At 66.4% G+C, this 115343-nt stretch carries 78 protein-coding genes (2 of these 78 running past the window's edge); 38 read left to right on the top strand and 40 right to left on the bottom strand.

The window, feature by feature from the left end; translation table 11 throughout:
• The 5 genes from ROP_RS27530 to ROP_RS27510 form a co-directional block, all read left to right on the top strand.
• On the top strand, nucleotides 1–818 hold the final stretch of the coding sequence (locus ROP_RS27530; protein WP_015889298.1) for an Hsp70 family protein. The gene continues 1030 nt to the left of window position 1, outside the view; the window shows 818 of its 1848 coding nt (coding positions 1031–1848); its start codon lies beyond the left edge, outside the window; its stop codon occupies nucleotides 816–818.
• 7 nt (nucleotides 819–825) lie between these two features.
• Entirely contained in the window at nucleotides 826–2784 is a 1959-nt protein-coding gene (locus ROP_RS27525) for a LuxR C-terminal-related transcriptional regulator (RefSeq protein ID WP_015889297.1), read from the top strand.
• Between the two features lie 120 nt (nucleotides 2785–2904).
• Nucleotides 2905–4071, top strand: a complete 1167-nt coding sequence (locus tag ROP_RS27520; RefSeq protein ID WP_015889296.1) for a hypothetical protein — start codon at nucleotides 2905–2907, stop codon at nucleotides 4069–4071.
• 112 nt (nucleotides 4072–4183) lie between these two features.
• The gene (locus ROP_RS27515) at nucleotides 4184–5503 is read left to right on the top strand and encodes a S1 family peptidase (RefSeq protein WP_015889295.1); all 1320 of its coding nucleotides are present in this window, start codon (nucleotides 4184–4186) and stop codon (nucleotides 5501–5503) included.
• Nucleotides 5504–5737: 234 nt separating this feature from the next.
• Nucleotides 5738–7048, top strand: coding sequence for a S1 family peptidase (locus tag ROP_RS27510; protein ID WP_015889294.1), 1311 nt, complete (start codon nucleotides 5738–5740; stop codon nucleotides 7046–7048).
• Between the two features lie 69 nt (nucleotides 7049–7117).
• Here ROP_RS27510 and ROP_RS27505 read toward each other — a convergent pair whose 3' ends face one another.
• The 4 genes from ROP_RS27505 to ROP_RS27490 form a co-directional block, all read right to left on the bottom strand.
• Nucleotides 7118–7813 (bottom strand): hypothetical protein, encoded by a 696-nt coding sequence (locus ROP_RS27505; RefSeq protein ID WP_015889293.1) that lies wholly within the window; start codon nucleotides 7811–7813, stop codon nucleotides 7118–7120.
• The gene (locus tag ROP_RS27500) at nucleotides 7810–8520 is read right to left on the bottom strand and encodes a hypothetical protein (protein WP_231868997.1); all 711 of its coding nucleotides are present in this window, start codon (nucleotides 8518–8520) and stop codon (nucleotides 7810–7812) included. The genes ROP_RS27505 and ROP_RS27500 overlap by 4 nt, the downstream gene beginning before the upstream one ends.
• Nucleotides 8521–8883: 363 nt before the next feature.
• Complete coding sequence (locus tag ROP_RS27495; RefSeq protein WP_015889291.1) at nucleotides 8884–9552, bottom strand: hypothetical protein; 669 nt, start codon at nucleotides 9550–9552, stop codon at nucleotides 8884–8886.
• A 293-nt stretch (nucleotides 9553–9845) separates the two neighbouring features.
• Nucleotides 9846–10289, bottom strand: a complete 444-nt coding sequence (locus ROP_RS27490; RefSeq protein ID WP_015889290.1) for a hypothetical protein — start codon at nucleotides 10287–10289, stop codon at nucleotides 9846–9848.
• Between the two features lie 621 nt (nucleotides 10290–10910).
• On the opposite strand from ROP_RS27490, the gene ROP_RS27485 reads away from it, so the two are divergent.
• Nucleotides 10911–14195 carry a (Fe-S)-binding protein gene (locus ROP_RS27485; protein WP_015889289.1) on the top strand — a complete coding sequence of 1095 codons (3285 nt, stop codon included), beginning with the start codon at nucleotides 10911–10913 and terminating at the stop codon, nucleotides 14193–14195.
• A gap of 56 nt (nucleotides 14196–14251) precedes the next feature.
• Here ROP_RS27485 and ROP_RS27480 read toward each other — a convergent pair whose 3' ends face one another.
• Complete coding sequence (locus ROP_RS27480) at nucleotides 14252–15766, bottom strand: Hsp70 family protein (protein ID WP_015889288.1); 1515 nt, start codon at nucleotides 15764–15766, stop codon at nucleotides 14252–14254.
• A gap of 222 nt (nucleotides 15767–15988) precedes the next feature.
• On the opposite strand from ROP_RS27480, the gene ROP_RS27475 reads away from it, so the two are divergent.
• The 3 genes from ROP_RS27475 to ROP_RS27465 all read left to right on the top strand — a co-directional run bounded on the left by ROP_RS27475 (nucleotide 15989) and on the right by ROP_RS27465 (nucleotide 20635).
• Nucleotides 15989–17356, top strand: a complete 1368-nt coding sequence (locus ROP_RS27475; protein WP_043825427.1) for a hypothetical protein — start codon at nucleotides 15989–15991, stop codon at nucleotides 17354–17356.
• 88 nt (nucleotides 17357–17444) lie between these two features.
• Nucleotides 17445–19190, top strand: coding sequence for an Isoniazid-inducible protein iniA (locus ROP_RS27470; RefSeq protein ID WP_050785134.1), 1746 nt, complete (start codon nucleotides 17445–17447; stop codon nucleotides 19188–19190).
• Nucleotides 19187–20635, top strand: a complete 1449-nt coding sequence (locus ROP_RS27465) for a dynamin family protein (RefSeq protein WP_015889284.1) — start codon at nucleotides 19187–19189, stop codon at nucleotides 20633–20635. The genes ROP_RS27470 and ROP_RS27465 overlap by 4 nt, the downstream gene beginning before the upstream one ends.
• Nucleotides 20636–20645: 10 nt before the next feature.
• Here ROP_RS27465 and ROP_RS27460 read toward each other — a convergent pair whose 3' ends face one another.
• Complete coding sequence (locus ROP_RS27460) at nucleotides 20646–22595, bottom strand: S9 family peptidase (RefSeq protein ID WP_015889283.1); 1950 nt, start codon at nucleotides 22593–22595, stop codon at nucleotides 20646–20648.
• A 24-nt stretch (nucleotides 22596–22619) separates the two neighbouring features.
• A complete protein-coding gene (locus tag ROP_RS27455) occupies nucleotides 22620–24020 on the bottom strand; it encodes a carotenoid oxygenase family protein (RefSeq protein WP_015889282.1) in 1401 nt (466 codons plus the stop codon).
• A 139-nt stretch (nucleotides 24021–24159) separates the two neighbouring features.
• Here ROP_RS27455 and ROP_RS27450 point away from each other — a divergent pair, with 139 nt between their 5' ends.
• Genes ROP_RS27450 through ROP_RS27440 form a run of 3 tightly spaced genes read left to right on the top strand, consistent with a single transcriptional unit; the run spans nucleotide 24160 to nucleotide 26635 of the window.
• Entirely contained in the window at nucleotides 24160–25422 is a 1263-nt protein-coding gene (locus ROP_RS27450; RefSeq protein WP_005253480.1) for a pyridoxal phosphate-dependent aminotransferase, read from the top strand.
• 56 nt (nucleotides 25423–25478) lie between these two features.
• Nucleotides 25479–26198, top strand: coding sequence for a helix-turn-helix domain-containing protein (locus tag ROP_RS27445; protein ID WP_015889281.1), 720 nt, complete (start codon nucleotides 25479–25481; stop codon nucleotides 26196–26198).
• Nucleotides 26195–26635, top strand: a complete 441-nt coding sequence (locus tag ROP_RS27440; RefSeq protein ID WP_015889280.1) for a hypothetical protein — start codon at nucleotides 26195–26197, stop codon at nucleotides 26633–26635. Before ROP_RS27445 ends, ROP_RS27440 begins: the two co-directional genes overlap by 4 nt.
• On the opposite strand, the gene ROP_RS27435 is transcribed toward ROP_RS27440, so the two are convergent.
• Together ROP_RS27435 and ROP_RS27430 are read right to left on the bottom strand one after the other, a co-directional pair.
• On the bottom strand, nucleotides 26626–27807 hold the full coding sequence (locus ROP_RS27435; protein ID WP_043825423.1) for an MAB_1171c family putative transporter: 1182 nt from the start codon (nucleotides 27805–27807) through the stop codon (nucleotides 26626–26628). The genes ROP_RS27440 and ROP_RS27435 overlap by 10 nt on opposite strands.
• A gap of 4 nt (nucleotides 27808–27811) precedes the next feature.
• Nucleotides 27812–28330: a hypothetical protein gene (locus ROP_RS27430; RefSeq protein WP_015889278.1), complete on the bottom strand. Its 519-nt coding sequence runs from the start codon at nucleotides 28328–28330 to the stop codon at nucleotides 27812–27814.
• A gap of 503 nt (nucleotides 28331–28833) precedes the next feature.
• Here ROP_RS27430 and ROP_RS27425 point away from each other — a divergent pair.
• Nucleotides 28834–30135, top strand: a complete 1302-nt coding sequence (locus ROP_RS27425; protein ID WP_015889277.1) for a YibE/F family protein — start codon at nucleotides 28834–28836, stop codon at nucleotides 30133–30135.
• 12 nt (nucleotides 30136–30147) lie between these two features.
• Here the strand turns inward: ROP_RS27425 and ROP_RS27420 are convergent, their stop codons facing one another.
• From ROP_RS27420 to ROP_RS27405, 4 genes are all read right to left on the bottom strand, one after another.
• A complete protein-coding gene (locus tag ROP_RS27420; protein ID WP_231868996.1) occupies nucleotides 30148–30378 on the bottom strand; it encodes a hypothetical protein in 231 nt (76 codons plus the stop codon).
• A gap of 50 nt (nucleotides 30379–30428) precedes the next feature.
• A complete protein-coding gene (locus tag ROP_RS27415; RefSeq protein WP_050785133.1) occupies nucleotides 30429–31844 on the bottom strand; it encodes an Hsp70 family protein in 1416 nt (471 codons plus the stop codon).
• 111 nt (nucleotides 31845–31955) lie between these two features.
• Nucleotides 31956–32915: an esterase/lipase family protein gene (locus ROP_RS27410; RefSeq protein ID WP_015889274.1), complete on the bottom strand. Its 960-nt coding sequence runs from the start codon at nucleotides 32913–32915 to the stop codon at nucleotides 31956–31958.
• A 105-nt stretch (nucleotides 32916–33020) separates the two neighbouring features.
• Complete coding sequence (locus tag ROP_RS27405) at nucleotides 33021–34343, bottom strand: UDP-glucose dehydrogenase family protein (protein WP_015889273.1); 1323 nt, start codon at nucleotides 34341–34343, stop codon at nucleotides 33021–33023.
• A gap of 105 nt (nucleotides 34344–34448) precedes the next feature.
• On the opposite strand from ROP_RS27405, the gene ROP_RS27400 reads away from it, so the two are divergent.
• Nucleotides 34449–34967, top strand: coding sequence for a protein-tyrosine-phosphatase (locus ROP_RS27400; protein ID WP_015889272.1), 519 nt, complete (start codon nucleotides 34449–34451; stop codon nucleotides 34965–34967).
• Here ROP_RS27400 and ROP_RS27395 read toward each other — a convergent pair.
• A complete protein-coding gene (locus tag ROP_RS27395; RefSeq protein ID WP_015889271.1) occupies nucleotides 34932–36629 on the bottom strand; it encodes a polysaccharide biosynthesis tyrosine autokinase in 1698 nt (565 codons plus the stop codon). The two genes, ROP_RS27400 and ROP_RS27395, sit on opposite strands and share 36 nt — an antisense overlap.
• A gap of 121 nt (nucleotides 36630–36750) precedes the next feature.
• Complete coding sequence (locus tag ROP_RS27390; protein WP_043826842.1) at nucleotides 36751–52512, bottom strand: non-ribosomal peptide synthetase; 15762 nt, start codon at nucleotides 52510–52512, stop codon at nucleotides 36751–36753.
• A 229-nt stretch (nucleotides 52513–52741) separates the two neighbouring features.
• Here ROP_RS27390 and ROP_RS27385 point away from each other — a divergent pair, with 229 nt between their 5' ends.
• Nucleotides 52742–54634, top strand: a complete 1893-nt coding sequence (locus ROP_RS27385) for a DUF4012 domain-containing protein (protein WP_043825419.1) — start codon at nucleotides 52742–52744, stop codon at nucleotides 54632–54634.
• A gap of 19 nt (nucleotides 54635–54653) precedes the next feature.
• Here the strand turns inward: ROP_RS27385 and ROP_RS27380 are convergent, their stop codons facing one another.
• From ROP_RS27380 to ROP_RS27370, 3 genes are all read right to left on the bottom strand, one after another.
• Complete coding sequence (locus tag ROP_RS27380; protein WP_015889268.1) at nucleotides 54654–54887, bottom strand: hypothetical protein; 234 nt, start codon at nucleotides 54885–54887, stop codon at nucleotides 54654–54656.
• Entirely contained in the window at nucleotides 54884–56137 is a 1254-nt protein-coding gene (locus ROP_RS27375) for a S8 family serine peptidase (protein ID WP_015889267.1), read from the bottom strand. The genes ROP_RS27380 and ROP_RS27375 overlap by 4 nt, the downstream gene beginning before the upstream one ends.
• Nucleotides 56138–56298: 161 nt before the next feature.
• A complete protein-coding gene (locus ROP_RS27370) occupies nucleotides 56299–56739 on the bottom strand; it encodes a hypothetical protein (protein WP_043825417.1) in 441 nt (146 codons plus the stop codon).
• 289 nt (nucleotides 56740–57028) lie between these two features.
• Here ROP_RS27370 and ROP_RS27365 point away from each other — a divergent pair, with 289 nt between their 5' ends.
• Complete coding sequence (locus ROP_RS27365) at nucleotides 57029–59878, top strand: helix-turn-helix transcriptional regulator (protein ID WP_015889265.1); 2850 nt, start codon at nucleotides 57029–57031, stop codon at nucleotides 59876–59878.
• 553 nt (nucleotides 59879–60431) lie between these two features.
• Here the strand turns inward: ROP_RS27365 and ROP_RS27360 are convergent.
• Nucleotides 60432–61751, bottom strand: coding sequence for an HNH endonuclease signature motif containing protein (locus ROP_RS27360; protein ID WP_015889264.1), 1320 nt, complete (start codon nucleotides 61749–61751; stop codon nucleotides 60432–60434).
• 87 nt (nucleotides 61752–61838) lie between these two features.
• On the opposite strand from ROP_RS27360, the gene ROP_RS42760 reads away from it, so the two are divergent.
• A complete protein-coding gene (locus tag ROP_RS42760) occupies nucleotides 61839–62417 on the top strand; it encodes a cold-shock protein (protein ID WP_015889263.1) in 579 nt (192 codons plus the stop codon).
• A 35-nt stretch (nucleotides 62418–62452) separates the two neighbouring features.
• On the opposite strand, the gene ROP_RS27345 is transcribed toward ROP_RS42760, so the two are convergent.
• Genes ROP_RS27345 through ROP_RS27335 form a run of 5 tightly spaced genes read right to left on the bottom strand, consistent with a single transcriptional unit; the run spans nucleotide 62453 to nucleotide 67955 of the window.
• Nucleotides 62453–63010: a YdcF family protein gene (locus ROP_RS27345; protein ID WP_015889262.1), complete on the bottom strand. Its 558-nt coding sequence runs from the start codon at nucleotides 63008–63010 to the stop codon at nucleotides 62453–62455.
• 45 nt (nucleotides 63011–63055) lie between these two features.
• Complete coding sequence (locus ROP_RS27340) at nucleotides 63056–64381, bottom strand: UDP-glucose dehydrogenase family protein (protein WP_015889261.1); 1326 nt, start codon at nucleotides 64379–64381, stop codon at nucleotides 63056–63058.
• Nucleotides 64382–64425: 44 nt separating this feature from the next.
• Entirely contained in the window at nucleotides 64426–65403 is a 978-nt protein-coding gene (locus ROP_RS41530) for an acyltransferase family protein (protein ID WP_015889260.1), read from the bottom strand.
• Nucleotides 65393–66697 carry a lipopolysaccharide biosynthesis protein gene (locus tag ROP_RS41525; protein WP_148222521.1) on the bottom strand — a complete coding sequence of 435 codons (1305 nt, stop codon included), beginning with the start codon at nucleotides 66695–66697 and terminating at the stop codon, nucleotides 65393–65395. The genes ROP_RS41530 and ROP_RS41525 overlap by 11 nt, the downstream gene beginning before the upstream one ends.
• 4 nt (nucleotides 66698–66701) lie before the next feature.
• Nucleotides 66702–67955 (bottom strand): hypothetical protein, encoded by a 1254-nt coding sequence (locus ROP_RS27335; RefSeq protein ID WP_148222520.1) that lies wholly within the window; start codon nucleotides 67953–67955, stop codon nucleotides 66702–66704.
• Between the two features lie 62 nt (nucleotides 67956–68017).
• On the opposite strand from ROP_RS27335, the gene ROP_RS27330 reads away from it, so the two are divergent.
• Nucleotides 68018–68257, top strand: coding sequence for a hypothetical protein (locus ROP_RS27330; protein ID WP_043825413.1), 240 nt, complete (start codon nucleotides 68018–68020; stop codon nucleotides 68255–68257).
• A gap of 611 nt (nucleotides 68258–68868) precedes the next feature.
• Here ROP_RS27330 and ROP_RS27325 read toward each other — a convergent pair.
• From ROP_RS27325 to ROP_RS27320, 4 genes are all read right to left on the bottom strand, one after another.
• Nucleotides 68869–69390, bottom strand: a complete 522-nt coding sequence (locus tag ROP_RS27325; RefSeq protein ID WP_015889257.1) for a glycosyltransferase — start codon at nucleotides 69388–69390, stop codon at nucleotides 68869–68871.
• A complete protein-coding gene (locus ROP_RS45310) occupies nucleotides 69387–69842 on the bottom strand; it encodes a polysaccharide biosynthesis protein (protein ID WP_015889256.1) in 456 nt (151 codons plus the stop codon). Before ROP_RS45310 ends, ROP_RS27325 begins: the two co-directional genes overlap by 4 nt.
• Complete coding sequence (locus ROP_RS41515; RefSeq protein ID WP_015889255.1) at nucleotides 69835–70971, bottom strand: glycosyltransferase; 1137 nt, start codon at nucleotides 70969–70971, stop codon at nucleotides 69835–69837. Before ROP_RS41515 ends, ROP_RS45310 begins: the two co-directional genes overlap by 8 nt.
• Before the next feature lie 137 nt (nucleotides 70972–71108).
• Nucleotides 71109–72629, bottom strand: coding sequence for a sugar transferase (locus ROP_RS27320; RefSeq protein WP_043825411.1), 1521 nt, complete (start codon nucleotides 72627–72629; stop codon nucleotides 71109–71111).
• Between the two features lie 516 nt (nucleotides 72630–73145).
• Here ROP_RS27320 and ROP_RS27315 point away from each other — a divergent pair.
• The 3 genes from ROP_RS27315 to ROP_RS27310 all read left to right on the top strand — a co-directional run bounded on the left by ROP_RS27315 (nucleotide 73146) and on the right by ROP_RS27310 (nucleotide 74893).
• Nucleotides 73146–73682, top strand: coding sequence for a serine O-acetyltransferase (locus ROP_RS27315; protein WP_015889253.1), 537 nt, complete (start codon nucleotides 73146–73148; stop codon nucleotides 73680–73682).
• Nucleotides 73683–73830: 148 nt separating this feature from the next.
• Nucleotides 73831–74112: a hypothetical protein gene (locus ROP_RS42755; RefSeq protein ID WP_148222519.1), complete on the top strand. Its 282-nt coding sequence runs from the start codon at nucleotides 73831–73833 to the stop codon at nucleotides 74110–74112.
• Between the two features lie 277 nt (nucleotides 74113–74389).
• Nucleotides 74390–74893 carry a hypothetical protein gene (locus ROP_RS27310; RefSeq protein WP_015889252.1) on the top strand — a complete coding sequence of 168 codons (504 nt, stop codon included), beginning with the start codon at nucleotides 74390–74392 and terminating at the stop codon, nucleotides 74891–74893.
• Here the strand turns inward: ROP_RS27310 and ROP_RS27305 are convergent.
• On the bottom strand, nucleotides 74877–75275 hold the full coding sequence (locus tag ROP_RS27305; RefSeq protein WP_043825409.1) for a hypothetical protein: 399 nt from the start codon (nucleotides 75273–75275) through the stop codon (nucleotides 74877–74879). The two genes, ROP_RS27310 and ROP_RS27305, sit on opposite strands and share 17 nt — an antisense overlap.
• A 349-nt stretch (nucleotides 75276–75624) precedes the next feature.
• Here ROP_RS27305 and ROP_RS27300 point away from each other — a divergent pair, with 349 nt between their 5' ends.
• The gene (locus ROP_RS27300; protein WP_015889250.1) at nucleotides 75625–77430 is read left to right on the top strand and encodes an MFS transporter; all 1806 of its coding nucleotides are present in this window, start codon (nucleotides 75625–75627) and stop codon (nucleotides 77428–77430) included.
• Between the two features lie 153 nt (nucleotides 77431–77583).
• Nucleotides 77584–77868 carry a hypothetical protein gene (locus ROP_RS27295; RefSeq protein WP_015889249.1) on the top strand — a complete coding sequence of 95 codons (285 nt, stop codon included), beginning with the start codon at nucleotides 77584–77586 and terminating at the stop codon, nucleotides 77866–77868.
• 84 nt (nucleotides 77869–77952) lie between these two features.
• Here the strand turns inward: ROP_RS27295 and ROP_RS27290 are convergent, their stop codons facing one another.
• Nucleotides 77953–78408: an SRPBCC family protein gene (locus ROP_RS27290; protein ID WP_080512528.1), complete on the bottom strand. Its 456-nt coding sequence runs from the start codon at nucleotides 78406–78408 to the stop codon at nucleotides 77953–77955.
• A gap of 238 nt (nucleotides 78409–78646) precedes the next feature.
• Between ROP_RS27290 and ROP_RS27285 the strand changes: the two genes are divergently transcribed.
• From ROP_RS27285 to ROP_RS27245, 9 genes are all read left to right on the top strand, one after another.
• Nucleotides 78647–79078, top strand: a complete 432-nt coding sequence (locus tag ROP_RS27285; RefSeq protein WP_015889247.1) for a nitroreductase/quinone reductase family protein — start codon at nucleotides 78647–78649, stop codon at nucleotides 79076–79078.
• A 127-nt stretch (nucleotides 79079–79205) separates the two neighbouring features.
• Nucleotides 79206–80645: a family 43 glycosylhydrolase gene (locus ROP_RS27280; protein ID WP_015889246.1), complete on the top strand. Its 1440-nt coding sequence runs from the start codon at nucleotides 79206–79208 to the stop codon at nucleotides 80643–80645.
• 184 nt (nucleotides 80646–80829) lie between these two features.
• Nucleotides 80830–82254 carry an NAD(P)/FAD-dependent oxidoreductase gene (locus tag ROP_RS27275; protein ID WP_015889245.1) on the top strand — a complete coding sequence of 475 codons (1425 nt, stop codon included), beginning with the start codon at nucleotides 80830–80832 and terminating at the stop codon, nucleotides 82252–82254.
• Nucleotides 82251–82619, top strand: a complete 369-nt coding sequence (locus tag ROP_RS27270) for a cupin domain-containing protein (RefSeq protein WP_015889244.1) — start codon at nucleotides 82251–82253, stop codon at nucleotides 82617–82619. The genes ROP_RS27275 and ROP_RS27270 overlap by 4 nt, the downstream gene beginning before the upstream one ends.
• Before the next feature lie 78 nt (nucleotides 82620–82697).
• Complete coding sequence (locus tag ROP_RS27265) at nucleotides 82698–84227, top strand: APC family permease (RefSeq protein WP_043825406.1); 1530 nt, start codon at nucleotides 82698–82700, stop codon at nucleotides 84225–84227.
• 87 nt (nucleotides 84228–84314) lie between these two features.
• The gene (locus tag ROP_RS27260) at nucleotides 84315–84776 is read left to right on the top strand and encodes an Lrp/AsnC family transcriptional regulator (protein WP_015889242.1); all 462 of its coding nucleotides are present in this window, start codon (nucleotides 84315–84317) and stop codon (nucleotides 84774–84776) included.
• Nucleotides 84773–86158, top strand: coding sequence for an aspartate aminotransferase family protein (locus ROP_RS27255; protein ID WP_015889241.1), 1386 nt, complete (start codon nucleotides 84773–84775; stop codon nucleotides 86156–86158). Before ROP_RS27260 ends, ROP_RS27255 begins: the two co-directional genes overlap by 4 nt.
• A complete protein-coding gene (locus ROP_RS27250; RefSeq protein ID WP_015889240.1) occupies nucleotides 86155–87648 on the top strand; it encodes a gamma-aminobutyraldehyde dehydrogenase in 1494 nt (497 codons plus the stop codon). The genes ROP_RS27255 and ROP_RS27250 overlap by 4 nt, the downstream gene beginning before the upstream one ends.
• Before the next feature lie 125 nt (nucleotides 87649–87773).
• Nucleotides 87774–88964 (top strand): TerC family protein, encoded by a 1191-nt coding sequence (locus tag ROP_RS27245; RefSeq protein WP_015889239.1) that lies wholly within the window; start codon nucleotides 87774–87776, stop codon nucleotides 88962–88964.
• Nucleotides 88965–89045: 81 nt separating this feature from the next.
• Here ROP_RS27245 and ROP_RS27240 read toward each other — a convergent pair whose 3' ends face one another.
• Nucleotides 89046–89489: an SPW repeat protein gene (locus ROP_RS27240; protein ID WP_015889238.1), complete on the bottom strand. Its 444-nt coding sequence runs from the start codon at nucleotides 89487–89489 to the stop codon at nucleotides 89046–89048.
• A 174-nt stretch (nucleotides 89490–89663) separates the two neighbouring features.
• Here ROP_RS27240 and ROP_RS43580 point away from each other — a divergent pair, with 174 nt between their 5' ends.
• Both ROP_RS43580 and ROP_RS27235 read left to right on the top strand, forming a co-directional pair.
• Nucleotides 89664–89822: a hypothetical protein gene (locus ROP_RS43580; RefSeq protein ID WP_015889237.1), complete on the top strand. Its 159-nt coding sequence runs from the start codon at nucleotides 89664–89666 to the stop codon at nucleotides 89820–89822.
• A 48-nt stretch (nucleotides 89823–89870) separates the two neighbouring features.
• Entirely contained in the window at nucleotides 89871–90182 is a 312-nt protein-coding gene (locus ROP_RS27235; RefSeq protein WP_015889236.1) for a hypothetical protein, read from the top strand.
• Between the two features lie 5 nt (nucleotides 90183–90187).
• Here ROP_RS27235 and ROP_RS27230 read toward each other — a convergent pair whose 3' ends face one another.
• Complete coding sequence (locus ROP_RS27230) at nucleotides 90188–101011, bottom strand: non-ribosomal peptide synthetase (RefSeq protein WP_015889235.1); 10824 nt, start codon at nucleotides 101009–101011, stop codon at nucleotides 90188–90190.
• A gap of 406 nt (nucleotides 101012–101417) precedes the next feature.
• On the opposite strand from ROP_RS27230, the gene ROP_RS27225 reads away from it, so the two are divergent.
• The 3 genes from ROP_RS27225 to ROP_RS27215 are packed head-to-tail and all read left to right on the top strand — an operon-like array spanning nucleotide 101418 to nucleotide 105378.
• A complete protein-coding gene (locus ROP_RS27225) occupies nucleotides 101418–103250 on the top strand; it encodes a DUF4012 domain-containing protein (RefSeq protein WP_015889234.1) in 1833 nt (610 codons plus the stop codon).
• A gap of 50 nt (nucleotides 103251–103300) precedes the next feature.
• Nucleotides 103301–104266, top strand: coding sequence for a glycosyltransferase family 2 protein (locus tag ROP_RS27220; protein WP_015889233.1), 966 nt, complete (start codon nucleotides 103301–103303; stop codon nucleotides 104264–104266).
• Entirely contained in the window at nucleotides 104263–105378 is a 1116-nt protein-coding gene (locus tag ROP_RS27215) for a polysaccharide pyruvyl transferase family protein (protein WP_015889232.1), read from the top strand. The genes ROP_RS27220 and ROP_RS27215 overlap by 4 nt, the downstream gene beginning before the upstream one ends.
• On the opposite strand, the gene ROP_RS27210 is transcribed toward ROP_RS27215, so the two are convergent.
• From ROP_RS27210 to ROP_RS27180, 7 genes are all read right to left on the bottom strand, one after another.
• The gene (locus ROP_RS27210) at nucleotides 105363–106604 is read right to left on the bottom strand and encodes a lipopolysaccharide biosynthesis protein (RefSeq protein ID WP_231868994.1); all 1242 of its coding nucleotides are present in this window, start codon (nucleotides 106602–106604) and stop codon (nucleotides 105363–105365) included. The two genes, ROP_RS27215 and ROP_RS27210, sit on opposite strands and share 16 nt — an antisense overlap.
• A 59-nt stretch (nucleotides 106605–106663) precedes the next feature.
• Nucleotides 106664–107611, bottom strand: coding sequence for a Coenzyme F420 hydrogenase/dehydrogenase, beta subunit C-terminal domain (locus tag ROP_RS27205; RefSeq protein ID WP_231868993.1), 948 nt, complete (start codon nucleotides 107609–107611; stop codon nucleotides 106664–106666).
• A gap of 267 nt (nucleotides 107612–107878) precedes the next feature.
• Nucleotides 107879–109204 carry an O-antigen ligase family protein gene (locus ROP_RS27200; protein WP_043826837.1) on the bottom strand — a complete coding sequence of 442 codons (1326 nt, stop codon included), beginning with the start codon at nucleotides 109202–109204 and terminating at the stop codon, nucleotides 107879–107881.
• Between the two features lie 119 nt (nucleotides 109205–109323).
• Nucleotides 109324–110430: a DUF1972 domain-containing protein gene (locus tag ROP_RS27195; protein ID WP_015889228.1), complete on the bottom strand. Its 1107-nt coding sequence runs from the start codon at nucleotides 110428–110430 to the stop codon at nucleotides 109324–109326.
• A 34-nt stretch (nucleotides 110431–110464) separates the two neighbouring features.
• Entirely contained in the window at nucleotides 110465–111643 is a 1179-nt protein-coding gene (locus ROP_RS27190) for a glycosyltransferase family 4 protein (protein WP_231868992.1), read from the bottom strand.
• Between the two features lie 14 nt (nucleotides 111644–111657).
• On the bottom strand, nucleotides 111658–113172 hold the full coding sequence (locus ROP_RS27185) for a sugar transferase (protein WP_015889226.1): 1515 nt from the start codon (nucleotides 113170–113172) through the stop codon (nucleotides 111658–111660).
• A 565-nt stretch (nucleotides 113173–113737) separates the two neighbouring features.
• Entirely contained in the window at nucleotides 113738–114082 is a 345-nt protein-coding gene (locus tag ROP_RS27180; RefSeq protein ID WP_015889225.1) for a hypothetical protein, read from the bottom strand.
• A 190-nt stretch (nucleotides 114083–114272) separates the two neighbouring features.
• Between ROP_RS27180 and ROP_RS27175 the strand changes: the two genes are divergently transcribed.
• Nucleotides 114273–115019 carry an alpha/beta fold hydrolase gene (locus tag ROP_RS27175; protein ID WP_015889224.1) on the top strand — a complete coding sequence of 249 codons (747 nt, stop codon included), beginning with the start codon at nucleotides 114273–114275 and terminating at the stop codon, nucleotides 115017–115019.
• Between the two features lie 27 nt (nucleotides 115020–115046).
• Here the strand turns inward: ROP_RS27175 and ROP_RS27170 are convergent, their stop codons facing one another.
• On the bottom strand, nucleotides 115047–115343 hold the 3' end of the coding sequence (locus tag ROP_RS27170) for a glycosyltransferase (protein WP_015889223.1). It continues 837 nt past the right edge of the window; only the last 297 of its 1134 coding nucleotides appear in the window; the start codon falls outside the window, past its right edge; the stop codon is at nucleotides 115047–115049.

The following is a 115343-nucleotide window of genomic DNA, read 5'->3' as shown; positions in this document are numbered from 1 at the left end:
CGGCGCTGCTCGCCGCCGACCGGGATGCGGGACACGCCGCCGCCCCGACCGTCGCGCGGATGCCGGTCGTCGTTCCCACCGCCGCGCCGGCAACGGCAGCGCCCGCCGCCGCCCCGGCTGTCCCGGCGGTCCCGGCGGTCGGGTCGGACGCCGATACCGTCGTCCTCGCCGCCCGGCCGCCCGCACCGAGACCCGTCGACCCGGGCCCCACCGGGATGTCCCGCAAGAAGAAGGCTGGGATCATCACCGCGTCCGCCGCCGCCATCGCCCTGCTCGCCGCAGGTGGGCTGTCGCTCGGGACGGTCTTCGACGTCGCACCGGCGTCCAGTTCGGGTTCGACCACCTCGCAGTCGTCGGGCACGTCCGCCGGTTCGGCCTCCACGTCCGGTGTTCCGGCGGAGGCCGCCGCGACGGGCGCCGTCGCACCCGGCACCGAGGCTGCGGGTGTCGCCGACGCGACCGGTGTTCCCGGCACCGCGGCCGGTGTCGCGACTCCGGTCGCCGCCCCCGGCACCGTCCCGCCCGGCACCGTCGCACCCGCCGCGGCCCCACCGGTCGCCGCTGCGCCCGGCACCGCCCCGGCCCCCGTCGCTGCGGCACCGGCACCCGCGCCGGCCCCAGCCCCCGCGCCGGCGCCCGCACCCGCGCCCGCCCCGGCACCGAGCGTTCCGTCCGACGGCGGCGCCGCGATCGCCAACACCATCGTCGGTGGCGCGGGCGCGGTCGGCGACACCGTCACCGGGGTGGGCGGCACGGTCGGCGGCGTCGTCGGCGGAGTCACCGGCCTGGTGCCCGGCGTCCTCGGCAACGGCGGATAGGGCGCCGGTGTCCACGCTGCCCTCACCGCTTCCTCCCACGGAACTCGCGGAGCTCGACGGCCCGCAACTCTCCGCTCTCGCACTGGTTCTGCTCGGTAGCGACCTCGACGAGACCGTGGTCGCCCGGGTACTCGACGTCGAACCCGACCGGGCCCGCGCGGCGGTCGACTCGCTCCGTTCGGACGGCTGGGTCGACGAACGGGACACGCTCCTTCTCACGGACCACACGCATCTCACGACGACGCTCGGCGAGAACCGCCTGCACACGCTGGCCCGCCGCCTGCTTGCCCACCACGTCGACGGCGGAACGCTCACGCTTCCCGTCGCCCGCGCGGTGGCCTCGACCGGCACACCGAGCGAGGAGTTGAGCCAATTCCTCTGCGCCCAGGCCGAACTCGCCGAACCGGCTCTGGCCGCCGCACTGTATGCCGAAGCGGGCCGGGTCGGCAGGCTCCACGACGCCGCCGTCGTCGCGTACGCCGAGGCGAGCGCCCTGGGCGGTGACCTCGACACCGCGGTCGGCCTGGCCGATTCCGTCCTCGAACGATCCGCGACCGTCGACTGTCCGGAACTCGCTGCGGCCGTTCGCATTTCGGCCGCCGGCGCCGCGTTCTGCGGCATGATCGACCGCAGCGCCGAACTGTACGCCTGGCTCGGTGCGGACCGTGCCGGCGCCGACGCGTCCCTCGCCGCCTCCGTCCTCGTCGTCGCGGGCCGGCTCGACGACGCCGAAGCCGTCCTCGCGACGAGCGCGGGCGCACCCCCCACCGCCGCCACCGCCGGCGCCGCCCTCGTCGCGACCGGACTCGTGCAGTCGGTGACCGCGTCCGCGAATGCGGCACTGAACTCGTTGACTCGCGCCCTGTCGATGCCCGGCCGCGCGTCGCGGCCCCGGATGCTGCCCGACTCCCCCGCCGCGATCACCGCCCTCGCCGCACTCCACTGCGGCGAACTCGCCCACGCCGACGCCGTCCTCACCCGGGCCCGGGAAACCGAGCGTCCCGGCAGTGTCACCGCGAACCGGCACCAACTGCTCACCGCCTGGACGTCGATGGTCCGCGGCGACCTCACGTCGGCGCAGTCCCGGCTCGACGGTCTCGACGCCGCGTCGATGCACCAGCGCGATCTGCTGTTCGTCCACGGCCTGCGGGTCGGGCTGGCGCGGCGCACCGGCGACAACGCGGCACTGCTCCAGGCGTGGGCGGGCGCGCAGGGTGTGCTCGCCGAGTACTCGGTGGACCTGCTGAGCCTGCTGCCGCTCGGCGAACTGTGGCTCACCGCGATCCGGGTCGGCGAACCCGGGCGGATCACCCACCTCGTCGACGATGCCCAGTCGCTGCTGCGGACCCTCGGCGAACCGGCGATATGGGGGTCGGCGCTGCACTGGTACGGCGTGCAGGCCTCGATCCTCGCCGAATGCCCCGCCGATCTGATGCCGCACGCCCGCGCGCTCGGTGAGGCCGCCAAGGTCAGCCCGTACGCGTCCGGGCTCGCCACCGCCGGTCGCGCCTGGCTGCGCGTGCTGCAGGGCGACATCGACGCCGCGTCCGTCGAGGACGCCGCCCGCACCCTCGACCGGATCGGCCTGCCATGGGACGGCGCGCGCCTCGCCGGCGAAGCCGCGCTGCGCGCCTCCGACACCAGGGTGGCGACGACCCTGCTCCAGGTCGCGCGGGCCCTGCGCCAGCCGACGTCCCCCGGCAACGGCGCCGACTCCGCGGTCGTGTCGAGCCCGAGCACCCCGGGGTCGCTCACCGACCGCGAGGCGGAGGTCGCCGACCTGCTCGTCCAGGGGCTGACGTACCGGGAGATCGGGTCCCGCCTCTACATCTCTGCGAAGACGATCGAGCACCACGTGGCCCGGATCCGGCGGCGACTGGGCGCCGGATCGCGGTCGGAACTGCTGTCGATGCTGCGTGCGATGGGCCACGGATCTGCGGCTCCGCCACCCGTGAGTACTTCTTGACCGCCCGCGGTTGACAAGTACTCACGGGTGCCGCATGTAACCAATCGACTGCGGGGCGCGACACACTGTGCACATGGTGCGATGATGCACCCCTCTGAACCGTGCCAGTAAGGATCTTCCATGACCACCGGAGTCGGACTCACCGTCGGCGATTCGGTTTCCACAGCGGTGGTGACCGCTTCCGGAACCGACGTGAGGACGATCGAACACCCATCCGTCCTGTTCACGGCCCCGGACGGCTCCGTGCAGCTCGGCGATCCCGGCACGGAGTCGACCGGCGCCGTCCGCGACTTCCTCGCACGCGTCGGGGAGCCCGCGGGCATCGAGTACGCGGGTTCCCTGACCCGCGCCGAGGACCTCGTCGCGACGGCGATGTTCTGTCTGTTCCGGGAGGCGGCGGACGGATTGTCCGGGACGGTGAAGGTCACGGCGACCCATCCGTCGGACTGGGCGCCGGAGATCGTCACCAAGCTGCGTGAATCGCTCGACTACATGGGTCTGGGCGAGGCGACGCTGATCCCGGAGTCGGTGGCACTCGCCGCGTCACCGGAGTCCCCGGCGCACGGGGCGGCGCTGCTGGCGGCCGGGTTGGCGCTGACCGACGAGGACACGAGCGCCGACACCGAGTCGATTCCCGTCGTCGAGGCCCCGTTGCACACCGCGTACTCCGCCGTGACGGCGGTGCCGGCCGCTGCTGCGGCGTCCGCCGACGCGGTTCCGCCCGCCGCGACGGGGGCGTCCGCACCGACCACACCCGCCAAGCGCCCCGACCGCCGTCCGCTGATCATCGCCGGCGTCGCCGCGGCCGCACTCGTGGTGGCGGGTGGGGCGGTCGCGTTCGCGCTCACGAGCAACGGCAGCACCGTGGTCCCGTCGATCCAGGACGCCCAGACCGCGTCGGTGACGACGACGTCGGCCGCGCGACCCACTCCGGTCGCGCCCGCGGTCTTCCCGACGGCGAGCACGCAGGAGGTGGCCGTGACGACGGAGGTGGAGGCCCCGGTCGCTCCCCCGCCGGCACCGGTCGTGACGACATCCGTGTTCGTGCCGCCGCCTCCGCCCCCGCCTCCGCCGACGACGACGCCGGTGATCACCCTGCCCTCGATCCCCACGGTTCCCCAGACCACCACGACGACGACCGCCGCGACGACCACGACGACTCCGCCGGTGACGACGACCACCACCACCGCTACGACAACAACCACGACGACGCTGAAGGCACCCGCGGCCGCGGTCACCACCACGACGACGACCACACCGCCGGCTGCGATAAGTCCAGGTCAGTGACGCTTCGCTCACACCTCCCCGACGGGCCGGCCCGTCCGTAGCTTAAGGTGGGGCGCTGATACCCACCCCAGAAGGAATCCTCAGTGAACGGATTCCGTGCAGAAGGGATTTCATGCGTAACGTGCTGGCGCACCGCGCCGCTGTTGTAGGCGCCTCGGCAATGCTCCTTCTCTTTCCGTTTTCCACCGCCGCCCAGGCCGACCCTGTTACGCAGCCCGACACCACGCAGCTGAGCCCCGACAAGTTGCCGGCCGAACTCGTCGAGGCCATTACCCGCGACCTGAAGATCAGCCCGCAGGAGTACCTCGACCGCGCCGCGAAGGCACAGGAGCTGGGTAGTTACGCCGAGGACTTCCGGGAGCAGCATCCCGACGACTACGCCGGGGCGTGGATCGGCCTCGACGGCAAGCCCGTCGTCGCGGTCACCACGAACGAGGCCGCCGACGCCGCAGCGAAGGCCGGGTACGACACCCGCATTGCGCCGGTGTCCGCGAACGGCCTGGAGAAGACCCTCTCCGACGTGAACGGCTGGATCGCGGGACTGCCGAAGGACGTGGCGTCCCAGGTCAACTCCGCGTCGATCGACGTTCTCGAGAACCGTGTCGTCATCGACGTCGTCAACAGCCCCATCGGCCAGGCGCTGAACCTGCCGACGCTGCTCGCCAATGTCAAGGTGATGCTGAGCCCCGGCGGCGGCGGTCCGGTGGAGCGGGGCCCCCTCGCCGGCGACACGTACATCACCACCGCGGGTGAACTGCCGAAGACGCCGATCTCCGAGATCTCCGTCTGCTCGCTGGGCTTCAACGCCGTCGACGACAGCGGCCAGGCCGTCAACATCAGCGCCGGGCACTGCAACCCCGCCGAGGGTCAGCCGTCGCCGGTGTTCCTTCCCAATCACCAGAACGTCGACGACAGCCAGCAGATCGGCGCGTTCTCGAAGTCGTCGGTGGGCAACCCGGCCGACAAGCTGGACTACTCGGTGATCAAGCTGAACGACGCGGGCGTCAAGGCCGGTCTGGACCGTCCGGCGGTCCGCGGCGCGAACGGCACCACCCTGGAGATCACCGGCACGGCCCGTCCCGTCGTCGGTGCCCCGATCTGCAAGTCAGGTCAGACGTCGTCGTTCACGTGTGGTGTGGTCGCGGCGGATCACGTCGAGACGCAGTTGTTCGTGGCCGACGGTTCGAGCCGCGTGATCAACGGTTTCGCGGGCACCGCCTGCACTCTCGCGGGTGACAGCGGCGGCGCCATCGTCACCGGCACCCTCGCGCTGGGAATCACGAGCGGTTCCAACGCCAGCGGCGCCCCCAACTGCACGGAGGCGAACCTGGTGCTGGCACCGGAGGGTGGCACGGCCAGCCTCGGGATCCCGGTCGCGGACATCGTGGACACCGTCGGCTCCGGGATGCGCGTGCGCACCGTCTCCGACTAGTACCCCAGGGTTTTCATCCTGCGCCCGGTGTCCGTTTCCTCTCGGACACCGGGCGCAGGCGGTTCCGGTGTCCGCTTTGTCCAGCTGCGTCATCCACCGAAAGTGTTACAGGTGGGAATAGACGGGGCGAACCCATATAGTCGACTCCGACTGTGTACGGCCTTACCTGTCAGGGGGGTCGTATTCGCGTGCGCCCGCGAGGCAACTGCGAACAAACAACATAGAAAGGCCCCCATGCGAAGCTCCATCGCACGTCGTGCCGCCGTGTTCGGCTCCGCCGCGCTGCTGCTCCTCGGTCCGGTCACCGCCTCCGCTCAGGCCGATCCGGTCGAGCCGGGAGTGTCCGGCCAGGCCGCCAAGCTGCCAGCGGAATTGATCGACGCAATTTCGCGTGATCTGTCGCTGAGCCCGGATCAGTACCTGGAGCACTCCGAGCTGGGCCAGAAGCTGGCCGAGTTCGCGAAGATCGCCCGCACCCAGTTCCCGGACGCCTTCGCCGGAACGTGGCTCGACGACGCAGGCACCCCGATCGTGGGGCTCGCCGACGGCGCCGACAAGGAGGCCGCCGTCGCCGCAGCCGAGAAGGCCGGCTTCCAGGTGAAGGATGTGGCACAGAGCGAGAGCAGCCTGCAGGAGCAGGTGAAGTCGCTCGACGGATGGCTCGACACCCAGCCGCCCGCCGTCGCCGATCTCGTGCGCGGCGTCGCCATCGACATCGTGAACAACGATCTCGTGCTCCGCGCCGACAACGCGGGCGGGTTGCAGCTTCCGGACTTCCTGAAGGGCGCCCGCGTCGTGCAGTCGCCTGCCACGGCCGCTCCGCTGCCGTCCACCGACCTCACCCCCATCGCCGAACCGCTTCCCGCCGACGCCCTGCTGGGCGGCGACGCGTACGGCTCGCTCGGCGGCGGAGTCGGACTGCGCTGCTCGCTCGGGTTCAACGGCACCGACGGCTCGGGCCGGCCGGTGAACATCACGGCAGGGCACTGCGACCCCAACCGGGCCGCTGCGGGCACCGCGGAGGCGTCGGAGGCGTTCTCGCTCGTCGGGGGTGGCACCGGTCCGCGGATCGGCACGTTCGCCAAGACCAGCCTGGATATTCACGACTACTCGATCATCCGCGCCGACGACAATGCGGCACGGCGGTTCGAGAACAACGGCGTCCGGGTTCCCGGTGCGGCGCCGGTCGCGATCACCGGAACCGCCGACCCGGTCGTCGGCGCACCGGTGTGCAAGTCGGGTCTGACCACCGGCTTCACCTGCGGTCGCGTCACGTCCGTCGCGCAGACCGTCTCCGTCGGTGAGCGCACGCTCGCCGACAGCTTCTCGACGAGCATGTGCGCCCTGCAGGGCGACAGCGGCGGCACGATCGTGACCGGCACGCTGGCACTCGGCATCTCGAGCGCCTCCAACGTCGGGCAGTACCCGATCTGCCAGGTCGCGGACGTCGTCACGTTCGTCCTCGGCGAGAGCCCCGAATTGTTCGCGACGCCGATCAACGAGGTGCTGGCGGAGAACCCGGGTCTGCGCGTGCGCACCTCGTAACGCACCCCCGCAACGACGACGGCCCGCCTCCTTCTCCAAGGAGGCGGGCCGTTGTTGCCGGTTACGAAGTCAGGCCGTGGGCGCGGGCGGCACGAACGGGGTGTTGATGGTGACGAGGTACTGGATTCCGAGGATCACGAGCGCGGCACCGCCGACGAAGATGGTTCCGGCCAGCCCGCCGGCGGCGAATCCCGCCAGCAGTCCGCCGAGGCAGCCGACCGGCGTGCCGACCACGGTCCAGGCGAGCAGTCCGCATCCGACCGCGAGACCGACCGCACCGAGGATCACCCCGAAGACCAGGCCGCCGATCAGGGTCGCGTACCCGAGGTAGCTGTTGAAATCGGCCAGTGCCGAATCGTCGCGCTCCTTCTGCGTGTCGAATCCGCTCTGCGCCACCGACTTCAGCGACGACGCGACATCCTCCGGGACGTGCGGGGTGAGCGTCGCGGTCCGCCCGTCGAGGTCGGCGTCGATCGGATAGACGGCGTCTTCGATACGAATGGTGAGGGGCAGCGCGGCCACGACGTTGCCGCTGTCGTCGACCATCTCGATCGCGTCACCGGTGTCGGTGACCCGGAAGGCGCCCGCATCGATCGTCGTGATCACGGACGTGCCCTCGGCGTGGGCCTCATAGCCGATGCCGGACGATTCGTGCTGCGCCACTGGGGCTGCGTGAGCGGTCCCGGCAGAGACGCCGAGGGCCGCGACGACGAGGAGCGCCGATCCGGTGAGTGCCCGTAGGTTCCGGCCGTACCGGCCGCTCATGCCGCGGGTTCCGGTGCGACGAACGGGCTGTTCACGGTGTTCAGGTACTGGATACCCAGGACGACCAGGGCGCCGCCGCCGACCACGATGGTGCCCGCGAGCGCGACGACGGGCGCGACGATCAGCGCACCGCCGATGCACCCTGCCACCGGCCCGGCGAGGCCGAGGAACGGAATCACCAGGGCAGCGGTGCCGGGGATGACGCCGATCGCGCAGCCGATCGCGCCGCCGATGATGGCGGCGACGATCGCGGTGATCGCGCTCGTGATTCCGAGTTGCTGCTGGAAGTCGTCGAGCGCGCGGTCGTCGCGTTCCTGTTTGTCCTGCGGTGCGGCGACGTCGGCGAGGGTGATCCGTTCCGACACGGGGACGGGTGTCGCTGCGGACGGATCCATGTTCGGGACGAGCCGCAGGACGCGCGCGGACTCGTCGACCGCGACAGCGAAGGGATGCTGCAGGTCGTCGACCCGGAAGAACGTGGGAATGGACGCTACGACGCGGCCTCCGTCGTCGATCACGTCGACGGTGTCGTTCGCGGCGTTGATGGAGAAGGCGCCGGCGTCCAGCGTGGCCACAGCGGCGTCACCGTCACGGGCGGTCTGGTAGTTGATGTTCGGGACGCCCTGTTCCTCTGCCGCCGCGGGTGCGGCGGCGGGATCGGCGTATGAGGTGGCTGCCCCGACCCCCATTGCCGCGACGACGAGCATGGATATGGCAGTAAACCGTCGGAGGTTCATCGAGACCCGTTTCGAGAGCAGCGCTGTGACGGACGAAGGTTAGCCTAAGCATTGGCGAACCTAACAGGTCAGTCCCGCTGCTGTGACGAGGTTCACTTCCGGAAGGCGCGCAGACGACGAACCGCCCACCTCCGAAAGGAGGCGGGCGGCGTGGGGCACTACAGCCGTGCGGCTACGTCACCCACTTCGTGGTGCCGAAAAGTCCCTCAGAACAGCTTCGGGCCGACAGTCACGATCGTGATCACGTAGCCGAAGATGTCGGCCAAGATTCCGAACAGTCCCGCCATGAACACTCACACCTTTCACTGGGCGCACGCGCCCTTGGAAACTGGACTACTTCTTGTCGTTTTTCGCCCAGACCGTGGTGCCTTCGGGCGCCGTCAGCGTCTGCGCAAGCTGAATCCCCGCGATGACCAGGGTCGGCCCGCCGACGATGACGGTTCCGGCGATCGCACCGACCGCCGCGAACACCGGGACCGTCGCCAGCGCGACGGGTCCCGCAATCAGACCGACCAATCCGATCGCGCCACCGACGACCGTGCCGGCCAGCCCACCGACCGCCGAGGCCAGTGCAAGTTGCTGTCCGAAATTGGCCTGCGCACGCGTGTTCTCCTCGACCGAGGCAACGTCACTCAGCGGGAGATCTGTGTCCGCGATCGGTGTCGCCTTTGCGCGATCGATGACCGGAGTCAACGTGAGGGTCTTGCCGTCCTCACTGACCTTCTCCTCGAAGGGGAACTGCAGTCCGTCGAAGCGGTACGCGAGGGGCAACGAGAGGACGGCGTTTCCCGCGCCGTCTTCGAGCGCGACCGACTGCCGATCCGACGACACCACGAACGCGCCTGCATCGATCTTCGTGACGACTGCCCGATCCTCGACCCGGGTCTCGTATGCGATGTCGGCTCCAGGCTCGGCCGCCGGTTCCGCGACCGCTACCCCATATCCGGCCGCGAGGGCACCCACCAAAAGTGCCGAAGTCGTAACGAAACGACGCAACTTCATTCCATCCCCTTAAGGTTCCAACCCCATCCGTTGCTAAACAGTAACTTGATGCTCTGACAGATCCCAATTGAGTTTCGACTCGAGAAAATGCACGTCACCAATAGTCGACGAAGGGCTATGAAAGTGTCCATCGAGAACGACACTGCGACCGATTTCCAAGAATGGCACCAATCATTCATGTAGTAATTCCTATACAAAGCGGGGAACCGGTCGGTTTCTTCACGGGGAGCGTCCGCGCACGACTCGGCCCCGCCGTGTGAGACACGACGGGGCCGGGCGACTGGGCGAGGGTTCTACTCGTCCCTGTCCGCGTAGATCGAGGTCCCCGGGGCGGCGTTGTAGGTTTCCCACAACTGGTACGCACTGACGCCGAGAGTGGGACCACCGGCAACGATGGTTCCCACCACCCCGCCGATACCCGCCCCGGTGACGAGGCCGGGAACGCAAGCAGGAAGCGTTGCAACGCAGCCAATTCCGGCGCCGGCCATCGTTCCAACCAAGCTTCCAACGGTGACGGCAATTCCCACCTGCGCACCGAACTGGGCGAACGCCCTGTCGTTCTCCTCCCGGGACGCGACGTCGTGGAACGGCAGCGGGAGCACGGCGGGCGCCGACGCTGTCGGCGCGGGCGCCGCGGGAGCGGGTGCCGACGCCGGCCCCGCGTGGGAAACCCCGGCGGCGAGACCCATGGCGGCGACCGCCATGCCTGCCGTTACTGCAGCTCTTCTCACGATCATTGATGCCTCATTTCAGGACCGACGCGACGAAGTACCGATGTGGTAGAAGCGCACTGCACGACCCCCGTTGCGACCGCTGACCAGGGCCGGAAAACACGCTCAGAGTAACAGCGGAATCACGGCCGAATTGTTCATTGACGAAAAATTCATCGGCGCGAAGGGCGCCGGTCGGCAGTTGGCCGAACGCAACGTAATTCGCACGAATTACATGGCGTGAATTAGTCCTGTCGGACCGATTTCCGGTAACCGCGACTTCCATCCGCGGAATATTTGGCCCATCGTTATCCCACCGCAACGTAACCGCGCTGAATTCGTGACCGAAATGGCCGCCGAAGTGCGTCTGCAGAGAGGTCTCGAACGGTCTCGTGCAGCCGTCTGCCGAAGTTAGGGCGACCTTGGGTGAACGCCGCAATTTCGACCCTTTAACGTGGCAAACAGAAAGTCCGAGTGTGGCATGCACCACATGCCTCATCGGCGCCCCAGCTGCAGATATCCCACTCGAACCCGGTAAGTTACCCGCAGGTAGGCTTAATAAGTTACCGACGGGTAACTTAGCAAGCGTTAGGATCACGAGCAGTCCCGAGGTGGCCGCCCTGCCGCCCTGAAACGAAAGGCCGCGACATGAATGCCCTGACGATCACGTTGGGCACCATCGGCGTGCTGCTGAGCCTCGTATGTTGGTTCTCCTTCATCACAGGCGCATTGAAGATGGTCAACGTCGTCCGGATCGGCCAGTCGGCCCCGGATCGATGGCGCCCGTTCTTCCCGCGCTTCAAGCAGATGTGTGTCGAATTCATCGCCCACACGCGCATGAGCAAGTTCCGCACCGTCGGCTGGGCTCACTGGCTGGTCATGGTCGGCTTCATGCTCGGAGCCGTCGTGTGGTTCGAGGCGTACGGGCAGACATTCGACCCGGCGTTCCACTGGCCGCTGGTCGGTAACACGGCCGTCTACCACTTCATCGACGAGATCCTGGGTCTCGGCACGGTCATCGGTATCACCACGCTGATCGTGATCCGCCAGCTCAACCACCCCCGCGTGCCCGCGCGGCTGTCCCGTTTCGGTGGCTCCGACTTCCGGGCCGCGTACTTCGTCGAGGCCGTCGTCCTCATCGAGGGCCTCGGCATGATCTTCGTGAAGGCCGGCAAGATCGCCACCTACGGCCACTCGAACCCGTGGACCGACTTCTTCACGATGAACCTCGCGAAGCTGCTTCCCGCGAGCCCGAACATGGTGGCGTTCTTCGCCTTCGTCAAGCTGATGTCGGGCATGATCTGGCTCTACGTCGTCGGCCGCAACATCACCTGGGGTGTCGCCTGGCACCGGTTCGCGGCGTTCGCGAACATCTACTTCAAGCGTGAGGACGACGGCGACGTCGCACTCGGCGCCGCCAAGCCCATGATGTCCGGTGGCAAGCCCATCAACATGGAGGACGCCGATCCCGACACCGACACGTTCGGCGCCGGCAACATCGAGGACTTCTCCTGGAAGGGCTGGCTGGACTTCACCACCTGCACCGAGTGCGGCCGCTGCCAGTCGCAGTGCCCCGCGTGGAACACCGGCAAGCCGCTGTCTCCGAAGCTGCTCATCACGTCGCTGCGCGACCACGGTTACGCCAAGGCTCCGTACCTGCTCGCCGGAGGCCGCAAGGACATGGGCGGCGACGAAGTCGGCCTGGTGAACGGCGAAGGCGCCGTCGACGACGCCAAGCTGGCGGCGATCCCCGAGGCGGCCCGTCAGGAGGCCGAGCGCAAGCTGGTCGGCGAGACCGTCGAAGGCGAACTGGCCCCGGTCATCGACGCCGAGACGCTGTGGAGCTGCACCAACTGCGGCGCGTGCGTCGAGCAGTGCCCCGTCGACATCGAACACGTCGACCACATCATCGACATGCGCCGCTACCAGGTGCTGATCGAGTCGGAGTTCCCGTCCGAGCTGGCCGGCCTGTTCAAGAACCTCGAGAACAAGGGCAACCCCTGGGGTCAGAACTCCAAGGACCGTCTCAACTGGATCAGTGAGATGGACTTCGAGATCCCCGTGTTCGGCCAGGATGCGGACAGCTTCGAGGACTACGAGTACCTCTTCTGGGTCGGCTGCGCCGGCGCCTACGAGGACCGCGCCAAGAAGACCACGAAGGCCGTCGCCGAACTCCTCGCCACCGCAGGCGTGAAGTTCATGGTGCTCGGTGCCGACGAGACGTGCACCGGCGACTCCGCTCGCCGCGCCGGAAACGAATTCCTGTTCCAGCAGCTCGCCATGCAGAACATCGAGCTGCTGAACTCGGTCTTCGACGGCGTCGAGCAGCGCAAGCGCAAGATCGTCGTCACCTGCGCCCACTGCTTCAACGCGCTCGGCAACGAGTACCCGGAGGTCGGCGGCGAGTACGAGGTGGTTCACCACACCCAGCTGCTCAACCGTCTGGTCCGCCAGAAGAAGCTGATTCCGGTCGCGTCCGTCAGCGAGGACATCACCTACCACGACCCCTGCTTCCTCGGACGCCACAACAAGGTGTACGACGCTCCCCGCGAGCTGATGGAAGCGTCCGGCGCGAAGCTGAAGGAAATGCCGCGTCACGGCGAACGATCCATGTGCTGTGGTGCCGGTGGCGCCCGCATGTGGATGGAAGAGAACATCGGCAAGCGCATCAACATCGACCGGGTCGACGAGGCGCTCAGCACCGATCCGAAGAAGATCGCGACCGGCTGCCCGTTCTGCCGCGTCATGCTCACCGACGGCGTCACCGCCCGCCAGGAGTCCGGCCAGGGTGAGGGCGTCGAGGTCGTGGACGTCGCCCAGCTGATGCTCTCGTCCATCACGCGTCTCGAGCCCGAGAAGCTGACCGAGAACATCAAGGTCGTCCCCCGCGAGAAGCCGGCGACACCCGTGGCAGCCGAAGCAAAGGCCGAGGTCGTCGAGAAGGAGCGCGTCGAAGAGGTCGAGGAGGCCGCCGCAACGCCGGCCGCCACCGAAGCTCCGGCGGGCAAGGGTCTGGCGATGAAGGGCCTGGCCAAGGCACCGGGCGCGAAAGCTCCCGGCGCGAAGGCACCCGGGGCGAAGGCACCCGGCAAGGGTCTCGGCATGGCGGGCGGCGCGAAAGCTCCCGGTGCCAAGGCTCCCGGCAAGGGTCTCGGCATGGCGGGCGGCGCGAAGGCGCCCGGCGCCAAGAAGGCCGCTCCCGCTGCGGCCGCCGACGGCGGCTCCGACGCTCCGGCAGCGGAGGCACCCAAGCCGAAGGGCCTCGGGCTCGCCGGTGGTGCGAAGGCACCGGGCGGCAAGGGTCTGCAGATGAAGGGTGCCGCCAAGGCTCCCGGCGCGAAGGCCGCCGCTCCGGCTGCCGATGCACCGGCCGCAGCGGCTCCCGTCGCGGAAACCCCCGTTCAGGACGCCCCCGCGGCGAAGCCGAAGGGTCTCGGTCTGGCGTCCGGGGCCAAGGCTCCCGGTAAGGGTCTGCAGATGAAGGGCAAGGCGAAGGCTCCCGGGGCGAAGGCCGCTCCCGCGGACGCACCGGCCGAGCCGGCTGCCGCCGAGCCCCAGGTCGCCGACACCTCCGCGACCCCGGAGGCACCCGCGGCAGAGGCACCCGCGGCGGAGACTCCGAAGGCACCCCCGGCGGCGAAGGCCGGTGGACTCGGATTCAAGAGCGGCGCCAAGGCTCCCGGAGCCCGCAAGTCCGCGGCTCCCAAGGCCGCAGCGCCGAAGGCCGAGGCACCCGAGGCGTCGCCTGCTGAAGCACCCCAGGCGGAAGCGCCGAAGACCGAAGCTCCCGCGGCCGAGGCTCCGAAGGTAGAGGAGTCGAACGGCGACGGGACCAACGGCAAGGCACCGCAGACGGGGCAGGCCCCGCCGCAGGCCAAGCCCGGTGGACTCGGTTTCAAGGCAGGCGCGAAGGCACCGGGCCGGAAGAGCTAGCCGACAGCAGTGAACAGCGATGCCCCCACCGTGATCGGTGGGGGCATCGCTGTCCTCTACCGCGGTCCGGCGCCGCCGCGTCCCGGTGCACCGCCGCCCATCGGCTGAGCGGGCGCCGGGTTCTGCACGGTGTATTCCTGCGACGTGTCGTCCTGCGCGGTCTGGTCGGCGGACGATGCCTGTTCCACGGACGAGGTGGTCGTCGTCGTTGCCGAGGGTGTGTCGTCCTGGCCGATCAGTTGGGTCGCTGCCGCGCCGGCGCCCAGGAGCACGAGCGCGGCGGCACTCGCCGCGACCATCCAGCCCCGGATCCCCGACCTCGGCGTCTTCGCGGCCGGGGCGGCAGCCGGTGTGACAAGCGTTCTGGGAGGGGAAACGTCCCTGGTCGGCACCGCGGCGGGTGCCGACGGAGGCAGCACACGCGACGCTGCCGACGCGATCGGTCGCGGCGCCGCCGGCGGCTGCACCCGCGGTCCCGGCGCCGACATCACCCGGGAACCCGACGGCCGGAGCGATGCGCGCTCGGCGATGACCGCCGCGCCGCGGGCGGAGGCCGTCGCCGGGTCCGGCGAGACGACGAGGGGGACGTCCACGGCGGTCGACAGCAGTTCGGTCACGAGGGGAACCGCCGCTCCGCCGCCGAGGAGGACGACGGCGTCGGCGGGGGTGCCGGTCTCGGCGAGTCGTTCGAGTTCGCGTGCCACCGTGTTCGCGGCGTGAGTGAGCGACCCGCGGATGAGGTCCTCGAATTCGGAACGCATGACCCGTATCTGGCGGCGGATGCCGGGAAGCTCGACGGTCACCACGGCGGAGGTGTCCTGCGACAACCGTTCTTTCGCGATCCGGCAGCGGGCCGCGAGTTCGGCCACCGCTCCGCGGTGCGCGGGATCGTCGACGTCGAAGTCCGGGTTCGCGTTCTGCACCAACGCGACCACATGTCCCATCAGGAGCCGGTCGGCGTGGTCGCCGCTGAAGTGGGTGCTCCGCGTCGACGGGAGCACACCGAATTCGGCGCCGCGCCTGGTGGCCAGGGTCAGGTCGAGGGAGTGGGCTCCGATGTCGCACAGCAGTACGGTGTCGCAATCGTCGAGCTTCTCGACCCGGGTGATCCACGTGAGTGCCGCGGTGGTTTCGGGGATGACGGTGACGGTGCGGTTCTGCAGCAGACCCCAGCGGCGGATCTCGTCCTCGAGTTCCTCCACCGCATACCCCGACCAGCCTGCCGGAGCCGCGACCACCACCTGGTCGGGCGCGGGGGCGCGGCCCCGAATCAGACAGTCGAGCGCGGTGGTTACCAACTGCACGGCCGGGGTGCGGGTCCCGTCGTCGCCGATCACCGGAACGGGGTCACCGACTCGGTCGATGAAGTCGCGAAAGACGATGCTGCCCTGGGGAAGCGGACCGGCACGATGCGGCCCGAGGGAGGGTGCGCTGCTCGACGACAACGCCAGTTCGGCGGAGTGCCGAACCACCGTGAAGCCGTCGTGCTCGTGGTGCGCCTGCGATTCACCGTGCACCTGTGCGGACACGAACGAGTCGGAACCCATGCTGATCCCCATCGATGTCCGCATGCCGTGATCTCCATTCCGTGTACGGCAGGCGACTTTCCTGCCGATCGAAACGCTAGACCGCCTTCCTGTACCGACCGCTGTGCGCTTCCTGCGATGTTCCTGTGTGCGTGGCGGCGAACGCCCCTAGGGAAGGTGCAGCGTCCTCCCATGGTCTTCCCAGGAATGGTCCATACCGTCGTCGGCAGTCGCCTCGAAGGCAACCCGAGATGAAGGAGCACACTCATGACGAGAAGCGAAGTCCACCCCACGGCCGTCATCGAACACGATGTTCCCGCCCTGCACGCCGCGACCGAAGCCCGGGCACCGCAGCCCGACCTGGGCGGCGCGCCCCATGCGGCGGACCTTCTGCGCGACGGACTCGACGGGCTCCTGCGCGACCTCCGTCCCATCAACCCGACCGGCGGACAGCCTGCTCAGCACGATGAGCCGCAACAGAATTCGCGCCCTGCCGGCGAAACCCGCGACCACGACAGCCGTGGTCTCGACAGCACAGGCCACGACAACCACGCACCCTCCGGCAACCAGGTCCACGAGGACAACACCGCCCACCGAAACGACACCGCGACCGACGCACACGGCGCGTCGAACTCGGGAGCGTCCGTCGGAGCGGGGTCAGGTCACCAGAACGCGCAGCCCGGCGCGTCGGCGTCGTTCGGCAACCCGGGCCGCGGCGAGTCGGTGAACTCGGGAGGCCCTTCCGCGACTCAGCCCTCGTTCAACCAGGGCAGCCCGGTTGCGACGCAGCCGACGACGCTGAGCCAGACGGCGTCGGTGTCCTCGCCGACCGCCTCTGCCATGCAGCCTGCCGCCGCCACTCCGGCCGCGAATACTGCGCCCGCAACGGCGACGTCCGCGGCCCAGCCGATCACGGCGACTCCGGTGTCGACCCATTCCGATGCGGCTGCGACGTCGCAGCCTCTCGACACGACGATCCGGCAGACGAGCACAACCGCAACTTCGGAAACCTCTACGACGCAGCAGAATACGCGGAGCCCGGAGGCAGCAACGGCCTCCGGCGACGAGGCGGCGCACGCCTCGCAGACCACGGCCACTGCGGCCGGCGCGACGTCCGCCGCCACCACGCAGAATGCGACAGCACCCACCGCGGATCTCGGCGGATCGCAGACGACCCCCACTTCCACCGGGACGACCGAGAACAACACGACCCACAGCACGGCCGACGACAACACGGCGACGCAGACGGCGGCGGCCACCACGGCGACGGCGCCGACCGCCGACCTGGGCCAGTCGCAGGCAACCCCGTCCACCACCACGACGGCGAGCAGTGATCCCACGTCGACGGACCAGAGTTCCGCGATCAGCACCCTCACGGACATGGCAGCGGACACGGGTCTCAGCCACGACACCGCAACGACCGACACCGGTACCGCGGCAACCACCGACACCACAAGCTCATACGACTCGACCACCTCGTACGACTCGAGCACCACACTCGACACCGGCACATCGCTGGATTCGACGAGCGCGACGAGCCTCTCGTCCGGGCTGACGGCCGATTCCGGCACCACGCTCGACACCCACGATCAGAGCCTGACTGCGACGACGACCGTCGACCAGCACGTGTTCTGACCCCGACGTGGCGGGTCCGCCGACTCCCCTGCATGCGGGCCCGCCACTCCCCTCTCTCGAATGCCCGTCACCGACACTTGCGGAGATCATGAACGCCACCCTCGAATCCCCAGCCGTGGGCGCCCCAGTGCGTCCGAATCTTCCCGCCGAGACCACCGCGTCGATGGCGGCGCTGCTGTCGCAGTTGGCGGCATTGACCCGAACCGCGGGCCGCGGTGATCTCCTGACCCGGCTGTCGCACACCGAGTCTCGCCTCGCCGATCCGCGGACGCGGGTGGTGGTGCTCGGACTGACCGACAAGGGTGTGAGCTCCGTGGCCGGTGCGCTCGTCGACGCGGACGTGTCGGCGGCGGCACGGTCGCGGCACGAGCCGGTGGTCGTCGAGTACGGACCTGTCGCGCCGGACCCGGATTCGACGGTGACCCTCCCCCACGACCTGCTCGCGGAGGGTCTGGTGCTGGTCGACGCACCCGGTTTCTCCGGTCACGCTCCGGCCCGCGCGGCGGACACGCTGGCGCTGGTCCCCACGGCGGATGCGGTGCTGTTCGTGTCCGATGCGAGTCAGGAATACACCGAACCCGAGGTCGCCCTGCTCACGCAGGTGTACAAGCTGTGCCCGATGGTGATCTGCGTCGTCAACAAGATCGATTTCTATCCGCGGTGGGCAGACATCCAGAAAGCCAACCGCACCCACTTGCAGAATGCGGATCTCGCGCTGCCACTGCTGCCGGTGTCCGCGGTGATGCACGCGGACGCGCTCGAGTCGGGCGAAGACGCACTCGACGTCGAATCCGGCATCCCGCAGCTCGTCGACTATCTCCGCGCCCAGGTGGTTGCGAAAGCGGATGTCGTGCTCCGCAATTCGGTGATCGCCGATGTCCGCACCGTCACCGACCACCTGTCGCTGTCGCTGAGCGCCGAACTGGACACGCTGCGTGATCCGCAGCGCGGCGCCGCTCTCGTCGAGCAGATGACCCGGGCCCGCACGGCGGCGGATCAGCTCCGCCAGCGATCCGCGAACTGGCAGTACACGCTGGCCGACGGCGCGATCGAGTTGATGACGGACATCGAGCACGACCTGCGCCATCGTCTGCGCACCGTCATCCGCGCGGCGGAGGAGGACATCGGCAAGTCCGACCCGGCACCGCGATGGGAGGAGTTCGGTTCCTGGCTCGACGGCGAGATCGCGACGTGCGTGCGGGAGAACTTCGTGATGGCCCACACCCGCTCGCAGGATCTGGCGCTGTCGGTCGCGCAACGCTTCGCCGAGGACGGCAAGGTCCCGGTGCCCGCGCTGCGCATCGACAACGTGGATCACGTGCTCGAACCCGTGAACACTCTCGAATCCCTGGAGAGTGCGCAGGGTTTCACCCAGCGCGTCCTGTCCAGCATGCGCGGGTCGTACGGCGGCGTGCTGATGGTCGGTCTCGTCACGAGCCTGGCCGGCCTGGCGCTGGTGAATCCCTTCTCGATCGGCGCGGGAGTGCTGCTCGGTGCCAACACGTACCGCGAGGACCGCAAGGCGCGCACCGCCCGCAGGCAGGCGGAGGCGAAGGTGGCGGTGTCGCGGCTGATGGACGACGTGATCTTCCAGGTGGGAAAGGAATCGAAGCAGCGACTGCGGGAGGTGCAACGCGTCCTGCGCGACCACTTCACCGACCTGGCGAACGAGATGCTCCGTTCCGTCGACCATTCGCTGCGCGCGGCGACGGACGCGTCGAAGATGCACGACGATCACCGTGCGACGCGGTCCGCGGAGATCCGCACGGAACTCGACACCTTGCGGCAGATCCGACTGCAGGCCGCCGGATTCGCGGGTCAGGTCGCGGCATGAGCGTCACCCGTCTGGGCTCCCAGACCCGCCAGCTGATCGATGCCGCCCGGCACGAACTGCGCAGCGACCCCGCCACTGTCGAAGAACTCCGGCACTGCGGCGCCCGCCTCGAGGAACCACTCCGCGTCGCGCTCACCGGCACGCTGAAGGCCGGTAAGTCGACGCTGCTCAACGCCCTCGTCGGCGAGGAGATCGCGCCCACCGACGCCACCGAGTGCACCCGGGTGGTCACCTGGTTCGAGCAGTCCACCACGCCGCGAATCGATCTCACCCACGACTCCGGACGCCGGACGCGACTGCCCGTGCACCGGGACGAGGGCAGGCTCTCGCTCGACCTCGGCGCGGTTACCGCGGACCGGGTGGAGCGGCTGCAGGTGGGGTGGCCGTCGGCGTTGCTCGGCGAGTTCACGCTCGTCGACACGCCTGGGACGTCGTCGAACTCGCGGGACGTGTCGGCGCGCACCCGGGCGCTGCTCCTCCCCGAGGACGGGCCGTGCGACGTCGACGCCGTCGTCTACCTGACGCGGGGCACCGACGGCGCGGACGTGCGGTTGCTCGACCAGTTGCAGACCCGGGTCGGCACGGCCGCCGGGCCGCTCGGCATCGTCGGGGTGCTGTCGCGGGCCGACGAGGTGAAGGGTGGACGTGAACGCACCCTCGACGCGGCCCGGGCCGCCGCGGACGACGCGGGTCGGCGGGTGCAACGCAGCCTGCTGCCCGTGTCGGGGCTTCTCGCGCTGCGTGGTCGCACGCTGCGTCAGACCGAGTTCGACGACCTGGCGGTGCTCGCCACCGTTCCCGACAGCGTGCTCGAGTCCGCCCTGCGCTCGATCACCCGGTTCGGGGCGGAGAACACCGACCTCGTCCTGTCGCCTGGGCAGCGGCGCGACCTTCTCGATTCCTTCGGCCTGTTCGGTATCCGGTTCGCGGTCGTGCTGATCCGCGCAGGCGCGACCGACGCGCCCGTGCTGGCCCGCGAGCTGACGGCGCACAGCGGCCTCGAGGACCTGCGCCGCACGCTGCACCTGCAGTTCGGTCAGCGCAGCACGGAACTGAAGGCGCACTCGGCGCTCCGGACGCTGAAGGCGGTGCTGGCCCGCACCCCGTCGTCGGCGAGCCGCACCCTGAGCCGGGCGGCGGACCGCCTGCTCGCCGACACCCACGTCTTCCGGGAGCTGCGGGTGCTGTCGGGCCTGCGCTCGAGTGGTCTGCAGCTACGGGACTCGGACGTCGTCCTGCTCGAGCGGGTGCTCGGCGGGGAGGGCATGTCGCCGCACACCCGCCTCGGGATGCCCGCCGACGCCGCCCCGGAGCAGATCTCCCGCGTCGCGCTGACGGCCCTGCGGTTCTGGCGGTCGCAGGCCGGACGCCCGACCATCGACACCGCGACGGTGCAGGCGTGCGCGTGTGCGGCGCGGTCCTGCGAGGCCCTGCTCGCCCGATGACGCGCCGCGCCTACCCCTCCTCGGGTCGCCAGAGTTCGAGCCGCGGGACGTCCGGCGGCTCGAAGCCCAGTACCTGACCGTAGAAGGAGAGTTCGGCGTTGCGTGAGCTGATCAGCGTGGCGAGCTTCCGGAAGCCGTGCGACTCCCCCTCGTACGCGAGGTAGGCGTGCGGGATGCCCTTCTCCACGAGCGCATCCCGGAACCGTTCCGCCTGCGACGGCGGCACGATCGGATCGTCGAGCCCCTGCAGCAGCAGCACCGGGCAGTTCAGCCCGGCGACGTTGTTCAGCGGTGCCCGCTCGGCGTAGAGGTCGGCGGCCTCCGGCAGCGGGCCGATCAGGCCGTCGATGTACCGGGACTCGAAGTCGTGGGTCTCCTTCACGAAACCGTCGAGTTCGGCGACACCGAAGTAGGAGGCGCCGCAGGCGAACACGTCCGAAGTCGTCAGCGCCGCGAGCACGGTCCACCCGCCGGCAGATCCGCCCTCGATCGCCAGCCGGCGGGGGTCCGCCATCCCCGCCTCCGCGAGACCGGTCACCGCGGTTACCACGTCTTCGACGTCGACGACGCCCCACTGGCCCCGCAACCGGTTGCGGTATTCGCGGCCGTAACCCGTCGAGCCGCCGTAGTTCACGTCGACGACGCCGATGCCGCGGCTGGTGAAGAACGCGAACACGGGATTCAGCAACGGCGCGACCCGTGACGTCGGTCCGCCGTGCACGAACGCCACGTACGGCGGCAGTTCCCCGTCCTCCCCCTGGTACCGCGGGTGCCGCGGCGGGTAGGCGATCGCGTGGACTTCGCGTTCGGCGCCCTGGAACGTCAGCTGCCGGGCCTCGGGGAGATACGCCGACTCCGGCAGTTCGGTGACGGACAACCGGACGGTGCGGAGTTCACCGGTGTCGAGGTCCAGTTCCCGCAGACCCGCCGGCGTCTGCGCGCCGCCGGTGAGCAACAGGATCCGGCTGCCGTTGCGATCCCCGAGACCGATGCTGGTGAGTCCGTCGAGGGGAATGTCCACCAGCGAACCATTGCCCGGATCGAGCACGGCGAGGGTGTCGGTGCCGAACGTGCGCACGGTCAGCAGGGTGCCGTCGTCGCGGCGGGTGTGCCAGCGGCCGCCGAGCATCCACAGCGCACCACCGAAGTCGGCGTCCATCGGGCACAACGCCACCGGCTCGGGATCGTCGACGTCCACCCGGTACAGATTCCACCAGCCGCTGCGGTCGCTGATCGTGTACAGCTCGGTGGTCCCGACCCATTCGGGTTGCAGCACCGATTCCTCGGTACCGCCGAGAAGGGTCCGCACCTTGCCGGTGACGCGGCCGCCCTCGACGGCCACGACCCTGAGCTCGGTGCCGTCCCACGGCATCTGGGGGTGATCCCACGCGATCCAGGCGAGGTGCCTGCGATCCGGGGACAGCCGCGGATTGGCCAGGAAATCCGAGCCGGCCACGACGGACCGCACCCGATGCGGGTCGTCCGCCGCCGACCCGTCCAGCGGGATCACGCAGATGTCGCGGGACACGCCGCCCTCGGTGTCGTGCGTCTCGCGGACCGCCCACACCTCGCCGTCGACCACCGACAGGTCGCCGTACCGCAGCGAGCACGGCTGCGGCGGCTCCGGGGTCAGCGGCACCGGTGTCCCGCCCTCCAACAGGTACAGGCGCTGGTCGCTGAACTCGGCGAACACCAGGCGGCCGGCGTCGGTGACGGTCCAGGCGCCGCCGCCGTACTCGTGGACCCGGGTGCGGGAGTTCCACGGTGCGGGCAGGACGTCTTCCGGTTCGTCGTCCAGGCCGAGGCGCCGCACCGCGACCCGCCCGCCCTCACTGGGCCGCAGCTCCGACCACCACACGTCGTCGCCCACGTAGCGGCCACCCTCGACGGGGTGGCCGCTGGAGGCGAGATCCGCCGCCGCGATCGGAGAGGGCCAGGAACCGTAGGGCGCAGAGGTCATCCGCCGAGGATATTCCGCCGCCCGCTACTCCGCAGGCAGCCACGCGCCGTGAAGGCCCGCCGGAACCCGAATCGGTAGTCGCACCTTCCCGATCGGCCCCGACCCGGGGTCGTCGGCGGGCAGCACGAAGAACCAGGACGACATGTCGGCGCGGTCGGTGCCGATCATCCCCCAGTATTCGTGCTCGGCGCCCGGCATGAAGATCGGTTCGCCCACCGACACACTGCCCGGGTCCCAGTGCGTCTCGGTGCCGCGGGCGGTGTCGAAGAACCACAGCGAATCCTGCCGTCCCTGGCTGCGGTCGAGTTTGCCGACCGTCGCCACGGTGCGGTGCCCACGGGTCAGTTCGCGGTCGTCGACCCGCGGGAACTCGACGTCGCGGTCGCACACCACCTCTCGCGTCACCCGCCCGCTGCCGGGGTCGACGACGGCGCGGACCAGCGAGCCCAGCGACGGCGCCGGGGCCTTCGCGAACCCGCCGGGATACGTCCATTCCACGTAGTCGACGCTCACCCTCCCGTCGGGCAGATCGAACGCGTTCGCGAAGTGCCACACCCAGTACGCGTCGTGCGTCGTCCACCGCACGGGACCGCCGTCTCTGGGGATCAGCGCGATCCTCGTACCGTCGTCCGGCCGCCAGTCCAGCACGGATCCGCCGGTCAGCACGGCGGCGATGTCGAAGACCAGGGGGCACAGCATCAGGACGATGTAGCGCTCGGTGAGTGCCATGTCGTGGATCATCAGCGGCGTGTCCGCACCCTCGACGGGCGTCGGTGTTCGCGCCACCGAGCCGTCGGGGTTGACCACCGACCACGTCAGGTACGGAGCTTCCAACATGTAGTTGAACAGCACCATCTGTCCGGTGACCGGGTCGATCTTGGGGTGCGCGGTGCTCCCCACTCCCATGGCGCCGTCACAGTTCTCCCGTCCCACCGTGCTCAGGTCGGCGGGGTCGAGGCGGAACGGCAGCGTGGTCTCGGCCATCGCGAGCAGCCGTCCGCCGTGCCGGACGATGTTGATGTCCGGCAATTCGCGCGACGTGCCCGCGAGTTCGGGTCCGACCTCGTCCTCGGTCGGAGTGTAGAGGTCGGTGACACCGGCCCAGATGACGTGTCCGGCCTTCTCTTCCGCCTTCACCATGGGGGTGCGGACGAATCGGTTGGTGTACCGGGCGGCGCCGTCGGCCAACTCGATGCGGTGGACCATGCCGTCGCCGTCGAGCGGATAGACGTACGTGCCGATCGGGTCGAACCGCGGATTGGGACCGTTGCGCAGATAGGCGCCGTGCAGGTCGGAGGGCAGCTCGCCGATCACCTCGAGATCCCGGACGTCGACCTCCTCCCGCTGCGGCTCGAACACCCCGACGAGATGGCTGTGGTGCGCGATGTCGACGGGTCCGGGACGACGGGTTACCGGTGCTGACATGTGGGTCTTTCCCTCCGGGCGCGGTGATCACGACCCCCTCTCGAGGGTACGACGGGCGTGTGCGCGGGCGGCGTGTTTCGACGACACGACGACGGTCCGATACCCACCAGTAGAAATCCGGTTGCCCGGGAGTGGGAGAATGACCGTCGTGAGCAACCCAGACCACGGCCACCACCGCATGCCGCATCGCAAGCTGGAGCAGTCCACCAAGCTTCAGAACGTGCTCTACGAGATCCGTGGACCGGTACATGCCCACGCCGCCCGGCTGGAGGCGGAAGGTCACCGGATCCTCAAGCTCAACATCGGCAACCCCGCGCCGTTCGGTTTCGATGCGCCCGACGTGATCATGCGCGACATGATCGCCGCGCTCCCGTACGCGCAGGGGTACTCCGAGTCCAAGGGCATCCTGTCGGCGCGCCGCGCGATCGTAACCCGCTACGAACTGGTCGCCGGGTTCCCCGAACTCGACGTCGACGACATCTACCTGGGTAACGGCGTGTCCGAGCTCATCACGATGACGATGCAGGCGCTCCTCGACAACGGCGACGAGGTGCTGATCCCGGCGCCGGACTACCCGCTGTGGACCGCGATGACGAGCCTCGCCGGCGGCACCCCGGTGCACTACCTGTGCGACGAGGGCAACGACTGGAACCCCGACATCGCGGACATCGAGTCCAAGATCACCGACAAGACCAAGGCGCTCCTCGTCATCAACCCGAACAATCCGACGGGTGCGGTGTACTCGATGGAGGTGCTGCAGCAGCTCGTCGACCTGGCGCGCAAGCATCAGCTGCTGCTCCTCGCGGACGAGATCTACGACAAGATCCTCTACGACGACGCCAAGCACATCTCGCTGGCGACGCTGGCCCCGGACCTGCTGTGCCTGACGTTCAACGGCCTGTCGAAGGCGTACCGCGTGGCGGGTTACCGCTCCGGCTGGGTGGCCATCACCGGCCCGAAGGAGCACGCCGCGGGTTTCCTCGAGGGACTCGACCTGCTGGCGTCGACGCGTCTGTGCCCGAACGTACCGGGTCAGCACGCCATCCAGGTGGCGCTCGGCGGGCACCAGAGCATCGAAGACCTGATCCTGCCGGGTGGCCGGCTGCTCGAGCAGCGTGACGTCGCATGGGAACGCCTCAACATGATCCCGGGCGTCTCGTGCGTGAAGCCGAAGGGCGCGCTGTACGCGTTCCCCCGTCTCGACCCCAACGTCTACGAGATCTACGACGACGAGAAGCTGGTCCAGGACCTGCTGCTGCAGGAGAAGATCCTGATGGTGCAGGGCACCGGATTCAACTGGCCGGACCACGACCACCTCCGGATCGTGACGCTGCCGTGGGCGCGGGATCTCGCCGTCGCCATCGAGCGGTTCGGTAATTTCCTCACCAGCTACAAGCAGTAGGATCGAGACACAGCAAGCGACACGCGCGTCGCTTGCGTGTCTCCTGGGGGAAAAGAATGGTCACCAGCACCCGCGCGCGTTTCGGACAATTCGTCCACCGGCGACGGCGTTTGCTGAACCTCACACAGGACCAGGTCACGGCCGCCGGTGGCCCCTCCGACGCAGCTCAGACACGCGCCGAGAACGGGACCGGCCCGGATCCGAGCATCGAGACCCTCCGCAAACTGGACGTCGCGCTGCGGTGGGCGCCGGGCAGCGCGGCCCGCACCCTCGACGGCGGTCACCCGACTCCCCTCGAGGCGCTCGACGGGGACGAGCGGGTGCCGGCGTCGCGCCCGCTGACGCTCGGACCGTCGGAGATTCCGCTGGATCTGGACACGATCATCGAGATCCTGGGGCCGCATACCCAGCTCACGAGGCTGAGCGCGGCGCACCCCGAGGTTCCGGGGCTGGTCGAGGCGGCGGGCGAACTGAGCCGTGTGGTCTCGAAGATCACCGGCGCCTACGTCACGCGGTTGCTGGAAGTCAACGGAGGACCCGCGGGGCCGCGCCAGCCGCTGGTGGAGTTCGCGTTCGGCCACCTACTGGAAGAACCGTCGACCGTCACCGACCCCCGCGAACTCGAGGAGGCGCGGTACCGCCGTTTCCTCTACGGCCGGGGGGAGGATCTCGACGCGGCCACCCGGGAGCGGTTCTGGCGTCGATGGGAGGACGCGGTGAAACTCGTCGCCACCGACGATCCCGAACGCAGCGGAGACGCGGAGGTGACCGCATGACCGGGGTGCCGTTGTCGGTGCGGGTCAACCGCCTGTTCTCCCTCGCCCACGAACTCGACGGTCCCGAACCGGGCGAGGACGCCGTCGCCGCGGGGGTGTCGCGGATCCTCGGCCGCCCCGTCGCGCCGTCCGAGATCGAGTCGCTGCGCACGAACGATCACGAGCCTCCCGAGCCCGACGTCCTGAGGGCGGTCGCGCAGCACTTCCACGCCCCCGAGCAGTACCTCGCGGCCGACGGCTACCACGACTACGACACCCTGGTCCGGTTCAAGATCGCCGTCCGCGAGGCCGGGGTGCGGCACCTGTCGATGCGATCGCTCGACGCGGACGCGGAGCCGACCACCGCCGAGATGGAATCGCTGATCCCGCTTCTGGAGAATCTGCGGCAGAGCCACGGCCCGCTGCCGCTCGCGTCGCCGGACCCCGGTCAGACCTGAGCGGGGACGCGCGCCGACGGATCCTCGGGCCCGCCGAACTGCGGGAGGCGCCGCGCCCACAGCGCCGCCGCCACGCGCTCGCCGTCCTTCCAGTGGTTGGCCAGCCGTGCCAGTTCCCACGGTTCGCCGCCGATGTCGGCCGCGAACCGGTGCGTCGTCCCGCCCGCGCCGTGCGCCCGGTGACCGGCGTTGCGCGCCAGGCACGCAAGGTGCAGTCGCGCCGCCGTGACCACCGGCGGCGCGTGGCCGGTGGAGTCGCCGAGTTCGAACACGACGTGCCGATCGAGGACCATGATCGCGTCGCGGATCTCGACGCTCATCCGGTCGAGGCGGCCGCGGACGGACAGCGCCCGGCGGTCGGCGGGACGCAGTTCCAGGACCACCTCGGGGACCGCGCCGGTCAGGGTCCGCCACATCGGCTGCAGCCGGCGGGTGACCCGCCGCGTACGCCACCGGTGGCCGAGCACCCGGATCACCGGCCCCGCGGAGATGATCGCGCCCGCCGACACGACGAGTACGCGGATGAACGCCCCCGAGTCGCTGTGCGATTCGGTCAGTGCGTTGTCTTCGCTGACGGCGTTGACCACTCCGGTCGTCATGACGACACCCATGTCGAACACCTCGAACAGCGACAGCGCGATGACGGCGAGGAACACCCGGCGCTCGTGTCCCGGGGTCGCGCTGCGCACGGCCTTCAGCGAGATCCACAGGTTGAGCACGGCGACGGCGAGGATCGGAACGGCGTACGTGATGCAATAGGCCGCGAAGAGCCAGCCGCCCTCGTCCGCGATGGCGACGCCCCGCGACCGCGCCGGGGCGCTGAGGGCGATGAGGATCGCCCCCGCGACGAGGCACACCGACAGCGACACGACGTGGATGCGGGGCAGGCGCGCCGGGCCGAGCGCCCACGCGGAGAAGAGGCTGATCAGCGACGCCGCGGTGAGGATGATGCAGACGTTGCTGAGGGTGTTCGCGAATCCGTGCCCGAACCAGAGGTCGAGCCAGTGCTGCGCCAGCGACCGCTGGAGGACCAGCGAGAGCGAGGCGAAGACGAGGGCGGCGTTCATCCGGCGTTCGGCGACGGTCGACCGGACCAGGGCCACGCGCAGGAGGGTGGTCCCCCAGACGACGGCGAGCAGCGGCCAACTCACATAGGTGGGCGGTTCGTACACGGCGTCAGAACGTTCCGAGCATCCGCGACACCCGCGCGTCACCGGCGGTGTCGCCGTTCGCTGTCGCGCGGCGACCCGCCATGATCAGGGTGGCGAGCAGTTCCGCCTCGTATTCCTGGTCGTTCGAATAGTTCGACCGGCCGAGCATTTTGACCACGCCGGTCGCGTCGACCGACGGCGCGGCCGCCGACAGCACCGTCGAGTCGACGGAGGTGTCTCCGACGGCGTCGCGGTCGTGGCCGAGTTCCATGTGCGCGAGTTCGTGGCAGATGATGTGGGTGGCGTGCACGTCCGACATCCCCGTTGCGTACAGGATCACGTCGTCCTCGGCCCGCGCGAGCCAGAGTCCGGAATGCCCGCTCTGGACCAGGGCGTGCGACACGGGGACCAGGTGGATCGGGCGACACCGGCGGGCGGCGACACCGTCGATCAGCTGATCCCTGTTCCAGGGCACGGGAATACCCATCTCCGCCACGATCCGGCGAAGATGGTTGCTGGGTCGCGACGGCCGCGAGATTCGCACTGGAACACCTCCGAACGGCCATAATCCTAGGCTGTCGGTGTTCGAGGTCACGACATGTGGGCGATTTCACCTACCCGGTTGACGAATACCCCTCATGTGTCGGTAGATTGGCAACCGGCACCTCGAGTGCCGCGAGCACCTGTCGCCCCTCCCCCCTGTGGGCGCCAGGTTGGTGGCGGGGTCAACCCCCCCTGTACCCCGCCACCCAGCTCGGCACTTCTCTCCACGCAGCGGCTCGTCGCCCGCGGAACACACCCCTCGTTCGGAGTTCCGGACCACCTTTGCAATGAAGCTCGGCGTTCGCTGCGGATTAGCTGCTGCGTGCCGTGTTCCGATATCTAATCACACCGGCGACATATAAGCGACACGAGAGCAATACGCACCAGACGGCGTAGCAACACCGGCACCACAAGGCACTTCCGTCACAGCGTTGCCGGTCCGCTTCCGGCTACCCTGTCGTGCGTGCGGAGACAATCCTTCCAGCAGCCGGCGCGACGCGGACGATGAGCGAATTCCACGGACACGGCCACGGACACGGCCACGGCCACAGCGACGGACCGGCCCCGATGGGCCCCGTCGCCGCCAAGGTGGTGGTCGGGCTCCTCGTCGCCATCGGTGTCGCGGTGCTCATCGGCGCCGTCGCGTTGTGGCCCGGCAAGCCGAGCGTCGACGTCGAACAGCCGTTCCAGAGCGCGCAGGGCGGCGCGGTCGTCACGGAGTCGGGCACGGTCACGATGCAGAACATCGGCGACTGCGGAAGTCCGTCGGCCGGACGCGTCTTCACCGGCTCCCCTCTGCCCCCGCCCGCCGGCGCCTACGAGTGCCAGCGCAGCATCGTCGACATCGAGTCCGGCCCCAACACCGGCACCCAGACGCTGCTCGAGATCATCCCCGGACCCGGCCAGCCCGACCTCCGGGTGGGTGAGGACATCCGGCTGTCCCGCCAGACGGATGTGAACGGCACGACGGAGTACTCGTTCGAGGACTACGCGCGCGGTCTGCCCGTCACCCTCATCGCTCTCGCGTTCGCGGTCGTCGTCATCGTGGTCGCGCGGTGGCGCGGGTTCCGGGCGCTCGTCGGCATCGTCGTCTCGTTCGGCGTGCTCGTCCTGTTCACGCTCCCGGCACTGCTGGACGGACAACCGGCGATCCCGGTGGCGCTCGTGTCCGGCGCCGTCATCCTGTATGCCGTGCTGTATCTCGCGCACGGCGTGTCACTGCGCACCAGTTCGGCGTTGCTGGGCACCCTCGCGTCGATGGCCCTGGCAGCGGTCCTCTCCTGGGCCACCATCGAAATGACGCGCCTGACCGGGCTGTCCGAGGAGCAGAACACCAACGTCCAGACGTACATCCAGCACGTCAGCATCACCGGCCTGCTGCTGGCCGGCTTCATCATCGGCTCGCTGGGTGTGCTCAACGACGTCACCATCACGCAGGCGGCGTCGGCGTTCGAACTGGCCTCGCTCGACCCGGACGCGTCGAGGCGACAGATCTTCGGTTCGGCGATGCGCGTCGGCCGCGATCACATCGCCAGCACCGTGTACACCCTCGTGCTGGCGTATGCCGGCGGGGCGCTGCCGCTGCTGTTGCTGTTCAGTGTGGCGGGCCGGTCGATCCAGGACGTGCTGCTCAGCGACGCGGTGGCCATCGAGATCGTGCGTTCCGCGGTCGGTGGCATCGCCCTGGCGCTGTCGGTGCCGCTGACCACCGCGATCGCGGTGATGCTGGCGCGCCCGATCGGCGCGGGTACCAGCGGCACTGCGCCCGCGGTCAGGCCGTCACGGGGTGGCCGGCACTCCAAGTAGCGGACGAGACCGCTAGCTGAAGAGTCCGACCTCCCGGAGGACGATGAAGATGATGGCGATCACCATCAGCGCGTAGACGGTCAGCATCGTCACCTTGGCCGCATGTTCGCTGGTGGGCGGGAACATCTTCAGGATCGGCTTCGTGTACGCGACCAGACGGGTCTCTGCCGGCGCGGCCGCCGAAGACGGGGGAACGTTGGGAGTGCTGTGGAACTCCGCGGGATTTGCAGTCACTGCACACATCCTCTCTACGCCGGAACCATTCCCATCGTAGGCCCGGATAGCGGCCGCGACTACGTTCCGGGGAACCTGGGAAGTTCGGGCAGCTGGATCGACGGCAACTGGATCTGCGGCAGTCCGGGGAACACCGGGATGGGCGGCGGCGGCGGCGCGGGCTCCGCCTCGGGAATCCGGATCTGCGACGCCGTCTGCACGGGCGCCTCGACGATCTCGGACGTCGGAGGCGGCGGGGGCGTCGTCGGTGACGGTGTGGCCATCTCGGTGACGACCGGCGGTTCGGTGGTGAGTTGCGTGGTCACCGGCTGCGACGACCCCTCGGTGCGCGACAGCAGGTTCTTGCCGTACCCGAGACCGAGACCGATCACCGCGACCACGGCGAGCGCGGTCCCTGCCAGCGCAGCGCCGCGGATCTGGAGTTTGGCCACCTGCTGACTCGGCGGCGGCGCCGCGGCGCTCAGCCAGGACGGAGTACTCGACGGCGCACCGCTGCGCGCGACGACCGCGGTCGGCGCGTGCCGGGAGACGGTCGCCTCGACCGTGGGACCGGGCCTGTACTGCGGCGGCGGGAGGACGCGGGCGACCTCGACGGGTGGCGGCACCACCTGCTGGGCGAGCAGCGCAGCACCCTGTGCCGCAACGAGTTCGGGATGATCGGGAACGATGACCGGCAACCCGAGCCACGACTCCAGGACCGTGCGCACGAGTGGTATGCGCGCACCGCCACCGGTGAGCACCACGGCATCCGGGGTTCGTCCCGACCGGGTGATCACGTCGCGGGCGAGGCGCGCCGACGATTCGACGGTGACACCGATGAGCGAGTCGAAGACATCACGCGACAGCAGTAGCAGACCACCCTCGCCGGGCACGGCGACGGCGCCGCCGGTGGAGAGCCGCTCCTTCGCCTCACGGCAGCGGAGGTCGAGCGCCAGGCTCTCGGCCGCGTCGCGGGGCGCCTCGATGCGGTGGTTCTCCAATTGATTGGCACGAACCAGCCGGTCGAAGACGTCGCCGCTCACGGTGTCGGTGCGGACCGTCTCGACCACTTCACCGGTCACCCGGTCGACGACGCTCACGGTGAGGCCGGAGCTGCCCAGGTCGTAGAACACGAGCGTCGCGTGGTCGCCGAGGGCGCCCGAGACGTCGAGGAATTTCAGCGCGGCGGAGGCCTCGGTGACGAGCTGGTAGTTGGCGAGCTGCTGCCGGGCCATCGCCGCCTGGACGGCACCCGCCTGCGCTTCGTCGCGGTAGGCGACGCCGGTGGCGCGCACCTGTCCCGCGTCGGGTGCCCCGGCGAGGACCACGCCGATCGATTCGGCCGCCAGTTCCTCCGGCAGGTCCCGGCCTGCGGCGACGACCTGGGCCCGGAAGTCGGGGACGTGCCGGCTCGCGGCGTCGTCACGGTTCACGGAGTCGGGTCGTGCCAAGCGCACAGCGCTCGCACCGACCGACACACCTAGAACCGAACTCATGGGCCGCCTTCGACTGTGCACGGGTTCGATCCGGAATCCCCCCACTCCATGGCCCGCAGTCTAGCGAAGCGGTCCGACACGGCAACCGGGCAACCGTTCGGCGGCGAGAACTCAGAAGTTGCTCGCGATGATCACTCCCGCAATGCCCGTTCCCAGCGGCACGAACGTGCACGGCGGCACGACCACGTGGGCGGGATCGAGAGTGTTGAGCACCAGTTGCTGGGAGAACGGGTCGTAGGGCAGGTTGAAATGCCCGGTCTGGTCGATCGGGCACAGGTCCTGGACGAGGATGTTGGTGGCGCCGGGGTCGTGCAGCGCGACGTTGGTGTACGGCTGGATCACCTCGTCGTAGCGCGTGCCGATCGTGGTGTATTCGGCGCCGGGGACGGTGTCGCCGCCGGCGTTGAGGGCGGTGAGGAACGGCGAGCCCTGCACCTGCTCGGCGAGCGCCTCCGAACCGATCGCTTCGATGAGTTCGGTGCCCCCGGGAACGGACGTCACCGCCGTCGCGATCCCGAAGAACGTGCCCCCGTAGGTGGGCGACGCCAGACCGATCCAGTGGTGCACCTTCGATGCTCCGCCGAGCCTGTTCACGTAGTACCGGGCCACCGTCGCGCCCTGCGAGTGCCCGATCAGGTCGACCTCGTCGGCACCGGTCGCGGACAGCACGTCGTCGACGAACACCTCGAGTTCGGCGGCGCCCTGGGTCATCGTCTGCATCCCGTAGTGCTCGGTGCCCGGCTTCTGACCGTAGTTCAGGGCGAACACGCAGTAGCCGGCGGCTTTCAGTTTCGGGCTCAGCCCGGCCCAGTTCGCGTAGGCGCTGCCGTCGCTGCCGTGCACGAGAATCACGGGGCGGGGGTGCGCGGCGTCGGGTCGGCACGAGAAGTCGTTGGCACCGGGCGGCGCGGTGTGCGGGTGGCGCTTCGCGTACGCGATCGCGGTCCCGGCATCGGATTGCGGAGGCCCCGGCAGGGTCGGGACTTCCGCCGCGTGAGCGGGCGCAGCTCCGAGCAGGCAGATCACGGCAGCGAGGAATGCGAGTAGGGATCCGTGACGTGCCTTCGACATCGCCCAGCCCTCCGTTGCGATTGAGGCTGACGCTACCGCCCGCCGATGCCATCGGCAGCCGGGATCGTCAAACCCGTTATCGCGGGGCGTTCCGTGATCTGGGCGCTATCCCCTGCCGAGCCCCCGGTAGACCCACCCGGCGGCGCGCCAGTCCACGGCGTCGAGGCAGTTGCGGCCGTCGACGATCACCCGCGCCCGCACCACGCCGTTCAGATCCTCCGGTTTGAGGGCGGCGAACTCCGCCCACTCGGTGAGCAGCAGCACCGCGTCCGCGTTGTCGCACGCCTCGACCGCCGACGTCGCGTAGTTCAGCGTCGGGAACAGCCTCCGCGAGTTGTCGAGCGCCTTCGGGTCGTAGACGCTGACGACAGCCCCGTGCAGCTGCATCATTCCCGCGACGTTGAGTGCCGGGGAGTCGCGGACGTCGTCGGATTCCGGTTTGAACGCCGCGCCGAGCACCGCCACGTTGGCGCCGAGCAGGGACCCTCCGCACGCCTGCGCCGCCAACTCGACCATCCGGGTGCGTCGGCGCATGTTGATGCTGTCCACCTCCCGCAGGAAGTGCAGTGCCTGGTTCGCGCCCAGCTCACCCGCCCGGGCCATGAACGCGCGGATGTCCTTGGGCAGGCAGCCGCCGCCGAACCCGAGCCCGGCGTTGAGGAACCGCCTGCCGATCCGCGCGTCGTAGCCGAGGGCGTCGGCGAGTTGGGTGACGTCGGCGCCGGTGGCCTCACACACCTCGGAGATGGCGTTGATGAAGGAGATCTTGGTGGCGAGGAACGCGTTGGCCGAGACCTTGACCAGTTCCGCGGTGGCGAGGTCTGTGACCAGGAACGGAATGTCCTCGTCGAGCAGGCGAGCGTACAGCTCACGTAACTCGGTCTCCGCGCGTCCGGGGCGCTGCCGGTCCACCCCCAGCACCATGCGGTCGGGGTGCAGGGTGTCGTGGACGGCGAAGCCCTCCCGGAGGAACTCCGGGTTCCACGCCACCTCCACGGCGTCACCCGCGGGCGCGAGTGCGCGGGCCCGCGCACCCAGATCGGCCGCCGTCCCGACGGGAACGGTCGACTTGCCGACGATGACGGCGGGACGGTCGAGCAGCGGCGCGAGGGTGTCGATCACCGAGTGCACGTGCCGCAGGTCGGCGGCGTACTCCCCCTTCTTCTGCGGGGTGCCGACACCGAGAAAGTGGAGGTCCGCGAACGCCGCGGCCTCGGCGTACGACGTGGTGAAGTGCAACCGGCCTGCGTCGATGTTCCGGCGCAGCACGTCCGCCAGACCGGGCTCGTAGAACGGCACCTCTCCAGAGGAGAGCTTCGCCACTTTTCCGGGATCGATATCGACGCCCAGGACGTCGTGGCCCAGTTCCGCCATACAGGCGGCGTGGGTGGCTCCCAGGTATCCGGTTCCAAACACGGTGCAGCGCATGCACCCTTGATAACCAGTGCAGGTGAGCGCGATATTTACCCGGCAGATGTTCGAAGCCAACAGTGCGTGTACGGACGGTGCGGGGCGAGACCCTATGCTTCGCCCATGCATGTTCTCTTCGTCTGCACCGGAAACGTCTGTCGCTCCCCAACGGCCGAGCGCCTCGCAGTGGCATACGCCGAGGAGCTCGGGATCACCGATCTGACCGCCGAAAGCGCAGGTACACGCGCCGCCGTCGGACGCCCGATGGAACCGACGGCCGCGCAGGTCCTGGAAGGGCTCGGCGGCGATCCGAGCGATTTCACCGCGCGGATGCTCACCGCCGACCTGGCGGCGGACGCCGATCTGGTGCTGACGATGACCGAGCGTCAGCGTGAGAAGGTGCTGGCGCTGGCCCCCGAGCAGCTGAAGAAGACGTTCACGCTCCGGGAGGCGGCTCGGCTCGCGGAGGCGGCGGATGCCAAGTCGGTGGCCGACCTGGCTGCGGCACGTCCCAGACACAAGGCCGACGACACCCCCGAGGACGTGCCGGACCCGATGGGGCAGGACGAGGACACCTTCCTGACCATCGGGTCCGAGATCGCCGATCTACTGGGTGTGGTCGCGCGGAGCGTCCGTCTCTGACCAGGGTTCCTGGTCGTCGCGGTAGCGGCGGGTGCGTCTCGGTGCGGTAGGCATCGGCGCGCCCGACTGCTGCTCGTTGCCGTAGTGGTCGGGCGTTCCGTACCACTGCTGGCCCTGGTCGCCCTGGTACGCGGGGGCACCCTGGTAGGCCGGGACTTCCTGCGGGTCTCCCCCATACGGCTGCGGCGGGTACTCGTCGCGAACGTACTGAGCCTGCTGCTGCGGCGCCGGCTGGGGTGCCTGGTGCTGAGGTGCAGGCTGCGGGACGGGAGGCTGCGCGGGAGCGGCCGGCTGCATCTGCGGCAGAGACTTGTCGGTATCGTAGTAGTACTTGTACTCGTAGACGCCCCGGCCGCGGCTCGGCGTCATCGTGATGATCGTTCCGAGGATGGTCGCCCCGACGCTGTGCAGGTTGCCCACCGCCCGCGACAGCTGGTCCCGCTTGGTTTCGGCGTGCCGGGCGATGACCAGCGCGCCGTCCGACATCGCGGTGAGCACGGTCGCGTCGGTGACCGGCAGCAGGGGGGACGCGTCGACGATCACGTAGTCGAATCGTCCGCGCAGATCGGCCAGCACCTGGCGGGCCGTCTCCGTACCCAGGAGCTCGCTCGGGTTCGGCGGGATCGGTCCGGAGGCCAACACCGTGAGGCCCGTGTACTGGGTCGGCTGGAGCACGGCGTCGAGGTCGGCCTTGCCGGCGAGGACGCTGCTGAGTCCGACGGAACCGACGACGCCGAGGTACTTCGACACCCGCGGCTTGCGGAGGTCGCCCTCGACCAGGCACACGTTCTGGCCGCCCTCCGCCAGCACGAGTGCGATATTGATCGCGGTGGTGGTCTTGCCTTCGGTGGGCAGCGAACTGGTGACGACAATCACCCGCGGCGGGTTGTCGACCTCGAGGAACTGCAGGTTGGTGCGCAGTTCGCGGTAGGCCTCCGCGCTCGAGGAGTTGCCCTCGGCGAAATTGATGGCCTGCTGCGTCTGCCGCTCCTTGTCGAACGGGATGGTGCCGATCAGGGCGGATCCGGCCAATTCCTCGACGGTGCGCCGATCCTTGACCGTGTTGTCGAGGCGATCACGCAGGACGGCGAAGGCGATGCCGAGCAGAAGCCCGACCGCCGCGCCCAGCGCGAGGTTGCGCAGTGTCTTGGGCGAGACCGGAGTCGACGGGGTCTGCGCCTGCTGCTCGACGACGACCCGGGCGGCGGGGGCGCCGCCCTTCTCCGGAGTCTCGAGCTCCCGGGCCATGACGACGAACTCGTCGGACAGGGCGTTGGCGATGTCGCGGGCGCGTTCCGGCGACGGGTCCTGCACCTTCACGTCGATGAGCACCGTATCGGGCGCGGAGCTGGCCTTCACCTGGGAGGCGAGTGCCGCGGCGGTGCCGCCTAGATCGAGCTTGTCGATCGTCCGCTGCGCGAGGGTCTCGCCGGTGAGCAGTTTGGTGTACGACGTCACCCGCTGCTGCGAGAACAGGTTGCCCTGGTAGACCTCGTTCACCGACGATCCGGCGGACGTCGAGACGAACAACCGGGTCGACGCCTCGTAGATCGGAGTGGTCATCAACGATGCTCCGAGCGCACCGAGAATCGCGACCACCGTGGTGATCGCGATGATTTTCCAACGGGACTGCAGAATTCGCAGGTAGTCCTGAATTTCCATTATCGAGTCTCTTCCAATTGCGTCGCGCTCAGCGGCGCGATCGAGCTGTCATTCACATCGTTCTGACCCGACTGAATCGCTACATCGTAGTGATGAGGTCCACTGTCGGCGTCACGTGCCCTCACGGTCCGCCGTGGTCCCCCGATCTCCGTAGCAGTCGGCCGATCTCGGCGAGCGGTCCCGGGTCTGCCATCTCGGAGTGGGTGGTGTCGATGTGGTGTGCGGTGACGACGCCGCCGGCGTGCTCACGCCAGGCGTCGACGACGTCGGGGTGCCGGTCCAGGTCCCGGGCGGCGACGAACAGGTCGAGGTTGCCGTCGAACCGCCGGGGGCTGTGGGTCGATGCGATCAGCTCGAGTCGCTCGATCAGGGCCCGGATCTCCCGCAGCCGGTCGGCGCTCACGTACGAGCCGAACTGCGCGATCAACTCGTCCTCGGTCAGGGTTTCCGGTTCGGGTGGCAGGTGCTGCGGCAGCAGTGTGTCGAGGAGTGCCGGCGCCGCCACCTCGTGGCCGGATTCGCGGAGTTGGACCGCCATCTCGTGGGCGACGGTTCCGCCGAGCGACCAACCCAGCAGGTGGTAAGGGCCGTCCGGCTGGACCACCCGGATCGCGTCGACGTACCGGGCGGCCAGCGCGGACAGCGTGCCGGGCAGGTCCGGCACTCCGGTCGCCTGGATGCCGTACAGCGGACGGTCGCCGACGTGATCGGCGAGACCGCTGAAGCACCAGGCCAATCCGCTGAGCGGGTGCACGCAGAACAGGGGCGCTCCCGCACCGCCGGGGCGGAGTTCCACGAGGGTGTCGAAGAAGCTGTCGAGCCGGGCGCCGTCGTCGATCCGCGCGGCCAGGCGCTGCACCGTGGGGTCGGTGAAGATCCATTCGATGGGCACGTCGCGGTCCAGTCGGCGGCGCAATTCGGTTGCCACCGAGGCCGCTCCCATCGAGGTTCCGCCGAGGGTGAAGAAGGCCTCGTCCGCGGGGACGTCTGCGACGCCCAGCACTTCCGCGAACACCGCGGCGATCGCCCCTTCGAGTTCACCTGCAGGCAGCGCGGATTCGACGATCTCGATCGCCGGCGCCGGCAGCGCGGCGCGGTCGAGTTTGCCCGACGGCAGGAGCGGCAGTGCGTCCACTACGGTCACCGGGGCCGGGACCAGGTGCCGCGGCAGCCGTCCGCGGGTGAAGTCGGCGAGTGCCCGGGCCGAGAGGTCCCCCGCGCCGCCGACGTAGGACGCCAGCACGGTGTCCGTCTGCGTCGGCACCGCGATCGTCACGGCGAATTCGACACCGGGGTGCCGCAGGAGCACGGCGTCGACCTCGGCGGGTTCCACCCGGATTCCGCGAATCTTCACCTGGGAGTCGCTGCGTCCGAGGTAGTCCAGTGCCCCGTTCGGGTCCCGCCGCACGAGGTCGCCGGTGCGGTACAGCCGCTCCCCCGGCTTGCCGTAGGGATGCGCGACGAATTGTCCTGCGGTGAGGTCACTTCGGCCTCCATACCCGCGGGCGATGCCGCTGCCGGCGAGATACAGTTCGCCCGTCACGCCGTCGGGCACGGGGTGCAGGCGCGCATCGAGGACGAACGCGGCGTTGCCGTCGAGGGCGTGTCCGATCGTGATCGGGCGGCCGGGTTCGAGGGGGCCCGCGACGGACGCGTCGACGGTGAACTCGGTGGGACCGTACGCGTTGAACAGCCGGTGCCGCCGCGACCAGCGGTCGGCGAGGTCCGCGGGCAGCGCCTCTCCCCCGACGACGACCGTCGACGGAGGAATACGCCCGGGGTCGAGGGAGGCCAGCACGGTCGGGGTGAGCGTGAGGTGGGTGATCCTCTGCGACGTCAGGAACCGGGCCAGTTCGTCACCGGCGAAGCCGAATGCGGGTGCGGCGACGAGGGCACCTCCGAGCGACACCGCCCAGAGCATTTCGAACACCGACACGTCGAACGTCGGGGAGGTCAATTGCAGCACTCGCGCAGAGCCGGAATAGTCTGTGCCCGAGTCGTATGCGGGGGTGGCGAGCAGAGCGGTGAGCCCGCGGTGCGTCACGACGACACCCTTGGGCCGGCCGGTGGACCCCGACGTGTAGATCACGTACGCCGCGTTGTCCACGTCGGGCGCCGCCGGGTCCGCGTCGCCGGTGGGCTGCTCGTCCAGGCTCATCCAGTCGAAGGATCGCGGCAGATCCGTGACGCCACCGGCGGTCAGCCCGATGATGGCACCCGAGTCCGTCAGCATCCAGTCGAGCCGCTCGGCGGGATGGGCAGGATCCAGCGACATCCACGCCGCACCGGCCTTGGTCACCGACCACACCGCGAGGAGCCAGTGCCGGCCGCGGGGTGTCGCGACCGCGACGACGTCCTCGGGACCGACGCCGCGGGACGCGAGCGCGCGGGCCCAGCGGTCCGACAGTTCGTCGAGTGCGCGGTAGCTCCACTCGGTATCGCCGTCGATCACCGCGACGGCGGACGGGGTTGCGCGCGCCCGGGTTTCCAGGATGTCGCGGAGCGTCCGCGGCGTGCTCCCGGTCCGGGGTCCCTGCACGAGGTGGGCGCGTTCGGCGTCGCCCAGGATCTCGAGGTCGCCGACGGCCGCCGCGGGGTGGGTGAGGGCGGCGTCGAGGACGGCGGCGAACCGGCGCAGGAGCGTCTGTGCCGTCTGCCGGTCGAACAGATCGGTGGCGTAGTCGAGTCGCACCGTCAGCGCGTCGGCCGCGTCGGTGACGTCCCAGGCGAGGTCGAATTCCGTTGCCTGCGTGTCGGTTCGGCACTCGTCGGTGCCGAGGAACAGTTGCGGGAATTCGACGGCACGCTGGTACGTCAGCATCACCTGGAACAGCGGGTTGTATGCCGGGGACCGTTCCGGGGCGAGATGCGCCACCACCTCGTCGAACGGGATGTCGGCGTGTGCGAGTGCGTCGAGGTCGACGGTGCGGACGTCGGCGAGGAAGTCCTCGAAGGACTGCGCAGGCGACACCGGGGTCCGGAGTGCGACGGTGCCGGCGAACATGCCGACCACGGCGTCGAGCGCGGGGTCGGGACGGCCCCCGACTGCCGTGCCCACCACCACGTCGGAGTGCCCGCTCAGGCGCGCCAGAAGGACCGCGAGTGCCGCGTGGAGCACCATGAACACGGTTGTTCCCCGAGTCCGCGCCAGGGAGCCCAGGCGCTCCCGCACGTCGTCGTCGAGGGTCCATTCCACACTCGACCCGATGTGGCTGGACAGTTCCGGCCGGGGACGATCGGTCGGCAGCGGGAGCGGGGCGCCCACTCCCGCGAGCACCTGCGCCCAGTGGTCGAGTTGGGCGCGGGCCGCACTGGCGGGGTCGGAGCCGGCGCCGAGCAGTTCGTGCATCCAGATCGCGTAGTCGGCGTAGTCGACGGACAGCGGCGCCCACTGCGGCGCCGACCCGTCCAGACGGCACTGGTAGGCGGTGCCGAGATCGGCGAGCAGCGGTCCCATCGAACCGCCGTCCAGCGCGATGTGGTGAACCACGACGCCGAGCGTGTAGTCTCCGGTACCGTTGTGCCGCAGCATCACCCGTACCGGGGTCTCGGTGGTGAGATCGAACGGCCTTGTGCTCCACGCGTCGACGGAAAAGCCCGCTTCCGCGCTGACGTCCTCGGTCACGGCCTCGACGGGCAGAACCAGCTGGTGTGGACCTTCGGCGTCGACGGGGAAGACCGTGCGCAGCACCGCATGCCGTTGCAGCACGTCGCGCAGGGCCAGCCGGAGGGCGTCGACGTCGACGTCGCTGCCGATCCGCGTGACGAACACCATGTTGTGCAGGGCGGTATCGGGGTTGGCCCGGCTGAGCAGCCACATGCGCTGCTGCGCGGGAGACAATGGCACCCGCGCCCCGCGCGGGCGTGGGGTGAGCGCCGGCCGCGGGACTCCCGACGCCCGGCTGCCCAGCCAGCCTGCGAGCGAGGCTGGGCTCGGGTTCTCGAACAACACCCGCACGGGCACGTCGACGCCGAACGTCGCGGACAGCCGGGCCGTCACCGCGGTCGCCGACAGCGAGTCGCCGCCCGCGTCGAAGAAGTTGTGCCCGGCGCCTATTCGAGTGGAACCGAGGACGTCGGCGAAGATTCCGGCCACCATCTCCTCGACGGCGGTGCGCGGCGGTGCCGCGATGACGTCGTCGTCCCAGTCGTCCAACGCGGCGACGTCGAGCTTGCCGTTGGCGGTGAGGGGCAACGCGTCCATCGTGACGATGCGCGGCGGAACCAGGTAGGAGGGCAGGCGGCCGGTCAGTTCCTCTCGGAGAGTCCGGGAATCAAGGTCCGTTCCGGCGACGAAGGCGACGAGGTCGTGTCGCTGCACCGACACGGCGGCCTGCTCGACGCCGCGCAGTTCGAGCAGGGCGGCCTCCACCTGTGCCGGTTCGATGCGCATGCCGCGCAGCTTGATCTGGCGGTCGACCCGGCCGGCGAAGGAGAGGGTGCCGTCGGCCCGGCGGTGCACCAGGTCGCCGGTGCGATACATGCGGCTTCCACCCGGCGCCGCGACAAAACGCTCCGCCGTCCGGTCGGGTGCGTCGAGGTACCCCTGGGCGAGTCCGGGTCCGGCGAGGTAGAGCTCACCGACACCGCCGACGGGGACGGCCCGAAGCCTCGTGTCGAGTACGAGCGCGGTCGTTCCGGGGATCGGGGCCCCGATCGTCACCGCACCTCCCGCGGACGCCGGATCGATCTCGGTCAGCGTCGCGACCACCGTGGACTCGGTCGGGCCGTAGGCGTTGAGCAGGAGCCGTCCGGCGCACCAGGTGGCGGCCAGTTCGGGGCTCAGTGCCTCGCCGCCGACCCCCACGACGCGCACCGGCTCCAGCCCCCGCGGGTCGAGCGTGGCGAGGACGGACGGGGTGGAGAGGTAGTGCGTGACCTGCTGATCGACCAGCAGCCGATGCAACTCGGCCCCGGCGAAGACGTCAGCGGGCGCCACCACCAGGCAAGCTCCCGATCCGAACGCGAGCAGCATCTCCAGCAGCGCGGCGTCGAAGGCCGGGTTGTAGCCGTGCAGGACGCGGTCGCCGGGGCCCACCCGGTACCGCCGCACCACCTCGGCGGTGAGCGGTCCCAGCCCACGATGGGTGACCGCGACTGCCTTGGGTGTGCCGGTGGAGCCGCTGGTGTGGATCACGTACGCCACGTCTCGTGCGCACTTCTGGTTGCTCTGGCTACCAAAACCGCTCACGGGGCTGAAGGCCGCACCGGTCTTGGCGACGGCCCAGAGCTCGACCACGAAGTCCGGCGACCGCGGCAGGTCGATCGGAACAACGTCGCCCGGCGCGATACCCAGCGCCGTCAGCTCGCGCGCCCTGGCGTCGGAACGCTCGTCCAGCTCGCGGTAGGTGAGGGTGACGTCGCCGTCGGTGAGGGCCGCGTGGTCGGGGAACGCGGCGGCGGTGGCCGTGAGGATCTCGGCCAGCGTGCGCTCGTCGGCAGGTTCCGCACCGACGAGCGGCTCCGCGCCGGGCAGCGCGAGGTCGTCCACGGGCAGGTCGGGGTCGGCGCCGACGGCCTGGAGCACTCTTACCAGGTTGCTCACGAGTGCACGTACCGACGCCTCGTCGAAGAGGTCCGCGTACACCGCGGCGCCGCGCATTCCGGTGGGGGCACCGTCGTCCGACGTCTCGGTGAGCGTCAGGTGGAGGTCGAATTTCGCTGTTCCGGTGTCGAATTCCGCGGCCGTCACCGTCATGCCCGCGGCCTCGACGGTGGGGATCTGCAGGTTGTGCAGGGCCAGGGCGACCTGCGGGGTCCGGCCGCCGAGCAGCCCGGCGACCACCTCGAACGGCACATCGGCGTGTTCGAAGGCGTCGACGTCGAAGTCCCGGACCTGCGCGAGGAGCCCGGTGAACGGCATGTCCGGCAGCACCTGTGCCCGCAGCGCGAGCGTGTTCACGAACATGCCGACGAGGGAATCGAGTGCTCGCTCCCCGCGACCCGCGACGGCGGTGGCGACGACGACGTCGGGCTGGGCGCCGTGCCTCGACAGCACCACCGACAGCGCCGCGTGCAGCACCATGAACGGTGTCGCGTGGTGCTGCGCCGCCAACTGGTGCACCGCCTGCTGCACATCCGCCGACACGTCGAATGCGACGACGCCGGCCCGAGCCGTCGTACTCGTCGGCCGGTCGGTCGGGAGCGGCGCCGTGCTGTCGACGCCGTCCAGCGCGCGACGCCAGTGCTCGACGCGGCGCTGCCCGTAGTCCCCGTCCAGCAGTTCCCGCTCCCACACGGCGTAGTCGGCGTACTGCAGGGGCAGTGGATCCTGGTGCGGCGCAATCCCGGAACAGTGCGCGGCGTAGGCACTGAGCACGTCGGAGACGAGCGGGGTCAGCGACCATCCGTCGGCGGCGATGTGATGGATGTTCACGGCCAGCACGTGGCTCTGCGGGTGCAGGCGCAGCAGCGCAACCCGGATCGGGCGGTCCCGGGTCAGGTCGAATCCGCGGGAGGCGAACTGCTCCATGAACTCGTCGGGATCGCGCACGTCGACCGGGTGGAGGTCGAGCGGGGCCGGCTCGAGGATTTCCTGGTAGGGCTGGCCGTCCACGGGGTACCGCGTCCGCAGTGTCTCGTGCCGCCGGATCACGTCCTCGAAGGCGGCGGTCAGCGCATCGACGTCGAGTGCGCCGTCCATCCGCACGGTGGCGGGCAGGTTGTACGTCGGCGACCCGGGGTCGGTGCGGTTCAGCACCCACATGCGGTACTGGCTGCGGGACAGCGGAATGCGGTCCGGTCGGGGGCGGGCGACGAGGACGGGACGCAGGTCCGTCTCCGGGACCGCGTCGTCGAGCGCTTCGGCCAGTTCGGCGACGGTCGGGTGCGCGAACAGGGTGCGCAGCGGCACCACATGCCCTACGGAGTCGGTGAGCCGCGCCGTCAGCTGGGTGGCGAGGAGAGAGTTGCCGCCCGCGTCGAAGAAGTGCGTCCCGCGGCCGACGATCTCGTGTCCGAGAACGTCCGCGAACACGGATGCCACCGCGCGTTCGGTGTCGGTGTGCGGTGGTTCGTCCTCGGCGACCGACAGTTCCGGCATCGGCAGCGACCGCAGGTCGAGTTTGCCGTTCACGGTGGGAGGCGCGGCGTCGAGCATCACCACGGCGGTCGGCACGAGATACGCCGGCAGCGATTCGGCGAGGCGGCGTCGCAGGTCGTGGACGTCGAGGTGGCCGGTCGGCAGCACGTACGACACCAGCATCTCGGTGCCCGCGCCGGTGGTGCGCACGACGGTGCCGGCGAAGACGACGTCGGCGAGCCGCGCGATGACCGTGTCGATCTCCGCCGGCTCGACGCGCACTCCCCGCATCTTGATCTGAGAGTCGTTGCGGCCCAGGTACTCGAGCTCGTGTCCGGCGGCGGTCACCCGCCAGCGCACGAGGTCGCCGGTGCGGTACACGCGTGCGCCGTCTTCGGCCGCGACGAACCGCTCCGCCGTCAGCCCTGGTTGGTCGGCGTAACCGCGGGCGAGCGCGCCGCCTGCCAGATACAACTCCCCGGGCACGCCGGGCGGGACCGGGCGGAGCCGGTCGTCGAGCACCAGCGCTGACACACCGCGCACGGGTGCGCCGATCGAGACCGGCTCCCCCACCGCGAGCGGTCCGGTGGCGACGGCGTACATGGTGGCCTCGGCGGGACCGTACGCGTTGTACACGCGGCGCCCGGCGGCCCAGCGGTTCACCAGTTCGCTGCCGAGTCGCTCACCGCCCACCATCAGCACCTGCAGATCCGGAAGGTCCCGTTCGCCGAGGGTCGCGAGGATCGTCGGTGTCATGCACGCGTGCGTGATGCGGTCGCGTTCCATCAGGTCGGCGAGCGGCGGGCCGGCGTATTCGGCGTCCGATGCGATCACCAGGGTGGCTCCCGACGCCCCGGCGACCAGGACCTCGAGCAGCGTCATGTCGAACCCGGCCGCGCCGCGGTGCAGCATCCGGCAGCCGGGGCCGGCGGCATACCGCTCGCGCAGGTCGGCGTCGAGGGCCGCGAGCCCGTCGTGAGTGACCACGACGCCCTTGGGTGTGCCCGTCGTTCCCGAGGTATAGACGACGTACGCCACCTCCCCCGTGAGCGGCAAAGCGTGCCCCGGCACACTTTCCCACTCACGTGGGGGGAACGGGGTGCGGGCGGGGTCGAAGAGAACGGGGGCCGCGCCGGTCTTCGCGATGGCCCAGAGCCGCACCACCGAGTCCACCGACCGCGGCTCGGCCCACGGAATCAGGATTCCCGGCCCCGCACCGTTCTCGACGAGTTCCCGTGCCATGACGTCGGAGCGAGCGTCCAGCTCACGGTAGGAGAGTTCGACGCCCCCACCGATCACCGCAACGGCGTCGGGAGCGACGGCGACGCCCCGGGTCAGGATCTCGCGCAGCGTCGACGGCGCGGGGGCAGCGGGACCGACGGCGGGCACCAGTGCGGCACGCTCGGCGGCGTCGAACAGGTCGATGTCGCCCACGGGAAGCTGAGGGTCTGCGCCGACGGCACTGAGGAACCGCACCAGCCGCGACGCGAACTGTTCGATCGTCGCGTGCTCGTACAGGTCTGCGTCGTAACCGAAGTCGAGGTGCATCCGACCGCCGGGCCCGGATTCCGTGACGGTCAACTGCAGATCGAAGTTCGCCCGGTCCACCACGTCACCCACGGGCGTCACCGTCAGCCCAGGCAGCGTCACCTGGCCGATTCGGCTCCGCTGCATCGACAGAGCCACTTGGAACAGCAGGTGATGCGACGTCGACCGCGCCGGGTTCAGCAGTTCGACAAGAGTCTCGAACGGCATGTCGGCATGTGTGTAGGCGGCGATGTCCCGTTCGTGTACGTGGGCGAGCAGCTCCATGAAGGTCGCCGACGGGTCCACAGCGGTACGCAGCACGAGGGTGCCGGCGAACATCCCGACCATGTCGTCGAGTTGCGGGTCGGTGCGCCCGGCGACGGCGGTGCCGATGGGCACGTCGCGACTGCCGCTGTACCGCGAGAGGACGGCCGCCAGCGCGGCGTGCAGCACCATGAACGTGGTGGCCCGACCGTTGCGGGCCAGCGTGTTCAGCGCGTCGTGCAGCTGTTCGTCGAGTTCGATGCCGACCGTGCCTGCCCGACCGGAGACCGCGGCGGGGCGCGGGTGATCTGTCGGCAGGGTGACCCGCTCGGGTAGGTCTGCGAGGGTGTCGAGCCAGTACTGCTGCAGCGCGTCGGCGGATGCGTCGTCGAGGACGGCCCGTTGCCACACGCTGTAGTCGCTGTACTGCACCGGCAGTGGAGGCCATTCGGGGCCGCCGCCGTCGAGCCGCGCCTGGTACGCCGTCATCGTGTCGCGGATCAGCGGGGTCAGCGACCACGCGTCGGCGGCGATGTGGTGCACCACGAGCGCGAGCACGTGTGATTCGGGCCCGACGCGATACAGCCGCGACCGGATGGGTGCGTCGACGGACACGTCGAATCCGCTGTCGACGAACGCGCGCAGGTGCGCGTCGACGGCATCCTCGGGCAGCGCGATCGGGGTCAGGTCCAGCGGGACGTCGCCCGCGTCGAGCACGACCTGGTGCACGCCCTCGGCATCGGACGGGTACACCGTGCGGAGAGTGTGGTGCCGTTCGATCAGGTCGGAGGCCGCGGACGCCAGGGCGTGCACGTCCAGTTCGCCGTCGAGGCGCACGACGAGCGGAAGGTTGTATCCCGATGCCCCGGTGTCGAATTGGTTGACGAACCACATCCGCTGCTGCGCCGGCGACAGCGGAATGCGCCCGACGCTCGACGCGGGCCGCAGCGGGGGGCGTCGACGCTCGCCACCGGAACGCTCCTCGATCCGGGACGCCAACTCGGCGACGGTGGGCGCCTCGAACACGTCCTTCACCGTCACGTCGATGTCGAACACCGCACTCACCCGCGCCGACACCCGGGTGGCGAGCAGCGAATTGCCGCCCAGGTCGAAGAAATTGTGCCGCGTCCCCATCTCGGCGGCGCCGAGCACCTCGGTGAACACATCCGCCACCACATCCTCGATCGGAGTGTGGGTGCCCTGCCCGTCCGCCGCCGCGACGCCCGGTTCCGGCAGCGCCTTCACGTCGAGCTTGCCGTTGACCGTCAGCGGGAGAGCGGTCACTGGAACGATCGCGCCTGGAACCAGATGTTCCGGCAAGACTGCCCTGAGGTGGCGGTACAGGATGGCCGCGTCGCATGCGGTGACCGGATACGCCACCAATTGGTTGCCGAGCGCGGCGTCCCGCAATACGACCGCGGCGGCGTCGACAGACGGGTGCCGCAACAGTGCGGCCTCGATCTCCCCCGGCTCGATGCGGTAACCACGGATCTCCACCTGGGAATCGGCACGACCGATGTAGTCGATGGTTCCGTCCGGGTATTGGCGGACCCGGTCGCCCGTGCGGTACATGCGTCCACCGTCCACCGACGCGACGAAGCGGGCAGCCGTGAGCGCAGGCCGCTGATGGTACCCGCGGGACACCTGAGTACCGGCCACGTACAACTCGCCGACGGTCCCCGGCGGCACAGGCTGCAGCGACGCATCCAATACATACGCTCGGACTCCCGGCAGCGGGACGCCGACGGAGGGCCGGGTCTCTACGCCCGTCACATCGTGACGGGTGACGTGAACCGTCGTCTCCGTAATGCCGAACATGTTGACGGCTCGGATGTCCGGGCGCCGCTCCAGCAACGGAGCAACCGTTGCAGCACCGAGGGGCTCCCCGCCGAAGATCAGCAGTCGAAGGCTGAGCGGCAACTCTCGGTCGACGAGTTGAGCGAATGCGGAGGGCGTTTGATTGAGAACCGTGACACCTTCGCGCTCGAGCAGCGAGGTGAACTCGTCGGGCGATCGAGCCACGAAATGATCGACCAAGACCAACCGGCCGCCGGTGGTGAGCGCTCCCCACATTTCCCACACCGAGAAGTCGAAGGAAAACGAGTGGAACAGGGTCCACACGTCCCCAGGTCCGAATCCGAACTCCGCACAGGTGTTGGCCAGCAGCGACAGCACATTCGCGTGCGAGACGAGCACTCCCTTGGGCTGCCCGGTCGAGCCCGAGGTATAGATCAGGTAGGCGCCGCGCCCGCGTGCGTATTTGCCGACGGTCCGCGCGTGGTCGGCGCTCACGGACGAAGACACCATGAGGGTGGGGACGCCGACTGCTGGAAGGCGCTCGGCATCGGCTTCGCTGGTGAGCAGCGCCGCAGGGGACGCATCGCTCAACAGGTAACGGATGCGTTCGGCGGGGTAGTCGACGTCGACGGGCATGTAGACGCCGCCTGCCTTCGCCACGGCAACGATGGCAATCACCAGGTCGATGGACCGTGACAGCGCGACGGCGACGACGTCTTCCGTTGCTACGCCCACGTCGCGCAGCCGGCAGGCAAGTTCTTCCGCACGGCGATGCAATTCGGCGTATGTCAGGTTTGCGCTGCCGAAAGTCGCGGCGACGGCGTGGGGACGCTGAGCCACCTGCACGTCGAGAAGGTCGGCAAGCGAGTCGGTTTCGAGTGCTTCCCCTTCGGCTTTCGACAGCGCGAACGCGCGCTCCTCCGCGCTCAGCACATCGATGGCTCCGACGGGCATGTCGGACTCATCCGTCAATGCCGTCAGCACACGCAGCAGTCGCTCGGCCCACTGTGTAACCGATTCCTGGTCGAACAGCGCCTCGGGGAAGGCCATCGTCCCCGTCAGCCCACCGGGGCCGCCGCCCTGGGAACGTCGTTCGCGTACTGACACTTCGAGGTCGAAACGGCTGACGCGTGTGCCGACTTCACGTGCCTGACTTCTGATCCCGGGAAGCTCGACGGCAACGTCGGCGAAATCCTGGAAGGCGAACATCACCTGGAACAGCGGATGGTGGCCGCCAGATCGGGCTGGTGTCACCGCGTCCACAATCATGTCGAACGGCACGTCCGAATTCGCGAACGCCGCCAGATCCGTCGACTGCACCGATGCGAGCAGTTCGGTGAACACGACACGCGGGTTCACTCGGCTGCGCAATGGCACGATGCCCACGAACATCCCGACGACCTCGTCCAAGGCGGGGTCGGTGCGTCCCGACGTCGGAGTTCCCACAACAATGTCGTCGGTACCGGTGAGCTTGTGCAGCAGAACGACCAGTGCCGCGTGTAGCACCATGAATGTCGTCGAGTTCTTCTCGCGTGCGAGTGTCTCCATCTTCTGGTGCAACTCGGCAGGCACCGTGAACCGCACCTGCCCGGCGCTCGACTCGTCGCCGAAAAGCCGCGGCCTGTCGGTCGGCAATCCCAGCAGCGTGGGTGCGTCTGCCAGTGTGGTCGTCCAATAGTGGAGTTGACGGGATGCCAGACTGCCGCGATCCGCAGGGTCACCCATCAGCTCGCGCTGCCATCGGCTGTAGTCGGCGTAATCGACCGGTAGCGGGGCCCAGTCGGGGCTCCGGCCATTCGACCGCGCTTCGTAGGCCGAGGTCACGTCTCGCACGAGTGGGGCTATTGAGAGCCCGTCGACAGCGATGTGGTGAACGACAATCGCGAGTGTGTGCCGATCCGGCTCGTGCGTGCACAAGCCCACCCGTATGGGCGGTTCTGCAGTCAGATCGAACCCACGCGCGGTGAAGTCGGAGATCTCGTGCGGGTTCAACGAGACCAGGTCGACCGTAGTGGCCGTGACATCTTGAACTGGACCGTGATCCGTTTCGGGGAAGACGGTGCGCAGCACGGAATGGCGGCCGACCACGTCGGTCAGAGCAAGCCGTAGCGCGTCCACGTCCAGGTAGCCGTCGAGATCCACGACAAACGGCTCGGCGTATGCCGAGGATTCCGGCTGGACCCGGTCGAGCACCCACAGCGGCTGCTGCGCGGGCGCGAGCGGCACCGGTCCCCGGCCGGGACGATGCTCGAGCGGAGGACGCCGCTCGCCACCTTTGGCGAGGATGGAGGCCAGACCGGCGACAGTCGGCTGCTCGAACAGCTCCCGCACTCCGAGGCGGACGCCGGAGGCGGCGGACAATGCAGACACCACCCGCGTCGCCGACAGCGAGTTGCCGCCGAGCGTGAAGAAGTCGGTCTCCGCGTCCACCTCCCCCACACCCAGCACGTCGGCGATCACCCCTGCCACCAACTCCTCGAGCGGGCCACGCGGCGAGCGAACCGACGGCAATACCGGCTCCGGCAGCGCCCCACGATCCACCTTGCCACTGCGAGTCAGCGGCAACTCACCCAACACCGTCACCGACGCAGGCACCATGTACCGCGGCAAACGCTTACTCGCGAACTCCCGCAGCAACTCCCCATGCAACCGCGGTCCCACCACATACGACGTCAGCACATTCCCACGCACCACCGTCACCGCAGCGTCGACCCCGCCGAACGACATCAGCACCGCGTCGATCTCCCCGAGCTCGACCCGGAACCCACGAAGCTTCACCTGATCATCGACACGACCCACGAATTCGAGTTCACGAGTAACACTCCACCGCACCAGATCACCGGTGCGATACATCCGCCCCGAACCGCACACGTTGGCCACGAAGCGTTCGGCCGTCAACCCAGGCGCACCCACATACCCCCGCGCCAAAGCAGGACCTGCGAGATACAACTCCCCCACCACGCCGATGGGCACCGGCCGCAACCTGCTGTCGAGCACCAGGGCGCTGGTGCCCGCAACAGGACGACCGATGGACACTGTCGAGTCGGCGCCGAGTGATCCGCTCAGCAGCGTCGTCACGGTGGCTTCCGTGGGACCGTAGCTGTTCACCATGGTGCGGCCGGCGGCCCAACGCGCGACCAGTTCGGGGGGAAGTGCCTCTCCACCCACGTCGAGGACGACCAGATCGGGCAACCCCGCGGGAGTGATCGACGCGACGACGGAAGGGGTGAAAATTGCGTGAGTGACACGTTCGCGCCGCAGCAGTTCGGTCAGTTCGTCGCCGGCCAACACCTCCGGCGGCACGATCACGACGGACGCGCCGGCAGTGAATGCGAGCAGTAATTCTTCGATCGAGATGTCGAAGGACGGCGACGCGAAATGCGCCACACGAGCAGCGGTGTCGACGCGATAGACGTCATCGCGAGCCCGGGACAGGGCCGCGAGCCCCCGGTGCGTGACCACCACGCCCTTGGGTGCGCCGGTCGAACCAGAGGTGTAGAGCAGATAGGCGGGGTGGTCTAGCGACAGCGGATGCACGCGATCGGTATCGGAAACGGGATTTGAAGACCCGGGGAGGTCATCGATGTCGATCCACGAGACACCCTGGGGAACGCCGTCGGCATCGAGGGCCAGGGCCGCCGCCGCACCGGAGTCGGCGAGCATGAACGCGATCCGGTCTGCGGGGTATCCGGGGTCGACTGGCATGTACACGGCACCGGCGCGAGCCACCGCCCACAGCGCGACCACCGATTCGACCGACCGCGGTAGCAATGCGGCCACGACGTCCTCGGGGCCGATGCCGTGGTCGATCAGTCGGCGTGCCAATCGGTTCGAACGGGCGTCCAACTCGCCGTAAGTGATCTCCGCACCGGCATATTTCACTGCCGGCGCCGACGGATCGGATGAGCGCAGCAGGGACGCCAACGTCACGGGCGCGGGTGCCGACGGTCCGACGCACGGGACGTATTCTGTTAGTTCATCAGTGTTGAGAATCGGGAGGTCCCCGATCGGACCGTCGCACCCGGGCCCGACGAAGTTGTCGAGGAATTCCAGGAATCGGGAGTAGTGATCGCTCAAAACCTCGGCGCTGTACAAGCCGGGGTTCCCCTCGAAATCGATGCGCACGGTACGTCCGGCCACCGACGGGTAGAGATTGAGCGACAGGTCGTCGACGGGGCCGGTGGTGAGGACCGCGAACTCGCCCACCAGGTCGCCGAGAACGATTTCGTTGTGAAAGTTCATGATGTTGACGGTGGGGCCGAAGCTACGCCGAGCAGAATCACCGCCCCCGGACCGCATGTCTTCGTACCGGAATCGTTGGTGCCGAAGCGCTCCGGTCAGTTCCAACTGCACTCGACGTACCAACTCGCGAGCATCCACGTCCGGATCGACCTGCACCCGCAGTGGCACGACATTCGAAACCATGCCTGCCGAACGCCGTACGGCGGCGGTGGTGCGTCCCGATACGGGGAGAGTGAGAACCACGTCAGTGGAGTCGGTCATCCGACCCATGTAGGCGGCGAACGCAGCGACGATTACCGGTACCTCGGAAGAGGTCCATTGCTTTGCCAGTTCCCCGACGCGCGTCGCGATCGCCGAGTCCATCAGCCGAGTGACGAGCCGAGCCTGGGATACGGGACGCGCCGTCCGCTCGGTCAGCCGCCGCGGGTCCGGCAACTCCGCCATACGCTCTTTCCAGTGATCCTGATCGCGAGTGAACCTGCTGCTGGTGCGGTAGGAGGCCTCAGCCTCGTACAGTTCTCGCAGACTCAGCGCGGACGGCGGCGGCGGCTCGGTTCCGTTAACGAGGTGGGTGTAGACCTCGGCGACTCGGTTCATCAGCACCATCGCGCCGTGCCCGTCCATCACCAGATGGTGTACATGGGAGTACCAGTAATAGTGGTCGACGCCGAGATGCAGCAGCGTGGCCGCAATCATCCGATCGGAGAGCACATCGAGCGGTCGGCTGTACGCCTCGATCATCCAGCGGTGTGCATCACCAATCGGGTCGTCGGATTCACGCAGATCTATGTAGGTGAGAGCATCGCTGATGCTCTGATCCACCAGTTGCCATGGCTCCCCCGGCGCGTCTACCAACCGAATGACAGGGGACTCCAGTTCACGGCAGGCGCGCTCAGTGGCCGCGACCAATGCGTCGAGATCGAGGATCCCGCGGACCTCGACGTATTGGGCGATATTCAGGGGTACGTCGGGATCGAGCTGCTGAGCGAACCACAGCGCTTGTTGCGCACGCGAAAGCGGGAAAGGATTCACTTCCCCCACCCCGCCCTCATAGGGCCTTGACACGCATCTGTCCCGCCACTCAGCCGTACCTCGAAAATTATGAGGCAGCGCCTCGACGGGACTTACATCGTGGGCACCGCGTAGTTCGTTACCCGCCCTAGACAATACTGGGCAAATCATCCGCCCTCCACACGAGGGGCGGCGGTGAGCGATACGTCACGATAATCTCTCCACACCCTCAGACAGGAGCCGAGCAGCAATGGACGACAACGTCACGGGCCCGTCGGGTTTCGGCACGTCAGGCCCGGACAATCGCGGCTCGGACGACGGAGCTCAGTCGGCAGGCGACACCCCGCTTCGACGTGTCCGTAAACGCCGGACACACCAACCCCAGGTACGGGCGCATCGCTTGCGGCGCCGCGTGATCATCGGTGGCTCGGTGGCCGTCGTGGTCGTCGTCGCCTTCGGCGCGTGGCTGGGCTTCACCGCCCGCGAGGCGCAGGCGAATCTCGAGGAGGCGCGCGGTCACGCGCAGCTCGCCAAGGACGCCCTGCTCGACGGCAACACGGCCGACGCGCAGCGGTCGGCGGCCGACGCCGACAAGTACGCGTCGCGGGCCTACGAGAACACGCATTCGATCCCGTGGAGCATTTCCGCCGCCATCCCGATACTCGGTAGCCCGCTGGCAACTTCTCAGCAGATCTCCGAGGTCGTGCGGGGGCTCACCCACGACGTCCTGACTCCGGCGGTGGACGCCGGAAGCACGCTGGCTCCGGATCAGCTGATCGAGGGTGGCGGCCGCGTCAACGTGCAGTCGCTGCGTGACGCAACCCCGGTACTCGAGCAGACATCCACTGCCGCGCAGTCACTGTCGAATCAGGCGCGCTCCATCGACGAGGCCGCGTATCTCGGCTTGGTGAACGAGGCCCGAACGGCATTGCAGGATCAGACGGCCGAACTGTCGAAGCTGCTGGGCAACACCGCGATCGCCGCAAAGGTCGTGCCGGCGATGCTCGGCGGGGACGGCCCGCGGAACTATTTCCTCGGCTTCCAAACGAACGCCGAGGCACGTGGAACCGGCGGCCTGCTGGGTGGATTCGGCATCGTCCGCGCCAGCGACGGATCGGCGAAGGTCGACACGCTCGGCGCGAACTCGGAGCTGTCGATGGACAAGCAACCACTCGATCTCGGTCCCGAATTCGACGCACGGTACGGCGCCAGCCGGCCCACCACCGACTTCCGGAACAGCAACCTCAGCTCCCACTTCCCGTATGCCGCGCAGATCTGGAAGTCGCTGTGGGCACAGGAATCCGGTGAGCAGGTGGACGGCGTCGTCGCGACCGACCCTGTCGCCCTCAGCTATGTTCTCGGCGCCATCGGTCCGGTCACGATGCCGGACGGCGAGGTGATCACCAAGGACAACGTCGTCGAGCTCACCGAATCAACCGCGTATGTGCGATTCGCCGACGACAACAAGGCGCGCAAGCAGTACTTGCAGACGGTCGCGGCTCGGGTGGTCGACAAGATGACCGGCAAGCTGTCGTCCCCGCAGGCCCTGCTCGACGCATTGGGCAAGGCCGCCGGCGAGGGACGCATCGCCGTGTGGAGCGCGGACCCGGCACTCCAGCAGGTGCTTTCGACGACGAAGGTCGGCAATGTCGTTCCGGAGGATGCGGCGCCATACGCGGGGGTCGTGGTGAACAACCAGGGTGGCAACAAGCTCGACTACTACCTGACACGTGAGATCTCGTACGTGGCCGACAGTTGCGCCGGCGACACCCGCTCGTCGACCGTCACGGTGCGCCTGACCAACAACACCCCTGCGGGCGAGTTCCCCGACTACGTCGCCGGGATGTTCGAGAACGTCGGCAACACGCCGAAGGGCACGAATTCGGTCGACCTGTCGTTGCTCGCCACTCGGGGCGCGACCCTCGACAAGGTGACGGTCAACGGTGCTCAGCAGTTCGTCTTCACCGGAAGCGAACTCGGACATCCCGTGTTCAACGTCCGACCCATGATCCCCCGGGGCAAGACAACCGAGGTCATTTACCAGCTCACCGAGCCCGCCGCGCCGGGGGAGGCGCGGGTTCCGGTGCAGCCGTTGGTGGATTCGCCGAACGTCACGGTCGACGTGCCGAACTGCGGGAGCTGATCCCGTTCGGGTACCGCCGCTACTGCGGGTTCGCGTCGGGCGGCGGTATCCGAACGGTGTTCTCCGCTTCGACGGACAGCACGCCGGGCACGGTTTCGAGCACCGCGCGTTCCTCTTCCCCGACCGCGCCGGAGATGATTCCGATGGTGCCGTGCACCTGATCGACACGCATTCCGCGTTCCCGCAGCGCCGCGCCGACCGCCTCGATGGTGTCGAGGTGGTCGGCGTCGACGGTGACGGTGATGTCGATCATGCGGGTGCCTGGATCAATCCCGATCCGACGTCGAGGGACGGCAGCATCAGCCGACGGGCCTGCTGGGTGAGGACGGCCCACAGGTCGGTTCCCGTGCGTCCGGTTGCCTCACACCACAGGGCGGCGATGCCCGCGACGTGCGGGGTGGCCATGCTCGTCCCGCTCTTCGAGCCGTACCGCGTCGGAACCGGGACGGTGGAGAACACGCCCACCCCGGGCCCCGCCACATCGATCTGACCGCCGATGACGGGGTTGCTGCGGGCCGAGAAGTTGGCCAGCCCGAGCGCCCCGTCCACCGCGGCGACAGCCATGATCGACGGACTGTTCGCGGGTGGACCCACGAATCCCATGTTCCCTGCCGCGCGGTTCGCGTTGTTGCCGGCGGCCGCGACGATCAGCGACCCGGACGCGAGTGCCCGGCTGCCCACCGTCTCGTATGCCACGGATACCGCCTCGACGTTCGCCCCGAGGGACATCGAGATGACCTGGCAGCCGTTGACGATCGCCCATTCGATTCCGGCGAGGATGCTACGGTCGGCTCCGCGTCCCTGATCGGACAGCACCTTCCCGACGAAGATGTCCGCCTTGTGGGCGACACCGTAGCGGCGGGTGCCGCTCGGGGACTTGGGTCCGCAGGCGGTTCCGACGCAGTGCGTGCCGTGGCTGTGCCCGTCCTGCGGTCCGGCCCCCGGCACGAACGACTGGGCTGTGATGGCGCGGCCTTCGAAATCCGGGTGCGTCAGATCGAGGCCGGTGTCGAGGACAGCGACCTTGACGCCGAACCCACTGCATGCCGACGTGGTGACCTTCGTGGCCTGCAGTCCCCACGTGAGTTCCGCGGTGTCGCCGAAGCTCGCCGCTTCGGCCTCCACACGTGGGTCGGTGCCGATCGAGAGCGCGTAGTGCATCAGCTCGGGCTCGATGGACAGCACCGGGCTGTCGGTGGCCGCGGCCGCACGCAGCGCCGCGAGTTGATCGGGATCGGCGGTGACCACCGCAATCCCCAGTTCGTCGAACACGACGGCGTCCGCGTCCTCGGTCGCGGACAGGTCCATCGCGCTGGATTCGAACTCGGTGCTGCGTGCCACGCCGGACAGCCCGGCAACCTCGCGGAGTGTCTGTGCAGCGTCCGTCCGGTTGCCGCCTTCGGTGAACACGACGACGTGGCTGCCGGTGACTTCGGGTTCGGAGGGGGCGGCGAGTGTGTTGTCGCCGTCGTTGTCGCCGTATGAATTTCCGTGTGATATCACGATGTCGTCCTTGGCTGCGAGGGATGAGTGTCGAGGGAAGTGCTGCGCCGGGGTGGCGCTCGTTGGATGTCCTCTACGGTCCGGCACGTGGTCCCGAATTTCGCGAGTGGCGGGCTACCCGAATCGTGCGGGGACCGATCTGGCGAGGAGAGTAGTTCGGTTCACGCGACCGCGGCGTCGGCGTGATACCAGTCGACGACGACGGACCTCACGCCGACCGCCGCGATCATCGTCCGGACGGGACCGTCGACGCACAACTGGCTGTCGATGTGCCGCTCACAAGAGCACCCGCAGATGCTCGGTGTGGTTCGTACTCCGATCAGGATCTCCGGTGAGGATTCGGATCGACTGCCCTCGATGAGGAGGGCTTCTTCGTCGACGCCGCGAACCACGATGTCGTGTCCGCCGGCGACGTCGCCGACGATCAGCGCAAGGTAGTCGACATCGGCGTCGTCGTCGCGGGTGGCGACCAGTCGCGCCGTGCCGGTTCCCAGCGGCACGAGTTCGTCCAACACCAGAACGGCGGATTCGGATTCGCGGAGCCCGTCGAGTTCGACCCGTCGCGCCGTCCAACTGAAGAAGGGCTCCGGCCGCGCGGTCATGACGTTCTCCTGTAGTTCGACGCAATAACTTTCCGCGATACCCATTCAGCGTGGCCGAGATTGCGGCTACTCTCGCGAGTAGCGTCCTACCCGATCGCGCGAGGCTTGCCCGCGGTCGATCGCGAAACCGAACTCGTCCCCGCGTCCCGCTGCTCAATCCCTCGACGGCTCCGGAGTTTTGCGGTCCAAAGCAACTCCGTGCTTGTATTGCGCTGGTGCGCTGGCCAACTCTCATCCAATGCCGCTGCAGTGCTGTCACCTGTGCCGCGAGAAAACTAGACTTACCGGTATGGGTCCGACGTGGCCTCTGATTCAGCGGCAAGTCGAGTTCGACGCGATCACCGCGTCGCTCACGGCTCGGTCCGGGGGATGCGGTGTCGTCCTCACGGGCGATCCCGGCGTCGGCAAGACCACCCTCGCGCGGTTCGCCACCGAGTCGCTGCCACGTCAGGTGAAGTGGGTGGCGGGCACCGAATCGGCGCGGAGCATCCCGCTGGGCGTGTTCGCCCATCTGGTCGGCGCGTCCACCTCCCGGGATCCGGTCGCCTTCCTGTCCGCGGCGCGCCAGGCGCTACTCGACGACGGCCACAGTCGCGACGTGGTGATCGGCGTCGACGACGCGCACCTCCTCGATCAGCTCTCGGCGACGTTCCTCCATCAGCTTGCACTCGACCGGGCGGTGCACATCGTCGCCACCGTGCGCAACGGTGAGACCGTGCCCGACGCGATCACGTCGCTGTGGAAGGACGGTCACCTCCAGCGGCTCGAACTGGCGCCGTTCAGCCGGGACCAGAGCATCGAGTTGATCGAGTCCGTACTCGACGGCCCCCTCGAGGGGCTGAGCGCAGACACGATCTGGGAGGCGTCCGGCGGCAACGCGTTGTTCGTCCGGCATCTGGTGGAGGGCGCCCTCGAAGCCGGGACGCTGCGCCGGTCCGGTGGCGTGTGGCAGTTGCGGGGGCGGGCCGCCATCACGTCCGAACTGGCATCCCTGCTGGAACACCGGATCGATCAGATTCCCCACGACGTGCTGCAGGCACTGCAGCTACTCACGTTCTGCGAGCCGCTCGATCTGGACATCCTCGGTCAGCTGGCGGGCGAGGACGCGGTGGAGGAGGCGGAGCGACGCGGCCTCGTCAGGATCGTCGAGGACGGACACCGCCTCGACGTCCGCTACACGCATCCACTGTTCGGTGAGGTGATCCGACGCCGGGTGGGACGCGCGGCGGGCCGGCGGCTGCGAGGTCAGCTCGTCGAGGCCCTGAGCGGCCGGGCCGTCGTCGGAGCGTCCAATCGGATTCGCCTGGCCGAGCTGGCCCTCGACAGCGACCGGTCCGTAGACACCGAACTGCTGACCACCGCGGCGGAGGATGCGATCGGGTTGGCGAATGTGCCGCTGGGAGAGCGTCTCGCACGTGCCGCCCTCGCCGAGACCGGCGGATTCGAGGCCGCCGACCTCCTGGCCCGGGCCCTGTTGTGGCAGGGGCACGCGACGGAGGCCGAATCGCTGTTGCTCTCCTTTGCGCCCGACAGCCTGGACCAGGTGCAACTGGTGCGCTGGGGTACGTCGCGAATCGCCAACCTGTTCTGGGCGAGCGGCGAGTCGGAGAAGGCCGACGACGTCCTCGCGGTTCTCCGGGAGAGGGTGACGCATCCCAGTCTCGTGCCGATCATCGAGGGAATCGGCTCGGTGTGTGCGGTGTTCGAGAACCGGCCCGAGGAGGCCGCCGCGGCGGCGACGGCGATCCTGGCCGCCGACCGGGTGCTGCCGTGGGCGGTCGAGTGGGCGTTCTTCGGCGGCGGGCTGTCGCTGGCACTGATGGGACGCGGAGACTCGGTGCCGGAACTGGCGGCGCGCAGCGCTGCGGTGGCCGATCAGATCGACGGACTGCTGCGTTTCCCGGCCGCACACGGTGAGATTCTCGCGCTCACTCTGACCGGCGAGTTCGCCGCGGCGCAGCGGCGTGCCGAGAAGTACCTGTCGCTGGCGTCGAGTGGCCGCTATGTTGCGTGGGGCCTCGCGAACATCTTGGTCGGAACGGTGGAATTGTGTCGCGGTCGGTTCACCGACGCCGCACACCGCCTCGAGCAGGCAATCGCCGCCCTCAACGTGGGCGATACGGCCGATGCCATTTCGTGGAGTTTCCCCGCCTATATCGCACTCGGTCAGGCGTATGCGGAACTCGGTCGCATTCACGAGGCGGACGGGATCATCACGGCAGCGCAGGCCCGCAACGGCCGGCACGTGGCCGTGTTCGGTCCCCAGCTCACGATGTCGCAGGCGTGGCTCGCCGCCGCACGAGGCGAAACGTCGCGGGCTGTTGATCTGTCGCGTTCGGCTGCAGAGTCCGCTTGCAAGTCCGGGCAATTCGGCATCGAGGCGGTGGCACTTCACCTGGCCACCCGGTTCGGTGACACGACTACCGCGACGCGTCTCGCAGAGTTGGCCGGCATCTGCGACGGCGAACTTGTCGACATCGTTGCCCGGCATGCGGCGGCAGTCGCGGCAGGGCACGGATGCGGTGTGACATCGGCAGCGGCCGAGTTCGAGAGGATCGGCGCTCTGCCGGATGCCGCCGACGCGTATGCGCGGGCGGCGATCGCGTTTACCCATGCTGGTGACAAGCGGCGTTCGATCGAGTGCGCTGCCGCGGCCGAGGCCCTGTCGGCGCGGTGCGATCACATGTCGTCTCCCGCCCTGGTGGAGGCCGCTCATCCACTCCCCCTCACGAGTCGTGAACGTGAGGTGGGGTCGATGGTCGCGGCTGGATTGTCGAACCGGCAGATTGCCGAAAGGTTGTTCGTCTCGGTGCGGACGGTGGAGGGGCATATCTACCGTGCGTGCATGAAGCTCGACGTTGCCGATCGCAACGGGCTTGCAGAGTCGATGGGGACACCACGGATCCACGCCGACCGAATCACCGGAACCGTCCGCACCTGGAGCGACGAAGAGGGCTGCGGCGTGATCGATTCCGACGCAACTCCCGGTGGCGCGTGGACGCACGCTAGGAACGTCGCCGGCTCGGGCGTTCATTCGCTGACGCCAGGACAGCATGTGACGTTCGAACCAGAGAAAGTGGTGAGCGGAACGCAGGACGGCTACCACTACCGGGCACTGGATGTTCGGAAGGTGGCGTAGAGCAGCGTTCAGCTTGCTGTCATTGCGCGTACCGAGAACTCAGCATCGCCCCGGGAGGTATGCCTTCGACGATCCCCGCCGCTTGGCCGCCGTAACGAAACTCCCTGTGCGCGATGTTGCAGTCACTCTGCCGGAGGCCATGGACGCCCAACGCTGCGGCAGTGATCGCCTGTTCGCGTGCCGGTGACAGGCGGCGCGCGATCGAATGCGCTGCAGCCGCGGAAGCCTGCCGGGATGCCGCAACCACTTGTCGGGCTCCTGCTTTGGTGGAGGCTCCACTCCCCTGACGGGCCGTGAGCTGGAGGTGGGGGTCGATGGTTGCGGCTGGTTTGTCGAATCGGCGGAAGGGGTGATGGGTTGGTCGTGTCGGTGCGGACGGTGGGCTATCTCTACCGTGCGTGCTTGAAGTTGGTTATTGCCGACTGCGATAGGTGTGCGGGGTCGTTGGGGGCGACGGTGTGGTGAGGTCGCGCCCCGGCTCCGGGCACGACGGCATGCCGGCTCGGCAGCAGGAGTTGTCCTGTTGCCGAGTCGGCTGTGTGTGGCGCCCTGGTCAGGAGGCGTGGGGCCGTGACCGGCTGTGCGCCGGCATCGGCTTTCGTTCCCAGTCCACTTGCCGCGGCGGGATGAACTTGGGGTGCCCGTCGGTTCCCATTTCGATTTCCCACTCGCTGTGGTGGAGCAGTCGGTGGTGGAATCGGCAGAGCAGCACTAGATTATCCATGTTGGATGGCCCACCGTCGATGAAGTGGATGATGTGGTGGCCTTCGCACCACGATGGCGGCGCACCACACCCGGGGAAGGCGCATCCACGGTCTCTCGCCACCAACGCTTTACGCTGTCGTTTCGTGACGGTTCGGGTTGCCCTGCCGAGGTCGAGCGGTGCCTCGTTGTCGTCGAGAACGATTGGTGTGTAGATCGAGTCGCAGCTGAGGAGCCGGGCTGTCTTGATACTCAGCGGCCCCATCCACTCGGTCCAGGCCACTCCGTCGACGTCGAAGAGTGTGCGGTCGGACGAGGTGGCAGCTTCCTGCTGTTCTCGTGTAGCCCTCTCGGTGTAGTCGGCCAGGTCTCGCGCGTTGACGTGGAGTGAGACGTGTGGCCGTTCTCCGCCTTCTTCGCCGGCGATGCCGGAGTTGAGGTAGCGGCGCAGCAGTTCGGTGAACCCGTCGGCGCGTCGTTGTCCGGGGGCGCGGGTGTCTTTGGTTCCGTCCTGCGCGGGTTGGGGCTTGGACAGTCCGGAGAGTGCGGAGAGCAGCATTTCGCCGGTGACGGCGTCGAGGTCGCCTTTGACGGCCATGCGTCCGTTGAGCGTTTTGCAGGCGTGGAATTCGTTGAGTTCGGCGTCTTCGCTGGGCGGCGGATCGTCGGATTCGAAGATGCGTTCCAGCCTGGCGATGACGGCGCGCACCGCGTCCGTGTTGGCCGTGGGACCGGATGCTGCGAGCAGCAGCGCATTTCGGCAGTCATCCAGCGCCTCGACCGGCATGCCTTTCGGTGGCCGCTCACAGAACTTCATGACCAGCGCAGCGTGCTCCGCCGAAATGTTCGTGGCATAGAACTCGTCCGCGATCTCCGGTTGGCGTCGCAAACCTCGGCCCAGCATCACGATTCGCCCCGCCGCACCCACCTCGAGCAGCGTCTTGGAGGCGAGCCACATCTTGACGTTCGGGAATCCCAGCACATCGACCGTGCAGCGGTGGTCGACCGCACCGACCAGCTTGACGCGCAGGGCCTCGAGTTTCTGAATCTCGTCCGAAATACGTACAACCGAGTCGAGCAGTTCGACCTCGGCCAGACGCCACGCGTCACCGATCGCGGTTGTCAGAATTTCGTCTGACAACGCCCCCTGGATATCCTCCCCGATCCCCATGTTCCAATCCTAAATCGAACATCCGTTCGAGTCAACGGCGAATATAGATCTGCCCCGACCGAATGCGCACCACGCGACAATGACGTCATGGCAACTATTGGCGTCGTGCGCAGCTGGAGCATCGAGGCGATGTGGGGCGTCATCGATTCCGACGAGACGCCGGGTGGATGTTGGACGTTGTTCCACAGCGTGGCGGTTGAGGGCTTCCCCGCGCTTCGCGAGGGCCAGCAGGTGGAGTTCGAGTGGGACGCACTCGATAGCCCCATCCACGGGTGCAGCTTCTACACGATTCGCGCGTGGCCGGCGGGCAGCGAACCATACGTCGCGCCGGCGTCAGAGAGCCCATTCTCGTCCCGATTGTGGGCGATCGCTCCCGACTGCACGGCGCGAGAGCTCACCGAGGCGGACTTCCCTCCCGTGCCGCCTCGGATCCACGCCGACCGGACCACGGGAATCGTGCGCACCTGCATTGACGAAGAGGGTTGGGGCGTGATCGATTCCGACGCAACCCCCGGAGGTGCGTGGTCGCACTTCAGCCTCGTCGAGGGGCCGGGCTATCGCTCATTGACGCCGGGACACGAGGTGACGTTCGAGCCCGAGACCATGGTCGGCGGAACACAGGACGGCTACCACTACCGCGCACTCGACGTTCGGAAGGTGGAGTAGGTCGGCTCGTGCCCCCCGCTACAGGTGGCGCGAAGTCAGAAACGCCCTTGAAAGAACGCCTTGACGAACGCGACCGTCTGATAGAGGTAGATGTACTCCCAGTGGGCGACGCTGAAGTCGTAGTCCCGCGGGACCGGCCGCATCACGATCTCGCCTTCGAAGCACTGGGAGAAGATGTACCGCGCACGCGGCAAGTGGTACCGCCAGCTGATCACCAGGACGCTGGTCCACCCGTGCTGCGCGGCGAGGTCCCGCGTGAACAGGGCCTCGCCGCGCGTCGTACGCGGTTGCGGCGGGACGCAGGTGACGGTGAAGCGCTGATCCTGGATGGCACAGAACTCGGCCATCTTGCGGTCGCCCTTCCAGTAGGGATGCGACAGCACAACGTTCGTCGAGAAGCCCTCCCGCGCAAGTTCGATGCCGTACTCTTCGCGACCGTCGCGATCCCCGCCGAGCACGATGATCGCATCGACAGGCCTCATCGGATCGACATGCGACTTGGAGTAGAGGAAGTAGCCGACCCCACCCAGGCCGGCCACGCCAACAGCCGCAGCCCCAAGAGCACTCACTGCAAGGATCGCTAGTCGCCGCACCGGTCCCAGAGTAGATGGAATCCTGCGAGCTTCCCCGAAGTCCGGCTACGGCCTTCCAAGACCTCTGTAGGTCCAGCCGGCAACGCGCCATTGTTGCGGATCAAGGCAGTTACGCCCATCTATGAGGACCTTCTTGCGCACCACGGCATCCAGATCTGCGGGCTGAAGCTTCTGGAACTCAGGCCATTCGGTCAGCACCAGGACGACGTCCGCCCCTTCGCATGCGTCCAACGCGGTGTCCGAGTATCCGAGTGTCGGGAACAGCGCCCGCGAGTTATCCATTGCTTTGGGGTCGTACACGTTGACCGCGGCGCCCTGCAGCTGAATCTGGCCGGCGACGTTCAGGGCCGGGGAATCACGCACATCGTCGGAGTCAGGTTTGAATGCCGCACCCAACACCGCGACCCTCGCGCCCAAGAGTGAACCGCATGCTTCGCGCGCGAGTTCGACCATGCGGGTTCGACGACGCATGTTGATGTTGTCGACTTCACGCAGGAAGGTGAGGGCCTGGTCTGCCCCCAACTCACCCGCCCGCGCCATGAACGCCCTGATGTCCTTCGGTAGGCAGCCGCCACCGAAGCCAAGTCCGGCATTGAGGAAGCGCCGGCCGATGCGAGCGTCGTGGCCGATTGCGTCGGCCAGCACAGTGACGTCGGCACCGGATGCTTCACACACTTCCGCGATCGCGTTGATGAACGAGATCTTGGTAGCCAGAAACGCATTCGCTGAGGCCTTCACCAGTTCGGCGGTCGCAAGATCCGATACCAGGAACGGGATGCCCTCGTCCAGAAGCTGCGCGTACACCTCGCGTGCGACCGCCTCCGCTCGGCCGGGTCGATTGCGATCTACTCCGAGGACGAGACGGTCCGGGTGCAACGTATCTCGGACGGCGAAGCCTTCACGCAGGAACTCGGGATTCCACGCCACCTCGACGGCATCTCCGGCTGGCGCCAGTTCGCGAGCGCGCCCACCCAACCGTTCGGCCGTACCGACGGGGACTGTCGACTTACCGAATATCACCGCCGGCCCGGTAAGAAGAGGTGCCAGGGTCTCGACGACGGCATCGACAAACTTAAGGTCGGCGGCGAACTCCCCCTTCTTCTGTGGGGTTCCGACACCGAGGAAATGTATGTCGGCAAACTCTGCCGCTTCCTCGTAGGAGGAGGTGAAGCGAAGGCGCCCCGCGGCAATGTTCCGCCGCAGGACTTCTTCGAGTCCCGGTTCGTAGAAGGGCACCTCGCCGGCCTCGAGTTTGGCGAGCTTTGCCGCGTCGACATCGACGCCGAGCACTTCATGACCCAGTTCAGCCATGCATGCGGCATGGGTAGCACCGAGGTACCCAGTACCGAACACCGCTATCCGCATCGTCATTACAACCACCGATCTATCCGAGAAAATTTACGAAATATGGATAATTACCCGACTCCGAGAACAGCTCTTCCTACTTTGAACCGAAGAAAAGCTACCGATATTAACCAGCTCACGATCAGACTCGACAAGAATATGCACCATGTCGGCGCCAAGCCGCGTAGAACCATAATCGGGAATGCGTGGATCAACACAACTCCCAGCGAACACGACGCCAGTCGTGTTATCCAACTCTGGAAGCCACCCTCTCGGCCAATTAAGCTCGACAGCGCTCCACTCACGCCCAAAAGAACCACGAAAGCCATAGCGGCAGCAACAATGCCAAGCACAGGAAATCCGTAGTCTCCGCGTTTCAAGTCCAGAGACGGAAGTAGCCCGGACGCGAACACTGCAAATAGGAATACCGCTAAGAATGAAACAAAGAGAGGGTGCGGCTTCGTCAGCATCGAAGCGCGGCGAATGAAACGACCAACTACCAGGAACAAAACACACAACGCACCTGAACCGATCGACAACGGTAGACGCGCGACCTGCTCACCGGCTAGAGACGACGTAACCAGAAGTGCCAGTACGATTGCAGTAAAGAATCCTGCCTTCAACTCCGAGAGCAACCGAAAAAACACCGACCCTACAAACAGGGCACTCACGAACCAGAATGCTGAGAATGGGGCGGTTGCCGCCACTCCACCATAAAGAGTCTTCATCACTTCGCGCACGTCCAAAGTGCCATTCAATTTGCGAAACACGACGAGAAGGCAGAGCAAGACCGCGATCCAGAAACTATAGGGAACCGCCAACGTTCTAAATCGACGCGCCACCTCATCGCTTAGCGCACGATTATCCCGCCATAAATACCCCGCGAGAATAAAGAAAACGGGAACGTGCCACGGGTATAGCAAGCGATGAATCCATTCGCTATCCCAAGCATGGCCGGCGACTACCGCGATCACTCCTATTACACGGATAATATCTAAATCTAGACGCCGCAGCGAGGTAGTTTGCTGAGAGCCAACTTCAACGCTCACTAGAGACCTCCCGAGCGCTAATTGCACGCAGGTTAAGAGCGGAAAAATCGGTATACCGAATCCCGTAATAATCCCGGAAACGGTGACCAAAATTGCGCTTCATGAAAACGACATTAAGGTTGCTCGACAAGAGATTTCCAAGAAGCGTGGCTAGAACAGCACCCCAGGCCCCCCATGGGGGAACGAGGACCAACAACAGAGCGACATTAAGGACACACGCGATAACTAAGGCGATGCTGCGCAACTCAGGCTTTCCGCGCGCACTCAAGCCTGCTCCCGCAATCGAACCAGGAACACCTAGAAGGACAGCGATGAGCATCACAACGGCGAGCGGAGTAGCGTCGCGAAACTCCTCTCCAAAAACGGTAGGAAACCAAATAGGCGCACTAACTGAAATCAGCAAAACGAGAATACCGCTAGCAAGCGCAGTCAAACGCGCGGCTCGGGCAAGACGTTTATCGTCTGATTTTTGCGCGTCAGCAGAGAATATCACTTCCCTGACTGTGTTACTGACGACCAGTATGACTTCACCGACATTTACTGCAACTATATAGAGCCCGAGTTCAAAGACATCCGATAGGGGAACAATAAGAACCTGATCAATGCGCATTAACAGTATGCCAGCAATCGATCCAATCCAGATTTTCATCGAGTACTTGCCGTATACACTATAGCGATGACGTGGTCCGATATCGCAAACGGATGAAGAGTACGGCAAGCCAAGGTACACGACCAAGCCCACCGCAGGGCCGAATGCAATCGCGATTGCAGCATTCACCGAATTAAGTTCATTCATCAATTGCAATATGAGAATTGCAATAAGCCGACTTGCCGCGCCCACAAATTTCTCAGTAGCGACAAGCCTCCAAAGCCCTAGACCGGCCGCAACACCACGAACTAGTCCGACGAAGAGAACTGGAACGATTGCGAGCGACGCCCACGCCATCCCGGTTGCAACAGACGGCAACCCGCCCGAAAGAACGCCACGAAGACAAAAGAATGCGACAGCGACCGCTGCGCCGCCTCCCGCCATAATAGCGGTGGCGAAGCGGGCAAGTTGTCTAGTTACTCCACCATGCCGCGCCACAAAGTACGTTACGGCATCTGGAACCCCAAACGCCGCGATCGACGTGGCCAAAAGATAGGGTGCAACGGCAGCACCAACTTCGCCGCGGCCGTCCACACCCAATTCTCGCGCGAGCAGCACGCTAACAAACAACATAAAGAAGGGTGGCGCGAGATTTCCGAAGCCATTTGAGGCGAAACTTGGCCACATACGGGACGAGTTCTTCACTACCTTACCCCACACTATCCGTACCAAATACTCGGCCTCTTCGATTTACATAACCCAAAGATTCGACCTTGGGAAAGCAACTGACTAAACCAATGAGAGTCCAAAGGAGCAACCCCGCTACGCTCTGCGTAGCGAACGAACTATAACCAAAGCACATAATTACGCCAAGGACAGCAGCGAACCTGTACGGAGCGGCATCCGCGCGCCGAACGAACAAGGCTGCGATTTGAATTAGCAACAACAACACCACCGCCGGCAATCCAAAGTCAAACACGAAGATTGCGTAGCCATTTTCTAGAGATGAGCTTAAGAGGGAACCTCGCAAGCTAAAGCTATATCCATAACCACCCCCAGCGACAAGATAGTCTTGCAGATTGTCGATGAAGAAATTTGTCGCTAACTCACGCGTACGAGAAGATCCACCATCGTCTGAATAGAACCTGTCGGCGAGGCCGCCGCCAATCTGGTCGAAAACGAACTCGCTAAAGACAAGGATGATCAGGATGGAAGATATCGCGGCCGAGACGACGCTCTTGGAGCGGTATCCAACTACGAAAACAAGCGCAAGAGCCCCATAGATCACCCCTTGACGCGACTCACTAACGATAATACCCGCACTTGCAATAACGGCTATCGCGTACGCCACGAAGTCGCTCTTGACGACGGCAGACAATGGAATACCGCATGCAAGAATAAGGGCAAGATCAAGTGGGCTGTCAGACGTTCCGATAGAACGACCAAGAACCCCAGAGCGCGGCCACCAGTTCTGAAATCGATGATAGTGCTCGAACACAAGTACGGAATCCAAGTACCACTGAGCGAGTGCCAAGACCGCTTGCATGGTGATTACAAGGACGATTAGGTAGGCCAATCTACGTACAAGTTCATTTTCGCCATATAAGAATACTCGAATCATCACGAAAAACAGCATCGGAACTATCGCTACATTGCAGTAGCGCAACATCGCCTCCGCACCAGGCCCTACGAGTGTCGTGATGCTCGACACGACAATGAATGCAGTGCACAGGTAGTAAAGACCCGGTGCGCGAAGGAAGTCTCTTGCGACGAGATCCGTCCGTGCAGGAAGTAGCACCACTGCGCCAGACACGACGAGCCAACTCGCCGGGTGAAAACTCCATGCACCCTGCCAATTGCCGACGATAAACTCACTCGCGGGCGAGGGAATCGCAAACCGTAAAAGGATTACGGCTGCGAAGAAGTAGAAGGGCTTCTTGTAAGTGAGCACGGAGAAACCCATGCATGCGAAGATCCACGCGGCGAGTTGGATCACTTTCGTTCGATCGAGAATCTTGTAGCGGATTGCCTGAGAAGATCTATGTCGCAGTCGCCGTAAGACTTCTTTATCTGCGTATCATTCCCATTATATTCCGTGTTGCCTCGAGCAAGTGCGAGCTTTTGCGTCAGTGGGATCACCCTGAAATGCTTGGGTTTATGATCGAGTTGACGAACTTCGGTACCGGTTCTGAGTGCGACGAGGTGAAGCCAAATATCGTCGGCTTTTGGGCAGCAGGCAAGAAAGCCATCCCCAGCTTCCTTTAGACGACCTAGAAAATGGGGTGGGTACACTACGCCGGATACGCCAGTGGCAAAGTTCAGAACTGACGAATCGCTGTCGGATGCCGGCCTCCAGGACACATATGGCGCGATCGCGCCATCCGTCATACGCACCTTGTGAACGCGGTAAGCCATAATCGCATGTGGCAGTCGAACGTGACCGCCATACAGCCGCTCCAACCACCACTTCGGGTAAATTATGTCGTCGTCTGCGGTGATGAGTGGATCCGTATGGGAGGGAATTCCCGAAACGTAGGGGTAGTACTTTGTGTGCGGACCGTACGGTTCCGGCGAGAATTCAACAGACAGACCTCTCGCCTGTAAACGCATTATTGAAGCAGGAAGTTTGCGGTTGGCCCATTCCTGATCGAGATACAATACGAAACGGGCCGGCCTTACGGTTCCTCTGCCTATCGATTCGAGCGCGAGGTATACCGACCGTATGCGGTGTCCGTGCGTTGTGACTGAAACCACGGCCTCTACGCCTGCGCCATCCACGATGGCGGAATTAGAGAGCAGATTTCGTACTCGAAGAGGCGTTGAAGCAAGCACTGTCGCGACCGCGGAAGGCAGACGTGCAGCGAGTTTGTGGACTCTCATGCGATCTCCGTCAACGTTGCAGACCAGAAGCGATTTCTAAAAGCGATTGTGTTGTTGTGGGATCGCCTCATTGCTGCAATACACCTATCGTGATATTCGCCCACATTTTCGCTGCATTTCAGAATCTGACCTGCAATGTCTGACGTCAACTTGATCTCTGTGGCCCATCCGTTCTTGTCAGCCAACGTGGCGAAATCCAATTGGTGGTCGTCAACGTGCTCCCCGTACTGCTTCTGTCTGCCGATTACGAGTGGCCATGCATTACGCTCAAGAGCATTGAAGACGATACCGGGGCTAGCTTGACTGATCACGATATCTGCCCACTCAAATCGTGCAGCAATTTCGTTAGACGAGAAATACGGAACACTCTCCACGCCGTCACGCTCCTGGAAGGACCCAATGCCATACTGAACTTTCCAGCAGTAGTTTGGCCGGTCGCTGTCAATGATCTCCTCTATGGCGGAGATTAACCGTTGAAACGGCTGCTCGTGTGTCCCGACGGTCAATAGGATATTCATCGACTGGTTCCGATCTCAACTCTTCGGGGAAATCCGTCTAGTTGGCCAGGCCACTGACACAAATACTGATCAGTCACCGGCTTTATCAGACGCGCAGTCAGAGTGGGCAATTTGGGTCTGTCAATGCACTCAATAAAGACTGTGCGGGACCTCCAAATAACCTTGCCCAGGTAAAAAAAGGGAACCGCTGCTGCAGCACCCGAGCTGACAATAATATCCGGTCGTTCGGTTTGAAGGACCCTTAATGCCCGCACCGAGTTCTTCGCCAGTGCTCGAAGATTTCGGTTAGTTGGCCAAGCAAGCGCATGAACGCGGTAACCTTGGATCTTCTCGCGCGCATCGGGCTTGTCAAATGTCGCAATCGAAAGTGAGCAACCGTCAGGAGGCGGCAAGAGTAGGAGGAGCTGATCCAAATGGCCCCCGGAGCTGCAGACAAAGAGGATCTTAGCCATCGTTCTTACCTCTTGTTAGTTCGAGATTTCGCTCAACCCACAGCTTCGCGGTCGATTCAAGTGAGTACGGTCGCATGTAGTCGATGGCCACGGAGGGCTGCGGTGATTCCATGTTTGCATGGGCTTGCGTCACAGCTTGCTTTGCTTCCTTAACGTCACCGGAAGCAAAGAGACGCAATAGCTCTGGTCGATCTCCGAGCCGGGATCGCATTTCGGTTGGCCCAATCGAAGCCGCAGCCACGACAGGTGTTCCAACGGCAAGAGATTCGACAATAACAATGCCAAATGCCTCGCTGAGAGACGCATGCAACAGGATGTCGGCACTACGCATGTATCCGTAGGGGTTACTCGTTCCGGAGTACAGGTGCAACTGCAGCGGCCCTGTTCCGGTCGCTAGGTCTTCGAGGGTCGTCCTCAACGGGCCCTCTCCGACAATATGCCAATCAATGTGGGCACCAGATTCCAGAAGTGCTCTATGCATGTAGAGCAGGCCTTTGCGTTCGATTAGACTGCCAACGGTAACTAGTTGGAGCGCTCCAGGGCGCCCCTCACGCAACCGCTCACCCTCAGTTGCCTTCCGTTGCACCATCTGGATGTCTACAACGCTTGGAATAACTGCGGGGAGGCTGATCTTGTATTGTTCTACCATCGAATGAGCAACGGTCTGGGTGTTAGCCGTAAGGTGATCACGGTTGCGGAAGATATACCCGATAATCCGCTGCTTAATCAAACCCATCCGGATATATTTCGCATGATCAGTCGGATCGAGATCTTCGCAATAGTTGTATACGTGCTTCGGCACAAACCTATCGACCATAGCGCAAGCAAGAATGCTGGACCAAAGCTTTACAATGACCAGGGAGCTCGGCAGGCGCTTCAACAGTCTGGCAAGCCTCCATGCCACAAGTGGGGTTGCTAAATGATTTTCCAGTCCAAGCGTGTGGACATGTACCCGTGAGTCGACCTCAACCAATAGGCCGCCTTTGGCCTCGTGCAGAACTAGGTGACATTCATGTCCATCGCAAACTAGCTTATTTGCGAGTATCACCGTCTGGCGCTCAGCGCCCCCATACTCTAGATGCGGTTGCAAAATAATGAAGGAGCATTTTTGGTCACTGCTGTCGCTCACTGACTTTCCCTTTTCGAGTGTCGACCTACCGGTCCGCAAATATTGGGTGGACGACTCAATACGCATTGGCCGCGAACCCGTACTGGGTTGGGAGGTCTGAAGTGCATGGCTTCGTGGGTCCTTGTATCGTCGGTGAGCTAGTAGGCACCATCACCCGCAAGCACCGCCTTCACCGTCTTACCGATGATGAGCAGATCTCCCATCATCGACCAGTTCTCCACATAGGAAAGATCCAGCCGCACTGTCTCTTCCCACGAAAGATCCGAACGCCCGCTCACCTGCCACAGCCCGGTGACGCCGGGCTTGACGAGTAGGCGGCGCCGCACAGTGCCGTCGTAGGCTTCGACTTCACGGCGCAGCGGCGGTCTGGGGCCGACGACGCTCATCTCGCGCCGGAGGACGTTGATGAATTGGGGCAGTTCATCGATGCTGAATTTGCGCATGAAGCGGCCGACCTTGGTTACCCGCGGGTCTTCGCGAATTTTGAACAGCACACCGGCACCCTCGTTCACCTTCATCAACGAGGCCACCTGCTTGTCGGCGTCGACAACCATGCTGCGGAACTTGAGCATCGGGAACGGTTCGCCGTCTAGGCCCATCCGTTCCGACTTGTAGAACACGGGTCCTTTGCTGGTTAGCTTGATCGCCAGTGCGATAACCAACAGAAACGGGCTGATCAGGATCAACGCGAGTGTCGCAAACACGAAGTCGAAGGACAGCTTCGAGAACCTCTGGGCACCGTGGTACTGCGGCTTCTCCACATGAATCAGCGGGAGGCCGGCAACGGGGCGCATCGAGAGGCGGGGGCCCGAGACGTCCATCATCCCTGGAGCAACAACGAGATCGACGTGGTGCGGTTCGAGCGCCCACGCCAGATCCCTCATGCCGTCGTGACCGAGGTGCTCGGTTGCCGTGACAGCCACGGTGTCTGCCCGGCAGAACTTTAGCGACTCCACCACGGCCTGCTCGTCTCCGAGTACGGGGATTTCGCGCCCATTCACGGTGATCTTGTCGCCATACTTGCCGGTGTGTCCCGGGATGCACACGCCGACAACGCGGTAGCCGTCAGCAGTGCCGCGGGCGAAGGATTCGGCAAGGTTCCGCACCGAACGTTCCCCGCCAACCACGAGGACGGACGTCTGAAACTCTCCACGCGAACGCTTGCGCGCGACTACCTTGCGCCACACCCAACGGTTAACCGTCAGGGCAACCAGACCCACGGGGAAAGCGATGGCCAGGTACAGCCGTGCCAGGTCGAGTCGAAAGAGGAGCGCCAGGATCGCGATGAAACCGAAGAGACGCACGGTCGAAACGAAGATGCGGCGGTACTCGTCGGGGCCGCTTCCGATGACGCGGATGGTGCGGGTCCGGAAGATCACAAGCGTCACCAGCCACGCGGCCACCAAAAGAGCGGAAACCAGCGTGTAGCTTAGTTCGTGAAGAGCTTGTCCCGTGGTTAGAACACCGCTGTGGCCGAAGCGAATCCATTGGGCCAACGCCACAGCAGCGATCACCACCAGGGTGTCGGAGATCAGCAGTCGTCGTATGTACGCCGCCTGCCACTCTCGACGACTTCCGAGTCGTCCTGTCTCCACAGAGACCGTTGTCGCACCCGGCGCACCCGATGCGGGGCCGAGCGGAACATCGAATGCGGTCACATTCGTTGCCTTCCACCTGAGAACCAATAGGTCGGCAAGCGCTGCTGTCTTGCGACTGTTGGCGGTGGATGATGACCGCCCCCCTGTATTGCTGCCGGGTTGATGATCGCACCTTCAACCAACTTCGTTACAACTGGAGTGGCGAGAGTCACAACGGCGAGAGCCTCACCGCGAGAACAGGTTACTGCGCAGGTCACAGGACTATAGATCGAGTGAATGACATTCATTACACCAAACTATGGACCGCGAATAGGGTCGAAAGTCCTGGCACGCGGAAAGGAGTTCCGGTAGATTGGCCGAACTCTACTCATGAGTCAGATCGAATGGTGCCCTGCGGGGGCCGCACAGGCTCAACGCCTCGACCCAGGAATTTCTCAAATATCGAACCCCCACCGTTTAAACCCTCGGTCGCCGGAGAGAGAATTGAACTTCCTCAGGGTGGTGGCACGGTCGAGCGGTCGATTGAAACGCCGTGAGCAATTCTCGGTGAGTAGCCGACTAGGCTAGCCTGCCAGGATGAAGTACAGCGAGTTCCGCGAATTGGTCCGCAGTGACATCGAAGTCAACCGTCGAAGTAGTGGAATATTCGGCATCATCTCCGTCGCGGTATTCCGCATCGGCCAGTACGGCAACCAGGGTCGGGGCCCGCTCGCATGCGCAGCCAAGATCATGCACGTCCTCCTCGACACGATCTGGACGAAGATGATCATCGGGTCGGACATTCCCGCTTCGATCGAATGCGGATCTGCTCTCTGCCTTCCGCACGGTGGCCGGGGACTCTTCATCAATCCGGGAACCGTCATCGGCGACCGGGTCACGATCCAGCAGCAGGTGACGATTGGGAATCGTCCGCCCCGGCCTGAGGCTCCGAAGATTGGATCCGGTGTGCAGATCGGCGCGAAGGCCAGTTTGCTCGGGGAGGTCACGGTCGGGGACGGAGCGAAGGTGGGCGCTCACGCCGTTGTCACGAAGGACGTACCTAGCGGTAAAACAGTCGCTGGAGTCCCGGCTCGTGCTATTCACCCCGTTGACGAAGCAAGTCCTTTGGCCTGACGCGAAGAACACTGTTGCTTGAGGTTCGATCGCGATCGGCATCATGGCGTTCGCCCTCGTTTACTTCAGCTTCGCATTGGTCATCAGTGGATTTGTCGCGAGCGAGAGCGACAACAGGTGCGTATCCGCCTAGGTAACCAGTGTTCTAATGGACTCCGCCGCACAGGCGGCGGACGTCGGGAACTCCTACACCGATAGCGGAAACGGCTACGCCGGGATCGAGGCATTGGCGACGCGAGCAGTGCCTCTGGTTTGGACATGGCATCACCAGAACCGCAACATTGTTGCGCTAACCGCCAATCGTGTCCATAAGCGTGTTATCCGCGACCTCAACATCCGAGACGAGCGTGCTTCTTCCCTCCGGATTCTTCACCGGCTCATCGAATCGGAAATACACCCTCAGGCCGAGCAGCAATCGGTGACAACCTGAGTCGACTCATGGGTGTCACGGTGATCACGGCAGCGACGATCACCTGCTGGCACGGCTTTCTATTGTTCCGGCACCCCTGACGCCCGACGACGCCAAGAGACATCAATCGATCACAGCTCTTACGATCACGGGCCCGTAACGGCCTCCGCCATCAACGCAATCTTGCGCAAGATACCGATCGGATCTGGCGCAGCCCCAGCCGTTGGGGTTCTATCCCCGATTGCTCGATCAGCTCGAAGTCCCGATAGACCACCGAATTCAGTGGCACCATTGATCGGTGACCTACCACCCGCTCGACGATGCACCCCACCGCAGTCGCTTGCGCCGCCTGCGTGCGGCGTGGCGGAGGAAGCTCGATCCGAGTGAGCAGTCGGCGGTGGTGTCGTGGGGTGCGTTCACGCTGACGTTCGCGGGGGTGCGGGCGCTGACGCACTGGATCAGACGCGGGCACGGCCCGGCGGGCGGTGGGTTGAGTCTCCACGGCCGGCATTTCCACCACTACAACCTCGGCATCGCGGCGCTCGCCGGGGTCGGAGCCGTCGCGGTGCGCGGCTCGGAGAAACAACGCCACCACCCGACGGTGCCGATCTCGTACGGCGTCGGCACCGCGCTCATCGTCGACGAGCTGGCACTGCTGCTCGATCTCGAAGACGTCTACTGGGCAAAGGAGGGGCGCACGAGCGTCGACGCCGCGGTGATCATCATCGGGCTCGGCGGGCTGATGACCGCGGGATTCGAATTCTGGCCCGCTGCCCAGCGAGTGCTCACGGAGCCGACGTAAACGAAAGCACCCCCGACAACCGGGCCGTTCCCCACGGCTCGATGTCGTAGACCGGGATGCAGTCCAGACCGCGGGCACGCACCCGCTGCACGGCCGTCGCGTCCGAACCGGAGCCAGTGCCGTGGGCCACGGCCTCGGTGACGATCGCGCACAGCACGTCGCCGGAGAAGTCGCGGACCGGTTTCAGCCCCTGCTCAACCGTCCAATGCCTGACGGCCGCCCAGTGCGTCACCTCGGTGACGGTCGACGGGTTGCCGATGAACAACACACTCCGCGTCAGGTTCCGCCCGCCGGCGACCGGGGTGGGCTGCATCTGAATCTCCGCCTCGGTGCACCACTCGGACGCCAACTCCGCCAACCCGGTACTCGCAATCGTCGACATCATCCTTTTCCTGCCACTGTGACCAATCCGACGAGAACCATCCTGTCGCGAATCGCCCCTGGCACCTGTCCCCCGATCGGGCCGAAAATCGGATGAATCGCCTGTCCCCCGATCGGCCCCGGCCGCACAGCGCTGCGTCGTCGCTCGAGACGTCGTATCATCACAAACCTGATCGACCCGCCCGACGGAACCAGTTGGGCGACAGCGATATAACGGACAAACCGGGCATTTCCGAAAACGGGATGCCGTGGTCGTCCGAGGCTCACCACGGACAACGCACAACAACAGCACCCTTTGCCTTCCATTTACTTACTTTTGAAAACTATGAAAACCGGAGAGGTGAAATCCCGTGGTCTCGCAGACGCAGGAACCGCCGGTGTCGAACGGTGACGGCACCCGCACACTCGAGGCGCTCGGCCCCCACTACAAGTGGATTGCGTTGTCGAACACCACGCTCGGCATGCTGGTCGCGACGATCAACTCGTCCATCGTGCTGATCGCACTCCCTGACATCTTCAAGGGTATTCATCTCAACCCGCTCGAGCCCGGCAACACCAGCTATTTGCTATGGATGATGATGGGCTTCCTCGTTGTGACGGCCGTGCTCGTGGTGAGCTTCGGACGCCTCGGCGATATGTACGGGCGCGCCCGGATGTACAACATGGGCTTCGCGGTGTTCACGATCGCCTCGATCTTCCTGGCGGTGACCTGGTTCGACGGCTCCGAGGCGGCACTGTGGCTCATCGGGTGGCGCGTTGTGCAGGGTGTGGGCGGCGCCTTCCTGATGGCGAACTCGTCGGCGATCCTCACCGACGCCTTCCCTGCCGATCAGCGCGGGCTCGCGCTCGGCATCAACGGCGTCGCCGCGATCGCCGGATCCTTCCTCGGCCTGCTCATCGGCGGCATCCTCGCGCCGATCCACTGGAATCTGATCTTCCTCGTGTCGGTTCCGTTCGGCGTGGTCGGCACCATCTGGGCCTACCTGAAACTCCACGACACCGGCGTCCGCCAGCACGCCGACATCGACTGGTGGGGCAACATCACGTTCGCCGTCGGACTCATCGCCGTCCTGGTCGGCATCACCTACGGCATCCAGCCGTACGGCACCTCGTCGATGGGCTGGACCAGCCCGCTGGTGCTCTGGTGCCTCATTGGCGGCCTCGTCGTTCTCGCGGTCTTCTGCGTCATCGAGACCAAAGTCGCGAATCCCCTGTTCAACCTGCACCTGTTCCGGATCAAATCGTTCACCTGGGGCAACATCGCCAACCTGGTCGCATCGCTGGGCCGCGGCGGTCTGCAGTTCATCCTCATCATCTGGCTCCAGGGCATCTGGCTGCCGCAGCACGGCTACGACTACAGCCGCACCCCGCTGTGGGCGGGCATCTACATGCTGCCGATGACCATCGGATTCCTGATGTCGGCACCCGTCTCCGGCGTCATCTCCGACCGCTTCGGCACCAAGTGGTTCACGAGCATCGGCATGTTCATCACCGCGGGCACGTTCGGACTGTTGATCGCGCTCCCGGTGAATTTCCACTACTGGGCATTCGCCGTGACGCTGTTGATCAACGGAATCGGCATGGGCATGTTCTCCGCACCCAACCGCGCCGAGGTGATGAACAGCTTGCCCGCCAACGCACGCGGCGTCGGCGCGGGCATGATGACGACGTTCCAGAACGCGGCGATGGTGCTGTCGATCGGATTCTTCTTCAGCCTGATGATCGCAGGCCTGAGCACCCACCTGCCGTCGGCGATGAGCGACGGACTGATGGCCAACGGGGTTCCCGCGGCGCAGGCCACGCAGATCGCGAACCTGCCCACCGTCGCCGTGCTGTTCGCGGCGTTCCTCGGCGTCAACCCGATCAAGGAGCTGCTGGGACCGCAGCTGTCCTCGCTCACCGAGCAGCAGCAGGCGCACCTGACGGGTCTGGACTTCTTCCCCCAGCTGATCTCGGGCCCCTTCGCCGACGGCCTCGCCATGGCGTTCGGTTTCGCGATCGTCGCGTGCGTGATCGGCGGGATCGCGTCACTGCTCACCGGTCCCCAGAAGAAGGCAACCGCCGACGAACCCCACGAATCGGTCGGCGCAGAACTCGCCGGAATCGCCGGCGAGGCCGGAATGGGCCCGAGCGAACTCGTCCACGACCGGCCGTAACTCCGCGCGGACGTTCCGCAATGCGCAGGTGGGGCCTTGATTGAACCTGGCCGCAATGGGTATGCAGGCAATGTTCCCGCCGCCGACCCCGCATCCGAGGCCGCCGCGTCCCGCGGCGGTGACATCGTGTAGCGACACAGCAGGATCGATCTCATGACCACACACACGCACCTCACCACAGACCACGAGGAAATCCGGCAGTGGGTCCAAACCCATCACGGCACCCCCGCCCGGGTCCCTCACACCACCGCCGGCGACGTGCTCCGAATCGACCTGCACGGAGTCGACTCGGGTCTCGAGCACATCGCCTGGAAGGAATGGTTCGACACTTTCGACCAGCAGGGCCTTGCGCTCAGTTATCCGGATCCGCACCTACAAGGTGGGATCAGTGCCTGGTTCGAACTCGTCCCCCGACCGCACACCGCGGACCGCCCGTAGGCCCACGACCGTCTTCGTGGTCTCGTTCCGCGGGACCACGGTCACCAGGTTCGGAACGCGCGGGGTCGATACTCACGTCACGGGTCAGCTGTCGACGGTGAGCAGGTCTGCGAGGTTATCCAGGCTCGCCCGCATCGTGCGGGAGTACGCCTTCGCGACGATGGGGTCCGCCAGCTTGCCGAAGACCCCGCCGAGACCGCTTTCGCTATCGACGCGATAGGTGAACAGGGTTCCGCCGTCGACCTCCTCGAGCTTCGTCGTCGCCGTGAAACCGAGCCTGCCTTCCACCGACTTGGACGTGGCCACCTTCCCGGGCTGATGCTCGACGAATTCGGTCCCCCAGTCGATTCGCTTACCCAGGATTCGGTTCACCCCGCGCCACCGGGTGCCCACCCCGAGCTCCCCGTCGGTGACCTGCTCGCACTCGACGATCGACGCTTCCCACGACGGCCAATTCGCCGCGTCGGCGAGGAATTCCCATACTTCCGATGCGGGGCGGGCGATGACGACGGACTGCTCGACGACTGGCATGGTGATCATCCCTCTGTTGGTGAACGAACCGGCTGTGACCTGCCCCGGCGCACTTCCCCATCGACGCACTTCCCCATCGAGATGGCGACCGAAGAATGGAGACTGGTCTGTTTTCATCGTCCTCTCGTCCCGGGTCCGCTGTCACTGATCGTTAGCGCACCAAAGCGCGGGTCGATGGAGTAGCGACAGCATGTCGTCCAAGCTGCGAGTCACGTCGCGTGAGCGCCGATCCCGTTACGCTCGAGCCATGCCTTCGGATCGCGGACTCAAGTTCATGAACGCCGCCCACCGCGCGGTGCTGCGCATTACCGGCGGGCGGGTGGGAAAGAGTTTCGGCAAGATGCCGGCGGTGGAGCTGACCACCGTCGGCCGCAAGTCCGGGAAGGTGCACAGCGTCATGCTGACCGTCCCGGTGCAGGAAGGCGACACGCTCGTCGTGGTGGCCTCACGCGGCGGCGACGACCGCCACCCGGCATGGTTCCTCAACCTGCAGGCCAATCCGGTGGTCCAGCTGTCGCTGCAGGGCAAGCCCGCGCAGTCGATGCGCGCTCGCGTGGCAAACGCCGAGGAACGGGCCCGTCTGTGGCCGCAGGTGACCGCTGCCTACAAGGGGTATGCCGGCTACCAGAAGAAGACGGACCGCGAGATCCCTCTCGTTCTGCTCGAACCGACGACCTGACGCCGGTCACCCTCGGCAGAACACGGTTCGGTTGCAGTCCGGCAAAGGCGAGCCTGAATCACTCTTGACCTCCACCTCACCCTTATAGATTGGCGCATTCCGGGCGGGCGAGGTTTGGGAGTGACGCGTGAACACTGACGCTGCTGCGCTGCACACGTCCGGAACCCGGCGCCGGCCACGGGGATGGGTCGTGACGACGCTGACGCTTCTCGTCCTCATGGTCACGCCTGCCCCGTCGGCAACGGCCGAGGCGATCGTGCAACCCGTGGCCGCCGACCCGAGCGTCCTCCGCGCGTCCGACGGCATGTTCTACATGTACACAACGGCCGACGACTGGGGCGACGGCCAGGGCATGCACAACATGTCGATCTTCAAGTCCGCCGACCTCATGGACTGGATGTACCTCGGCGACGTCTTCCCCGACCGACCCGCGTGGCACCCGGACGGCAAGCTCGCGTGGGCGCCGAACGTCCTCGAAACCGGCGGGCAGTACAGCCTCTACTACTCCCTCTACGACGAGTCGAACCCGTGCGTCGGCCTCGCGACCGCCGACCGCCCCACCGGCCCGTGGAACGACCTCGGGCGTCCGGTGTTCTGCGCCCACGACGTGGGCGTCGGCGGCACCATCGACCCGTTCGTGTGGGACGACGGCACGACGAAGACGATGTTCGTCGGCAACTTCCAGGGCGTCCACGCCATCCCGCTCAGCGCGGACGGGACGGCGGCGGCCGGCGAACCCGTGCGGGTGGCGGACGAACGCTTCGAAGGCCCATACGTCGAATTCCACGACGGCTACTACTACCTGTTCCTGTCGGCCGGCAACTGCTGCAACGGCGCCGACACCGCCTACCGCGTCCTCGTCGGCCGGTCGGAGTCGCTGACCGGCCCCTACCTCGACCGCAAGGGGCAGGACCTGAACGACGGCGGCGGCGCCCTCATCCTCGCCGGCAGCGAACCGTGGGCCGGCCCGGGCCACAACACGGTGGTGTCCGACGACGCCGGATCGGATTGGATCGTGTACCACGCCATTCCGCGCGACAACCGGGATCTGCCCAGCGGCGCGCGGCGACGCGAGGGGATGATCGACCGGATCGTGTGGGCCAACGGGTGGCCCGAGGTCGGCGACGGATCGCCCGCATCGACCGGACCGGCGAACCCCGACACCGACCTGCCCGTGCGGGTCACGCTGAGCGGCGACTCCGACCTGACGCTGCCGGCGGACGGCGGACCCGTCGACGCCACGATGCTCGTCGAAGCACCCGCGGACCGTCCGTACGCCGGCCAGGTGTGGGTGAGCGCAGTCTCCCCCGACGGCCGCACCAGCGACCCGTTCTTCGGGCCCGTCGACGTCGACCTGCAACCCGGCGAGGTACTGGAGGAAGCCGTCTCTTACACCGTCCCGGGTGATGCGGTGGCCGGCACCTACTACGTCTACGCGTTCGCGGGCAGCTACCCCGACGAGACCGTCGAGTTCGGCACCGTGCACGCCGTCAAGTCCGGCGACGAGGCCAGGATCAGCCCCGTCCGTTCGGTCTCCCTGCACGTCGGCACGTTCGCGCGTCGCTAGCGACCCCTCGGTATAAAACGTCCCACAACAACCGATTCAGTACCCAATAGCCGCATCGACAACTGAATCCGCAAAGATTTTCGTCGATCGCTATTGAAATAGTGGCGTGCCCGCGTCAGGATAGAGACCACGGTGACGTGCCTCACACGCCACTCTCCGGTCATTCCGCCAACAAAGGTGCTCCATGCAGCAGACAGTGTTCGAGAAGAATCCCCCGAACGCCAAGGTCGTCGAAAATGCGCTCCGCCGCACACGACTGTCACCGTTCTGGATCGAGGACGTTGCCGACACCCCCACCTACCCGTCCGCCACCGCCGACGCCGCCTACGACCTGGTGGTCGTCGGCGGCGGATACACCGGACTGTGGAGCGCGCTCCTCGCGAAGCAGCGCCACCCCGACCTGTCCGTCGCCCTCGTGGAAGGCGAGACCATCGGATGGGCCGCCTCCGGCCGCAACGGCGGATTCGTCGAGGCCAGCCTCACCCACGGCAGCGAGAACGGCCGTCGACGCTGGCCCGACGAGTTCGACACCCTCGAGGCACTCGGCCTCGAGAACCTCGACGCCATCGAGAAGACGGTCCACACCCTGGGCCTCGACTGCGATTTCGAACGGAACGGCGCCATCTCCGTCGCCATCGCCGACTACCAGGCGCAGGAGGTACTCGACACTCCGTCGGACGCCACCACCACGGTGCTCGACGGGCCCGCGATGCGCGCGCAGGTGAACTCGCCGACGTACCTGGCCGGCGTGTGGGACAGGGAGTCGACCGCGCTGGTGCACCCGGCCAAGCTCGCCGCCGAACTCGGCCGCGCCTGCGCCGAGCACGGCGTCGACATCTACGAGCACACCAAGGTTCTCGACCTCGCCCACTCCCGGTCGTCGACCCGCGTCGGCGTGCGGACGGCGCGCGCGACCCTGTCCGCCGGACGAGTCGTTTTGGCCACCAACGCCTTTCCGTCGTTGCTGAAGCGCTATCGGCTGCACACGGTGCCGGTGTACGACTACGTCCTGATGACCGAACCGCTGTCCGACGCGCAACTCGCGGACGTGGGATGGACTGCCCGACAGGGCATCGCCGACATGTCCAACCAGTTCCACTACTACCGCCTCACCCGGGACAACCGGATCCTCTGGGGTGGATACGACGCGATCTACCACTTCAACCGGGGCATGCACCACGACCTCGAAGACCGCCCCGAGTCCCACACTCGGCTCGCGAATCACTTCTTCACGACGTTCCCGCAACTCGAGGGTCTCGAGTTCACCCACCGGTGGGGCGGCGTCATCGACACGTCCACCCGGTTCTGCTCGTTCTTCGGTTCCGCGGCGAAGGGCCGGATCGCCTACGCCGCCGGGTTCACCGGTCTCGGTGTCGGCGCCTCCCGCTTCGCGGCGAACGTCATGCTCGACAAGGTGTCCGGCGAGACGACGGCGCTGACGGACCTGAAGATGGTGCAGGACATGCCCCTCCCCTTCCCGCCCGAACCGTTGGCGGCAGCGGGCATCAACGCCACCCGGTGGTCGCTCGACCGCGCCGACCACACGGAGGGCCGGCGCAACGTCTTCCTCAAGGCCCTCGACGCCGTCGGATTGGGCTTCGACTCGTGACCGGGGTCGTCGCCTGGCAATCCGGACCACACACCGAGGCGCGCACCACCAACCTCGACTACCACCGCCTACCCGACGAACAGGTGGTCCACGGGCCGGCCCCGAGAGTCGGCGAACGCGTGCTCGGCGACTTCGCCGGCACCACCGTCGGCGTCTGGGAGATCGAGCCCAGCATCTCGTCCGATGTCGAGATCGACGAGGTGTTCGTCGTGCTCAGCGGCCACGCGACCGTGCAATTCGAGGACGGCACCCCCGATCTCGAGCTCGTTCCCGGAAGCGTCGTCCGCGTGCGGTCCGGTCAGAAAACCCGGTGGATCGTGCGCGAGACGCTGCGCAAAGTGTTCGTCGCCGCAGCATCCGACTGACCGCCAAAACCACTGCACCCCTTCATCACATCTGCCCGGGCACCACGACCCGCTGCCGCACACCTCGAGGGAGTATGAATGAGCATTGCCGAACCTCCACCCTTGAAGACCCCGCTCACGAAAACCCAGGAACCCGCCGCGAAGGGGCTCAACAGCGGCGCACTGGGTTTGATCGGCAACACCGTCATCGGGCTGTCGTCGGTCGCGCCGGCCTACAGCCTCGCCGCGACGCTCGGCTATGTCGTGCTGGCGGTCGGCGACAAGGCGCCGTCGATGTTCCTCGTCGCCTTCATTCCGATGCTGCTGACGGCGTTCGCCTATCGCGAACTCAACCGCGACACCCCGGACTGCGGGACGTCGTTCACCTGGGGCACCAAAGCGTTCGGTCCGTGGATCGGCTGGATGGCGGGATGGGGGCTCGCGGTGTCCGCGATCATCGTCCTCGCCAACACCGCGGAGATCGCGGCGATCTACCTGTTCGAGGTTCTCGGGTTGCACGCGGCTGCGGAGTCGCTCACCGCGAAGGTGATGCTGGGATGCTTCTTCATCGCGGCCATGACCTACGTCAGCTTCCGCGGCATCCTCATCAGCGAACGGCTGCAGAATGTGCTGATCGCCGTGCAGTTCACCGTGTTGATCGGAGTCAGCGTCCTCGCCCTGTCGAAGGTGTTCGGAGGCACCGCCGGCCCGCAGGCGATCACCCCGGAACTCGATTGGATCATCCCGACCGGCGTCTCGATGTCGAGTGCCGCGCAGGCCATCATCCTGTGCATCTTCATCTACTGGGGATGGGACGCCTGCCTGGCCGTCGGTGAGGAGACCAAGGACTCCGAGCGGACACCGGGACGCGCGGCCGTGCTGACCACGGTGATCCTCGTGGCCACGTACGTCCTGGTCGGCTACGCCGTCCAGTCGTTCGCCGGGTTCGGGGACACCGGCATCGGGTTGAACAATCCCGAGAACGTCGACGACGTGCTGACCACGCTGGGCGGGCCGGTCGCCGGTCCGGTGGCGGCCTCGTTGCTGATGCTGACGGTGTCGATCTCCGCGCTCTCCTCGACCCAGACCACGATCCTCCCGACCGCCCGCGGAACGTTGTCGATGGCGGTGTACGAGGCGCTGCCCAAACGGTTCTCCTCCGTGCACCCGCGTTACATGACACCCGGCTTCGGAACCCTCGTCATGGGGGCGGCAGCGCTGCTGTTCTACCTGGTGCTGTCGTTCGCCAGTTCCAACGCGTTGCAGGATTCGGTGGCGTCGCTCGGGCTCGCCGTCGCGTTCTACTACGGCATCACCGCCTACGCCTGCGTCTGGTACTTCCGGCGAACCCTGTTCGACTCTGCACGTAACCTGTTCATGCGCGGCATCTTTCCGCTGCTCGGCGCCCTGTGCATGACGTGGGCCTTCGTGCAGAGCGCCGTCGACATGCTGCGTCCCGACTACGGCTTCACCGCCTTCGGCCCGTTCGGCGGCGTGTTCGTCCTCGGCGTCGGCATGCTGGTCGTCGGAATTCCCCTGATGTTGCTGTGCTTCGCGACCGGCACCAAGAACTTCTTCCGCGGACGCACCCTCACCGCCGACACGGAAGTGAAGGTGCCAGAGCAATGAGCACTTTCGTCACCGGGAAGAGGCGATAGTTTCCGACAATGTCCGAGCCGATTGTCTTCGACACGACGAGCAAGGGAGGATTCGACCATGTCTGAGCAGCCCACTTCTCTCGATCCCGTGTCCAAGCAGATCATCGAGCAACTTCAGGAGGACGGTCGACGGTCGTACGCGGCCATCGGCAAGGTCGTCGGATTATCGGAAGCGGCTGTACGCCAACGCGTGCAGAAGCTGATCGACACCGGTGTCACGCAGATCGTCGCGGTCACCGACCCCGTGCAGGTGGGATTCGCGCGCCAGGCCATGGTCGGGATCCGCTGCTCGGGCGACGTCACCGAGATCGCCGCCCAGCTCGCCGACGTCGACGCGATCGACTACGTGGTGCTCACGGCCGGCGCCTACGACATCCTCGCCGAGATCGTGTGCGAGAACGACGACCACCTGCTGACCGTGCTCAACAAAGAAATCCGCACTATTCCCGGTGTGCTCGGCACCGAGACGATGGTGTACCTGAAACTCGTCAAACAGCAATATGATTGGGGAACCCGATGACTACGGTTACCACCACTTCGCCCAGCACCACGCACCTCGAGACGGCCGCCCGCCGCCACTTGTGGGGTCATTTCTCCCGGCACGGGGAGAACATCACCCCGCCGATCATCACCCGCGGCGAGGGTGCCCGGATCTTCGACGCGTCCGGTAAGAGCTACCTCGACGGACTGTCCGGGCTGTTCGTCGTCCAGGCCGGACACGGCCGCACCGAGCTCGCCGAGGCCGCCGCCAAACAGGCCGAACAACTCGCCTTCTTCCCGCTCTGGTCCTACGCCACCGAACCGGCCATCGAACTCGCCGAACGCCTCGCCGGCTACGCCCCCGGCGACCTGAACCGGGTCTTCTTCACCACCGGCGGCGGCGAGGCCGTCGAAAGCGCCTGGAAACTGGCCAAACAATACTTCAAGAAGGTCGGCAAACCCGGCAAACACAAGGTCATCTCCCGCTCCATCGCCTACCACGGCACCCCCCAAGGCGCCCTCGCCATCACCGGGATCCCCGCCCTGAAGGCCCCGTTCGAACCGCTCACCCCCGGCGCGTTCCGGGTCCCCAACACCAACCTCTACCGCGCCCCCGCACCGCTGGACACCGACCCGGAGGCGTTCGGGATCTGGGCCGCCGACCGGATCGCCGAGGCCATCGAATTCGAGGGCCCCGACACCGTCGCCGCCGTCTTCCTCGAACCCGTCCAGAACGCCGGCGGCTGCTTCCCACCCCCGCCCGGCTACTTCGAACGGGTCCGGCAGATCTGCGACGACTACGACGTGCTGCTCGTCTCCGACGAGGTGATCTGCGCGTTCGGCCGGATCGGGTCGATGTTCGCGTGCGACGACTTCGGATACGTCCCCGACATCATCACCTGCGCCAAGGGCCTGACCTCCGGGTATTCGCCGATCGGGGCGATGATCGCCTCCGACCGGTTGTTCGAACCGTTCGCCGACGGGCAGTCGATGTTCGCGCACGGCTACACCTTCGGCGGCCACCCCGTCTCCGCGGCGGTCGCGCTGGCGAACCTGGACATCTTCGAACGCGAAGGCCTCAACGCCCACGTCGCCGAGCAGGCGCCGGCATTCCGGGCCACCCTCGACAAGCTCACCGACCTGCCGATGGTCGGCGACGTGCGCGGCGAAGGCTTCTTCTACGGCATCGAACTGGTCAAGGACAAGGCCACCAAGGAAACGTTCACCGACGCCGAGGCCGAACGGATCCTGCACGGGTTCCTCTCCACCGCCCTGTTCGACGCCGGCCTGTACTGCCGGGCCGACGACCGCGGCGACCCGGTCATCCAGCTCGCACCCCCACTGATCTGCGGGCAGACCGAATTCGACGAAATCGAAACCATCCTGCGCAGCGTCCTCACCGAAGCCTGGACGCTGCTGTGAACCACCAGGATCTGCCCGGGATGTACGTCGGTGGCCGCTACCGGGACGGCCGGGCCGCCGAGGTGTACGAGGTGCTCGACCCGGCCACGGGTGAGGTGATCTCCTCACGCACCGACGCGTCCACCGAGGACGTCGACGACGCGGTGGCCACCGCGAAGACCGCGTACGCGGAGTGGTCGACGACGAGTCCGGGCGAGCGTTCCGCCGTCCTGACCCGGTGGGCGGCCGAACTCACGGAGATGTCCGACGACCTCGCGTCCACCGAAACCCGGCAGGCCGGCAAGCCCATCAAGCTGTCGACCGAGTTCGACGTTCCCGGGTCGATCGACAACGTGTCGTTCTTCGCCGGCGCGGCCCGCAATCTGGAGGGCAAGGCGTCGGGTGAGTACTCGCCCGACCACACGTCCAGCATCCGCCGGGAACCCGTCGGCGTGATCGGGTCGATCTCGCCGTGGAACTACCCGCTGCAGATGGCGGCGTGGAAGATCCTGCCCGCCGTCGCCGCCGGCAACACCATCGTGCTCAAGCCGGCGGAGATCACTCCCCTGACGTCGCTGCTCTTCGCGGAGGCCGCGTCCCGCGCCGGAATGCCGGACGGGGTCGTCAACGTGATCACCGGCCACGGGGCGACCACCGGGGCGTCGCTGGTGTCGCATCGGGACGTGAGCATGGTGAGTTTCACCGGATCGACGCCCGTCGGACGGCAGATCGCGGCCGCCGCCGCGGGTAAACGACTCCACCTGGAACTGGGCGGCAAGGCCCCCTTCGTCGTGTTCGACGACGCCGATCTCGAGGCGGCCGTCAACGGCGCCGTCGCCGGTGCGCTCATCAATTCGGGTCAGGACTGCACCGCGGCCACCCGCGCGTACGTGCAGCGCCCGCTGTACGACGACTTCGTCGCCGGAGTGGCATCGCTCATGGACACCGTCCGACTCGGTGATCCGTCCGATCCGAGCACCGACATGGGTCCGTTGGTGTCGCGGCGACAGCAGCAGCACGTCGCCGGGTTCGTCGACCGCGCCCGCGACACCGGGGCGAAGATCGTCCGCGGCGGTTCCGTTCCCGGCGGCGACCTCGCATCCGGTTTCTACTACGAGCCGACGCTCGTCGTGGGCGCCGACCAGTCGAGCGAGATCGTGCAGAGGGAGATCTTCGGCCCGGTTCTCGTCGTCCTGCCGTTCGACGACGATGCGGACGGGATCGCCCTGGCGAACGACACCGACTTCGGGTTGGCGGCGTCGGCATGGACCCGGGATTTGTACCGGGCGCAGACCGCCTCCCGCGAGATCGCGGCCGGCTGCGTGTGGATCAACGACCACATCCCGATCATCAGCGAGATGCCGCACGGCGGGTACAAGGCGTCCGGTTACGGCAAGGACATGTCGACGTACTCGCTCGACGAGTACACCAACGTCAAGCACGTCATGTCCGACATCACCGGTACCGCCAGGAAGGACTGGCACCGGACGGTGTTCGGCGACCGAGGATAGGCCCGGTCGCCGGGGCGGCAGCAGGTGTGCCGCCCCGGCGTCCGCGGCAGTTCTGCCAAGTCGCGCCCCCGCGCGCGACTACGCTGACGAACAGGCGCGTTCGCTTCGGCTGAAAGGCAGAGACGATGCATGTGACTCCGTTCGCCTGGACTGTGACGATCGTCGTGATCGTCGCTCTGCTCGCGTTCGACTACTTCTTCCACGTACGCCACGCGCACATCCCGACGCTGAAGGAAGCGGCGATCTGGTCGTCGATCTACATCGGGCTCGCGCTGCTCTTCGGTGTCGCCGTGCTGATCTTCGGCGGCGTCGACATGGGCACGGAGTACTTCGCCGGCTACGTGACGGAGAAGGCGCTGTCGGTCGACAACCTCTTCGTGTTCCTCATCATCATGTCCAGCTTCCGGGTGCCGCGCGAAGACCAGCAGAAGGTCCTTCTGTTCGGCATCGTGTTCTCGATCTTCGCCCGCACCGCGTTCATCTTTCTCGGCGCCGCGCTCATCAACTCGTTCGCATGGATCTTCTACTTCTTCGGCCTCATCCTGCTGATCACCGCCGGGAACCTGCTGCGGCCCGAGACCGAGGAGTCGCACTCGGCCGACAACTTCATCATCCGGATCGCGAAGAAGTTCATGCACACCACCGAGCACTACGACGGTGACAAACTCTTCACCGTCGAGAACGGCAAGCGGGCGATGACGCCGATGCTGCTGGTGATGGTCGCGATCGGCGGCACCGACATCCTGTTCGCGCTGGACTCCATTCCCGCGATCTTCGGCCTCACCCAGAACGTCTTCGTCGTCTTCACCGCCACCGTGTTCTCGCTGATGGGTCTGCGTCAGCTGTACTTCCTGCTCGACGGTCTCCTCGACCGCCTCATCTACCTGTCGTTCGGACTGGCCGCGATCCTCGCGTTCATCGGAGTCAAGCTGATCCTGCACGCGCTGCACGAGAACAACCTGCCGTTCGTCAACGACGGCGAACCCGTCAACGTCATCGAAATCAGCACCTTCGTGTCCCTCGGTGTCATCATCGGCATCCTCGTGATCACCGTCATCGCCTCGCTCACCAGCAAGCGGGGCAGGGCGCAGTCCGCCATCGCCGGCGCCCGCCGGCACGCGGTCAACTACCTCGACCTCGACTACACCGCCGACCTGTCCGAGCGCGAACGCATGTACGACAGGCTGATCAACGAGGAACAGCAAATCAAGAAGCTCGACCCGAAATTCAAGAAGATAATCCGCGAGGAAACCGCCCTCATGGACCTCATCAGACGCGCCCACGAGGAGCACGACGCGTTCCTCAAACAGAACTAGCCGAACACAGTCGAAGCGCCCACCGGATCCGGCGGGCGCTTCTTCGGCTCGTGCCCCATCCCCATGCGGGCACGTGCGTGTCTACCTCCTCCTCATCCTCATGCCGCCGTCCGCCATTCCCATGGCGGTGATACCGAGACCCAGCAGACACACGACGATGCCGCAGACCACGTTCGACCAGATCATTCCCGCCGTGGTGGTAACTCCGACGACCAGCCACGGGCTGACGATCATCCACAGTCCGAGCAGCGGCGCGACGAACGCCATGCCGTGCGTGCGTGAGTAGGCCGACGTGAAACCGACCGCGAGCAGTGCCACTGCAATACCCGACAGCAAATTGCACATCGCCAGGCCAGACTGGCTGGCGAACCCGATAATCCAGGGCGACGCCGCCATGTAGAGGCCCGCCATGAACATCAGGCCCTCGGTGACCTGCGTCATCGGCTGTTCCGAGACTCGGTCGTAGCGAGCCCGCAACTCGGCGATATCAGGGTGTCTGTCGATCGACATACCTGGTGTCGTCATCACCCACCTCCTAGAAATAGAACCAATCCCTACCGTGGGGGTGCCCCGAACTCGGTGCGGCAAACCAGCGATGACCAGGTAATTTTTCCGGATCCCCGACTACCGACCAGTCCCCACGAACGGCGACGATCAGCCGACCTTGGGCAGCCGTCCAGGGACGGGCATACTCGAAGTGTGTGGTGGATTGCCTGGGTCGCGCTCGCGTGGATAGCACTGTCGGTGCCCCTCGCGATCCTCATCGGCAAAGCAATTCGGCAGAAAGACCTGCACGAACTGCCCGCCACCGAGAACGCGACGAGCAAGCACGACCCGCCCGACCGCACGGTTGCATGACCGCGCCCCCGCGGGCGCACACCCGGCGCAGCTTGGAAGAATAGCGGGATGGTGCCGCTCTTCTACCCCCTCGTCTTCATGAACTTTCTGTTCGCGGCAACAACCCTGTGCCTCGCACGCCCCTCCCGCCTCACCGCCGGCGCCACCGTCCTCGCCGCGGTGATCTGGATCTTCGGCAACGGTCCGCTCGAAGGCCAGGTGCTTTGGGAATTCGACGCCACCCACGGCCTCACCGTGTCCGATCTACTGTCTGTCGCCGCGCTCGCGATCGCGGTGTGGACATTCGCGAATACCGGTGACCGCCGGTGGGTGCGGCGAACGACGCGTCGCCGCGGGAAACTGCTGCGCACTCGGTACTGAGCGGCCTAGTCGATCCGCAGCGCCGACCCGACCAACCGCAACACGCGAGGCGACGTCATGTGCCAGTGCGCACTGTCTACGGTGCGGTTCCGGACAGCGCCCGCCACGTACGGCTGCCACGTCGCCGCCGCCTCCGATCCCGTGGGATCGTCCCGGCCCGCGGTGAAGAAGGCGACGTCACCGCGGAAGACTCCCGGCCGGTGGTGCTCCAGCAACGCGCACTGGTGTGCGGCGCTCGCGATCAGCGCCTGGAGTTGTTCCCGGTTGAGGACGGCCGTGGGTCCGCCTGGGGCCGCCAGGAGGTCCAGCGCCGACTCGGGTGTCATGTCCACGACGGCCGCGGGCACCTCCGCCTCGACACCGATTCCCGCCAGCAGATCGCCCACGCTCACCGGAACGTCGGTCTCCGCCGCGTGCGGTTGATGCGCGTAGCTGTCGAGCATCACGAGGGTCGCCACCTCGTCGCCCGCATCCTGGAGTTGCACCGCCACCGCATGCGCCAGGACACCGCCGAGCGACCAGCCCAGCAGATCGTACGGGCCCTGAGCCTGGATGCCGCGGATCTCCGCCACGTACCTCGCCGCCAGTGCGTCGATCGACGCCGGCAGCGAATCGTCGCCGGCGATCGCCGGGGACTGCAGCCCGTAGATCGGCCGATCGGGATCGATCCGGGAGGCGAGACCGGTGTAGCACCAGGCGAGTCCCACGATCGGGTGGATGCAGAACAGTGGGCGTCCCTCCCCTGCCGTCCTGATGGGGAAGACCACGTCGAGCGACCGATCTCGTTCCCGGTCGGCCGAATTCATCCGTGCCGCTATCGAACTCGGCGTCGGGTCCGTCATCACCGTGTGCAGTGGAACCGCGATACCCGTGGACGCCTCGAGCGCACTCACCACCCGCACCGCCGTCAGGGAGTTTCCGCCCAGCTCGAAGAAGTTGTCGTCCGCACCCACCCGATCGACACCGAGTAGTTCACCGAAAACCGTGGCCACGGCGATCTCGGTGTCCGTGCGCGGGGCACGGAAGGCACGCGGCTCGAAGCGGGGCTTCGGGAGCGCACGCCTGTCGAGTTTGCCGGCCGACGCCAGGGGCAACTCGTCCAGGATCATGATCTGCGACGGCACCATGTACGACGGGAGCCGTTCTCGTGCCGACACGGTCAGGGCGCCAGTGTCGATCTGCCGGCCCGGTTCCGCCACGACGTAGCCGACGAGGTGGTCACCGCCGCGTTCGTCGGCGACCAGCGCGGCGGCGGCCTGCGACACCCCTGCGGCCGCCTCCAGCGCCGACTCGACCTCACGTAGTTCGATTCGCAGTCCGCGCATCTTGACCTGGAGGTCGGTCCGCCCCAGATACACCAGCTGACCGGCAGAGGTCCACTTCACGAGGTCGCCGGTGCGGTACAGACGCTCGCCTCGCCGCCCGAAAGGGTCGGCGACGAATCGTTCAGCGGTGAGCTCGCTCCGCCCCGCATACCCGCGGGCCAGTTGATCGCCGCCGAGATAGAGCTCACCGGCAACACCCACGGGCACGGGGCGAAGCCGCGCATCCAGCACGTACGCGCGGGTGTTCCACACCGGCGCACCGATCGGCACCCGCACATCGGCGGACGCGCCCAGCGTGAACGCGGTGGTCGTGACCGCCGCCTCGGTGGGACCATACGTATTGTGGAATGCGCCCGGCCGGAGCGCCATCGCATCCTCCGCCAACTCGGGCGACACCTCCTCGCCGCCCACGTACAGATGCCGCAGCGACGTCAGCGCCTCCCCCTCACCCATCGCGAGAAACGCGGCCAGCACCGACGGCACGAAATGCATCATCGTGATCCGGTGCTCGCGGATCACCGCTGCCAGGTAGTCGAGCTCGCGATGACCGCCGGGCCGGGTCACCACGAGCCGCGCGCCCACGGTCAGGGGCAGGAAGACTTCCCACACCGACACGTCGAAGGTGTACGGGGCCTTGAGCATTCCGCGGTCGGCGGCGGTGACCTCGTACTCGCCGGCGAGCCAGCGCAGCTGGTTCACGATCGCGGCGTGGCTGACGACGACGCCCTTGGGCCGGCCCGTCGATCCCGAGGTGAAGAGGACGTAGGCGGTGTTCTGCGGTCGCAGCGGTCGCACCCGATCGGCGTTCCGGAGCGGACCGGGATCGAACCCGGACAGATCGACGGTGTCGATGTCGATGTGCGTGATGCCGGTGGGCAGAGGTGCATGGGTCCGCGAGGTGGTGAGCACCAGATCGGCTGCCGCGGAGCCCAGGACGTCCGCGATGCGCTCCGCCGGATGTTCGGGGTCGAGCGGCACGTAGCCGCCGCCGGCGCGAAGGACCGCGCACATTCCGACGATCATGTCGAGCGAACGCTCGACGGCCAGCGCGACGAGGCAGTCCGGTCCGATTCCGCGGGCAACGAGCAGCCTCGCCAGGCGGTTCACCCGTGCGTCGAGTTCCCCATATGTCCAGGAACCGCCGTCGAAGACGACCGCGACAGCGCCGGCAGTACGGGCCACCTGCGCATCGAGGAGATCCACGAGCGTCTCGCCGCCCAGTGCGACGTCCGTCGAGTTCCAGGTGTCCAGCATCCGGGCCGTCTCGTCGACCGTCAGCAGCGACACGTCGCCGACCTGTTGCTCCGGTCGCGACGCGAACTCCTCGACCACGCGCACCAGACCACCCACGAACCGGTGCGCCGTCTCGGAGTCGAACAATTCGGTGGAGTACGTGAGAGTCCCGGCGATGCCGGCGGGATCACCGTTCTCGTCGTAGGTGTCCGACAACGAGAAGTCGAGGTCGAACTTGGTGACCTGCGCGGCGATCTCGAGCGGCGTGATGGCGAGGCCCGGCAGTTCCAGCGAGGCCGGCGCCTGGTTCTGAAATGCCAGCATGACCTGAAACAGGGACGAATGCGATTGTGAACGAGCCGGATTCAGTATCTCGACCAGCCGCTCGAACGGCACCTCCGCGTGGGCCATCGCCCCGAGATCCGCCTGCCTCGCCCGCTCCAGCACGCCGAGGAGCGTCGCGTCCACGTCGACCTCGGTGCGCAGCACCAGCGTGTTGACGAACATCCCGACCACGTCGTCGAGCGCCCGCTCACCGCGGCCCGCCACCGGTGTGCCGATGACGATGTCCGACGTCGCCGTCACCCGCGCCAGCAGCACCGCGAGAGCGGCGTGCACCACCATGAACAGTGTCGCGTTGTGCCGCTGGGCCACCGCACCGAGACGGCCGTGCGTTGCGGCACCGACGGTCACGGGCACCACGGCACCCCGGTTGGTGCGCACCGCCGGTCGGGGGCGGTCCGTCGGTAGCTCGAGGAATTCGGGAAGATCCGCGAGTGTGCGTGTCCAATACTCGAACTGCTTCGCTGCCAGGGACTCCGGGTCACGTTCGTCGCCCAGCACCTCCCGCTGCCACAGCGCGAAATCGGCGTACTGCACCTCCAGCGGCGCCCACCCGGGCCGTTCCCCCCGCGACCGCGCCAGATAGGCCGTCGCCACGTCCCGGCCCAACGGCGCCATGGACACGCCGTCCGCGCTGATGTGGTGCACCACGACGACCACGATCAGTTCGTGTTCGCTCACCTGCAGGATCCGCGCTCGGATCGGGACCGAGGCCGACACGTCGAACCCCCGCGCGAGCACGGAGAGCACGTGAGCGTCCACGACGTCCGCCGTGACCGCCGTCGGGAACAGGTCCAGTTCGACGCTCTCCGCGGGCAACACGACCTGCACCGGTGTGCCGTCGTGCTCCGGGAACACCGTCCGGAGCGATTCGTGCCGTTCCAAAACGTCGCGCAGCGCCTGCTGCAGGGCGGAGACGTTCAGGTCACCGGTCACCCGAACGGCCAGCGGGATGTTGTACGCCGGAGACGACGGGTCGAAGCGGCTCAGGAACCACATCCGCTGCTGCGCAGGCGACAGGGGAACATGTTCCGGCCGAGGCCGCCGCGACAGGACCGGACGGTTGCCCGTCCCCGGCAACGACGACAGCTGCTCGGCCAGCGCTTCCACCGTCAGCGCCTCGAACAGTATCCGGACCGGCACGTGGGCGTTCAACGCCTCACCCAATCGGGCGGCCGCCTGCGTCGCAATCAGCGAGTTGCCGCCCAGCGCGAAGAATTCGTCGTCCAGCCCGACCTGCTCCACGGCAAGGACCTCGGCGAACACGGCGACGACGGTCTCCTGCACCGCCGACTCGGGCGCACGGAAGACCCGCGACTCGAGCACCGGCGCCGGCAGCGCCTTCACGTCGATCTTGCCCGACGGGTTCAGGGGAAACGCGTCGAGCACCACGATCGCGGAAGGCACCAGGTACGACGGCAACACGTCTTCGAGTCGCTTGCGCAACAATTCCACGTCGAGAGAACCGCGGGGCACCACGTACGACACCAACGCATCGGCGCCTGCCGCGTTGGGCCGTGCCACCGTGATCGCACCGTCGACTTCGGCGACCCGGCTGATCACCGCGTCGACCTCTCCTGGTTCGATGCGGACGCCGCGAATCTTCACCTGGCGGTCCACTCGCGCGATGAACTGCAGATTGCCGTCGGCGCGGCGATGCACCAGATCGCCGGTGCGGTACATGCGGACACCGTCCGCCGCCGCGACGAAACGCACCGCCGACCGCCCGGGGTCGCCGACGTAGCCGCGGGCCAGACCGGAACCGGACAGATACAGTTCACCGATCGCCCCGACGGGAACCGCGCGCAGCCTGTCGTCGAGGACCCAGCCGGTGGTGCCGGAAATCGGCCCACCGATGGTCACGTGGCCGTCGACAGCGGCAAGGGTGGCCACGACGGTCGACTCCGTCGGCCCGTAGGCATTGAGCATCCGCCGGCCGTCGCTCCACGCCGCAGCGAGATCCGGATGCAGCGTCTCACCGCCGACCGCGACCACCTCGATGTGCTCGAGCCCGTGAACGCTCAGTGACGACAGCACTGCCGGCGTCGAAAGGTAATGGCTCACACGGTGTTCCACGAGTACCCGCTGCAGATCCGGTCCCGCGTACACTTCGGCAGGAGCGACCACCAGGCAGGCACCGGACGCGAACGCGAGCAGCATCTCCAGGAGGGCCGCGTCGAACGTGGGGTTGTATGCGTGGAGTACCCGTGAGTCCGGTGTGACCCGATACCGCCGCACCGCTTCCTCGGTCAGCGAGGACACCCCCCGGTGCGGCACCATCACCCCCTTGGGTGTACCGGTGGAGCCCGACGTGTAGATGACGTACGCCACCTCGTCCGGATGCACCGGAACACGCACCGGCGGAACGTCGTTCAGGTACTCGCCCGCCGTGACCGGAAGCCACACGATCCGGGAACCGCCCACCGACATCGCCCCGACCCCGATGCACACGTCGGCCTCGGTCAGCACCCGTTCCAGGCGCTCCGCCGGATGCGTCGGATCCACCGGGACGAACGCGGCCCCGGTCTTGGTGATGGCCCACAGCGCAATCATGAAGTCCACCGACCGCGGCAAGGCGAGCGCGATCACCCGGCCCGGCCGCGCACCCGCGTCGATCAGCACGTGCGCCAACGCATCGGAGCGTGTGTCGAGGTCACGGTAGGTCAGGGTCACAGTGCCGTCGGCCAGCGCGTGCGCGTCCGGGAAGTCACGGGCAGTGCCGGTGAGAATCTCGGTGATGGTTCTCGGTGCGGACGGTGCGCCGCCGTCGAGAACCGCGCCGGCAGCGAGACCGATGTTGCCCACTTCGATCCCGGGACGGTCGGTGCCTGCGGCCAGGACATCTCCGAACAACTCCGCAAGCGATCGGACGGTGGCGGCGTCGAACAGCGACGGCGTGTACGTGACCACCCCGTCCACTCCGGCGGGGACGTGATCCGACCAGCGCTCCGAGTACGTGAACGCCAGGTCGAACGGCGTCGGAACGGTTCCCCTCTCGGACGTCGGGGTGAGCGCGAGCGACACCTGAGGTCGCTCGCCACCGAGCAGGTCGGCGAGTGCCTCGAACGGCACGTCCGCGTGCTGGAACGCCGCAACGTCGAAGCCCCGGACCTGCTCGAGGACCTCGAGAAACGACATGGCGGGGGTGACGCGGGTCCGCAACGCCACCGTGTTCGTCCGGTCTCCCGTCAGCCCCGCCTCGGCGCCGATCACGATGTCCCGGTGCACACCGACACGGGCGAGAAGGATTGCGAGAGTTGCGCGCAGCACCGTGAACAGCGTCACGCCCTGTTCGCGCGCCAGCCGTGCGGCGGCCTCGTGCCGGTCGGCACCGATCGAGAACTCGTGTACGCAGTCCGACGGAGACGCGCTTCCCCCGACCATTCGGTCCGTCGGCACCGGCGAGGACGAACCGACTCCGCGCAGCGCCCGCTGCCATCGCGCGAGACCGCTGTCTCCCGATGACCGGGGCAGCCGCTCCAGCCGTCCGTCGAGGTACCGCCCGCGGTCCCCGGTGCGGAACATCCGCACTCCCCCGCCGTGCCCCGCACCCGGCGGCACGAACGGGTCGGCGACGAACCGTCCGGCGGTATCCGGGGGCCGACGGTGAAATCCCCGGGCTACCTGCTGCCCTCCCACGTACAGTTCCCCGACCGTTCCGGGCGGGACGGGTCGCAACGCTCTATCCAGCACGTATACGCGGGACCCGGCATCGAGGTAGGTGGGTTGCGTGAGCCCGCGCTCTCCGCGGTGGTCGTGCCCGGCCGTGCGGCCGTCGACGAGTGACGCCCACAGGTCGGCCACGACACTGTCGCCGTCGCTCCCCGACCGCACACGCGCCAGGACATTGGCGTGAGTCACCGCGACCGGTTCCGAGCCCACGGGGCAGAGCACGTAGGCGACCCGGTCCGGGTGGATCGGCGCCGGCACCGACGCCGTGACGTCGAGTTCGCCGTTGCCGCCGAACTCGATGTCGTCCAGAAGGACGGTCGGATACCCGCCGTGCGGAATCGCCTCGGCGTCGCGACGACTGATCAGCAACAGCGTGGGCACCACGTCGGCCAGCAGGTACCGGATGCGTTCGGTCGGGTGGTCGGGGCTCAGGGGCAGGCAGGCGGCACCCGATCGCACCACGGCTACGTGTGCGACCACGTAGTCGACCGGATTCGACAGTCCGACAGCGACAATGCTCGAATCGCCGATTCCGGAGCGGTTCAGGGCCCGCGCCAGAACGGCCGACCGGCGGTCGATCTCGGCGTAGGTGACCATCTCCCCACCGCAGGCGACGGCGACGGCGTCCGGGCTGTCGGCAACTCGCCGGCGGAAGACCTCCGGCAGCGACGCGATGTCGTGCGCGAAATCCTGCGAACCCCCGACGGCCAGGGCCCGCTCCTCCGGTGTCAGCAGGTCGATCGCACTGAGCGCGACACTCGGGTTCCCGGTAATGACTGCGAAGAGTCGGTGCAGCCGCCGGGCCCAGTGCTCCACCGTCTGCCGCTCGAAGCGGTGCGCTGCGTAACGCAACACTCCCTCCAGCCGGTCGCCGTCGGGTAGGCCACGCAGCGACACCACCAGATCCAGACCGTCGAACTCCCGTTCCGTCTCCGCGTCCACCGACAGCATCGCCTGAAAGAGCGGGTGACGGCCGGGCGAACGCTCCTGTCCGGCAATGTCGGTCACGTGCGCGAACGGCACCTCGCCGTGCGCGCGGGCGCGCTGTTCGACACGGTGCGTCTCCCGCAGGAACTCGTCGAATGTCAGTCTCGGATCGAGTCTGCTGCGCAGTGCCAGCGGTTCGGAGTCGTCGACGTTCCCGCCCATGTGGCCGTCCGATAGGACCGCACCGATGGCGAGGTCGTCCGCACCGCTCACGACGGACAGCACCGCCGCGACGGCGGCGTGGACGATCGTGAACGGTGAGACCGCGTGGTCGGCTGCCAGTTCGTGCACCCGCCGGTACAGGGCGGGCTCCACGGCGAACGGAACCGCGCCGGTGAGCGCCCCGGCACGGCCCGAGACGTCACGGTCCGCCGGCAGCGACAATGGCGGCAGACCCTCGAGTTGCCGTTTCCAGTACCGCAACTCGCGGTCGTAGGGTGCGGGAACCGGCAACGCGGATCGATCGACTTTGCCACTCGGCGTGAGCGGCACGGCATCGAGGACGGTAACCGTCGACGGCACCATGTACCCCGGCAGTCGCTCGGCCACCCCGGCGAGAACCTCGTCGGGGTCCAGGCCGGTGCCGTGCACGTATCCGTCCACCGCCAACTCGCCGTTCCGTTCGTGGGCCACCGCGATCGCCGTGTCGACTCCCGGATGCCGCCCGAGAACCGCAGTGATCTCACCCAATTCGACCCGGAATCCGCGGATCTTCACCTGATCGTCGGCACGGTCGACGAATTCCAACTCGTGATTCTTCGACCACCGCACGAGATCGCCGGTCCGATACATGCGCTGCAGGTCGGTCGCGAACGGGTTCGCGACGAAACGTGTCGCGCTCGCACCCGGCCGCTCCAGGTATCCGCGACCCACCCCGGGACCGGACAGATACAACTCGCCCACCACCCCTGCCGGGACAGGCTGCAGGAAGCGGTCGAGCACGACTGCCGACACTCCCTCGATCGGGCGCCCGATCGTGGGGCGGCGTCCGGGGAACAGCGCGTCGGTGGCCGTGGCCCACACGGTGACCTCCGTCGGCCCGTACAGGTTCAGGACCTTGCGGCCTACGCCCCACCGCGCCACCAGTTCCGGCGGGCAGACCTCGCCCGCTACAGCGAGTACTTCGAGGTCGGGGAATCCGGCCGGGTCCATCTGCGCCGGGACGGCCGGAGTCGTGGTCCAGTGGGTGATGCGCTCGCGGCGCAGCAGGTCGGCCATGGCCTTTCCGCCGCGCACCGGCGGCGGTGCAATCACCAACGTGGCGCCCGCGGTCACCGCGACCAGCAGTTCGTGAATCGAGGCGTCGTAGGAGGGCGACGCGCACATCAGCACCCGCGAGCGGGAATCCGCCGCGTAGAGGCGTCGCAATGCGGCCGCGTGATTCGCAAGCCCCCGGTGCGGCATCGTGATGCCGCGCGGCGCCCCCACCGAGCCGGACGTGTAGATGACGTAGGCGGCGTTGTCCAACCTGATGGGATGCGCCAATTCCACAGCGGCGACGGGTGTCCCATCTCCCGGAGCGTCGGCAACATCCACCCAGCGGACACCCGCGGGCACCACCTCCGGATCGGCGGCGAGGGCTATCGTGACACCGGATTCCTCGATCATGTGCGCGATGCGTTCGCCGGGGTAGTCCGGGTCGACCGGAACGAACGCCGCACCACACCGCGCGACGGCCCACACGGCCACGACCTGTTCGATCGAGCGCGGCAGCATCAACGCAACACGGTTACCGACTCCGACACCTTGCTCGAGCAGTCTGCGCGCGAGCCGATTCGATCGCTCGTGCAGAGCGCGGTAGGTCATCTCCGCGTCGCCGCAGCGGACCGCGACCGTGTCGGAATCCGCTGTCAGGTCCAGCAAGTCCGGAAGCGTGAGCGGGTCTACCGACGCGGGACCGTCGAGAGGGACCAGCGCGTCGAGTTCGTCCTGGACGAGCAGCGGCAGGCCACCCACGGCCGCGCCGGCGTCCGCCCCCACGAATCCGCCCAGGTATTCCAGAAATCTCGCGTGGTGGCCGGCGAGTTCTTCGCGCTCGTACACGGCGGGGTTGCCCTCGAAGTCCACGCGAACGTTCTGCCCGGCCGCTCCCGGGTAGATCGCCACCGCGAGGTCGTCGACCGGACCGGCCGTGAGAACATTCAGTTCACCGAGCACTTCGCCCCACCACGTCTCGGTGTGGAACATCATGATGTTGACCATGGGCCCGAACCCGCGGCCGACGCGCGACGTCGACCGCATGTCGTGGAGTATGTCTTCGTAGCGGAAGCGTTGGTGCCGCAGCGCACCGGTGAGTTCCAGTTGGACGCGCCGCACCAGGTCGTGGGTGGTTCCGTGTGGATCGACCTCGATCCGGAGTGGAACGATGTTGGCCACACTGCCGCCCGAACGTCGCGCGCCGGCGGTGGTGCGGGCCGACACCGGGAGACTCAGCACGACATCCGAATTGCCGGTCATCCGCGCCAGGAATGCCGCGAAGGCCGCGACCACGATCGGCACCTCGAACGAATTCCATTCCTGTGCCAGCGCTTCCAACTCGCCGACGACGAGCGGGTCCATCACCTCACTGGCGAGCAACGACACAGTCGACGGGGCGCTCTGCCTGTCGGTCAATCGGGACGGCTCGGGCAGATTCGTCGTTCGTTCCGCCCAGTACTCGCGGTCGATCTCGAAGCGCCGAGACCGCGGGTACGCATCCTCGGATTCGTACAGTTCCCGCAGCGGCACGGCCTTCGACGCGGGAGCTTCCGTGCGCTCCACTGCGTGCGTGTACAGCTCGGCAACCCGGTTCATCAGCACCATGGCGCCGTAGCCGTCCAGAATCAGATGGTGGGCGAAGGTGGTGAGAAAGTAGTGGTCGCCGCCGACGTGCAGCAGGGTCGCGGAGATCAGCCGATCCCGGTACACCGACATGGGCCTGCGGCGGCGCTCGTCCATCCACCGGTGTGCTTCGGCCACCGGATCTTCCCGGGATCGCAGGTCGATGTACGCGAGTTCGTCGTCGATCGTCTCGTCCGCCAGCTGGTACGGCTCACCAGCATGGTCGACGATCCGCACCCCGGGTGACTCGATGTCGAAGGAGCCTTGCTCGGACGCCCATTTCAATGCGCCGATGTCCACGGGCCCGCGGAGTTCGACGTACTGTGCGACGAGGATGGGAACGTTCGGGTCCAACTGCTGCGCGAACCACAACCCCTTTTGGGCATGCGAGAGCGGGAAGGCACGTGAATCGAGTTCACCTGCAGTCTCACGCGGGAACCCCGAGCCCACTATCCGTCCCCCCGATCTACCACTTGCCGAACCGCCCGAGCGCGGGCCGTATACGTATAGGTGTCGCAGCGGAAATCGTTACAGTGACCCTACTCGCAGTCCCAGTATGTTCGCAGCGCTCACGTAGCGGTCACCGGCAGCACTCCCGCGCGTACTCGCAATACTGCATCCAACCACCTCCGAACAGGAACTCGAAAGCACTTACCCTTACTCTTCTATCGGAACAGATACGGACAGAGGAGAATACGGCGTGCCGCAAGTTCACGAACTTCGCCGGAAACGGGACGGCGGCGGCGGAAATCTCCGTCACGGCACGATGAGCAGCCGCCGCGTGCAGCCCTCTGGCGACCGCAAGTTCAACTACGCGACCAGAAACCTCATCCTCGATAGCTAGGAGCAGACCCGAATGGACGCGAAGTCGCCCAACAAGTCCCACAGCGACGGTTCGACACCCGCTGAGGCACCGACGGAACCGCGCCGATCGACCGTTCGACGGCGGGTGCTGATCGGCGTGGGCGTTGCCGCCGCCGCTGTTGTCGCATGGTTCGGGTTCTCGGCCTGGCAGGTCCAGCACAACCTCACCGGCGCGCGGGACAACGCGCAGCTCGCCAAGAATTCACTGCTCGACGGCAACACCGAGGGCGCCCAGCGGGCGGCGGCGGAAGCGCGGGAACGGGCCGCAGACGCCCAGGACAACCTGCATTCGGCCCCCTGGAGTTCCCTCGCCGCCGTCCCCGGGCTCGGAGCACCGTTCGAATCGGCGCAGCAGATGTCCGATGTCGTGGTCGGGCTCACCCGTGACGTCCTCACACCCGCGGTCGACGTCGGCGTCGCACTGTCACCCCGGGATCTGATCGGCGAGGGCGGCAGCGTGCAACTCCAACCGCTGCGCGACGCCGCCCCGGCGTTACAGGAAACGTCGATCGCGGCACGGAACCTGGCCACCCAGGCGGAGGGCATTCCCGGCGCCGGATACCTCGGACTGGTCGACGATGCCCGAGCCGAACTACAGAATCAGACCGACGACGTGGCGAAACTCCTGGAGAACACGACGATCGGAGCCAAGGTACTTCCGGCGATGCTCGGCCTCGACGGGCCACGGAGCTACTTCCTCGCCTTTCAGACCAACGCGGAGGCACGCGGCACCGGCGGACTCGTCGGCGGCTACAGCGTCATCCGGGCCAGCGACGGAAAACTGGGTATCGAGAAGCTCGGCAAGAACACCGAAGTGACCTACGACAAGCGGCCGCTCGACCTCGGCCCCGACTACAAGAGCATGTACGGCAACTACAACCCGTCGGTCGACATCCGGAACAGCAACCTCAGCTCCCACTTTCCGTACGCGGGGCGGATCTGGCAGTCCATGTGGGCGCAGGAGTCGGGCGAACGGGTGGATGGGGCAATCGCGACGGACCCGGTGGCCCTGAGCTACGTCCTGGCCGCCGTCGGCCCGGTCACCCTGCCCGACGGGGAGGTCGTCGACGCCGGCAACGTCGTGGAACTCACCGAATCCACCGCCTACACCCGATTCATCACCAACGAGGCCAACTACACCGAAGACAACGCCGAACGCAAGGAATACCTGCAGACCATCGCCGGCAAAGTCGTCGAGAAGATGACCGGCAAGATCGAATCGCCGCAGCGACTGCTCGACGCGGTCGGCCGGGCCGCCGGGGAGCGCCGCATCGCGGTGTGGAGTTCGCATCCGGAAGAGCAGGCAATTCTCGCCGACACCACACTGGGATACACGGTTCCCGAAGACCCCGCCCCGTACGCCGGCGTCGTGATCAACAACAACGGCGGCAACAAGCTCGACTACTACCTCGACCGCGAGATCGACTACACCGCCGCCGACTGCACGGGCGACACCCGCACGTCCGCGGTCACCGTGCGTCTGACCAACAACACCCCGGACACCAACTTTCCGCGCATCGTCGCAGGCACGTTCAAGGACAAGCCCCTGCCCTACGGCACCAACCTCGCCATGGTCTCGCTACTGTCGACCAACGGCGCAACCCTGACGAAAGCAAGCATCGACGGCAAGCAGTCGTTCGCCATTCAAGGAAAAGAGCTGGGCCACCCCGTCTTCACCGTCCCCGTCACCATCCCCAAGGGCGCGACGGTGGAACTGCGATACGAACTGACCGAGCCCACCGCACCCGGTGAGGCACGAGTGCCGGTCCAACCGCTCGTCGACGATCCGAAGGTGACCGTCAGTGCACCGGTCTGTGGGCAATGACGCGCCCGGCGATCCGCCAAACCCTGTCCAGGCATGAACCGAGGGAATCCATGAGTGAGCCGAAGGTTTCCGTAATCATCGTGAGCTACAACAGCCAGGCTGTCATCGGTGATTGCCTTGGTCCACTTTCCCAACAGGAGGGGATCGAGCTCATCGTGCTGGACAACGCTTCCTCGGACCGGACATTGTCCGTAACCGCGGAGGTTGCGTCGGACGCCATCGTCATTCGTAGCGAGGAGAACGTGGGATTCGCCCGGGGCGTCAATCGCGCCGCACGCCATGCGCGAGGTGATGCGATCCTGCTGCTCAATCCCGATGCGCGTATCTCCCCCACGGATGTGCTCGCTCTTTCGGCCATCTTCGACGAGTCCCCAGAGGTCGGGATCGTCGCGCCGACGCTCAACCAGCCCGCAGGGCGTCTCGCGATCCGCGAAGGCGGCCGGAGGCCCGACGTCGTCAGCGTGTTCAACCACTTCTCGGGCCTTTCGCGACTGTCGCACAAGCATCCACGTTTCGAAGGCTTGTATCTACTCCACGCCCACGATCTCGAGACGCGTGAGCTGGATTGGGTTTCCGGGGCGTGCATGATGGTCCGTAAGAAGACGTGGTCCGATTTGGGGGGACTCACAGAGCGGTGGTTCATGTACGCGGAAGACCTTGAGTTCTGCCTTCGCGCACGACAACAGGGCCAGCGGATCATCATGAGCGCTGATCACACCGGGACCCACGTGGTAGGAGGAAGCACCGGGGCCACCGCATCGAAGAAGCCGAATCCCGCGTGGGTGATCAATCTCTACGATCTGTACAAGTGGAAGATGGCCCGGACCCGCGTGCAGAGCGTGATATGGAAGGCCGCGGTCGCCACGGGTCTCCTGTCGAGATCGGTTGCCTACTACGTGAAATCCATCGGTACACCGGAGCGGGCGGCGCTGTGGCGGACCGAGTCCCACAAGTTCCTCTGGTACACTCGTGCACTTCTCGCGCAATCCAGCAGAATCGATGAGGTCGGGACATGACCCCTCCAAATCCGCGAATCCTCGTGCTCTGGGCCGATCGAGATTCGACGAACCTCGGCCTTCGCGCTCTGGCGGAGGGAACGGAGTCGATAGTCGAACGGAGATGGCCGAACGCCGAGTTGACATTCCACACCCAAGACAGTCCCGACACCCCACTCAGCAAGCGAAGCGTGCTCCGGGACATCTTACGACCACGCGGACCCATCAAGCGCGAACTCGCCCGATATGACGCCATTTTGGATACTGGCGCAGGCGACAGTTTCACGGACATCTACGGATTGCGACGACTGGTGTTGATGGCGTACGTGCAGCGGGTCGCCGCACAGCTTCGAGTGCCGACCATTCTCATGCCCCAGACCGTCGGCCCGTTCGACAGCAGGCTCGGGCGCCTGATCGCGAGAAGGTCCCTGCAGCAGGCAACCAGCGTGTTCGCCCGCGACCCGGTCAGCCTCGCGTTTGCGAGGCAGCTGGGACGGCAGTCGGCATCGGAGTCGACAGACCTGGTGTTCGCGCTGTCGCGCCCCGACCACACGGACACCGTGGAGCGCGACGTCGTCGTCAACGTCTCCGGGCTGCTCTGGTTCGACAACCCGCACGTCGACTCCCAGAGCTATCGCCGATCCGTGACAGCCCTGGTCGACGGGCTTCTGCAGCGCGATCGTCGGGTCGGTCTCCTCGCACATGTTCTCGATTCGCCGGTGACAGACAACGATGTACCCGCAGTACGAGAGTTGGGGGGTGTTTTCGGAGACGCGGTCGAGATCCTCGTCCCAGACTCTCTGACCGATGTACGCGGCATCCTCGCCACGGCGAACGTGGTCATCGGTGCCCGCATGCACGCCTGCCTCAACTCGCTGTCCGTCGGCACGCCGGCAATCCCCTGGGCATACTCGCGCAAATTCGCCCCGCTCGTCGATGCATTGGGGTGGAACATGCACGTCGATTTGAGAGCATCAACGGATCCGGCGCGCGAGACCCTCGCGCTCATCGAGTCGATGGACGACTCTGCTGCACGCAAGGATGTGCGGGAACTCCTGAGCAGGACCGATTCGATGATGGGCGAACTCGGCGCCGCTCTGGGTGACATCGGTGTCCGTCAGACCGCGCTGTGATCGATGTTCCCCTTGGCCACGACCGTGAAGCATTGACGGAAGTCGCTGGCGCGAAACAACAACGATGCCGCACTCAGCCGGAGGGCACGCAGACTCGCAAGCGTGGTCACCAACCAGCCGGCAACCGATGCCAACGCTGCACCGGCACCTCCCAGATAAGGTCCCACGATGAACATCAGTGCGACGCTCACGCCCAGTCCGAGAAGCTGCGCGGCGGTCATGAGGACCCCACTGCCGCGCGCCACGAGCATCTGGGACGCGACATAGTTCAAGGTGAGAAAGACTGATCCGCACAAACAGATAAGAGTGATTGATACCGAACCTTGGAAGCCGTCACCGAATACGAGCGGGATGAGCACGGGCGTCGTGCATCCCAGCACCACCACAGGCACCGCAGCGGTCAGGACAGTGATACGAATCGACAGCGCCGAAATGCGTCTACCCACTTCCACGGCCGACGCTGCGGCGTCACGGAACATCACGGACGCAATCGTGTGTCCGAGGGTCATGGGTAGGCTCGCGACCGTTATCGCGATGGCGAATAGACCCGCATCGTGGGCCCCGATCGCGACGACTGCAACGATCTGAGGAAGCGTATTCGAAGCCGTCTCTGCCGCTTGGCTGCCGGAATACGCGACGCTCTCCTGCGCCAGTGGACGAAGACGGGACCTCCGCCCTCGCGGTGATATTCGAGTGAGATACACCCCTACGAGAGTCGAAATGAGTGTGCTGACCGCCGCACAGACAAGAATCCACGGAAGCGTCAGACTTCCGAGGATCCATCCGAGGGCGACGCCGGACGTGAGTGCCACAGGTTGGGTCGACTGTAGGAGAGCTATCGCGCCGTATCGTCGGCTCGCGATCAACACGCTCTGAAAGCACAGCGTTGCGATGAACCCAACCGAACAACCCATTCCCAGAATGAACGCCCGCGTGCCGGAGGTATCGAGTTCGGTGATCACGTACCGCTCGATCAGAAGCCCGATCGCAACTGCCGAGGGAACCAAGAACGGCAGGACGACGTATACGGCTCGGATCGTCGATTCTGGAGCACCGATCGACGCGCGCCTCCGTACCGCAAGCGGTAGTCCCATACCGAGAACAACAGGCGCGAGCATCATCGCGGCGAAGCAGGCCGCGTAAAGCCCCCGCCCTGACGGTCCCAATTCCCGCGCGATGACAGGGGCGGTGATCAAAGGCGAAAGCTGGACGATCAGTCGGGTCAACGAAATGATGCTCGGAGACTGCATCGCTGCCGAGATCTTCGTCCGCGGATCACTACTCGCTACCATCGCCGGGCCCGTCGAAACGTTCCGGCCATAGCGCGCAGGGTTCTGAGGGGCGACCTCATAGACAATCTCCTCAGGCGGAATCCCCGGTACCGAGGGGTCGGGTGTCCTGCGAGCCTGCTGCCCACCATCCGCCCCAGCAGCGTCGCGCGCCGCACCACCTGGAACGGTTGCACAGCTGCAACAGCGTCCGGGTCGATCGCACGGACCGCGATCACCCCCTCCTCGGCGGCACGTCGGATGATCTCCTCACCTCGCCGGGTCCGCGCGATCAGCACACTCAGACCGTCCTGATCGGTGAAATCAGGGTAACCGTCGCTGTCAGCTCGCCAGAAATCACCGGCACTGATGTCGGCGCTTTCCCCAACGCCATCCGGACAGAGCTTGCAACGCTGCTGCACTGCCGGCCCCAGATGTTGTCCCCACGAAACGTCGTAGGACGTTCGGGCCGAATTGCCGCGAGTATCCTCCACGTAGAAATCCCCCGGCCAACCATGCCCGCGATACCGCAGTGCCGCCAGGTCAGCGCCGTCGTCGACACCCAGTTCATGGATCAGGGAGTTCGTCGCGTGCTGACTAGGTACACCGGCACAAAAAAACGAGAGCAACAGTGGAGACCGTTGATCACGGGACTTCGCAAGTGCCCTCAATGCGGATATCTCACAGGGCTTACCGACGACGGCCGAAGCGGGATTGTCCACATCAGCCGCAGCCGCATTCGCGGTGGGCGCATAGCGCGACCCGGTCGCCCGCACGATATCCGACCGCGTCCGCACTGCGCTCGACTCGGTCTTCTCCGGGCTTGATTCGGACGCGGCAGCGACGACGACGCTGTCGATCTGCCCACTGGCAAGCAACCATTCGTTCAGAGCGGTGAGGGTGCCACCACTGCTTCCCCGGAATCGGATGTCCTTGTCAAGCGCGTATGCCTCCCAGATCGACACGACCGGACCCAAGAAGTCGTGACGTGTGGCTCCCGCCGGATTTTGTGCCTGCACAGAGACACCGGGGCACGATTGGCGGAACTCTGTCAATGCAGTTGGATCTGCTTCCGATGGACCGGAAACACCGATGCGCGGGCGAATGAATCCATCGTCTGCCAGCTCGAGAACTACGTCTTGGTCGAGGAGCGCACATGCGCCGCACCCGGAACAGTTCCCGCGTCGAACGACCTCTGCGATCTCGATGTGCAAGCGGTTCGGGCACATGAGTCAGAGGCCCTTCAACGAAGAGTACGTCGTGGAGCTGTCGGTAGACCGGTCGGTCGGGGAACCGCCGTCCTCGGGCGTGCCCTCGCCGTCCATCACAGGGCGAATCAGCAACGCCACGACGATCCAGGTGATACTGAACCAGAACATGCTGGTCAGCGTTGCTGCCGCAGAGAACGCCACCACCACGGCCCAGGCAATCGGCCTCCTCTGCCACGGCACGTGACGCAACACCGTGACCACGAGCCCCACCAGTAGCAACAGGCCAACGATGCCGACGTCGTAGAGAATCTGTACCGGAAGCATGATGATGTGGCCGGGCACTCCGGGCGATCCGGGTTGGTCGTGGCGCAGGCTGAATGTATTGGTACCGTTGCCGAGCCAGAGGTTCGCACCGCTCATATCCTCGGCAGCGGCCTTCGCCACTTCGATCCTGAAGCCGATGTTTCCACCCTCGAAGTCGATGTCGCCCAGCTTCCCCGACGGCTCGGGGGTCGCCGCGGGCTCGGACGGACTCGTCGCCGACGGTTCTGCACGCGCGACGTCCTCGCCAAAGGCCGGCAGGATGGTTGCCACGCCGTAGGCGACCGCAATCCCAACGACCAACACCACGGGCCCGAACCAAAAGCCCGTGCGACGCTGACGAGCCTGAAATGAACGTTTCGCCTCGTACACCAGATACACGATCAGGCCCGCGGCCAGACAGAAGACGGCCGTGCGCGTTTGTGAACCTATGACCCCCAGCGGCACAGCGACGGCGGCGATAACCATCCACACCCTGTCGCGGCCCTTTCTCGCCACCAGAAGCAGTGTCCACAGCACCAGGATCGAAGCATAGATGTTGGCTTCCTGCGACGTGAGGCGTGCCACATAGACCTGGTACATGCCGTCGAAATCCGTACCCGGTGTGAAGCCACCGTGCGAAGCATTGGCGACGATGAAAGCCGCAAACCCCGCAAGCCCCCACGGAACGACAGCCCGGATGCCGGCGTTCTCGAACCATTTCGCGCGTGCACCGAGGGAGATGATTCCCGCGAGCAGCAGTAGATCGATGACGAACCAGACGAGAATTGATGCACTTTTCCCGAGGCTCGGGGAGAACACCAGCGTGGCCACGACGTTCCATGCGACAAACACACCGAATACGAGTACCACCGGGTGTGTGAGAGCGCGAAGGAAGTCAGCCCTGGTCCGGGCATACGCGATCAGCCACCCCACAAAGAACAAGGGCACGGCCTGCTCCCATCGGAGGTTGTAGCCGGCGATGGTAACGACATAGTGGCCGAGAAAGGACGAGACGACGACCGCGATTACGAGGGCAAACGTCACCAACTCGTGCCTGTCTCGCCCGTGGATGAGCGTCCGCCACGAGGCGGCAGGGTGCGGTTCAGTGGACTGCGCAAACATCAATCAGGGTCCTAATGGTTCATCGAACAGCGGTGAGCCAATCAGCCGATCGCCGTCAGGAGAGACTCTTCGTAACGCTGGCAGACATCATCCCAGGTGTAGTAGTCGTACGCTCGCTGGAGTGCCCGGTCACGCATGAGCTGCTGGCCTGCAGAATCCGCGATGACGTCCTTCACCGTGGTGACGATCTCCGAGGCTTCCGCCGCGACGAACCTGCCCGCGTCCCCCAGTACCTCGCGGTTGTACACGGTGTCCCGCGCGACGATGGGCGCCTGGCACGCCATGGCCTGAACCAACGCGGGATTCGTTCCGCCCACACTGTGACCGTGAAAATAGGCGCCGGCATTTTGCCACAATGAAAACAGCTTTCGGTCGTCACTGACATGACCCATCCATGTGACCCGTTCATTGCGCCGGGCCAATGCGCGCACCTGCTCGTCCAGTTCGCCGCCGTAACCGGATGATCCGACGATGACGACATCACGATCGCGACTCAAGACCTCTGCAGCCTCGAAGAACTCGACCACAGTGTTCTCCGGCACGAATCGAGCAACCATCAAGACGTATTTCTTTGGTGTGAGGCCCTCGACCGGTGGGAGTGGATCGACGAAGTCGCCTCCGTACGGTATGAAGTCGCCTTCACGACCGAAATCATTTTCCCACCGACGCTTGATTTCGAGGGAGTCGACAACCAACCGCGTCGCATAGCGCGCGGTGAGTGTGGCACCGGCGCGAAATACCCGCTTTGCACCATTACCCCACTTCGCGCGCTCCCATTCGATCCCATCCACGTTGACGACTGTGGGGATTCCGCGCGATTTGAGCGCTGGCAGCCAGAATCCGTTCGCCACATTCAGTACGAGGGCAACATCCGGCTTCTTCGCTGCCGCATCCAGGCACGAGGTCAGCCCATACGAAAGTGTGCTGAGGGTGCGCGACTCGAGCCCCACCGTATTGCGGACAACAACTCTCGGGTCACGTGCGGGATCGGTAGGAACCGTCGCGCCCGGACGCGAATAGACGGTGACATCCCACCCTTTCTCCACGAGGCTCGGCGCAAGGTGCCGAATCAGGGTTTCGAAGCCACCGTAGTAACTTGGATAGCCCCTCGTACCGATGATTGCAACCGAACGACCCGCTGACGTCATTAGATTCCTGTCTTCCTGTCGAAAACCACGCTGTTCACCGGCTGAGTCGGTCTAGTTTGCGGTCCGCAAGCTCCGCGATTGCAGTTCTGATGGTCTCTACGGTCCCGTCCCAGTCCCCCGTTATCGCGCCTTCCGCACGCAGTGGTGGAGCACTCCCTTGCCCTCTCGCGGTACCGGCCAGGAGTTCGGCAATTGCATTCGAGATCGCCGACACATCATGGGGATCGACGTACTCTGCGCAGTCACCCAAATTCTCTCGCAGGACCGGTATGTCGCTGACGAGAACGCGCGCACCGAAGTACGCCGCTTCGACCGGCGGCAAACCGTATCCCTCACCGAGCGAGAGGAAACAGAACAACGCGCAGTTCTCGTATAGCCACCGCAGTTCCTCATCCGGCGCAAACTCGATGAACCTCACCGCCCCCGATGCCACGCCTGACCTCACCGATTCGCTGGACTCGGAGAATCGGCCGGATCGTTGACCGACGACGACGAGAGGAAACCGCTCGGAGACTGCACCCGATTCGAGCGCGGCAGCAATCGTGTTCGCCAGATTCTTGCGGATGTTCAGTCGCCCGACCGTGAGCAGGAACCCACCGGCCTCCAGTGGGTACGGCGGCTTTCGTCGCCGAGCTTCGAGCAACGTCGTCGACAGCCCCAGGCCGGTCACACCGACCTCTGAGGAAATCGAGTTATATGCCGAGACACGCTCTGCCTCCTGTCGCGTCGTCGTCAATACCCGGCCGGTGCGCTTCGCAAGAAAGGGGATTGCCGAGAGATAGAGCCGCTCGATCGTCGTAAACCACTCGGGGTTGCTCTGGAAGAGAACGTCATGCACGAGGACTGCGGCGCTCGACGTCGGCGCACCGAAATTCTGGAGAAAGATTGCATCGAAGTCCCGCCCCTTCCGGAGGTAGCGAGGAAGTTCGATTGCATTGATGGTCGGGTGGCGCCTCATTCGCGTCGGAATACGTTCGACTCCCGCGGGTAACGCCGCCTCGGAATTACTCCACTTGGACGGGATCGCAAGAACGAGTTCGTCATCTGGGAACGCCGACCGCCATCTGCCCACGATCTCCCGCAATACGAGTCGATTCGAATATGGGCCATCGACCCACCAAAATGCATCGACAAGAATTCGCACTACCAGGTCACCATCTCTCTCCCGATCCGCTTCGCCATGAGAAGTCACCTGAGCGACGGTCGGAACCACGTCTCCTTGGTGGATCAGTACGCACCGTCGCCGCCCACCACTGCCTTCAGGGTCTTGGCGATGATCAGCATGTCGCCGACCATCGACCAGTTCTCGACATAGGACAGGTCGAGACGTACCGAGTCCTCCCACGAGAGGTCCGAGCGCCCGCTCACCTGCCACAGACCGGTGACACCCGGTCGCACCAGGAGGCGGCGATGCACCTCGTTCTCGTACGACTCGACCTCGACACGTAGCGGAGGCCTCGGTCCCACCACACTCATTTCTCTTCGCAGCACGTTGATGAACTGTGGCAGTTCGTCGATGCTGAATTTGCGCATGACGCGCCCCACACGCGTGACACGCGGGTCGTCTCGCAATTTGAACAGCACACCGGCGCCCTCGTTGGGGCCGCTCAAGGTGGCACTGTGCCGGTCCGCCTCGTCCACCATCGACCGAAACTTCAGCATCGGGAACGGCCTGCCATCCAATCCCATTCGTTCCGACTTGTAGAACACGGGTCCCCGGCTGGTCAGCTTGACCGCGGCAGCCGCGAACAGCATGAGGGGACTGACCAGTACGAGCGCGACAATCGCAAACATCAGATCGAACGAGGTCTTCCCGAATCGCTTGGCGCCGTGATAGCGCGGCTTCTCCACGTGAATCAGGGGCAGCCCCGCGACGGGCCGCATCTCGAGGCGTGGTCCGGAAACATCCATCATCCCGGGAGCAACCACCATGTCGACGTTCAGCTGCTCGAGGTCCCACACCATTTCGCGAAGCCCGCGATGGCCCAGATGCTCGGTTGCCGTGACCGCGACGGTATCGGCCCCGGATCGCTCGATCGCGTCGACGACGTCGTGCTCGTCGCCGAGTACCGGTATCTGCCGTCCGTCCACGACGATCGTGTCTTCGGCCGCTCGATGGTGCGCTGGGATGCAGACCCCGACCACGTTGTAGCCGTCGGCCGTGCCACGGTCGAACGTCTGCGCGAGGCTGCGCACGGAGTGTTCAGCCCCGACGACCAGGACGGACGTCTGACACAGTCCGCGCGCACGCTTGCGGGCGAGCACGCGGCGCCACATCCACCGGGTGAGCAGCAGACCGAGCAGACCCGTGGGGAAGGCGATCGCCAGGTACAGCCGTGCCAATTCCACGTGCAGAAGGAGCGCTGCGATGGCGATGAGCCCGAACAGTCGCAGCGTCGCAGTGGCGATGCGCCGATATTCCTCCGGACCGCTGCCGACCACTCGTGGGGATCGCACGTGGAACACGGCGAGTATGCCGAGCCACGAGGTGACGAGGGCGACGGAAATCAGACCGTAGCTCACATTGCTCAGCGTGCGCGAGTCGACGAGGGTCCCGTAGCCGCCGAAGCGCACCCATTGGGCCAGGGCGACCGCTGCCACGACGACGAGTGTGTCGGTGAGGAGGATTCGCCTCATGTACACGGCCAGCCAGTGTCGCCGCGCGACCCCGCGCTGCGCCGGAACAGCCGCAACGCCGTGTACGACCGACGCTCGCTCCACAGTCGAGTTGAACGTCGCCATGCATCCCCTCCACTGTCGAACCGATCGCCGGCAGAGTGTGATGGTCGAGTCGGCCGTTTCGCGACAGCGGATTTCAGGACGTACAACAGTGCCGCCGTCACCCATGGCGCAACGCCTTGCGTGCCGTGCGGCCTTTACACGAAGACGACTAATGTCCTACGAGTAACGATCCAAACTGCCCCGAGCACCGCCATGTGGCTGGACGACATCGAACATTCACAACGAGTGTCGAACCTAGCAGCGCAATTCGGTTCTGTCGCATCTTCACCGCCGCGATCAGACCGCATGGTCTGAATAAACCCCCACTGAGCAGCGGTTATGCACTCGCATAATTGGCTTGGACACAGTCGATTTCGACAAACTGACCACAAGTGCTGAGGCGGAACGATTTTCGGCCGATCAGGTCTGCGCAGAGGCGCCTGGGCGCAGCCGCAGTACGGACAAAACCTTCAATACATACTCGAAGTTGGCTGCCGTCGGCCATATTCGAGCTCACCGTCGTGAATAGATACGGCATTCCGATCCGACGACGAATTCGAGTGGACGTTCCGAGGATTGAGGGCCGTTATCGCGCGACTGGCGTCCGTGCGATCCGCGACCGCACACGGGCCGTGACCTGCCAGATGAGGGTGGTGTCGTGGACGCTGATGCACGGTATTCCGAGCGCGCGGGCGCGCTGGACGGCATCCGATTCCTTCGCTGCGCAGCGCCCGTCCAGGACATCCTCGGTGACGATCACGCAGAGCACGTCTCCCTCGAATTCCCGGATCGGCTCCAGTCCGTGGAGCGCCACCCATTGCCGGACCATCGCCCACTGCGACACGTCGTTGTAGCGGGTCGGATTGCCGACGAACAACACGCGGCGCGACCGACGGGCTCGGGCGACCTCGATGCTGGAGATGGGTGACATGACGACGATTCCTGTCCACGTGAACGGCTGATCCCGGTACTGGACAACTCTCCCGCGCCACAGCGCCCACGTCTGTCCTCCGACCGGACTGTGCCTCGGATGAATTCCGCCTCCCCCGATCGGGGGACACCCCCGCACGTGAGTGGGAAAGTGTGTTCGGGCACGCATTGGCGCTCACGTGGGAGGTTGGATGATCACTGTTCTGTGCTGCCGCGGCATCGGTGAGGATCTCGACGTCAACATGCTCACCAACACCACGCAACTCCTGGACCGCGCACGGTTCGTCGTCAGGCAGGTTCCGTGGGAGGCGAGCTACGGACCGGTGCCCGACCCCGGCGGTTCGGCGTTCGACAAGGCACTGTCCGAAGGACGCGCCCTCCTGCTGCGGATGATCGCCGACGACCCGAATCCCGTTGTTCTGCTCGGCTACTCGGGAGGCGCCGCGCTCGCCGGCAACGTGGCTGCCGAGGTGGGACGGGGGCAGCACCCGGCCCTGGACGTGCGCGGCGCCGGACTGATCGCCGACCCGCTGCGGCCGGCGTCGCCGGACCTTCCGGGCTGGGGCATTGCCGGGCAGCGCCCGATCACGGGGATGCCGGTGTGGCAGATCGCCGACCCCCTGGACGCCATCTGCTGCTGCCCGGGCAACTCGCCGCTGCGCACCTTCGCGGACCAGTCGGCGGCCTTCTCGCTCGCCGACCCGCGGGCGTGGGTGGCCGACCTCCTCGATCGCCTCCGGACCCGACGGTGGCAGGCGGTGATCCTGAACTGGTGGCGGCCGTGGACGGTGTGGCAGCAGTACTCCGAGGCCATCGACGACGTCAACGGTTACCTGTTCCGGGGCGACCACACCAGTTACCGGGTGCGGCTCGCCCCGGGCACCGACCGGACCTACTGCGCGCTGCTCGCGGATCGCGTCGGCAGTCTTCCGGAGTGATGCCCGGGCACAGTGATCGCTACTGCGTCACCGCACTCCCCTGCGCCGTTCCCGGATCGGCAGGCGATCGATGAGGTCAGCGGCATGAACGGCGCCGTCATGGGCGCGGATCCGCGCTCCCAGGGTTGCCGCGGTCACCCGGTGCGGTCCGTCGACGAGCAACTCGCCGACTGCCGACCGGATGCGCTGGGGTGCGGCCGTCTTGCGGAGGCACCGGGCGACGCCGCGCTGCTCCAGACTGCGGCCGATCATCTTCTGATCGAGCGCCGGGTGAATCGGCAGAATCACGAGGGGCAGGTCGTGCGCGAGGGCGCGCATGGTGGT

It is taken from the genome of Rhodococcus opacus B4 (assembly GCF_000010805.1).
Classification (GTDB): Bacteria; Actinomycetota; Actinomycetes; order Mycobacteriales; family Mycobacteriaceae; genus Rhodococcus_F; species Rhodococcus_F opacus_C.
Note: the sequence above shows the minus strand (reverse complement) of the source record. Positions and strands in the feature narration are given on the sequence as shown.

Coding starts and splice junctions, on each gene's coding strand:
- ROP_RS27225 (WP_015889234.1), top strand. CDS start 101,418: ATGGACGCGAAGTCGCCCAACAAGTCCCACAGCGACGGTTCGACACCC.
- ROP_RS27480 (WP_015889288.1), bottom strand. CDS start 15,766: ATGCGGACATCGATGGGGATCAGCATGGGTTCCGACTCGTTCGTGTCC.
- ROP_RS27490 (WP_015889290.1), bottom strand. CDS start 10,289: ATGATCGTGAGAAGAGCTGCAGTAACGGCAGGCATGGCGGTCGCCGCC.
- ROP_RS27285 (WP_015889247.1), top strand. CDS start 78,647: ATGCCTTCGGATCGCGGACTCAAGTTCATGAACGCCGCCCACCGCGCG.
- ROP_RS27515 (WP_015889295.1), top strand. CDS start 4,184: ATGCGTAACGTGCTGGCGCACCGCGCCGCTGTTGTAGGCGCCTCGGCA.
- ROP_RS27420 (WP_231868996.1), bottom strand. CDS start 30,378: ATGTGTGCAGTGACTGCAAATCCCGCGGAGTTCCACAGCACTCCCAAC.
- ROP_RS27495 (WP_015889291.1), bottom strand. CDS start 9,552: ATGAAGTTGCGTCGTTTCGTTACGACTTCGGCACTTTTGGTGGGTGCC.
- ROP_RS27455 (WP_015889282.1), bottom strand. CDS start 24,020: ATGTCAGCACCGGTAACCCGTCGTCCCGGACCCGTCGACATCGCGCAC.
- ROP_RS42760 (WP_015889263.1), top strand. CDS start 61,839: ATGGCAACTATTGGCGTCGTGCGCAGCTGGAGCATCGAGGCGATGTGG.
- ROP_RS27240 (WP_015889238.1), bottom strand. CDS start 89,489: ATGACGACACCAGGTATGTCGATCGACAGACACCCTGATATCGCCGAG.
- ROP_RS27520 (WP_015889296.1), top strand. CDS start 2,905: ATGACCACCGGAGTCGGACTCACCGTCGGCGATTCGGTTTCCACAGCG.
- ROP_RS27335 (WP_148222520.1), bottom strand. CDS start 67,955: ATGGGTTTCTCCGTGCTCACTTACAAGAAGCCCTTCTACTTCTTCGCA.
- ROP_RS27395 (WP_015889271.1), bottom strand. CDS start 36,629: ATGGAAATTCAGGACTACCTGCGAATTCTGCAGTCCCGTTGGAAAATC.
- ROP_RS42755 (WP_148222519.1), top strand. CDS start 73,831: ATGGACTCCGCCGCACAGGCGGCGGACGTCGGGAACTCCTACACCGAT.
- ROP_RS27275 (WP_015889245.1), top strand. CDS start 80,830: ATGCAGCAGACAGTGTTCGAGAAGAATCCCCCGAACGCCAAGGTCGTC.
- ROP_RS27485 (WP_015889289.1), top strand. CDS start 10,911: ATGAATGCCCTGACGATCACGTTGGGCACCATCGGCGTGCTGCTGAGC.
- ROP_RS27510 (WP_015889294.1), top strand. CDS start 5,738: ATGCGAAGCTCCATCGCACGTCGTGCCGCCGTGTTCGGCTCCGCCGCG.
- ROP_RS27500 (WP_231868997.1), bottom strand. CDS start 8,520: ATGCTCGTCGTCGCGGCAATGGGGGTCGGGGCAGCCACCTCATACGCC.
- ROP_RS27470 (WP_050785134.1), top strand. CDS start 17,445: ATGAACGCCACCCTCGAATCCCCAGCCGTGGGCGCCCCAGTGCGTCCG.
- ROP_RS27245 (WP_015889239.1), top strand. CDS start 87,774: ATGCATGTGACTCCGTTCGCCTGGACTGTGACGATCGTCGTGATCGTC.
- ROP_RS27290 (WP_080512528.1), bottom strand. CDS start 78,408: ATGATCACCATGCCAGTCGTCGAGCAGTCCGTCGTCATCGCCCGCCCC.
- ROP_RS27215 (WP_015889232.1), top strand. CDS start 104,263: ATGACCCCTCCAAATCCGCGAATCCTCGTGCTCTGGGCCGATCGAGAT.
- ROP_RS27450 (WP_005253480.1), top strand. CDS start 24,160: ATGACCGTCGTGAGCAACCCAGACCACGGCCACCACCGCATGCCGCAT.
- ROP_RS27475 (WP_043825427.1), top strand. CDS start 15,989: ATGACGAGAAGCGAAGTCCACCCCACGGCCGTCATCGAACACGATGTT.
- ROP_RS27445 (WP_015889281.1), top strand. CDS start 25,479: ATGGTCACCAGCACCCGCGCGCGTTTCGGACAATTCGTCCACCGGCGA.
- ROP_RS27415 (WP_050785133.1), bottom strand. CDS start 31,844: ATGAGTTCGGTTCTAGGTGTGTCGGTCGGTGCGAGCGCTGTGCGCTTG.
- ROP_RS27360 (WP_015889264.1), bottom strand. CDS start 61,751: ATGGGGATCGGGGAGGATATCCAGGGGGCGTTGTCAGACGAAATTCTG.
- ROP_RS27460 (WP_015889283.1), bottom strand. CDS start 22,595: ATGACCTCTGCGCCCTACGGTTCCTGGCCCTCTCCGATCGCGGCGGCG.
- ROP_RS27185 (WP_015889226.1), bottom strand. CDS start 113,172: ATGGCGACGTTCAACTCGACTGTGGAGCGAGCGTCGGTCGTACACGGC.
- ROP_RS27295 (WP_015889249.1), top strand. CDS start 77,584: ATGACCACACACACGCACCTCACCACAGACCACGAGGAAATCCGGCAG.
- ROP_RS27175 (WP_015889224.1), top strand. CDS start 114,273: ATGATCACTGTTCTGTGCTGCCGCGGCATCGGTGAGGATCTCGACGTC.
- ROP_RS27180 (WP_015889225.1), bottom strand. CDS start 114,082: ATGTCACCCATCTCCAGCATCGAGGTCGCCCGAGCCCGTCGGTCGCGC.
- ROP_RS27440 (WP_015889280.1), top strand. CDS start 26,195: ATGACCGGGGTGCCGTTGTCGGTGCGGGTCAACCGCCTGTTCTCCCTC.
- ROP_RS27385 (WP_043825419.1), top strand. CDS start 52,742: ATGGACGACAACGTCACGGGCCCGTCGGGTTTCGGCACGTCAGGCCCG.
- ROP_RS27195 (WP_015889228.1), bottom strand. CDS start 110,430: ATGACGTCAGCGGGTCGTTCGGTTGCAATCATCGGTACGAGGGGCTAT.
- ROP_RS27380 (WP_015889268.1), bottom strand. CDS start 54,887: ATGATCGACATCACCGTCACCGTCGACGCCGACCACCTCGACACCATC.
- ROP_RS45310 (WP_015889256.1), bottom strand. CDS start 69,842: ATGGCTAAGATCCTCTTTGTCTGCAGCTCCGGGGGCCATTTGGATCAG.
- ROP_RS27370 (WP_043825417.1), bottom strand. CDS start 56,739: ATGACCGCGCGGCCGGAGCCCTTCTTCAGTTGGACGGCGCGACGGGTC.
- ROP_RS27410 (WP_015889274.1), bottom strand. CDS start 32,915: ATGTCGAAGGCACGTCACGGATCCCTACTCGCATTCCTCGCTGCCGTG.
- ROP_RS27405 (WP_015889273.1), bottom strand. CDS start 34,343: ATGCGCTGCACCGTGTTTGGAACCGGATACCTGGGAGCCACCCACGCC.
- ROP_RS27265 (WP_043825406.1), top strand. CDS start 82,698: ATGAGCATTGCCGAACCTCCACCCTTGAAGACCCCGCTCACGAAAACC.
- ROP_RS27260 (WP_015889242.1), top strand. CDS start 84,315: ATGTCTGAGCAGCCCACTTCTCTCGATCCCGTGTCCAAGCAGATCATC.
- ROP_RS27255 (WP_015889241.1), top strand. CDS start 84,773: ATGACTACGGTTACCACCACTTCGCCCAGCACCACGCACCTCGAGACG.
- ROP_RS27315 (WP_015889253.1), top strand. CDS start 73,146: ATGAAGTACAGCGAGTTCCGCGAATTGGTCCGCAGTGACATCGAAGTC.
- ROP_RS27340 (WP_015889261.1), bottom strand. CDS start 64,381: ATGACGATGCGGATAGCGGTGTTCGGTACTGGGTACCTCGGTGCTACC.
- ROP_RS27305 (WP_043825409.1), bottom strand. CDS start 75,275: ATGTCGACGATTGCGAGTACCGGGTTGGCGGAGTTGGCGTCCGAGTGG.
- ROP_RS27425 (WP_015889277.1), top strand. CDS start 28,834: ATGAGCGAATTCCACGGACACGGCCACGGACACGGCCACGGCCACAGC.
- ROP_RS27505 (WP_015889293.1), bottom strand. CDS start 7,813: ATGAGCGGCCGGTACGGCCGGAACCTACGGGCACTCACCGGATCGGCG.
- ROP_RS27400 (WP_015889272.1), top strand. CDS start 34,449: ATGCATGTTCTCTTCGTCTGCACCGGAAACGTCTGTCGCTCCCCAACG.
- ROP_RS27235 (WP_015889236.1), top strand. CDS start 89,871: ATGGTGCCGCTCTTCTACCCCCTCGTCTTCATGAACTTTCTGTTCGCG.
- ROP_RS27365 (WP_015889265.1), top strand. CDS start 57,029: ATGGGTCCGACGTGGCCTCTGATTCAGCGGCAAGTCGAGTTCGACGCG.
- ROP_RS27325 (WP_015889257.1), bottom strand. CDS start 69,390: ATGAATATCCTATTGACCGTCGGGACACACGAGCAGCCGTTTCAACGG.
- ROP_RS27220 (WP_015889233.1), top strand. CDS start 103,301: ATGAGTGAGCCGAAGGTTTCCGTAATCATCGTGAGCTACAACAGCCAG.
- ROP_RS27465 (WP_015889284.1), top strand. CDS start 19,187: ATGAGCGTCACCCGTCTGGGCTCCCAGACCCGCCAGCTGATCGATGCC.